The organism is Georgenia satyanarayanai, from assembly GCF_900116375.1.
In the GTDB taxonomy this organism is placed as follows: domain Bacteria; phylum Actinomycetota; class Actinomycetes; order Actinomycetales; family Actinomycetaceae; genus Oceanitalea; species Oceanitalea nanhaiensis.
The window spans coordinates 167,305-282,647 of record NZ_UETB01000003.1 but is presented as its reverse complement, the minus strand read 5'-3'; the positions used below and the strand labels follow the sequence as shown (position 1 = coordinate 282,647).

Here is a 115,343-nt window from a genome sequence, read left to right as displayed (position 1 = left end):
ACGGCGCTCCCGGTGACGGCGCGCCCGGTGCCCGACCCGGTGCCGACCATGCTCACTGCGCCCTCACCTCCCCGGGCGGTCTCACCCCTGCGGGGTCGGCGATTCACCCGTTCGTGACCCGCGGTCGGCAGGTGGTGCTGCGCTAACTTGACAACCGCCGCAGTTACTCCACTGACGGAGCACCACCTCCACCGACGACGAAGGGAATCCGCATGTACACATCTCCGCGCATCACTGAGGTCGGCTCAGTGCCCGAGCTCACGCTCGCACTGACGGGTCACGGCAGGGACGACCAGGTCTGGCTGTTCAAGTTCGGCGACAAGCCGGACCAGCCGCCGGTCGGCTCCTGACCGACGGTCTGAGGGAGGGGCCGGTACCCGGCCCCTCCCTCAACCATGAAGGAGCAAGGACCTCACGAGCCGGGCGGGAGAACAGCAGTGCTGACAACGCGGTCCACGGAGTACCTGAGACTTGGCCCTCGCGAGATCGTCATGGGCGTCCCCCTGGCAGCGACGGCCGACGGCCTGCCGCACGTCCAGCTGCCACCGAGCTCGGGCAGCGCCCGCCTCGCGCTGCGCGACGTGCTCAGGACGATCATCGACACCACACCGGTGTTCGTCAGCTTCTCCGGCGGCCGTGACTCCTCGGCCGTGCTGGCCGTCGCCACCTCCGTGGCACGTGAGCACGGGCGTCCGCTGCCCGTGCCGATCACGTACCGGTACCCCGGGAACGCGGAAGCCAACGAGGACGAGTGGCAGGAGCTCGTCCTCCGGCACCTCGGCGTGACCGAGCGGGTCGTCGTGACGATCACCGGCCAGCAGCGGCTGCTCAGTGAGAACGCGCAGGAGAGCATGGCACGGCGGGGCCTCGTCTGGCCCCCCTCGTTGAACCTGCAGCACGAGATGTTCGACCGGGTCCGTGGCGGCGTCCTCCTGACCGGCGAGGGCGGCGACGAGATGTTCATCGGTCGGCGGTCGGCGCCCGTGGCACGGCTGCGCCGCACGATCCAGCGCAAGCAGCGCCCCCGGCTCCGCGTCGTGAGTGACGCCGCCCGGGCCTTGCTCCCGCGTGGACGGCAGGTGCGCACCGAGGTGGAGGAGACGTGGGCCCGAGTGGCTCCGTGGTTGCGCGGACCCGCACGGGAGCAGTTCATCGAGGCGATCGCCGAGGACTTCGTCGAGCCACTGCGGTGGGACCGGTCCATCCGCAGGACGATCCGGCGACCGCTCGCACGCGCCATCTACCACAACATGGACCTCGTGGCGCGTGACTACGACATCCGTCTCGTCCACCCCCTGCTGGCACCGGAGTTCGTCAGCGCCTGGATCGACGAAGGAGGGCGCTGGGGATTCACCGGACGGACGGCCGCCATGCGCCACGCCTTCGCCGACGTGCTGCCGGAGCCGATCCTGGGACGGTCGACGAAGTCGTTCTTCAACGCTGCCCGGATGGGTCCGTTCGAACGATCCTTCGCTCGGCAGTGGTCCGGCACCGGGCTCGACCTCGAGCACGTCGACGCCGAGCTGCTGCGGGAGGCCTGGTTGAACGAGGACTTCATCGGCAGGAGCGACAGCGCCCTCATGGCCGCGTGGATGGCGAGCGAAGGTCTGCCCCTCGACGGGCCGGCGCGATGATCTCCGTCGGCGGCATCCTGAGGAGCTGGACGCTGCGTGACTACGCCGCCGTCGCCGCGGCGCTCGTGGCCCAGGCGCGCATCGAGTGGGCGGTGCGCCGCCGGCCGCTGCCCGAGCTCGCCGCGTCGCTCGGTGTCCCCCTCAGCACGGACGCGGGCGACGCCGCGACCGAGCCGTTCGCCGACCGGCTCACGGCCGACGAGCGGCGCGCGCTCCGGGCGGTGCGCCGCGTCCTGCGGCACTGGCCGTGGGAGGACACCTGCCTGCGCCGTGCCCTGGGGACCGGCTACGCCCTGCGCCACCGCAGGCCGGCGTTGCGGGTCGGCGTGACGAAGTCGGACGGGGTCGTCAAGGCCCACGCCTGGCTGGAGATCGACGGCCGCACCCTCGACCCCGAGGCTCCGGTGACGTACCTGAGCCTCGTCGACCCGCGACGCGAAGGAGCCGCGTGATGCTCGAGCTCTACGGACTGGTCGTCGCGAGCGACACCGAGCTCCACCAGGACCGGCCGGCACCACCCGGTGCAGTCCCGGACGTCACCATCGTGCGCGGTGCCCCCACCCGTGCCACCACCGAGCTCCCGCCCGGCGAGACGGTCCTGCGGGCAGGCGGCGCCACCCAGACGGTCTACGCGTTCACCCGGCACGACAACGGGTTCACCCTCCGGTTCTTCGGGGCCTGCGACGTCCATGTCTCGCCCGCCCTCGACCGCATGGAGGTTCGGAGCGTCGACGGGAGCGACGAGGGGATGGCCTCCGTCCTCACGACCGGCGCCAGCCTCGCCTTCCAGCTGTACCAGCGCGGCCACCTGGTGCTCCATGCCAGCGCCGTCGAGGTCGGAGGCAGCGCCTGGGGCTTCGTCGGACGCTCGGGGATGGGCAAGTCGACGATGGCCGCCCTGCTGTGCGGTGACGGCGGCGCACTGATCACCGACGACGTCCTTCGCCTCGACGACGTCACCGACCGTCCGGTCGCCCGGCTCGGCGCGACCGAGCTGCGTCTGCGCAAGGGTGCCGACAGCCTCGTGGCGCGTTTCGACGACGGGGCCCCGCAGGTGCGGCGCAGCGCCGACGACCGAGAGGTGCTCCGCCTCCGTGACGGCGCTGCGGACCGCTTGCCGCTGGACGTCCTCATCATCCCCTTCCCCAGCCGCACGACGGACCGGGTGGAGGTTCGACGCCTGCGCGGCCCGGACGCGGTCCTCGCTCTCTCCGGCTTCCCCCGGCTCATCGGGTGGCGCGACCCGGAGGTGCTGAGCCGGCAGCTCACGCTCACCGCGGCGCTCGCCGGCCGGGTGCCGGTCATCGCGGCGAGCGTCCCGTGGGGGCCACCGTTCGCGCCGACCCTGGTCGAGCAGCTGACGGACCGCGTGAGGGCGCTGCTGCCGAGCCCGGCGGCGCACTAGGCGGGGCCGGCACGTCGCGCCGGCCGCGCGCGCCTCAGATCTTGCGCAGCCGCATCCGGTGCATCCGGTGGTCACCGGACTTGGTGAGCACGAGGGAGGCGCGTCCGCGCGTGGGCAGGATGTTCTCCTCGAGGTTCGGCTCGTTGATCGAGCCCCAGATGCGGGTCGCCGTCTCGACCGCCTCCTCGTCGCTCAGCGCCGCGTAGCGGTGGAAGTAGGAGCGAGGGTCGGAGAACGCGGTCTCCCGCAGGGAGAGGAAGCGGTTGACGTACCAGCGCCGCACGTCGCTCGTGCGGGCGTCGACGTAGATCGAGAAGTCGAAGAAGTCGCTGACCGCAAGGCTCGGGGCGCCGTCCGCCGTCGTGCGCGCGGGCTGCAGGACGTTGAGGCCCTCGACGATGAGGACGTCGGGGCGGTGCACGGTGATCTCGCGGCCGGGCACGATGTCGTAGGTGAGGTGGTCGTAGACCGGGGCGGTCACCTCGGGGACGCCGGACTTCACCGCACTGAGGAACCGGAGCAGCGCGCGCTGGTCGTAGGACTCGGGGAAGCCCTTGCGGGACATGAGGCCGCGGCGCTCGAGCTCGGCGTTGGGGTGCAGGAAGCCGTCGGTCGTCACGAGGTCCACCCGCGGCATCCCCGACCAGCGGCGCAGCATCTCCCGCAGCAGCCGCGACGTCGTCGACTTCCCGACGGCGACCGACCCGGCCACCCCGATGACGAAGGGCGTGCGGCCCATCCGCTCCCCGAGGAAGGTCGAGGTCACCGAGCCCAGCCGGCGGGAGGAGGCCACGTACAGCGACAGCAGGCGCGACAGCGGCCGGTAGACCGTGTCGACCTCGCTGAGGTCGACGGGGTCGCCCAGCCCACGGAGCCGGTCGATGTCGGCGGAGGTGAGCGGCTGCGGGGTGGCGGCCGACAGCCGGCTCCACGCCGCGCGGTCGAACTCGAGGAAGGGTGAGGTGGCCGGCTGCGTCGCCGACGTCGCTGCCTGCGGGGACGTCACGGGCACCAGTCTGGCGTACCGCGGCGGGTGCCGCGCACCGCCGTCGGTGACGCACGTGCGTGCGGGCGGCCACCGGCAAGTACGCTGGAACCCATGTGCGGAATCGTGGGAGCAGTGTCCGTCTCGGCCGCAGGCACCCCGCCTGCCGACGTCGTCCTCGACGGGCTGGCCCGTCTCGAGTACCGCGGCTACGACTCCGCGGGCATCGCCGCCGTCGCGGACGGGGGCCTCGCGGTGCGGAAGAAGGCCGGCAAGCTCCAGGGGCTGCTCGACGAGCTCGAGCGCGAGCCGCTGCCCGGGACGCTCGCCGCGATCGGGCACACCCGCTGGGCCACCCACGGCGCGCCGACCGACGAGAACGCCCACCCGCACCTGTCCGGGGACGGGCGTCTGGCGCTCATCCACAACGGCATCATCGAGAACTTCGCCAAGCTGAGGAACGAGCTCCTCGCCGACGGCGCCGTCCTCGCCTCGCAGACCGACACCGAGGTCGTGGCCCACCTGCTCGGGCGCACCTACGCGGGTGACCTCACCGCCGCGATGCTCGAGGTCACCAAGCGGCTGGAGGGCGCCTTCACGCTCCTCGCCGTGCACGCCGACCACCCGGGCACGATCGTCGCCGCGCGCCGCAACTCCCCGCTCGTCATCGGCCTGGGCGACGGCGCGAACTACCTCGGCTCCGACGTCGCCGCCTTCGTCTCGCAGACGAAGTCCGCGCTCGAGGTCGACCAGGACCAGGTCGTCACCATCACCGGGGACTCGGTGAGCGTGGTCGACGCCGCCGGGCAGCCGGTGGAGCCGCGCGCCTTCACCGTCGAGTGGGACGCCGCGGCCGCCGTCAAGGGCGGCTTCGACTCCTTCATGGACAAGGAGATCCACGACCAGCCGCAGGCCGTGGCCGACACGCTGCTGGGCCGCACCGACGAGCTGGGGCGCCTCAAGCTCGACGAGCTGCGCATCGACGAGACGATCCTGCGGAGCATCGACAAGATCATCGTCGTCGCCTGCGGCACCGCCGCCTACGCCGGTCACGTCGCGAAGTACGCCGTCGAGCACTGGTGCCGCATCCCGGTCGAGGTCGAGCTCGCCCACGAGTTCCGCTACCGCGACCCGGTCGTCAACGAGAAGACCCTCGTCGTGGCGATCTCCCAGTCCGGGGAGACGATGGACACGATCATGGCGGTGCGCCACGCCCGCGAGCAGGGCTCGAAGGTGCTCGCCGTCGTCAACACCTACGGCTCGACGATCGCCCGCGAGTCCGACGCCGTGCTCTACACGCACGCCGGGCCGGAGGTCGCGGTCGCGTCGACGAAGGCCTTCATCGCGCAGATCACCGCGACCTACCTCCTGGGCCTGTACCTCGCCCAGCTGCGCGGCAACAAGTACATCGAGGAGGTCGCCGACTACCTCACCGAGCTCGGACGCATCCCCGCGAAGATCGAGGAGGTCCTCGGGCGCCAGGAGGAGGTCCGCGAGGTCGCGCGGGCGATGAAGGACACCACCTCGGTGCTCTTCCTCGGGCGCCACGTCGGCTTCCCGGTGGCCCTCGAGGGCGCGCTCAAGCTCAAGGAGCTCGCCTACATCCACGCCGAGGGCTTCGCGGCGGGTGAGCTCAAGCACGGCCCGATCGCGCTCATCGAGGAGGGCCAGCCGGTCTTCGTCGTCGTCCCCACCCCGCGCCGGCCCACCCTGCACGCCAAGGTCATCTCCAACATCCAGGAGATCCGCGCCCGCGGCGCCCGCACCCTCGTCATCGCCGAGGACGGCGACGACGACGTCACCCCCTTCGCCGACGTCGTCTTCCGCTACCCGCCCACCCCGACGCTCATGACGCCGCTCGTGTCCGTCGTCCCGCTGCAGATCTTCGCCGGCGAGCTGGCCCGGGCCAAGGGCTACGACGTCGACCAGCCGCGCAACCTCGCGAAGTCCGTCACCGTCGAGTGAGCATCGTCGGGGTGGGCATCGACGTCGTCGACGTCGAGCGCTTCATGCTCACGCTCGAGCGCACCCCGCGGCTGCGGGAGAAGCTGTTCACGCCCGAGGAGCGCGAGCTGCCGCCCGCGTCGCTCGCCGCCCGTTTCGCGGCGAAGGAGGCGATCGCCAAGGCGCTCGGCGCGCCGGGCGGGATGTCGTGGCAGGACTGCACGGTCGAGCGTGTGGTCGGCGGGGCGCCCGTCGTCCACGTCCGCGGCTCGGTGCTGGCGCGTGCCGAGGAGCTCGGGGTGCGGACCTGGCACCTGTCGATCTCCCACGACGCCGGCATCGCCTCCGCCATGGTCCTCGCCGAGCGCTGACCTCCCTCCCTCCCTCCCTCCCTCCCTCCTCTCCGCCGAGAGCTGAGTTGTTCCTGGCGATGAGAGGTCGCACTGCTGCGGCGTGCCGCCGCCGGTAACAACTGAGCGCTCGACGGTGGGGGAGGGCGTGGGGGCTCGGACTCGGGCTCGGGCTCGGGCTCGGGTTCGGGCTGGGGCTGGGGCTCGGGGGCGGGGTCCGGGGGCACACGACACAATGAGGGCATGATCCGTGCGTACGAGGCCGAGGCGGTCCGGGCGGCCGAGGCGCCGCTGCTCGCCTCCACCGCGACCGACGAGCTCATGAAGCAGGCCGCCTTCGCCGTCGCCACCGAGGTCCTGCGTGAGCTGCGGCGGCTCGGGGCACGCCGCAGCGGGAGCACGGTGCTGCTCCTCGTGGGCGGGGGCAACAACGGCGGGGACGCCCTGTACGCCGGTGGCTACCTCGCGCGGCGCGGGTTGCAGGTCGTCGCCGCACTGTGCACCGACCGGCCGCACGAGCGCGCCCTCGCCGCCGCCCGCTCCGCCGGCGTCCACGTCCGTGAGGTCCTCGACGACGCCGGCCGCCCCCGCCGGGAGGAGCTCGCCGTGCTCGCCGACCGCGCCGGCGTGTGGGTCGACGGCCTCACCGGCATCGGTGCCCGCGGCGGCCTGCGTGAGCCCCTCGCCGGCGTCGTCGCCGCCCTCGAGGACCGGCGCGCCGCGATGCCCGACGAGCCGACCGTCGTCGCCGTCGACGTCCCCTCCGGTCTCGGCACCGACGACGGAACCGTGCCCGGCCCCGTCCTGCGCGCTGACGTCACGGTGACGATGGGCGCCGCCAAGCCCGGCCTCCTCGTGCGGCCCGCGGAGGCGCTGGCGGGGCGGGTCGTCGTCGTCGACATCGGCCTTGGGCCCCACCTCGGTGAGCCGGCGCTGTCCCGCCTCACCGCGGCCGACGTCGCCGACCTCCTTCCCGCGCCCGTGGCCACGGACCACAAGTACACCCGCGGCGTGCTCGGCCTCGTCGCGGGCTCGACCACCTACCCGGGAGCCGCCGTCCTCGCCGCTGCCGGCGCCCTGCGCACCGGGCTCGGGATGGTCCGCTACCTCGGCCCCGACGCCGTGACCCGGCTGGTCCACGAGCGCTTCCCCGAGGTCGTGGTCGGCAGCGGACGCGTCCAGGCCTGGGCGCTGGGCAGCGGCATCGACCCCGCTGACGACGCCCGTGCCGAGGAGGTGCGTGACACGCTCCAGCGCGCCCTCGACGACGGCGTCCCCGCCGTGCTCGACGCCGGCGCCCTGTCCCTCGCCCCCGACCGGCTCGCCCCCACCACCGTCCTCGCGCCCCACGCCGGGGAGCTGGCGCGCCTGCTGTCCGCCCGCGGGGAGGACACCGACCGCGCCGACGTCGAGGCGGCGCCCCTCGCGTTCGCCCGCCGCGCCGCCGCCCGAACCGGCGCCGTCGTCCTCCTCAAGGGCCCCACCACGGTGGTCGCCGCCCCCGGCGGGACCGTGCTCAGCCAGGCCGACGGGACCCCGTGGCTGGCCACCGCCGGCACCGGCGACGTCCTGGCCGGCATCCTCGGTGCCCTGCTCGCCGTCCGTGGGGAGGACCTCGCCGCCGGCCGGGACCCCGACGGCGCGCTCACCGCCGAGCTCGCCGCTGCCGCCGCCCTCGTCCACGGTCGCGCCGGGGCCCGCGCCGCGGGCGGTGGCCCGGTGACCGCCCTGCAGGTCGCCGACGCCGTTCCCGGCGTGGTCGCCGCGCTGCTCGCGGACCGCTGAGGCTGCGCGGCACCGTGGCAGACTCGGCACCGTGAGCTACTACCCGGCGCGGGCGGTCGTCGACCATGCGGCCATCCGCGCGAACGTGGCGCGGCTGCGCGCCGTCGCGGGCGCCGCGGAGGTCATGGCCGTGGTCAAGGCGGACGCCTACGGGCACGGGATCGTCCCCGTCTCCCGCACGGCCCTGGCCGCCGGTGCGACGTGGCTGGGCGTGGCCCAGCTCGGCGAGGCCCTGGAGCTGCGCGCCGCGGGCATCGACGCGCCCCTGCTCACCTGGATCTACGGCCCCGGGGCCCCGCTCGCCGAGGCGTTGACCGCGAACCTGGACCTCTCGGCGTCGGCGCCGTGGGCCCTGGACGAGCTGGCCACGGCCGCCCGTCTCACCGGCCGCGCCGCCCGCGTCCACCTCAAGGCCGACACCGGCATGGCGCGCGGCGGCGCCCGGCCCGAGCAGTGGGCCGCGCTCGTCGACCACGCCGCCCGTCTCGCGGCGGAGGGCACCGTCGACGTCGTCGGGGTGTGGTCCCACCTCGCGCGCGGTGACGAGCCGGCGGAGCCGACGACGGCCACCCAGCTCGCGGCCTTCCACGACGCCGTCGCCACGGCGGAGCGGGCGGGGCTGCGGCCCACCGTCCGCCACCTCGCCGCCTCCTCGGGCACCCTCTTCCACCCCGGGACGCGCCTCGACCTCGTGCGCCCGGGCCTGGCCCTCTACGGGCTCTCGCCGGCCCCTGACGTCGCCGACGCCGTCGCGCTGGGCCTGCGCGCCGCCCTGCGCCTGGAGGCGGAGGTCATCCACGTCAAGGACGTCCCCGCCGCCACCCTCGTGGGCTACGGACACACCTACACCACGCCGTCGGCCGGGCGGCTGGCGCTCGTGCCGCTCGGCTACGGTGACGGCATCCCCCGCCACGCCGGCAACGCCGGGCCGGTCCGCATCGGCGCGCACCGCGGCCGGCTCGCCGGGCGGGTGAGCATGGACCAGGTGGTCGTCGACCTCGGGCCCGACGGCGGTGACGTGTCGGTCGGGGACCTCGCCGTGCTCCTCGGCGACGCCCGCGACGGCGTGCCGACGGCGCAGGACTGGGCCGACGCCGCCGGCACCATCAGCTACGAGATCGTCACCCGGCTCGGCAGCCGCATCCCACGCACCCACGTCTCGCAGGAGGACCCCCGATGAGCACCTGGCAGCCCGCCGACCCCGAGGCCACCCGCGAGCTCGGGCGCCGGCTCGCCGGACTCCTGCGCGCGGGCGACCTCGTCGTCCTCACCGGGGACCTCGGCGCCGGCAAGACCACCCTCACCCAGGGCATCGGCGCCGGGCTCGGGGTGCGCGGGCAGGTCGCCTCGCCGACGTTCATCATCGCCCGCGCCCACCCGAACCTGGGGCAGGGGCCCGACCTCGTCCACGTCGACGCCTACCGCCTCCAGTCCCTCGCCGAGGTGGACGCGCTCGACCTCGACAGCTCCCTGGAGGACTCCGTGACCGTCGTCGAGTGGGGGGAGGGCATGGTCGAGGGACTGGCCGAGGACCGCCTCGAGATCATGGTGGGCCGGCCCCGCGGCGGCCTGCGGGACGCCGAGGAGGTCGCCGACGCCGGCGCCCGCACCGTGACGATCCACGCCCACGGCCCACGCTGGGAGGACGTCGACCTCACCGCCGCCCTCGGCGACCCGGTGGACACGACCGGGGCCGGCCGGTGACCAGCCGCCGGCTGGTCACGCTGCTCCTCGCGGCCGCCGCCCTGCTCCACCCGGTGGTCGCCACCGCGGCGACGGACGGACCGAGCGAGCCGCCGCCCAGCGCCCCGGCCACCGGTGTGCCCGCCGAGGTCTCCGACTGGTTCGCCGAGGAGGGCGGCGACGCCGTCGCCGACCTCGGCGAGGAGCTGACGCTGGGACCCGCGCGCCGGGTCGCGACGTGGAACGAGGCGTACGTCGCCGGCGAGGAGCCCGAGGTCCCCGCCACCCCCGTCCAGGAGTGGGTCGCCGCCGCTGTCCGGAGGGGGGCCGAGGCTCCCGAGGCGGTCGGGGTGGTCCGCGCCGGTGCCGCCGACGGCTCCCTGCAGCTGCTCGACGTCACCGAGGACGCCGAGCTCGCCGCCGCGCTCCACGAGGTCCCCTCGGGCACGGTGGTCATCCGCGACGACACGGTCGAGGGCTGGTTCGGCCTTCTCGACGGTGAGGTGTGGCCGCTCACCGAGGGTGCCCGCAGCGTCCTCCAGGGCTCCCTGCCCGCCGAGGTCTTCCAGGAGTTCCTCGCCGCGTGGCGCGGGGAGGCGCCGCCGGCGGCGGTCCCGAGCACCACCGAGGACGACGGCGGCACCCTGTCCCCGCTCATCCCGATCGGCGTCATCGTGCTCGCCGGTGCGGGGGTCGCCATCCTCCTGCTGCGGCAGTACCGGCAGGCGGACTCCCGGATCGCGGCCGACGTCCATGCCGGGATGGCGCCCCCGCCCGAGGACGGCGACGGCGACGGCGACGGTCCTCGCCAGGAGCGGCCCGAGGGGTGAGGGCCGCCCGCGGCGGACTACCCTGGGTGCCGTGCGAACCCTGTGCATCGACACCTCCGCCGGCAGTGCGGTCGCCCTCCACGACGACGACGCCGGGGTGCTGGCCCGCGCGCGCAGCGCCGACCACCGTGGTCACGCCGAGCGCCTCTCCTCGCTCGTCACCGAGGTCCTCGGGACGGCCGGGCTGAGCGCCACCGACGTCGACCGGGTGGCCGTCGGCACCGGGCCGGCGCCCTACACCGGCCTGCGGGTCGGCCTCGTCACCGCCCTGGCCTTCGGCCGGGCCCGCGGGGTGCCCGTCCACGGCGTCAGCAGCCTCGACGCGCTCGCGCGCCAGGTCCTCGACCTCCACCCCGGCTCGACCGTCCTGGTCCTGGGGGACGCGCGGCGCAAGGAGGTCTACTCGGCCCGCTTCCGCGCGCTCGGCAGCGACGACGTCGAGCTGCTGTCCGGGCCCCGGGTGGGGCCGGCCGCCGAGCTGGCCGCCGACCCGGTGGACGCGGCGGTGGACGAGGGCCCCGTCGTCGTCGCCGGTCCCGGCGCCCTCCTGTACGGCGACGTCCTGCCACCCACCCCCGGCACCCCCGACGAGGTGGACGCCGCCGTCCTGGCCCGCGTCGTGCGGGCGCGCCTGGCCCGCGCGGAGGCGGGGGAGGCCGTGGCGCTCGGCACCGAGCCGCTGTACCTGCGCCGCCCCGACGTCACCCCGGCGGCAGCGCGCAAGCGCGCCTCGTGATCCTGCGGCCGCTGCGGGAGGAGGACCTCGACAGGGTCATGGAGCTCGAGCACGAGCTCTTCGGTCGGGGGGCGTGGTCCCGGGCGGTCTACCGCACCGAGCTCGGCCAGCCGGGCCGGTACTACGTCGCGGCGGAGAGTGACGGCGTCGTCGTCGGCTACGCGGGGATCGCGCTCGCGCAGGACTCCGAGGTCATGACCGTGGGTGTGGCGAGCGGGTACCGCGGGCGGGGCACCGGCGCCGCGCTGCTCGCCGACCTGATCGAGCGGGCGCGCGTCGCGCGGGCCAGGCACGTGTTCCTCGAGGTGCGGGCGGGCAACACCGGGGCGCAGCGGCTCTACGAGCGCGCCGGCTTCGCGCCCATCGGCACCCGGCCGCGCTACTACGGCGACGAGGACGCCGTCGTCATGCGCCTGACCCTGCGCACGGGCCAGGGCGACCTCACGGCCGCCCCGTAGTCACTCAGAGGACGACGGCGGCGGTCTCGAAGTCGAGCCGACCGGCGCGTGGGTGCACGGCACCGGGCTCGTCGCTCGCACCGTGACCCACGTTGAGGACCGCCATCGTCCGCCAGCCGGAGTCGGCGAAGAGCGCGGCGTCCACGCCCGCGGCGTCCAGGCCCGTCATCGGCCCGACGGCCAGGCCGGCGGCCCGCAGGCCGAGGATGAGGTAGCCGAGCTGGATGAGCCCGTTCGTGCGGGCGAAGGACTCGCGGAACTGCGGGTCGCCGGCCATCTTCTCCCGGGCCCCGGCGCGGTGCGGGGCGAGGACGTCGAGGTGCTCGTGGAAGTCCGGGTCGCAGGCGGCGACGATGGTGAGCGGCGCGGCCAGCGTCTTGGCCTTGTTCCCCTCCTTGAGGTGGGCCACGAGGCGCTCGCGGGCGGCGGAGGACTCGACCACCGCGAGGCGCAGCGGCTGCCCGTTCATCGCCGTCGGGGCCCACCGCACCGCCTCGTAGACCTCGCGCACGAGCGAGACGTCGACCGGTTCCGGCGTGAAGGAGCTGGTCGTGCGCGCGTCGTGGAAGATCGCGCGGGGCAGGTCGGCCGGGGGAAGCACGTCGGTGGTCATGTCGACGGCAACCCCGCCGGTGCGGGGAACCATCCACCGGGCCGCTGTGAGGCCGGCCACAGGTGTTGCCGACTGGTGGGCGCACTACCCTGTACGGGTGAGTGAACCCCTGGTCCTCGGCATCGAGACGAGCTGCGACGAGACCGGCTTCGCCCTGGTGAGGGGCCGCGAGCTGCTCGCCGACGTGACGGCCTCCTCCATGGACGAGCACGCCCGCTTCGGCGGCATCGTCCCCGAGGTCGCCAGCCGCGCGCACCTCGAGGCCTTCGTCCCGACGCTCGACGCCGCCCTCGACGCCGCCGGCTGCCGGCTGGAGGACGTCGACGCCGTCGCCGTCACCGCGGGCCCGGGGCTTGTCGGCTCCCTCACCGTCGGTCTCGCCGCCGCGAAGTCGCTCGCCCTGGCGCTGGACCGTCCGCTCTACGGCGTCAACCACGTCATCGGGCACATCGCCGTCGACGAGCTCGTCCACGGCGCCTTCCCCGACCACTTCGTCGGCCTCGTCGTCTCCGGCGGCCACACCAGCCTGCTCGAGGTGCGCGACATCGCGACCGACGTCGTCGAGCTCGGGCAGACCCTGGACGACGCCGCCGGTGAGGCCTTCGACAAGGTCGGCCGCCTCCTCGGCCTGCCCTACCCCGGCGGCCCGCACGTCGACCGCCTCTCCCAGCAGGGCGACCGGACCGCCATCCGCTTCCCCCGCGGCCTGTCCAGGGGCAAGGACGCGGTCCGCCACCCCTACGACTTCTCCTTCTCCGGCCTCAAGACGGCCGTCGCCCGGTACGTCGAGGGCGTCGAGGACGCGGGGGAGGAGCTTCCCGCCGCCGACGTCGCCGCCTCCTTCTCCGAGGCCGTCGCCGACGTCCTCGTGAGCAAGACCCTCGCGGCCTGCCAGCGGACCGGCACGCGGACCGTCGTCATCGGCGGCGGGTTCTCGGCGAACTCCCGCCTGCGTGAGCTGGCCGCCGAGCGGGGCGCGGTGCACGGCATCGAGGTGCGCATCCCGCCGATCCGCTACTGCACGGACAACGGGGCGATGATCGCCGCGCTGGGCTCCGCGATGCTCCGCTCGGGTGTGGCTCCCTCGGCGGCGGGCATCCCGGCCGACTCGGGGATGCCGCTCACGACCGTCCGCGCCTGACGCCTGCCGCTCGCGTCGCACCGTCCGACGGGGCGTGGAGCGGCGGACTGCTCACCCCGGGCTCACCCCGCGCCGTTCGTCCTCGGTCCGCCGGTCACCCCGGCGGCCACGTCGATGGTCAATAGTGTCGCCGCCATGACTACAGGCTCCACGCCTCGTGAGGGCTGGGTGGATGTCGCCAAGGGCGGCGCGATCGTCCTCGTCGTGCTGTACCACGCGGCGTTCTTCCTCGACGACGTCGGGCTTGCCTGGTCCTGGTCGGAGGCCGGCGGCGCGCTGACGACCTTCCGGATGCCGCTGTTCTTCTTCACCGCCGGGATCTTCGCCGCGAAGGCGCTGTCACTGGACCTGCGCCGCATGGTCTCCCGGCGGGTCCTCCTGCTGCTGTGGCTCTACGTCCTGTGGTCCTTCGTCTGGACGCTCGCGTTCCAGATCCTGCCGAACCTCAACCACGTGCCGACCTGGCGGGAGCTCGCCCTGGTCCTCGTGTGGCCGCACGCGAGCACCAGCACCTGGTTCATCTACTCCTTGGCGCTGTACTTCCTCGCCGCGTGGGCCATCCGCCGGCTACCGGTGTGGACGCAGCTGACGCTCGCGACCCTGGTGTCCCTCGCCTTCGGTGCCGGCGGCCTCGACACGGGGAACATGACGTTCAACAAGATGACGGAGTACTTCGTCTTCTTCCTGGCGGCCGCGCTCCTCGGGCGGAGGTTCCGGCAGGTGGCGACGCGGGTGCGCCCGCGCCACGCGGTCGTGGCCGCGGCCTGCTACCTCGCGGTCTCGGCGGCGGTGTCCGCGGCGGATGTGATGTGGGTGCCGGGGGTCCGTCTCGGCGTGAGCTGCCTGGCAGTCGTCCTCGGTGTCACGCTCGCCGTGGCGCTCAGCAGGCGGAGAAGCATGCGGTGGCTGGAGTTCCTCGGGACTCGCACGCTCCCGATCTACGTCCTGCACTTCTACCCGATCGTCGTCCTGTCCGCGCTGCTCGAGCCGGTCGCCGCTCGGCTCGGATGGGCGGCCCCGGTGCTCCCCCCGGTGCTGACGGTCGGTGCGATCCTCTTCAGCCTCGGCGTGCACAGGGTCACGCGCCAGGTGCCCGGGCTCTACACCCTGCCCTCCGTGCGCGGGCGGCGCCCGGCCGTCGACGGCCAGCAGCCCGCCCTGAGTCCGGCACCCTGAACTCTCACCCGCCCGACTCCGTCGAGCTAGCCGCTTCTCCTCATCCAGTGGTGCGCCGACGGGGGAGTTCGGAGGACAAGCGGGTAGGTCATCGCGCACGTCCGGGCGCAGCCGGTCACAAGGGGCGGCCGGCTCGCATCTCGGCGACGAGGGAGGCGACGACGGCGTCGAGGTCGCCGTCGTGGCGGCGGGCCACCCGGCGCTGACGCTGGTAGGAGGCGCCCTTGGCGAGGATCGTCCGGACGCCGTCGAGCTCCTCGAGGCAGCCCAGCCGCTCGGCGACCGGCTCCAGGCGGGGGAGCAGCTCGGCGACGGCCTCGCTGACGAGCTGCTCGTTGCCGGCGGCGTCGAGGATGACGATGGCGTCCATGCCGTAGCGCGCCGAGCGCCACTTGTTCTCCTGGAGGAACCACTGCGGCATCCGGGGCAGCTCCTCCCCGTCGTCGAGCATGGTGGAGAAGTGCTCGACGAGGCAGTGGACGAGTGCCGCGAGGGCGAGGACCTCGGCGAGGTTGGAGGCGCCGTCGAACACGCGCATCTCCAGAGTGCCCAGGTGCGGCGCGGGCCGGATGTCCCAGCGGATCTCGTTGAGGTCGTCGATGACGCCGGTGTGGAGCATGTCGCGCGCGTAGGACTCGAGCTCGTGCCACTCGTCGAAGACCTGGGGCAGCCCCGCCGTCGGCAGCTGCTGGAAGAGGAGCGCGCGGTTGGAGGCGTAGCCCGTGTCCCGCCCGGCCCAGAAGGGGGAGGAGGCGGCGAGGGACTGGAGGTGGGGCAGGTAGCACAGCACCGCGCGCAGGATCGGCAGGACCTTGCGCCGGTCCTCGATGCCGACGTGCACGTGGACGCCGTAGATGACCATCTGCCGGCCCCACCACTGCGTCCGCTCGATGAGCGTGGCGTAGCGCTCCTTGTTCGTCACCCGCTGGAAGTCGTAGCGCGCGAAGGGGTGCGTGCCGGCGCACATGAGGTCCACGCGCAGCGGGTCGAGCACCGCGCGCAGCTCGTCGACGGTCCGCGCGAGGTCGGCGCCGGCCCCGCGCACCGTCGTCGCGACGCCGGAGACGACCTCGATGGTGTTGAGGAGCAGCTCGGGGTGGATGTGGGGGTGGGCGTCCGCGCCGGGCGGACGGACCGCCTCGAGCACGGTCGGGGCGACCTGACGCAGGTCCCCGGAGTCGACGTCGACGAGGGCGAGCTCCCACTCGATCCCGACCGTCGAACGCGCCGACGGGGCGAAGTCGATCTCCATGAGGCCATGATGCCGTCCACGGGCGCGATGCGCCGCCACTGGACCGCTGCAGCTGCTACCGGGGGGCGGCGACGGGCTCGACGACGATGACGCTCTGCCTGCCGGCGACCCGCGTGAGCACGATGGTCGCCGCGTTCGGGCCGCTCGGGGAGAGCTGGCGGCGCAGCTGCCCGGGCTCCACGGCCGTGCCCCGCTTCTTGATCGTCACGGTCCCCACCTGCCGGTCGCGCAGGTAGGCCCGCAGCGTCTTGAGCGCGAAGGGGAAGGAGTCGAGCACGCGGTAGGCGCTGAGGAATGGGGTGTGGGCCAGCCGCGGGCCGGTGAGGTAGGCGATCGACTCGGCCACCAGGCCCGCGCCCACCTCCTCCCCGGCGAGGGCGACGAGCCCGGCCCGGATGACCGCGCCGTCGGGCTCGTAGAGGTAGTGGTCCAGGTCCCGCACCTGCCCGGCCCGCACCGGAGCGTCGGCGGCCTCGACCTCAGAGGTGAGACGGTGGGCGTGGCCGTCGCGGTCGAGCACGAGGGCGCTGCGCCCCGGGCCCTCGGGGGCGAGCGGCCCGAACCACAGGCCTGCCTCGACGACGTCGCCCGCCACGCTCACCCACTGGGCGTGGGCGTCGGCGGGCAGCCCGGCGTGCGGGATCCCGGGGGCGACCTTGAGCCCGAGGGCGGGCACCCGCTCGCGCAGGGCGAGGACGTCGTCGAGCGACGGCGAGTAGGCGCTCGGGTCGAAGACGCGCCGCCCGCCGCGGGTGCGCCGGGCGGGATCGGCGAAGACGGCGTCGACGCCGTCGAGGTCGGTGGCGAGCGCGTCCCCGTGGACGACGGTGACCTCGGGGAAGTGGCGCAGGTTGACGGTCGCGACGGCGGCGGTGAGCTCGTCGAGCTCGACGGCGAGCACGGGCAGGCCGAGGGCGCCCATCGCCATCGCGTCCCCGCCGATGCCGCAGCCGAGGTCGGCCACCCGCGTGGCGCCGGCCGCCGCGAAGCGTGCGGCGTGGTGCGCGGCGACGGTCAGGCGGGTGGACTGCTCGAGCCCCGCCTGGGTGAAGATCATCCCGTCGGCGAACTCCCCGAACTTGGCCCGTCCCTTCGCACGCAGCCGCGACTGGGTCATCGCGGCGGCGACGAGCTCGGGGTCCAGGCCCCGGTCGCGCAGGGCGCTCGACAGGGGCAGCGCGGTCGTCTCGTCGTAGGGCGGCAGCTGGCCCAGCAGGGCCCAGCCCTCGGGGGAGAGCAGCTTGCTCAGCGCACGGGCGTCCACCCGACGATCGTAGGTCCCCGACTCGTTGGCACTCGCCTTGACCGAGTGCTAACGCGGGCATAGATTTGGCGGTGCGGTGGCCCCCGGGCCCCGTGACTGCACCAGAACCACGGGCCGACCCCCGCGACGGCGGCCCGCCGGTGACGGTGCGACCTGACCTTGTTCCGTTACTCACCTATGCGAAGGGGAGGTCCGCAGTGTCGGTCTCCATCAAGCCCCTCGAGGACCGCATCGTCGTGCAGACCCTCGAGGCCGAGCAGACCACCGCGTCTGGCCTCGTCATCCCGGACACCGCCCAGGAGAAGCCCCAGGAGGGCTCCGTCGTCGCCGTCGGCCCCGGCCGCGTGGACGACAAGGGCAACCGCGTCCCCGTGGACGTGGCCGTGGGTGACGTCGTCATCTACAGCAAGTACGGCGGTACCGAGGTGAAGTACGCCGGCGAGGAGTACCTCATCCTCTCCGCGCGCGACGTCCTCGCCGTCGTCGAGAAGTGACGTCCTTCTAGGACAAGCGAAGGGCCCCGGTCATCTGACCGGGGCCCTTCGTCGTACGACGGGTGTGTGGTGTCAGCTCGCGCGGCGCAGCGGGGTGGTGAGGATCTGCTGGCGGTCGTCCTCGGACAGGCCGCCCCACACGCCGTAGGGCTCGCGGACCTTGAGCGCGTGCTCACGGCACTGCTGGATGACCGGGCACTCGGCGCACACGGCCTTGGCCGCCTCGTCGCGGCGACGCCGGGTGCCGCCCCGCTCGCCCTCGGGGTGGAAGAAGAGGTTCGGGTCGGCCTCACGGCACTTGCCCTGGTACTGCCACTCCCAGAGGTCCATGACCGGGCCGGGAAGCCTGCTGAGCTCTGCCATCGTCGTACTCCTTCACTTCCGTGGTGCGCGACCTCGGTGCCGCGGGGCCAATGAGGATGAACCTAGCAACCGATGCATGCATTGTTCAAGCCCCTCGCGAAAGTAGTTCAGATAACGATCCGTGAACGGGCATGGAGCGCGCCATGAACGGGGCAGGGGTGCGCGCCCCACGCCGCTCTGGCGCGGCGGACGTGCTCCCGCCGTCGCCGGGGTGCAGAATCGAGGCCGACGAAGGAGGACTGGTGGCTCGAGCGACCCCCGGATCGGGCGGGGACTCCCGGATGGACGCTGCGCCCCTCACCGTGGCGGCCGTTGCGCGTACCTTGGGCGTGGCCGCCTCGACCCTGCGCACGTGGGACCGCCGTTACGGCCTGGGGCCCTCGGCGCACCAGGCGGGCAGCCACCGTCGGTACACGCCCGACGACGTCGCCCGCCTCCAGACGATGCGGCGCCTCACCCTGCGCGGGGTCGCGCCCGTCGACGCCGCTCGTATCGCCACCGAGTCCGGTAGCGCCGACTCCCGCGACGGGCAGGAGACCGGGCCCGCGGAGGAGGCCGACGACGGTTCCCTCGCCCTCGACCCGCTCACCCTCGCGGCGGCCGCCGTCGAGCCGGACCTGCGGCGCGTCCACCGGATGCTCAGCCGCGCCACCCGGGAGGCCGGGGTGGTGGCCGTGTGGACCGACCTCGTGCGGCCCGCGGCGGAGATGGTCGACAAGGGACGCCACCGCCTCGCCCAGCGCCCGGGCAACGATCCGCACGGCGTCATGCAGGTCGGTCTCATGCAGGCGATCCGCGAGCGTGCTGTCTCCGGAACGGCGCCGGTCCGGGTCCTCGCCGCCGCAGCCGATCGCGTGGCGGCGCACGTCATCGCCGGTGGGCTGGCGGAGGCCGGTGTCGGTGCGCTCGTCGTGCCAGCCGAGCACCTGCCCGTGGACGCCGAGCCGCTCGCGTGGCTGCCCGAGGGTGAGGCCACCGTGCTCGCGGTGATCGGCAACCCGCCGGGCGCGGAGGACGTCGTCACCCGCTGCTCCGAGCGCGGAGACGTCAACGTCTTCCTCCTCGGTGACGAGAGCCCCTCCCTGTGGCTGCCGCACGTCCACCGGGTGCGGACGGCGGCGGCGGCGGTGGCGGAGATCGCGGCCACCGTCCCGTGACCAGACCCACCTCCACCCGCACCGGTCCGCGCACGTAGGATCAGGGGTGTGAGTGACTCCCGCGCGACAGACCCCTTCGGCTTCATCGGCCTGACCTACGACGACGTCCTCCTCCTGCCGGGCCCCACCGACGTCATCCCCTCCGAGGTGGACACGACGGCGCGGCTGACCAAGGAGATCTCGCTGCGCGTGCCGCTGCTCTCGGCGGCCATGGACACCGTCACCGAGGCACGCATGGCGATCGCCATGGCGCGGCAGGGCGGCATCGGCATCCTCCACCGCAACCTCTCCATCGAGGCGCAGGCGCAGCAGGTGCAGACGGTCAAGCGCTCGGAGTCGGGGATGATCACCGACCCGGTCACCGTCGGTCCCGGGGCCACCCTCGCCGAGCTCGACGCGCTGTGCGCGCGCTACCGCGTCTCCGGCCTGCCGGTCGTCGACGAGCGCGGTGTGCTGCTGGGCATCATCACCAACCGCGACACCGCCTTCATCGACCGTGCGGAGTTCGACGACCGCCTCGTGCGGGACGTCATGACGCCGATGCCGCTCGTCACCGGCCCCGTGGGGATCAGCCGTGACGACGCCGCCGCGCTGCTCGCCCGGCACAAGATCGAGAAGCTGCCGCTCGTGGACGCCGACGGCGTGCTCCAGGGCCTCATCACCGTCAAGGACTTCGTCAAGTCCGAGCAGTACCCCCTCGCCACCAAGGACGCCGAGGGCCGCCTGCGGGTGGGCGCCGCGATCGGCTTCTTCGGTGACGCCTGGGAGCGTGCGACGGCCCTCGTCGACGCCGGCGTGGACGTCCTCGTGGCCGACACCGCCAACGGGCACGCGCGGGCACTGCTCGAGATGGTGACGCGGCTGAAGAAGGACCCCGCGACCAGCCACGTCCAGGTGATCGGCGGCAACGTCGCCACCCGCGAGGGTGCGCAGGCGCTCGTCGACGCCGGTGCGGACGCCGTCAAGGTGGGCGTCGGGCCCGGCTCCATCTGCACCACCCGCGTGGTCGCGGGCGTCGGCGTGCCGCAGGTCAGCGCCATCCACCTGGCCGCCCAGGCGTGCAAGCCGGCCGGCGTCCCGGTCATCGGCGACGGCGGCCTGCAGTACTCCGGCGACATCGCCAAGGCGCTCGTGGCCGGTGCGGACACCGTCATGCTCGGCTCGCTCCTCGCCGGCTGCGACGAGAGCCCGGGGGACCTCGTCTTCGTCAACGGCAAGCAGTACAAGCACTACCGCGGCATGGGGTCCCTGGGGGCGATGGCCTCCCGCGGGCGGGTGTCCTACTCCAAGGACCGCTACTTCCAGGCCGACGTCGACACCGACGACAAGATCGTGCCCGAGGGCATCGAGGGTCAGGTGCCCTACCGCGGGCCGCTGTCCGCGGTGGCCTACCAGCTCATCGGCGGCCTGCACCAGTCGATGTTCTACGTCGGTGCCCACGACCTCGTCGAGCTGGCGGAGAAGGGCACGTTCGTGCGGATCACCTCCGCCGGCCTCAAGGAGTCCCACCCGCACGACGTCCAGCTCACCGTCGAGGCGCCCAACTACACCCGCTGACGCGTCCGTGGCTCGCCCGTGATGTCGGTGCCCTCTGGCACAGTGACGCCATGGACGACGGCACGCACCGTGGGTGAGGGGACGGGCATGGACGGCTGGACGGACGGACCACTGCTCGGCTTCGACACCGAGACCACCGGGGTCGACGTGCGCGAGGACCGGATCGTCACGGCCGCCCTCGTCCTGCGCGGGCCTGCCGCCAGCCGGCAGCGGACCTGGCTCATCGACCCCGGCGTCGAGATCCCCACCGTCGCGAGCGACATCCACGGCATCACCACCGACCACGCCCGCGCCGAGGGGATGGTCGCGCGGGTGGCGCTGGAGGAGATCGCCGCTGAGATCGCCGGGGCCTTCCGCACGGGGATCCCCGTCGTCGCGTACAACGCCAGCTTCGACCTCACGCTGCTGGACCACGAGCTCGCCCGCTGGCAGCTGCCCACGCTCGCCGCGCGGCTCGGTCGCGCGCCGGGCCCGGTGCTCGACCCGCTCGTCCTCGACCGGGCTCTCGACCGATCGCGGGAGGGGGCCCGCAAGCTCGTCGACCTGTGCCAGCACTACCGGGTGGAGGCCCTCGCCCGGCTGCACACCGCCGAGGTCGACGTCGCCGCCACGCTGGAGGTGCTCGACTGCCTCGTCCGCGCCTTCCCGGAGCTGTCCGCCCGCAGCCTGGCGGAGCTCCACACGTGGCAGCGCGAGTGCCACCGCGAGTGGGCGGCCGAGCTCAGCTCCTGGCGGACCGAGCAGGGCCTCACCGGCCCCGGGCCCGAGCCCGAGTGGCTCCCCGCCCTCACTCCCGCCCCCTGACCTTCTCGCCCGTCGCGCCGAGCGCGCACCGAGCGCCGTCAGACGGTGACGACGGCTCCGGACTCGACACGCACCTCGACACGGGGGAGGGGCTCCTCCGCGGGGCCCTGGAGGACGGCGCCGTCGGCGACCGCGAACCGCGAGCCGTGGCAGGGGCAGGAGAGGTCCTCGGCCTCCCGCACGACCGTGCAGCCCTGGTGGGTGCACACGGCGCTGAGTGCGACGACCTCCTCCTCGCTCACCCGGGTGACCACGACCTCGGCGCCCTCGCTCGTGCGGACCGAGACCGACTCGCCGACCGGGACCTCGTCGAGGGAGACCAGCCGCTCACCGGGCTCCGGCGGCGGCGCGTCCTCCTCGCCCGAGCACGCGGCGAGCGTGAGCGCCGCGGCGCCCGCTCCCGCCCACGTGAGGACCTGGCGACGGGACGGGCCGGAGGGGTGCGCGCAGACCATGAGCCGCAATCTACCGACCGCCGGGTAACCTGGCGTGCGTGAGCAACGAGATCGAGATCGGCCGAGGCAAGCGGGGACGACGGGCCTACTCCTTCGACGACGTCGCGGTGGTGCCCTCCCGCCGCACGCGTGACCCCCAGGACGTCTCGGTGGGCTGGCAGATCGACGCGTACTACGTCGACATCCCCGTCCTCGCCGCGCCGATGGACTCGGTGATGAGCCCGGCGACGGCGATCCTCCTCGGCAAGCTCGGCGGCATCGGGGTCCTGGACCTCGAGGGCCTGTGGACCCGCTACGAGGACCCGGAGCCGCTCTTCGAGGAGATCGCGACCCTCGAGGGCGCCGAGGTCACCCGGCGCATGCAGGAGATCTACTCCGCCCCGATCGTCCCAGAGCTCATCACCCAGCGGCTCCACGAGGTCCGCGCCGCCGGCGTCACCGTGGCCGGCAAGCTCTCCCCGCAGAGCACCCAGCAGCACTGGCGCACCGTCGTCGAGGCGGGCGTCGACCTCTTCGTCATCCGTGGGACCACGGTCTCCGCCGAGCACGTCTCGTCCACGGCCGAGCCGCTCAACCTCAAGCGCTTCATCTACGAGCTCGACGTGCCCGTCGTCGTCGGCGGCGCGGGCACCTACACGGCGGCCCTGCACCTCATGCGCACCGGCGCGGCCGGCGTCCTCGTCGGCTTCGGCGGCGGCGCCGCCCACACGACCCGCACCTCCCTGGGCATCCACACCCCGATGGCCACCGCCGTCGCCGACGTCGCCGCCGCGCGCCGCGACTACCTCGACGAGTCCGGCGGCCGCTACGTCCACGTCATCGCCGACGGCGGGGTGGGCCGCTCCGGCGACCTCGTCAAGGCCGTCGCGGTCGGGGCCGACGCCGTCATGCTCGGCTCCTCCCTCGCCCGCGCGCAGGAGGCGCCCGGGCGCGGCTGGCACTGGGGCTCGGAGGCCCACCACCCGCAGCTGCCGCGCGGCGAGCGCGTGCGCGTGGGCACCGTCGGCTCCCTCGAGCAGATCCTCCACGGCCCCAGCGACACCCCCGACGGCACCGTCAACCTCATCGGCGCCCTGCGTCGGGCGATGGCCACGACCGGCTACTCCGACCTCAAGGAGTTCCAGCGGGTCGAGGTCGTCGTCTCCCCCTACACGCCAAACAACAACCGGTAGGAGTTCCCATGGCAGAGCGCACCGTCACCATCGGCTCGAAGGTCGGCCTGCACGCCCGTCCGGCCTCCCTCTTCGTCAAGGCCGCAGGCGAGGCCGGCATCCCGGTGAAGATCGCCAAGGAGGGGGGCACGCCCGTCGACGCCGCCAGCATCCTCGGGGTCATGACCCTGGGCGCCAAGTACCAGGAGAACGTCGTCCTCACCGCCGAGGGCGAGCGCGCCGAGGAGGTCCTCGACTCCCTCGCCGAGCTGCTGAGCAAGGACCTGGACGAGAAGTAGCACCACCCGCACCGCGAGTTACCCGCCCACCACGTTTTGGAGCAGCAGTGACGCAGGACGAGGCCTTCCGCATCGAGCACGACACCATGGGGGAGGTGCGGGTCCCGCGCGGCGCCCTCTACAGCGCCCAGACGCAGCGCGCCGTGGAGAACTTCGCGATCTCCGGGACGCGCCTGTCGCGTCACCACATCGCTGCCCTCGCGCAGGTCAAGCGCGCCGCGGCGCTCACCAACGCCGAGCTCGGGGTTCTCGAGGAGGACCTCGCGCGGGCCGTCGCCGAGGCCGCCGAGCAGGTCATCGCGGGCGAGCACGACGAGCACTTCCCGGTCGACGTCTTCCAGACCGGCTCGGGCACGTCGTCGAACATGAACACCAACGAGGTCGTCGCGAACATCGCGAGCACGCTGCTGGGGCGCAGCGTCCACCCCAACGACCACGTCAACGCCTCGCAGTCCTCCAACGACGTCTTCCCCTCCTCGATCCACATCGCCGCCACGGCCGCCGTCGTCCACGACCTGCTGCCGGCGCTCGACACCCTCGCGGCGTCCCTGGAGCGCAAGGCCGAGGAGCTCGCCGACGTCGTCAAGTCCGGCCGGACCCACCTCATGGACGCCACGCCGGTGACCCTGGGCCAGGAGTTCGGCGGCTACGCCACCCAGCTGCGCTACGGCATCGCCCGCGTCGAGGCCGCGCTGCCGCGCCTGGCCGAGCTCGCGCTCGGTGGCACCGCCGTCGGGACCGGGATCAACACCCCGGCCGGTTTCGCACCGGCGGCCATCGCGAAGATCGCCGAGAACACCGGTCTGCCGCTCACCGAGGCGACCAACCACTTCGAGGCGCAGAGCGCCCAGGACAGCGCGGTCGAGATGTCGGGAGCGCTGCGCACCGTCGCCGTCTCGCTCGTCAAGATCTGCAACGACCTGCGGTGGATGGGCTCGGGCCCCAACACCGGCCTGGGCGAGATCGCCATCCCCGACCTGCAGCCGGGCTCCTCGATCATGCCCGGCAAGGTCAACCCCGTCATCCCCGAGGCCACGCTCATGGTGAGCGCGCAGGTCATCGGCAACGACGCGACGATCGCCTTCGCCGGCGCCTCGGGCTCCTTCGAGCTCAACGTCATGCTGCCGGTCATCGCGCGCAACCTGCTGGAGTCGATCACCCTGCTCGCAGGCGCGAGCGTCGCGCTGGCCACCCGCACCGTCGACGGCATCACCGCCAACGTCGAGCGGGCCCGCGCCCTCGCGGAGTCCTCCCCGTCCATCGTCACGCCCCTCAACCGGGTCATCGGCTACGAGGCCGCCGCGGCGATCGCCAAGCACGCGGTCAAGAACGGCACGACGATCCGCGAGGCCGTCGAGGAGCTGGGTTACGTCGAGCGCGGGGAGATCAGCCCCGAGCAGCTCGACAGCTCGCTCGACGTCGTCGCGATGACCCGCCCGAACTGATGGCTGCCACCCGGACCGAGGAGGACCTCCTCGGTCAGCGTGAGATCCCCGACGACGTCTACTGGGGTGTCCACACGCTGCGCGCGGTGGAGAACTTCTCCCTGTCCGGCACCCGGGTGCGCGACCTGCCCGACCTCGTGCGCGGGATGGTCCTGGTCAAGAAGGCGTCCGCGCTGACCAACCGCGACCTGCGCACGCTCCCGGTGGAGATCGCCGACGCCATCGTCTGGGCCTGCGACGAGATGCTCGGGACCGGCCGCTGCCTCGACCAGTTCCCCGTGGACGTCTACCAGGGTGGGGCCGGGACCTCGGTCAACATGAACGTCAACGAGGTCATCGCCAACCTCGCCCTCGAGCGGCTCGGTCTGCCCAAGGGCCGCTACGACGTCGTCCACCCCAACGACCACGTCAACAAGAGCCAGTCGACCAACGACGCCTACCCCACGGGCCTGCGCATCGCGACCCACCAGGCCGTCGAGCGGCTCAAGACGCGCCTCGAGGCCCTCGCCGGGACCTTCTCCCACAAGGGGCACGAGTTCTCGCGCGTGCTGAAGATGGGCCGCACCCAGCTCCAGGACGCCGTGCCGATGACCCTGGGCCAGGAGTTCAGCGCCTTCGCGGCACTTCTCACCGAGGAGCTGCTCCACCTCTCCCGGCAGCAGGCGCTCCTCCTCGAGGTCAACCTCGGGGCGACGGCGATCGGGACGGGCCTCAACACCCCGCCCGGGTACACCGTGCGCGCCGTCGCCCACCTCGCCGAGGTGACCGGACTGCCCGTCGTGCGCTCGGAGAACCTCATCGAGGCGACGTCCGACGCCGGCGCCTACGTGTCGATGCACGCCGCGCTCAAGCGGGTGGCGGTCAAGCTCGACAAGATCTGCAACGACCTGCGGCTGCTGTCCTCCGGGCCGCGCGCCGGGCTCGGGGAGATCAACCTGCCCGAGATGCAGGCGGGCTCCTCGATCATGCCGGCGAAGGTCAACCCGGTCATCCCCGAGGTCGTCAACCAGGTGTGCTTCACCGTCATCGGCAACGACACGACCGTGACGATGGCCGCGGCCGCCGGGCAGCTCCAGCTCAACGTCATGGAGCCGGTCATCGCGACGGCCCTGTTCGAGTCGATCTCCCTGCTCACCCGCGCCTGCGACACCCTCGACCGGCGCTGCGTCGCCGGGATCACCGCCAACGAGGAGGTGTGCCGCCGCAACGTCATGAGCTCGATCGGGCTGGTCACCTTCCTCAACCCGATCATCGGGCACCACAACGGGGACCGGGTGGGCCGGGAGGCGGCACGCAGCGGCCGCGGCGTGCGGGAGATCGTCCTCGAGTGGGGGCTGCTCACCGAGGCGGAGGTCGACGACCTCCTCTCGGTGGAGAACCTCATGCGCCCGCGCTACCGGGGCACCTTCTACGGGGAGGACCCCGCCGTCATCGCGCCCACGGCCGACGAGGGGCGCGGCGACGAGGACGCCACCGAGGGCGGAGAGCTCGAGGAGGGGGCCGCCACCGACCGCTGACCTCACCCGCCGAGTACGCACATCCGGTCACGGGCAACCGCTTCCCGGGCCGCTCCAGGTGACTGGATGTGCGTACTCGACGACGAGGGGGGCTACAGCAGGGAGACGGTCTGGCGGGCGATCTCCTGCTCCTCCTTCGTCGGCACGACCAGCACCGTGACGCGCGAACCGTCGGTCGAGACGACCTTCGGCTCGCTCAACCGGCCGGTGTTGCGCGCGGCGTCGAGCTCGATGCCGAGGAACTCCAGCCCGCGCAGCGCCTCGGCGCGGACGATGTCGTCGTTCTCCCCGATGCCGGCGGTGAAGGACAGGACGTCCAGGCCCCCCATGACGGCGGCGTAGGCGCCGACGTACTTGCGCAGCCGGTGGGCGTAGACGTCGAGCGCGAGCCTCGCCCCGGCATCACCGTCCGCGACGAGGGCGTGGACCTCGCGCATGTCGTTCTGGCCCGACAGGCCCTTGAGGCCCGAGCGCCGGTTGAACAGGTCGTCGATCTCGTCGATCGTGAAACCGGCGTTGCGGCTGAGGTGGAAGATGACCGCCGGGTCGATGTCCCCGGTGCGGGTGCCCATGACGAGCCCCTCGAGCGGTGTCATCCCCATCGACGTGTCGACGGCGCGCCCGCCGACGACGGCGGAGGCCGAGGCCCCGTTGCCGAGGTGGAGCACCACCTGGCGCAGCTCCTCGAGCGGGCGGCCGACGACGGTCGCGGCCGTGCGCGAGACGTACTGGTGGGAGGTGCCGTGGGCGCCGTAGCGGCGCACCCGGTACCTCTTGGCCACCTCGCGGTCCAGGGCGTAGGTCGCGGCGGCGTCGGGCAGGTCGGAGAAGAAGGCGGTGTCGAAGACGGCGACGTGCGGGACGTCGGGCAGCAGCTCGCGCGCCACCTGGATCCCGCGCAGGTTCGGCGGGTTGTGGAGGGGGGCGAGCGGGATGAGCTCCTCGATGTCGGCGAGGACCTTCTCGTCGACGAGGGCCGGGCCGGAGTAGCGCGCCCCGCCCTGGACCACGCGGTGCCCGACGGCGACGATCCCGGCGGCACCGAGGTCCGGCCCCACCTCGGCGAAGAGCTCCAGGACGCGGCGCAGGCCCGCGCCGTGGTCGGCGACCGGCTCGGTCAGCCGCGTGTCGACGCCCTCGAAGGTGTGCCGCAGCAGCCCGGCCGCCTCACCGATGCGCTCGACGAGGCCGGAGGCGACGACGACGCCCTCCTCCGGCTCGATCAGCTGGTACTTGATCGAGGAGGAGCCGGAGTTGATGACAAGGACGGTGGTGCTCACTGCTGCTCCTCGCTGGCCTGCGCCTGGATGGCGGTGATGGCCACGGTGTTGACGATGTCCTGGACCAGGGCGCCCCGGGAGAGGTCGTTGACAGGCTTGTTCAGGCCCTGGAGCACCGGCCCGATCGCCACGGCCCCCGCCGAGCGCTGCACGGCCTTGTAGGTGTTGTTGCCCGTGTTGAGGTCGGGGAAGACGAAGACGGTGGCCTTGCCCGCGACGTCGGACTCCGGCAGCTTCGTCTGCGCGACCGAGGCGTCCACGGCGGCGTCGTACTGGATCGGGCCCTCGACGAAGAGGTCGGGCCGGCGCTCGCGGACGAGCTCGGTGGCCGCCCGCACCTTGTCGACGTCGGCGCCGCTGCCCGAGGTGCCCGTGGAGTAGGACAGCATCGCGATCCGCGGGTCGATGCCGAACTGGGCGGAGGTCTCGGCGGAGGAGATCGCGATGTCGGCGAGCTGCTCGGCGTCGGGGTCGGGGTTGACGGCGCAGTCGCCGTAGACGAGCACCCGGTCGGCCAGGCACATGAGGAAGACCGAGGAGACGATCGACGTGCCGGGGCGCGTCTTGATGATCTCGAAGGAGGGCTTGATGGTGTGCGCGGTCGTGTGCTGCGCGCCGGAGACCATGCCGTCCGCGTGGCCGAGGTGGACCATCATCGTGCCGAAGTACGAGACGCTCGGGAGGACCTCCAGCGCCCTCTCCATCGTCATGCCGCGGTGGGCCCGCAGGCGGGTGTACTCCTCGGCGAAGGGCTGCAGCCACTCGCTCGTGCGGGGCTCGATGATCTGGGCGGCCTCGATGTCCAGGCCCAGGTCGCTGGCCCGGTCGCGCACGGCACTCTCGTTGCCGAGGAGCGTGAGGTCGGCGACGCCGCGGGAGAGCAGCGTGCTGGCGGCCCGCAGGATGCGGTCGTCGGTGCCCTCGGGCAGCACGATGTGCTTGCGGTCCCCGCGTGCCCGCTCGAGGAGCTCGGCCTCGAACATGAGCGGGGTGACGACCGAGCTGCGCGGGACGTCGAGCGCCGCGAGGACGGCGTCGCCGTCGACGTTGCGCTCGAAGGCGCTCAGGGCGAGGTCCCGCTTGCGCTGGCTGCCCCGGGAGATGAGGCCGCGGGTGGTCGAGGCGATGCGTGCCGACTCGTAGGTGTTGTGCTCGGTCGTGACGATCGGCAGCGAGCGGCCCAGGCCCTCGACGAGCGTGCGGACCTCCGCGTTGGGCTCGTAGCCGCCGTTGAGGACGATCCCGGCGAGGGAGGGGAAGTTCTGCGACGCGTGTGCCGCCGCGAGCGCGATGAGGACCTCCGAGCGGTCTCCGGCGGCGATGGCGAGCTGGCCCTCCTTGAGCCGCTCGAGGATGTGCTCGACGTTCATCCCGCACACGAGGATCGACTCCGCCTCGCGGGTGAGCAGGTCCTCGTCACCGGCGATGACCGTGCCGTCCAGGGCCGCGACGAGGTCGGCGATCGTCGCGGCCGAGAGGAGCGGGAGCTCGGGGAAGGCCCACACCGGTACGTCCAGGCCTGCGACGGCGGCGCGCACCTCCTCGATCCGCTCGGCCTCGCAGCGGTTGACGGCGACGGCGGCGACGGTCGCGTGGTCGGAGCGCAGCTCGGCCGAGGCGATGTCGACGACCTGCCGGATCTCCTCGATGGTGCGGTCCAGCCCGCGCACCGTGAGCAGCACCGGTGCGCCGATGTTCGCGGCGGCGCGCCCGTTGAAGGAGAGCTCGGCCGGGCCGGCGACGTCGGTGTAGTCCGAGCCGACGACGACGACGATGTCACTGCGCTGCTCGACGGCGTGGAAGCGCTCGACGATCCGCGTGAGGGCCGCCGTCTCGTCGGCGTGGACCTCGTCGTAGGTGACGCCGACGCAGTCCTCGTAGGCGAGGTCGACGCCGTCGTGGGACAGGAGGAGCTCCAGGACGTTGTCCGGCTCGTCCCCGGCGTGGACCACCGGTCGGAAGATGCCGACGCGCTCCACCCGCCTGACGAACAGGTCGACCAGGCCGAGCGCGATGGTCGACTTCCCGGTGTCACCCTCCGGTGAGGCGATGTAGATGCTGCGCGCCACGACGTCTCCTCTCAGTGCTGTGTCGGTGGTCGCCAGTCTCTCCCGGCGGCCGCGGGGGCACCTGGGACTTTGTCCCGGTTGGTCGTGTGTGCCCGGCCACGTCCGGTGCCCCCGGGCGGCTCACGCGTTGTCGCCGCCGGTGTCGTACGTCGGTCCGCCCGAGGCGGTGCCCGTCTCCCCGACGTCGGGCCACTGCCACTCGGCGACCTCGGGGATGTCGGTGCCGTGCTCGCGGGTGTAGCGGCGCGCGGCGAGGCGGGCGTCGGCCATCCGCTGGCGCAGGCCCGCGTACCGCGAGCCCAGCCCCGGCACCCGGTCGATGACGTCCATGACGAGGTGGTAGCGGTCGAGGTCGTTGAGCATGACCATGTCGAAGGGCGTCGTCGTCGTGCCCTCCTCCTTGTAGCCGCGGACGTGGAGGTTGGCGTGGCCCGTGCGCCGGTAGGTGAGGCGGTGGATGAGCCACGGGTAGCCGTGGTAGGCGAAGATCACCGGCCGGTCGGTGGTGAAGACGGTGTCGAAGTCCCGGTTGCTCATCCCGTGCGGGTGCTCCTTCTCGTCCTGGAGCCGCATGAGGTCGACGACGTTGACCACCCGCACCCGCAGCTCGGGCAGGTGCTGGCGCAGGAGGTCGGCGGCGGCGAGCACCTCGATGGTGGGGATGTCACCGGCGCAGACGAGCACGACGTCGGGGTCCTGGCCCTCCTCCTCCGTGCCGGCCCACTCCCAGATGCCCACCCCGCGGTGGCAGTGGTCCTGCGCCTCCTCGATCGTGAGGAAGTCCGGGCCGGGCTGCTTGCCGGCGACGACGACGTTGACGTACTGGCGGGTGCGCAGCACGTGGTCGTAGGTGGCCAGCAGCGTGTTCGTGTCCGGCGGCAGGTAGACGCGCACGATGTCGGCGCCCTTGTTGACGACGTGGTCGATGAAGCCGGGGTCCTGGTGGGAGAAGCCGTTGTGGTCCTGGCGCCACACGTGGGAGGACAGCAGGTAGTTGAGGGAGGCGATGGGCCGGCGCCACTCGAGCTCGTCGGTGACCTTGAGCCACTTCGCGTGCTGGTTGACCATCGAGTCGACGATGTGGATGAAGGCCTCGTAGGACGTGAACAGGCCGTGGCGCCCGGTGAGGAGGTAGCCCTCGAGCCACCCCTGGCACTGGTGCTCGGAGAGGACCTCCATGACGCGGCCCGCGCGAGCGAGGTGCTCCTCGCGGTCCGTGGGCACCATCTCGGCGTTCCACTGCTTGGCGGTGACGTCGTAGACGGCCTGGAGCCGGTTGGAGGCGACCTCGTCCGGGCCGAAGAGCCGGAAGTTGTCCGGGTTGCGGCGGATGACCTCGGTGAGCCACTGGCCCAGCACCCGGGTTGCCTCGGTGACGGCGCCGCCGGGGGAGGGGACGTCGACGGCGAAGTCCCGCATGTCCGGCAGGCGCAGGTCCCGCAGGAGCAGGCCGCCGTTCGTGCTCGGGTTGTCGCTCATCCGCAGCTGGCCGGCGGGGGCGAGCGCGGCGACGTCGTCGACGAGGTGGCCGTCGGCGTCGAAGAGCTCCTCGGGGCGGTAGCCGCGCATCCAGTCCTCGAGGACCTTCATGTGCTCGGGGGTGTCGCGCGCGCTGGACAGCGGCACCTGGTGGGAGCGCCACGAGCCCTCGACCTGCTGGCCGTCGATGACCTTCGGGCAGGTCCAGCCCTTGGGGGTGCGCATGACGATCATCGGCCACTGCGGCCGCTCGACCTCCTCCGGCTCGGTCTGCGCGGCTCGCTGCTTGATCTCGGCGATCTCGTCGAGGACCTCGTCGAGCAGCGCGGCGAACCGTGCGTGGACCGAGGCCGGCTCCTCGTCGTCGAAGCCCGCGGTGAACACGTAGGGCCGGTGGCCGTAGCCGCGCATGAGGTCGGTGAGCTCGTCCTCCTCGATGCGGGCGAGCACCGTGGGGTTGGCGATCTTGTACCCGTTGAGGTGGAGGACGGGCAGGACGACGCCGTCGGTGCGGGGGTTGACGAACTTCGTCGAGTGCCAGCTCGTCGCGAGCGGCCCGGTCTCCGCCTCGCCGTCGCCGACGACGGCGAGGACGAGGAGGTCGGGGTTGTCGAAGGCGGCGCCGTAGGCGTGGGACAGGGCGTAGCCGAGCTCGCCGCCCTCGTGGATGGAGCCGGGCGTCTCGGGGGCCACGTGGGAGGGGATGCCGCCGGGGAAGGAGAACTGCCGGAAGAGCCGCCGCAGGCCCTCGGCGTCCTGGGTGATGTCGGAGTAGACCTCGGAGTAGGTGCCCTCGAGGTAGGTGTTGGCGACGAGGCCGGGCCCGCCGTGGCCGGGGCCGGTGATGTACATCATCGGCTGCTCGCGGTCCTGGATGGCGCGGTTGGCGTGGGCGTAGAGGAAGTTGAGCCCGGGTGTGGTGCCCCAGTGGCCGAGGAGGCGGGGCTTGACGTGCTCGGGACGTAGCGGCTCGCGCAGCAGCGGGTTGTCGAGGAGGTAGATCTGGCCGACAGACAGGTAGTTCGCCGCGCGCCACCAGGCGTCGAGGCGGGCGAGGGTCTCGTCGTCCACGGAGGGACGCGTGCGGCGGCGCCACGCGCCGGTCGTGACGGGGACGGAGGCAGTACTCATGGGGCAGCTCCCTTGTCGGTGGTCGCTTCCCAGCCTTGCGGTCTTTGGGCGCACGAGCCACCGGAGAAGGTCCTAGGCCCGTGCGGTCCGCGGGGCGAACTACCCTGGGAACGTGCCCCCCACCGCCCAGCGTGCCGACGCCCGCGACTGGCTGCGGGCGGCGACGACGAGACGGATGCTCGTCCTCCTGCTGCTCGTCGTCGTCGTGGCCTCGGTGTGCACGCGTCTGGGCTTCTGGCAGCTGGACCGCGCCGGGATCCGCGGGCAGGAGGCCGCGCGGATCGAGCGTGAGGAGCTCATGGCCGCGCCGGCCGTGCCGATCACCGAGGTGCTCGCCCCGCAGACCGCCTTCGGCGCGGAGCACTTCGGGCGCCGGGTCAGCCTCGAGGGCCGCTTCGACCCCGAGCAGCAGGTCCTCGTGGCCGGCCGCACCGTCGGCGGGCGGGACGCCCTCATGGTCGTCACGGCCTTCCACGTCGACGGCGGCCCGCACGACGGCGCGATCATGCCGGTCCTGCGCGGCTGGCTGCGGACCGCGGACCGGCTGGAGGCGGGTGCCGCGGGCGGGACGGACGTGACGGCCCCGCCACCGACCGCCCGGCTGGAGATCGTCGGGGTGCTGAGCGACTCCGAGGCCGCGGGGGAGTCCGGCCTGCCCGAGGGGTTCGCCGGCGGCATCAGCGCCGGGGAGCTCGCGGGCCTGTGGGGGACACCCATGTACAGCGCCTACCTCGTCCTGGAGGAGCCCGCGCAGCCCGGCGGTCTCGCCCCGGCGCCGTCCCCCGTGGACGAGCTCGACGTCGACCCGAACCTCCAGAGTCTGGCCTACGCCGTCGAGTGGTGGGCCTTCGCGCTGTTCGCCGTCGTCTTCTGGGTCAAGATCCTGCGCGACGACGTGCGCGAGGGACGTCTGGCCCAGGCGGACCGGGCGCGCGCCCCGCTCAGCTGACGAGGTCGCGCACGGCGTCCGCAAGGCGGTCCGACACGCCGGTCTCCGCGGCGACCGCGGCGCGCTGCTCGAGCGCTGTGCCGGGGGCCGAGGTGATGAGCCCGTCGACGCCGTCCCTCGTGAAGACCCGGACCTGCCGAGGGTCGGTGACGGTCCAGACGAACACCTGCACGCCCGCGGTGTGTGCCTGCCGCAGCAGCTCCGGGGAGTAGGAGCCCTGCTCGATGGTGAGGAAGTCGGTGGCGCCCGGGTCCAGGCGTCCGCGGAGGATGGCAACGACACCACCGGCTCGCACGTGGGGGAAGCGGGTCTCGATCTCCGTCACGGTGCGGGGGGCGAGCGCCTGGACGTAGGAGCTGTCCGCGAGACCGTGGGTCTCCAGGACGGCGACGACGTCACCGACGGGGTCACCGCGCTCACGGCCGTGCTCCTTGATCTCGACGAGCAGCGGGACGTCCAGCTCGGCCGCGCGCGCGGCGAAGGCGGCAAAGCTGGGGATGGTCGACTCGTGGCCCGCCTGACGCACCGTCGTCGCGGTGAGCTGCGCCGTCGTCAGGTCAGCGACGCCGCGGTCGATCCCCGCGAGTCGGCCCAGGGTGGTGTCGTGGAAGACGACGAGCCCGCCGTCGGCGGCCTGGACGACGTCGAGCTCGACGACGTCGACGCCGAGACGGGCCGCCGCCTCCAGCGACTCGAGGGTGTTCTCCACGGCGCCGTCGGTCGCCCCGCGATGGGCGATGACGAGCGTGGTCTGCTCGGGGACGGCGGTGAGGCCGGCCGCGGCGACGACGGCGGCCCCGGTGACGAGGGCACCGGCGACGACCACCGCGACCGTCTGCGGCGCCCCGGCAGGTGCGGGCCCCGCGCCGACCACCGGTGGGTGCACCGAGAGCAGGGTGAGCAGCGCGACGGCGACGACGGCCGCGGCCAGCCCGCCACCCGCCACGACGACGGTCTGGGCGAGGGCGAGCGCGAGACCGGCCACGACCGGCGAGGCAGCCGGCCACAGGGCGTCGGCGACCCTGGTGGCGGTGACGGCCCCGGCGGCGAGCGCGGCGACGCAGAGCGCCGCGAGGACCCACAGTGCTCCCGCGGCCGCTGCCAGCGGAACGGCACGGCCCCTGGTGGCGCGCCAGCTCTCGACGACGGCGGCGGCAGGCGTGCGGCCGGACGCCAGGACGGCCGTGGGCAGGAGCAGGAGCCGGAGGTTGAGGTACCAGAGCAGGAGGAGGGCACCCAGCCACGCCGCTGTCCCCGTCGGCGTCTTGCGCAGCTCGCCGGCGACGAAGGCCGGCACCTCCAGGGCACGGACGAACGAGGCGCCGAGCGCGAAGCCGCCGAGGGGTGCGACGACGAGCAGGTAGAGCGCGAGGATCGCGAGCTGCGGCCCGACGGCGCGGCGCACGGCCGCGGCTCCCTGGCCGGCCAGGTCGCGCAGCCTCGGGACGCGTCCGGCGGTGAGCTCGCGGGCGAGCAGGACGAAGGCGGCGTGCTGGAGGAGCGCGGCGGAGGTGGCGACGACGGCGAGGACGAGGAGGAGGAGGACCGCCACCGGATGGCGCAGCACCTGGCCGAGGCTCGCCTCGGTCAGGGCGGGGACGCCCGCGGCGCGCAGGGCCGCACGGAGCAGCAGGGCGACGGCAGGACCGGCGACGAGCGCCGTGAGGAGCTGGAAGGTGACGCCCGCCCGGAGCCAGGTCCGCCAGTGCGCGGCGACCACTCGCAGGCCTGCCCGGCCCGCATCGCGCAGCGACGGGGACGGCCGCGAGTCCTGAGTCACGGCCGGCGGACCCGCTGAGGCGTCACCCCAGGCAGGCTCGGGGGACGCGCCCCGGGCCTCGTTGCCGCGGCGCCGAGGACCCCATCACGCTCTCCTCGCGTCCAGGGGTGGTGTGCGCCACATTAGCGCAACGGCCCGCCTGCGCCCCGGCGCGGCCGGCGTGCGTGGGTCAGAGCCGGTGGTGGAGCAGTGTGCAGGCGTCGGCGGTGGTGGCCTCGACGAGCAGGGGCGTGCGCGCGGCGAGTGCGCTCAGGTCGACCGGCCCCGACGTGATCGGCAGGGCGGCCGTCAGGCCCGCGGCACGCACCTGGGCCGGTGACAGCTCCACCCGCCCGGCGACGACGACGACGGCGCAACCGGGCGGTGTGAGCGCCCGGACGGCGGCGACGACCTTCCCGGAGAGGGACTGCTCGTCCAGGCAGCCCTCGCCGGTGAGGACGAGGTCCGCGTCGGCCAGCGCCGCGGGCAGTCCGACCGCGTCGGCGACGAGCGAGGAGCCGGGCTCCGTGCGGGCGCCGAGCAGGGCGCCGAGCGAGAGGGGAAGGCCGCCGGCCGCGCCGCACCCGGGTGTCCGGGCGAGCTCCTCGGCGTCGAGGACCTGCGCGAGGTGGTCGAGCCCGCGCTCGAGCCGCTCGACCTCCTCCGGGCCGGCGCCCTTCTGCGGCGCGAAGACCCGCGCGGCTCCGCGCGGGCCGAGGAGCGGGTTGTCGACGTCGACGGCCACCCGCCACCGCACCGTCCGTGCCCGCGGGTGCAGCCCGGCGAGGTCGACGGACGCGACCTCGGACAGGCCGGCGCCGCCGGGCGGGACCGGAGCGCCGTCGTCGTCGAGAAACCGGGCACCGAGGGCGGAGAGGAGGCCGGTCCCGCCGTCGGTGGAGGCGGAGCCGCCCAGGCCGAGGATGATCTCGTCGGCGCCGTCGTCGAGGGTGGCACGGACGAGCTCACCGGCGCCGCGACTGTCCGCGCGCAGTGGCTGGAGGGCGACATCGGTGACGTGCGGCAGGCCGGTGCCCTCGGCGGTCTCGACGACGGCGGTGCCCCCGGCCAGCCCGTAGCGGCCCGTGCGCGGGCGCCCCAGCGCGTCGTGGACGGCGGCGGTGCGGACGGCGCCGCCCAGGGCGGCGACGACGGCGTCGAGGGTGCCCTCACCGCCGTCGGCCATGGGGATCTCGCGGACGTCCGCTGCCGGGCCGAGGGCCCTGCGCACCCCGCGCGCCATCGCCGAGGCGACGGCGGCAGCGCTCGCGGTCCCCTTGAAGGAGTCCGGTGCCACGACGACGACGACCACTGCGTCACCCCCCACCCGTTCCGTCACGTACGAGGCAGCGTAGGGCGGGCCAGGGGGTTTCGCCGTCGTGCGCCCGCACAGGCCTGGTCCGCGAGCGGGACGACCGGTCACGATGGACGGATGAGCTCTCCGCGCCGCATCCCCCGACCGCTCGCCCGAGCACCCGTCCGGGTCTTCCGGCTCGGCGCCGGCGGGGTGTTCGGCGGACGTCTCGTCATGGTCGAGCACCGCGGCCGGACGTCGGGGCGTGTCAGGCAGGTCGTGCTGGAGACGGTGGCCCGGCAGGGGCCGGCGCACGTCGTCGTCTCCGGGTACGGCTGGTCGGCCCAGTGGCTGCGCAACGTCCACGCCGACCCACGCGTCCGCCTCTGGTCGGGGTGGGGGCGTGGCCGCGCCGCCCGCGCCGAGATCCTCCCGCCCGAGGAGGCGCGCGCCGTGATCGCGCGGTACCGCCGCGAGCACCCGGCCGCGGCGAAGGCCCTGGGTCGGGCCCTCCGCCTCGCGCCGCTCCGGTCGGGCACGCCTCTCCCGCCCGACGTCAGCGCCCGCCTCCCCGTCGTCCGCATCACGCCCCGCTGAGCGGCCCAGCGCCCACCACAGCTCCGCACCCGGGCGATGCGTGCACGGGGGGCGCCGGGCTCCCGACGCGGAGCTCTGCCGTGTGCGGACCCCCGGGACGGGGCGGTCAGTCCTGCTGCCAGGACCGCCACAGGGAGGCGTACTCGCCGTCGGCGGCGACGAGCTCGTCGTGAGGGCCGATCTCGGCGATGCGGCCGGCCTCCATGACGGCGACGCGGTCGGCGTCGTGCGCGGTGTGCAGGCGGTGGGCGATCGCCACGACCGTGCGACCGGTGAGCAGCGCGGACAGCGAGCGCTCCAGGTGCCGGGCCGCGCGCGGGTCGAGCAGGGAGGTGGCCTCGTCGAGCACGAGGGTGTGCGGGTCGAGGAGCACGAGCCGCGCGAGCGCGAGCTGCTGGGCCTGCGCGGGCGTCAACGTCACGCCTCCCGAGCCGACGGCCGTCTCCATGCCCTCGGGCAGCGCCGCCACCCAGTCGCCGGCGTCGACGGCCGCGAGGGCGCGGGCGAGCTCGGCGTCGTCGGCGTCGTGCTTGGCCAGCCGCAGGTTGTCGGCGACCGACCCGACGAAGACGTGGTGCTCCTGGGTGACGAGCGCGACGTGCCGGCGCAGCTCCTCCTCGGGCAGGTCGACGAGCGGCACGCCGTCGATCGTCACGCGTCCACCGGTGGGCGGGTGGATGCCGGCGAGCATGCGCCCGAAGGTCGACTTGCCCGCCCCGGACGGGCCGACGATCGCCAGCCGCTCACCGGGCGCGAGGGTGAGGTCGATGCCGTGGAGCACGTCCTCGCCGTCGCGGTAGGCGTAGCGCACCTCGCGGGCGCGCACGTCCTCGCGCTCGGGTCGCGCGGTGCCGGCCTCGCGGTCGGGCGGGACGAGCTCGATGCCGACGATCCGCGCGAGGCTCGCCGTCGCGACCTGGATCTCGTCCACCCACATGAGCAGCTCGAAGAGCGGGCCGCGGACCTGGATGACGTACAGCGCCACCGTGGTGACCGCGCCCAGGGTGACGAGGTCGGCGCCCACGAGGTGCGCGCCCCACAGCACGACGGCGGCGACCGGCAGGGCGAAGGACGTGACGAGCCAGAAGAACACCGACATCCGCAGGCGCAGCGTCACCTTCTCGGTGTCCCACGCGGCGGCGACGACGGCGTCGGCCCGCCGGCGGCGCTGGTGGCCCAGCGCGAGCGCGTCGACCGTCGCGGCGTGCTCGACGGACTCGGTGAGCACCCCGTTGAGGTCGGCGTAGGCGGCGGCGTTCTCCCGGTAGGCGGGCGCCGAGCGGCGCAGGTAGCGGCGGGTGGCGAGCGCGAGCACCGGCAGCCCGACGAGCATCGCCAGCGCCACGAGCGGGGAGGCGAGCAGTGCCGCGCCGAAGGTGAGCGCGATCGTCGTCGTCGTCACGAGGACGCGGGGGACGCCGAAGCGCACCGCCCACTGCACCCGGTCGATGTCGTTGGTGGTCCGTCCGAGCAGGTCGCCGGTGCCGGCGCGCTCGACGGTCGACAGCGGCAGGTGGGTGACGCCGGAGAGGAAGCGCTCGCGCAGCTCGGCGAAGACCTCCTCGCCGAGCACCATCGCGCTGCGCTGGGCGTAGCGGGTGACGAGCGCCTGGAGGAGGACCACGCCCACGAGCCACAGGGCGACGGTGTCGACGTAGCGGCGGGTGGTGCCGGCGACGACGGCGTCGACGAGCCCGCCGAGCAGCCACGGCAGGGCGAGCGCGGCGACCGCGGCCAGGGCCTGGAGGACGACGACGGCGGCGAGCGGACGCCGGTGGGAACGCAGCAGGCGCCCGGCGAAGGCGCGCACGCGCGGGGAGTCGGCGACGGGCAGCTGCATCAGACCACCTCCGTGGTGAGGGACCGGCCGACGACGGCGTGGTAGGCCTGCGCGTCCGGCTCACCGGCCGCGGCGCGGGCCAGCAGGTCCCGGTGGTGGCCGCGGGCGCGCACGGCGCCGTCGTCGAGGAGGACGACCTCGTCGGCGTGCTCGAGGACGAGCGGGGAGGCGGTGAGGACGACGGTGGTGCGACCACGACGGTACTCGGCCAGCCGGGCGGCGATCCGCGCCTCGGTGTGCGCGTCGACGGCGCTGGTCGGCTCCACGAGGACGAGCACCTGGGGCTCGGTGAGCAGCGCGCGGGCGAGCGCGACTCGCTGGCGCTGACCGCCGGACAGGGAGCGGCCCTTCTCGGTGATCTCCCCATCCAGGCCCTCGGGCAGGGACTCCAGGACGTCGTGCGCGTCGGCCGTGTGGAGGGCGCGGAGGAGGGCGGCGTCGTCCAGGCCGTCCTCGCGGGCGTCGAGCGCCGCGCGCAGCGGGCCGGTGAACAGCTGCGGGGTGGAGGAGGTGACGACGACGCGGTGGCGGACCTCGGCGAGCGGCAGCTCACGCAGCGGTACGCCGTCGAGCAGCACCTCGCTGGTGCTGCGGTCGTCCAGCCGCCCGAGCCGGCTCGCCACCGCCTCGGCCTCCCCGGGCCGCGGGGTGACGACGGCGGTGAGCGCACCCGGCCGGGGCGCGAGCCCGGTGAGGGTGTCGACGAGCGTGCCCGGCGTGGACGGGACCGTGGGGCGGGGCAGCGAGTCGGCGGCCTCGGACTCGGCGAGCGTCCCCGCCTCCGGGGTCACCGACAGGACGCCGGTGATCTTGCGGGCGGCGACGCGGCCGCGGGTGAGGAAGTTGATGAACTGGGTGACCCAGCGCAGCGGCTCGGTCAGGTAGGCGGTGAAGCCGTAGAAGGTGACGAGCTGGCCGGGGGAGATCTCCCCGGTGACCGCGAGCCGGGCCCCGAGCCAGACGACGCAGGCGACGAACAGGCCGGGCAGGAGGATCTGGAGCGCCTCGAGCACCGAGGACAGCCCGGCGACCCGCACCCCGGCCCGCCGCACCCGCTGCGACTGGGCGCGGTAGCGCTCGGCGAAGACGTCCTCACCGCCGATCCCGCGCAGGATCCGCAGGCCGGAGACGGTGTCGGTCGCGAGCGTGGCGAGGCGGCCGGCCGCGTCGCGCTGCTCCTTCTGCCGGGCCTGGAGCGGCTTGATGAGGAAGGACACGACGACGGTGACAACGGGCAGGCCCAGCGCGACGACGACCCCGAGCGTGGGGGACTGCTGGAGCATGTAGACGGTGACGGCGAGGTAGCCGACGAGCCCGCCGACGAAGGCGGGCAGCAGCTCGAGGACGTTGCCGACCTGGAAGGAGTCGTTGGCGACGGCGCTGACGACCTCACCGGTGGGCAGCTCCTCACCGATCGCCGGCCCGGTCCGGGTGACGTGGTGCCCCACGAGGCGGGAGGCGCTGAAGGCGCCGTGCAGCCAGCCGCCGACCTCGGCGGCGTGGCCGACGCTCGTCGCGACGGCGCTGAGGAGCCCGATCCCCACGAGCGCGAGGGCCAGCCACAGGAGCCGGGTGGAGACGCCGTCGGTGAGGCCGCTGTCCAGGGCCGTGCCCAGGACGAGGGGCACCGCGGCCCCCGCGAGGGAGACGACGGCGGCGAGGAGGCAGCCGACCAGCAGGGCGGGCCAGGCGCCACGGGCCGCCCAGGCGAGGAAGGCGGTGGGCGCACCGAGAGGGGGGTGACCGGGGTGGCCGGTCGGGACGTCGAGCACGGGCTGAGCCTAGGTGTCGGCGAGGACACGGGGCAGCCTGTTTTCCGCCGTCGACGGCGCCTGAGACACTGGGGGTGAGTCCGCACGGGCGGGCGCGAGGAGGACGCATGAGCGAGGAGACCACGGCCGCATCGGGGACCGTACCGGGTGCGGCCCTGCGGGCGGAGCGCGAGCGCAAGGCACGCGGCGCCTGGAGGTTCTACCGGGCCATGGCATTTGTCACAGGTGTGATGCTGCTGCTCCTGTGCGTGGAGATGGTCCTGGTCTACCTCGTGGGGGTGGGGCCGGAGGTCGAGTCGTGGATCGGGTGGATCCCCTTCGCGCACGGCTGGATCTACGTCGTCTACCTCGTCAGCGTGCTCAACCTGTGGTCGGCGATGCGCTGGGGCCTGGGCCGGATGGCGGCCCTCGTCGTCGCCGGTGTGGTCCCCGTCCTGTCCTTCGTCATGGAGCACCGCGCGCAGGGCTGGTTCGAGACGGACCTGCCCGACGTCGTCGCCCGCCCCACGGCTACCCTGGCGAGGTGAGCATGAGCGACGCCCCGACCGACGCCCCGACCACCGCCGAGCGCGCGGCCACGCCGCAGCCCGTCCTCGTCGTCGACTTCGGCGCCCAGTACGCCCAGCTCATCGCGCGCCGGGTGCGCGAGGCCGGGGTGTACTCCGAGATCGTCCCCCACACCATGGCCGTCGAGCGGGTCCTGGAGAAGGACCCCGCCGCGATCATCCTCTCCGGCGGTCCGTCCTCGGTCTACGCCGAGGACGCCCCGGGCGTGGACCCCGCGCTCTTCACCGCCGGTGTCCCGGTCCTCGGCATCTGCTACGGCTTCCAGGCGATGGCCTCGGCGCTCGGCGGCACCGTCGCGCGTACCGGTGACCGCGAGTACGGCGCGACCGTCGTCGAGCTGCGCGGCAGCGGGTCCCTCCTCGAGGGCACGCCCGAGCGTCAGCAGGTGTGGATGAGCCACGGCGACGCCGTCCAGGAGGCGCCGGAGGGCTTCGAGGTCCTCGCGACCTCCCCGGGCGCCCCCGTCGCGGCCTTCGAGGACCGCGGACGGCGCCTCTTCGGGGTGCAGTGGCACCCCGAGGTCAAGCACTCCGACTTCGGGCAGGCCGCCCTCGAGCGCTTCCTCTACGACGGCGCGGGCCTCCAGCCCACGTGGACCGCCGGCAACGTCATCGCCGAGCAGGTCGCCGCGATCCGCGCCCAGGTCGGTGACGCCCGCGTCATCTGCGGCCTCTCCGGCGGGGTCGACTCCTCCGTCGCCGCGGCGCTCGTCCAGAAGGCCGTCGGGGACCAGCTCACCTGCGTCTTCGTCGACCACGGCCTGCTGCGTGCCGGCGAGGCCGAGCAGGTGGAGCAGGACTTCGTCGCCGCCACCGGCGTCAACCTCAAGGTCGTCGACGCGACCGAGCAGTTCCTCTCCGCGCTCGCCGGGGTCACCGACCCCGAGGCCAAGCGCAAGATCATCGGCCGCGAGTTCATCCGCACCTTCGAGGCGGCCGCCCGCGAGATCGTCGAGGAGGCCGGCCAGGACGAGGAGGTCCGCTTCCTCGTCCAGGGCACCCTCTACCCCGACGTCGTCGAGTCCGGCGGCGGTGAGGGCGCCGCGAACATCAAGTCCCACCACAACGTCGGCGGCCTGCCCGAGGACCTGCAGTTCGAGCTCGTCGAGCCGTTGCGCACCCTGTTCAAGGACGAGGTCCGCGCCGTCGGGCTCGAGCTCGGTGTGCCGGAGGGGATCGTGTGGCGTCAGCCCTTCCCCGGCCCCGGCCTGGGTATCCGCATCGTCGGTGCCGTCGACGCCGATCGGCTCGCCGTGCTGCGCGCCGCGGACGCGATCGCCCGCGAGGAGCTCACCGCCGCCGGCCTGGACCGCGACATCTGGCAGTGCCCGGTGGTCCTCCTCGCCGACGTCCGCTCCGTGGGCGTCCAGGGGGACGGCCGTACCTACGGCCACCCGATCGTGCTGCGCCCGGTGAGCTCGGAGGACGCGATGACCGCCGACTGGTCACGCCTGCCCTACGAGGTCCTGGCCCGCATCTCCAGCCGTATCACCAACGAGGTCCCCGAGGTCAACCGGGTGGTCCTCGACGTCACGAGCAAGCCGCCGGGCACCATCGAGTGGGAGTGAGGGTCCTCCACGTCTCGGACTGCTTCCCGCCACGCACCGGAGGCATCGAGACGCAGGTCCACGACCTCGCCGTCGCCCAGGCGCGTGCCGGCCATGCCGTCCACGTCGCGACGGCGACGGCCGGCGCGGACGGGGCACTACGCGCCACGCGGGTGCTGGACTCCGGGGTGCGCGTGCACCGGATGGCCTCCGCCCTCGCCCTCGGGCTGCCCGTCAACCCGCGCGGCACGTGGCTGCTGCGGGACGCGGTCGAGCGGCTGCGTCCCGACGTCGTCCACGTCCACGCCGGGGTCGTCTCGCCCTTCGCCCTCGACGGCGTGACCGCCGCGCACCTCACCGGCGTGCCGCTCGCCATCACCTGGCACTGCATGCTCGACGGCGTGGTCGCCGGCTTCGGTGCGCTCGCCCGGCGCAGCGGGACGCTGCGCTCGCGGGCGGCGGTCTCGGCGGTGTCGAGCGCCGCGGGGGAGCGCGTGGCGCGGATGCTGGGTCGCGAGGACGTCTCCGTCCTGCCGAACGGCCTCACCCTCGACGACTGGCTGCCCCAGGAGCCGCCACGTGCGAGCGACGGCACGCTGCGGCTCGTCGCCACCCAGCGGCTCGCGCCGCGCAAGCGCCCCGCGCCGCTCGTCGAGGTCGTCGCCGCCGCTCACCGCCGCCTCGGGCCCGGTACCGGTGGTGCGCCCCGCGTGCACCTCACCCTCATCGGAGCGGGGCCCGAGGAGCGCCGCGTGCGCGCGCTCGTCGAGCGGCTCGGTCTCCACGACGTCGTCACCCTCACCGGCGGCCTGCCCCGCGAGGAGCTCCGCACCCGCTACGCCGCGGAGGACGTCTTCGTCGCCCCGGCGCGTCTCGAGGCCTTCGGCATCGCCGGGCTGGAGGCGCGCGCGGCCGGGCTGCCGGTCGTCGCGGGCCGCGGCACGGGGCCCGGCGAGTACGTCTCCGACGGCGTCGACGGGCTCCTCACGGCCGACCGGTCCGACGGGCTGGACGACGCCGCCGCCGACGCGGCCCTCACCCACGCCGTCGTCCGGCTGGCCGAGGACGGCGCGCTCCTGCGGCGCCTGCGCGAGCACGCGCACGCCACGCCCCCGCCCTTCGACTGGGCCGACGTCCTCAGCGCCTGCGACGAGCTGTACGCACGCGCGCTCTCCGGTCGCGACTGATCCGCCGCCCGCCGTGACGCGGGTCACCCCAGCGCCTGGGCGCCGGCGCCCGGCCCTGGGACCATGGGCCCGGAAAGCGGACATTCCGGAATGCCAGGATTGTCCTCAGAAGCCCAGAACGGGCCTCACGGCAAAGAGCCACTCTGAAAGGACCACACCATGAGCACCACCCGCGGCACCGGCATCGCCCGCATCGCCAGCATCCTCGCGATCGTCGCCGGAATCGTCTTCATCGTCGCAGGCGGCGTCACCTGGGGCATGGTGACGAGCCAGCTCAAGGCCGAGAACATCACCGTCCCGGAGGACGCCGCGTTCCTCGCCGGCGCCGAGGTCCAGGGTCCCTTCTCCGCCTACGCGCAGGCCGACATCATCAACACCCACGCGCTGGCCGGCACCGAGGGCCGCACCTACGCCGAGCTCGGCGCCGCGATGCGTGAGGTCGAGGCGGGCAGCCCGGAGCACACCGAGCTCCAGGCCCAGCGCGACTCCGTGATGAACGCGTCCTTCCTCCGCGCCTCGCTCTTCACCTCGGTCGTCTCCTACGGTGTCGCCGCCCTCGTCATCGGCCTCGGCGCCCTGCTCATCGTCATCGGTCTGGGCATGAACCAGCTCTCCAAGGCCACCGTGGCCGTCGAGCCGGCCCGTGAGCCGGTCCGCCAGCCCGTCGCCTAGCTCCACCACACGCCGAGAGCCGGACTCCTCCACGAGGAGCCCGGCTCTCGGCATGTCCGCCCCCGCTCCACCGGTCCTGCCGAGCGCTGACCTGCTCCGTGCGGGCTGGAAGAGCTCAGCTCTCGGCGGGGGGTGGGGGGTATGGGGGTGGGGGTGTGGGGGTGGGGGCGGAACGGGTCAGTCGGAGCGGGTGAGGAGGGCCTTGACGAGCAGGCCCACGCCCGCGAGGGCGAGCAGCGCGATGAGTGCGGCCTGCAGGTCGACCGTGAGGCCGGCCCCCACCCCGAGGACGCCCAGGCCGAGCAGGAGGAGGATGATCCCCCACACGACGGTCCCCACGCGGGGCCCGCTGCGGACAGGTGACGCGGTGGTGTGGTCGGTGTCGGTCATGACGTCTCCTCGATGTAGAGCTGGCCGAAGGTGACACCGGCGTCGACGACGATCTGCGGGCCGCGGCCGCTGCCTTCCTGGACCAGGGTCGTGCTGATGCCGGTGCCGTTCGTGATGGAGTCGTCGGTCCTGGTGGACCCCCACCACGGTGCGCCGGGCCCCGACCAGTCGTCGTCGAGCGGCCCGACGACCTCCCCGGCCGCGACCTCGGCGTTGACGGTGATGTCGGCGTCGTCCGGCACGATGAGCGTGAGGTTGCCGAAGGTGACGTCGACCGGGACGACGGCGTCCTCCTCGAGGGCGCGGAGGTCGACCTCGAGCTGACCGGCGACGAGCGAGTACCCGCCCTCGGCCTCCTCGGCCGTCCGCGGCGCCCAGGTGGGGTCCCCGGCCCACGTCGTCGCGTCCGCCCCGAAGCGGGCGAAGCCGGGCAGCGTGGCCGCTGCCGCCGCGGCCGGGACCATGACGAGCGCGACGAGCAGGGCGAGGACGCCGATGCCGCCCTGGCTGCGACCCCGCACGCCGCTGACGAGGACGGCGGCGCCGAGGACGGTGAGTACGCCGCCGCCCCCGATGAGCCACGGGTTGGCGTCGAGCACGCCCTGCTGGTGGGCGAGGGCGACGCCGGCAGCGCCGAGGAGGCAGATGGCCAGGACGAGGCTCGTCGTCCGGGACCCGGGTCCGGGGACGGGCGGGCGCGGAGGAACGGGCGGCTGCGGAGGAGCTGGCGGCTGTGCCGGGGGTGTCTGTCCTCCGCTCCACCCGGTGCCGTCCCAGTCGTCCGGACCGCCGGCGCCCGAGCCGCCGTGCCAGGCGCCGCTGCCCTGCCAGCCGCCCTCTCCCGGCGCGGTCGCGCCGGGCCCTGCGGGGGCAGTGGGCTCGGTGGGTCCGGGAACCCCCTCGGTGGTCGTCCCCGGGGAGGTGGACATGGGCAGCGTGGGCGCCTCGATCACCTCCGTGGACGGGGAGGTCTCCCCGGTGGCCGGGGCGGGGTTTGCGGGCATGGCGTCCTCCGGGACGTCGTAGGCGGGCCGGGGTGCGGCGGGAGGGGGCGGGGTGGCCGGCGTGCCGGCCGCGACGGGGGGTGGGCTACCGGGCGGGGGCGGCGCCGTCGTCGTGTCGCGGTCCTTGCTCATGATGACGAGCACGATGACCCCGGCCACGATGAGGACCCACGGGACGGACCACCAGGCGGCGCCCCACCAGAAGACCGGCCGGCTGAGACCGATGACGAGGACGGCGGCGGCACCGGCGAGGGCGATGTCGATCCGCCCGCGCAGCGCCTCCTCGAGATGGATGCGGCCGTCGGCCTCCTCGGGGAGCAGCGCCCAGGCCAGGCCGTACAGGACGAGTCCGAGGCCGCCGAAGAGCGTGACGACGACGAGGAGCCCGCGCACGAGCAGCGGGTCGAGGCCGTAGCGGCGGCCGATGCCGGCGGCCACGCCACCGGCCCACCGGTCGGCGCCGCGCCAGATGCCGACGCGGCGGACGGAGTCGAAGAAGCCGGTGGACGGTGCCGGCGGGGGTGGGGGAGAGGTGTGCGGTGCACTCTGGCCGTTCATAGGACCAGCAAAGCGCGGGCCGGCCGCGCCCGGTATCGGGGACCCCCCTGATCCGCACCCCGGTCGATGCCGTGAGGGCCCCGGGGCGACCCTGGTCCTCCGCCGGGGGACTCCCGGTGGAGGCCCCCGGCGTGTGACGATCGGCCCGTGACCACCTCCCTTCCCGAGCGGCTGCCGCTGCGCCGGCCGGCGGCCGAGCGACGGATCGGCGGCGTGTGCGCCGGCCTCGCCGCCCACCTCGGTGTGCCCCTGGCGCGGGTGCGCCTGGCCATGCTGCTGTCGGTGCTCGCCTTCGGGGCCGGCATCGTCCTGTACGGCTGGCTGTGGGTGCTCGTGCCCGGCGGTGACCCCGAGGACGCCGCCGAGGCCGCCCGCCCTGCCGCCTCGGTGCGCCTGGCGCCGCGGCTGCGGCGCATGAGCCGCGTGGTGCCGGCGACCGACGTCGTCGTCGGCCTGCTCCTGCTCCTCGCCGCCGGCGCGGTGCTCCTGTGGCGCGCGGACGTCCCGCTGCCCAACGAGTGGCTGGTGCCGCTCCTCGTCGTCGTGGGCGGCGCCGCCCTGGTGTGGACCCAGCTCGACGCGTCGCTGTCCGGGCACGACGCCGCACCCGCGCCCCGGTGGCACCGCGTGGCCCGCGTGGGCGGCGGGCTGCTCCTCGCCGTCGTCGGCATCGTGCTCCTGCTGGGGCGCGGGCTGGGGGCCGACGAGCTCCTCTCCGGGATCCTCGCGAGCACCGCCATCCTCGTCGGCGTGGCCGTGGTCCTCGCGCCGGTGTGGCTGCGTCTGGTCCGCGACCTCAGCGCCGAGCGCACCGCCCGCGCCCGGGAGTCCGAGCGGGCCGACATCGCCGCGCACCTGCACGACTCCGTGCTCCAGACGCTCTCCCTCATCCGCGCGCGCGCCGAGGACCCCGACCAGGTCGCCCGGCTCGCCCGCGCCCAGGAGCGCGAGCTGCGGCAGTGGCTCTACTCCGACCGGCCCGCCGCCGGCACCTCCGTGGCGGCCGCGCTGCGGGAGGTCGCCGCCGAGGTGGAGGACCAGCACGGGGTGGCCGTCGACGTCGTCACCGCCGGTGACCGGGTCCCGCACGCGACGACCGAGCCGCTGCTGGCCGCCACCCGGGAGGCGCTGCGCAACGCCGTCGTCCACGGCGCGCCGCCGGTGTCCCTGTACGTGGAGGTGGGCGAGGGCGCGACGGAGGTCTTCGTGCGTGACCGCGGACCGGGCTTCGACCCCGCTGCGGTGCCGGCGGACCGGCACGGGGTGCGCGACTCCATCGTCGGGCGCTTGGAACGGCACGGCGGCAGTGCGACGATCCGTACGGGACCGGGCAGCGGCCTGGAGGGCACGGAGATCGTGCTGCGGATGCCCGAGCCGGGGACAGGGGAGTGACATGAGCGAGACACCAGGGGACGGTCGGCTGCGGGTCGTCGTCGTCGACGACCACGCCCTCGTGCGCAGCGGGGTGCGCAGCGAGCTCGAGGCGCACGCGCCGGACCTGCGGATCGTCGGGGAGGCCGCGGACGTCGAGTCCGCCGTCGCCGTCGTCCACGAGACGCTGCCCGACGTCGTCCTCCTCGACGTCCACCTGCCCGGTGGCCGCGGCGGGGGCGGCATCGACGTCATCACCGGCTGCCGTGACCTGTCGGCCCGCTTCCTCGCGCTGTCCGTGTCGGACTCCAGCGAGGACGTCGTGGGCGTCATCCGCGCCGGCGCTCGCGGCTACGTCACCAAGGCGATCACCCCCACCGAGCTCGCCGACGCCGTGCGCCGGGTGGCCGGCGGGGACGCCGTCTTCTCCCCGCGGCTCGCCGGTTTCGTCCTCGACGCCTTCGGCACCGCCGCCAAGGACATCGCCACGACCGACGACGAGCTCGACCGGCTCTCCGCGCGCGAGCAGGAGGTCATGCGCCTCATCGCGCGCGGGTACTCCTACAAGGAGGTGGCGAGCGAGCTGTTTATCTCGGTCAAGACCGTGGAGACCCACGTCTCGGCGGTGCTGCGCAAGCTCCAGCTCTCCTCGCGCCACGAGCTGACGAGGTGGGCGGCCGTCCGCCGTCTCATCTGAGGCCGCGCCGGGGTGGGGCGCTCTAGCCTGCAGGCATGAGCATGCGGCAGCTCGGGTGGCGGGCCCTGTACGAGGTGCTCGGGGCGCGGGTGCGGCGCCCGGAGTGGACCTTCATGAACTACGGCTACGCCCCTCTCGACCCCGACGAGGAGGCCCCGGTCCTCGAGCCCGCCGACGAGCCGGACCGCATGTGCATCCAGCTCTACGACCACGTGGTCGGGGCCGTGGAGCTGCGCGGCACCGACGTCCTGGAGGTCGGCTGCGGACGAGGTGGCGGCAGCTCCTACCTCGCCCGCTACCGGGGGCCGGCGACGGTGACCGGCGTCGACCTCTCCCGCAGCGCCATCGCACTGTGCCGGCGCCACCGGCACGCCCCGGGGCTCTCCTTCGTCCGGGGCGACGCGCTGGACCTGCCGTTCCCGGACGAGTCCTTCGACGTCGTCGTCAACGTCGAGTCCTCGCACTGCTACCCCTCGGTCGAGGCGTTCCTCCGCGAGGTCCACCGGGTGCTGCGCCCGGGAGGCAGCCTCCTGCTCGCCGACCTGCGGGGGCAGGAGGAGATGTCGGAGCTGCGGGGCACGCTGCGCGAGGGCCCGCTGGAGGTGGTGGAGATGCGCGACATCACGGCGAACGTCTGCGCGGCGCTCGAGCTGGACGACGACCGCCGTCGGGCCCTCCTCGACGCGTGGATCCCACGGCCCTTCCACCGGCCCTTCGAGCGCTTCGCGGCGGTCGAGGGGAGCAGCACGCACGCGCGGTTCAAGGCCGGTGAGAACCGGTACGCGAGCGCCCGGCTGGTCAGGGCGACGACGGCGCGCGCATGACGGGACGACGACGGCGCTCGCCTAGGCTGGCGGCATGACCGTCGTGTACTACCTCCTCCTCTTCCTCCACTTCGTCGGCTGGGCCATCGTGCTCGGTGGCACCGTGACCAACCTGCGCACGCCGCGCCTCGCGCCGGGCGTGCTGCACGGTGTGCTCACCGCGCTCGTCACCGGCGTCCTCATGACCGGCGTCGCCGAGATGGGGGACGGCCTGCCGGACCTCAACTACATGAAGATCGGCATCAAGCTCGTCGTCGCCGTCGTCATCACCGCCCTCGTCGTCGTGGCGAGCCGGAAGAAGGACCCGAGCCGCGCGCTCATCGGCTCCATCGCCGCGCTCACCACCCTCAACATCGCCATCGCGGCGTTGTGGCGCTGACCCGCTGATGGGCGTCCTCGGCGAGGCGATCGTCCTCATCGCCGTCATCATCGGGCTCGTCGGTGCCGTCGTGCAGGTCGTCCCGGGCGGCGGCTTCCTCGTCGGGGTGGCCGCCGTCGTGTGGGCCGTCGTCACCGGCGGCACCGTCGGGTGGACGGTGGGGACGGTCGCCGTCGTCGCCGTCCTCGGGGCGGAGGTCGGCAAGTACGTCATCGCGGGGCGCTACCTCGGCAAGGGCGGCGTGCCGACCCGCACCCTGGTGATCGGGGCCGCCCTCGGTGTCGTGGGCTTCTTCGTCATCCCGGTGATCGGCCTGCCGATCGGCTTCGTCGCCGGCGTCTACGCCGCCGAGAGCAGCCGCCTGCGCGACCAGGGCGAGGCGTGGCGCTCCACCACCCGGGCGATGCGGGCCGTCGGCCTGGCGATCCTCATCGAGCTGAGCGGTGCGCTCATCGCGACCGGGGCCCTCCTCATCGGCATGTGGCAGACCTGACGGCGGCGGTGTCGGTGGCAGGACCTACCCTGGAAGGGCCATGACCTCCCTCTTCGACAACCTGCCCGGCCTCATGGGCGGGAACCTGCCGCCCCTGGCCGCCGCCGTCCCCCCGCGCGAGGACGACGCGCCCTCCGCCGCCCCCGCCGCACCGCGCCAGGCGGACCTGCTCGAGGGGCTCAACCCGCAGCAGCGTGCCGCCGTGGTCCACCAGGGCGGGCCGCTGCTCATCGTCGCGGGCGCAGGCTCCGGCAAGACCCGCGTCCTCACCCACCGCATCGCCGGCCTGCTCGCCACCGGGCGCGCCCGGGCGGGGGAGGTGCTGGCCATCACCTTCACCAACAAGGCCGCCGCGGAGATGCGCGAGCGCGTGAGCGACCTCGTCGGTCCGGTCGCCCGGCACATGTGGGTCTCCACCTTCCACTCCGCGTGCGTGCGGATCCTGCGCCGCGAGCACGCCACGCTCGGGCTGCGCTCGAGCTTCTCCATCTACGACGCCGCGGACTCCCAGCGCCTCATGGCCCTGGTCATGCGCCAGCTCGACCTCGACCCCAAGAAGTTCCCGCCGAAGACCTTCTCCCGCAAGGTCTCCGACCTCAAGAACGAGCTCGTCGACCCGGACTCCTTCGCCGCCGAGGTGAGCGAGGGCAACGCCTTCGACACTGCGCTGGCCCAGGCCTACCGCCAGTACGACGCGCGGCTGCGCCAGGCGCACGCCCTCGACTTCGACGACCTCATCATGCAGACGGTCAACCTGCTCCAGGCCTTCCCGCACGTGGCCGAGCACTACCGCCGCCGGTTCCGCCACGTCCTCGTCGACGAGTACCAGGACACCAACCACGCCCAGTACGTCCTCATCCGCGAGCTCGCCGGCGTCGCCGACGACTCCACCGGTCTGCCGCCCGCCGAGCTCACCGTCGTCGGTGACGCCGACCAGTCGATCTACGCCTTCCGCGGCGCCACGATCCGCAACATCCTCGAGTTCGAGGCCGACTACCCCGACGCGACGACCATCCTCCTCGAGCAGAACTACCGCTCCACGCAGAACATTCTCACGGCCGCCAACGCCGTCATCTCGCGCAACCCGAACCGCCGCGCGAAGAACCTGTGGACCGACAGCGGTGCCGGCCCCGAGGTGGTCGGCTACGTCGCGGACTCCGAGCACCAGGAGGCCCGGTTCATCGCCGAGGAGATCGACCGCCTCGGCGACTCCGACGGTGTGCGGCCCGGCGACGTCGCCGTCTTCTACCGGACCAACGCCCAGTCCCGGGCGCTGGAGGAGGTGCTCGTCCGCGTCGGCATCCCCTACAAGGTGGTCGGTGGCACGCGCTTCTACGAGCGCAAGGAGATCAAGGACGCCCTCGCCTACCTCCGCGCCGTGGCCAACCCCGACGACGCCGTCAACCTCCGCCGCATCCTCAACGTCCCCAAGCGCGGGCTGGGGGAGCGGGCCGAGGCGATGCTCGCCGCCCACGCCGAGCGCGAGCGCATCTCCTTCGGCGGCGCGATCGAGCACGCCGCGGCCCCCGACGGTGCAGCGCCCGAGGTCCTGGGCCTCGCCACCCGTGGGCGCACCCAGGTGCGCGGCTTCCACGAGCTGATGACCGGCCTGCGCGACATGCTCGCCGCGGGCGCCGGCCCCGCCGAGATCCTCGATGCCGCCCTGGACCGCTCGGGCTACCTCGCCGAGCTCCGGGCGAGTGAGGACCCGCAGGACGCCACCCGGGTGGAGAACCTCGCCGAGCTCCACGCCGTGGCCGCCGAGTTCTCCCAGACCGATCCCGAGGGGGACCTCGGGGACTTCCTCGAGCGCGTCGCGCTCGTCGCCGACTCCGACCAGATCCCCGACGACGACGCCGCCAACCAGGGCCAGGTCACCCTCATGACCGTCCACACCGCCAAGGGCCTGGAGTTCCCGGTCGTCTTCGTCACGGGCATGGAGGACGGCACCTTCCCGCACCAGCGCTCGCTCACCGACGAGGACGAGCTCGCCGAGGAGCGGCGGCTGGCCTACGTGGCGCTCACCCGGGCGCGCAAGCGCCTCTACCTCTCGCGTGCGGCCGTGCGCACGGCCTGGGGCATGCCGCAGCAGCTGCCGCCGAGCCGCTTCATCTCCGACATCCCCGAGGAGCTCCTCGACTGGCGGCGCGCCGAGTCCTCCACCGACGCCCTGCGCGGTGGTGGCTGGGGCTCCGGCGGCTTCGGGTACGGCGGTGGACGCCCGGCGGGGGGCAGCGGCGCGCGCAGCGGCCCGGTGCGTACCCGCCGCAGCGAGCCGGAGACCCCGAGCTTCGGCTCGGCGGCCCCGCGCCCGGCGGGCGACATCCCCGGTTTCGACATCGGCGACAAGGTCACCCACGACTCCTACGGCCTGGGCACCGTCGTCGGCCTCGAGGGCTCCGGCTCCAGCGCGGTCGCGCAGATCGACTTCGGCGGCGGCCAGGTCAAGCGGCTCCTCCTGCGCTACGCCCCGGTCACCAAGCTCTAGGCATCACCCCCCCCTCCCGCCGACAGCGCACTTCCCGCCGACAGTGCACTTCCCACCGACAGGCCCCTTCCCGCCGAGCGCTGAGTTGTTCCTTGGAACAACTCAGCGCTCGGTGCGAAAGGGGGGAGGGGTGTGCGGCGCGGCTCCCACCAGGGCGCGCGCGGCAGACTTAGCCTGAGCCCGACACGACTGTCGAGGAGGGCGGATGGCCCAGACCGCCGCGCCGGCTCGCCCCGAGCGCGCCCGCACGACCTCCCGTCGTGCCCCCGCCCGGACCACTCCGAGAGCCGGGCACATCCACGGCCTAGACGGACTGCGGGCGATCGCCGTCGGCGCCGTGCTCGTCTACCACCTACGGCCCACCTCGCTGCCGGGCGGCTTCCTCGGCGTCGACGTCTTCTTCGTCATCTCCGGCTTCCTCATCACCACCCTGCTGCTGCGGGAGCTCGGCACGAAGGGCCGCGTCGACCTCCCGCGGTTCTGGCTGCGACGCGCACGGCGCCTGCTGCCGGCGCTGGTCAGCGTCGTCGTCGTGAGCGTGAGCCTGGCGGCCGTCGCGGGCGGTGACCTGCTCGTCAACATCGGCCGGCAGGTGCTCGGGGCGCTGACCTTCTCCAACAACTGGCTGGAGATCGGCGCGGGCTCGAGCTACTTCGCCCAGACCTCACCCCTGCTCTTCGTCAACTTCTGGTCCCTGGCGGTGGAGGAGCAGTTCTACCTGCTGTGGCCGCCGCTGCTCGGCCTCCTGCTCGCGCTCACCAGCACCGGCCGGCAACGGGTGCGGGTCGCGCTCGGTGTCGCCGCCGTCTCCGCGCTCCTCATGGCACTGCTCCACACGGCGGGGGAGGACGCGACCCGCGTCTACTACGGCACCGACACCCACCTCTTCGGGCTGATGATCGGGGTGGCGCTCGCCTTCGCCTGGGCCTCCCCACGCAGCTGGCTGCACTCCGCGGCGTGGCAGCGCTGGCGCCAGCCCGCCGCACTGGCCGCGTTCGCCGGGCTGCTCGTCCTCATGACGGTCCTCCACGAGGACACGGCCCTCACCTTCCGGGGCGGCATCCTCACCGCCTGCCTCCTCACCGCCGTGCTCGTCGCGGCGCTGCTCGGGCCGGTGGGCCTCTACCAGCGGCTGCTGCGGATGCCGCCGGTCGCCTGGGTGGGGGAGCGCTCCTACGGCATCTACCTGTGGCACTGGCCCCTCATCCTCGTCCTCACCGAGCTGCTGCCCGCCACGACCTACGACTCGGCCCTCAGCTGGGCCACCCGGGCGCTCGCGCTCGTCCTCACCCTCGTGGTGGCCGGCGCCTCCTACCGCTGGCTGGAGATCCCGGTGCGCCGGGACGGCTTCACCGGGGTCTGGCGCCGCTGGCGCACCGCCCTGCGCGGGGGCCGGCGTACCGCCCAGGTGGTCGGCGGGGCCGGCGTCGTCCTCCTCGTCACGACCGCCGTCGCGGTGGCGACCGCGCCGACGACGTCCCTCACCCAGCAGCAGATCGAGGCGAACGAGGAGCTCGTCGCCGCCTCCGCCGTCGAGCGTGAGGCACCCGAGCCGCTGCCCGTCGACGCCGACTGGACCGTGCCCGCCGCCGAGGAGATCAGCGGCTTCGGCGACTCGATCATGGTGACGAGCGCCCACGGCCTCACCCACCGCTGGCCGGAGATCTCGCTGGACGCGAAGTCGAACCGCCAGTGGCCCGACGGGCTCGCCGCCATCGAGCAGGCCGTGGACCAGGGCACGGTGCGCCGCGCCGTCGTCCTCGACTTCGGCACCAACGCGGGCGTCGGCGAGCCCGACGTCGTCCGGGCGGCGCTGGACGCGCTGGGACCGGGCCGGATGGCCGTCGTCGTCAACCTCTACGGCGGCTCGTACTGGATCCCCGAGGCCAACGCCGCGCTCGCGGACGTCGTCGCCGAGTACCCCAACGCGATCATCGCCGACTGGTACTCGGCCATCGACGCCGAGCCGGACAAGCTCCAGTCCGACGGCATCCACCCCGACATCGAGGGCGGGCACCTCTACACGGACGTCGTCGCCGATGCCTTCGCCGAGCTGTCCGAGCGCCTGCTCGAGGAGACGGCGGGTGAGTGACCTCGTCACCGGCGAGGACGGCCTCGCCCGCCCGGTCTGGGCCGCCTCCGACCCGCTGCTGCGCGAGTACTACGACACCGAGTGGGGCATGCCGGTGCGCGACGAGCGCGGCCTGTTCGAGCGCCTGAGCCTCGAGGCGTTCCAGTCCGGTCTCTCGTGGGCCACGATCCTGCGCAAGCGCCCGGCCTTCCGCGCAGCCTTCGCCGACTTCGACCCCGACGCCGTCGCCGCCTTCGACGACGACGACGTCACCCGTCTCATGGCCGACGCCGGGATCGTCCGCAACCGGCGCAAGGTCGACGCGACGATCGCCAACGCCCGCGCGACCGTCGCCCTGCGCGCCGACGGCGGCCTGCCCGCGTTCGTCTGGTCCTTCCAGCCTGCCGACACGCCCCGGCCGCGGTTCTCCGCCGAGGTGCCGACGACCTCGCCCGGGTCGGTCGCGCTCGCCAGGGCGCTCAAGGCCCGCGGGTTCCGGCACGTGGGCCCGACGACGATGTTCGCGCTCATGGAGGCCGTCGGGATCGTCGACACCCACCTCGTGGGGAGCCACCGCCGCGCGTCGTCGGGGGTGTGGCCTGACTGCTGACTGCTGACTGCTGACTGCTGCCGCGGCTCCCGGATGCAGGCCCGTGGCCGCGGTCCTAGCGTCGACACGGACAGTCGTACGAAGGAGGGAACGGTGGGACGACAGAGGCCCGAGACGGCGCACGACGGACCGGATGCGGACACGGCAGGTGGCGAGGAGGAGGAGGCCTCGAGTCTCGAGCGCGCCGGCGAGGACGTCGAGGAGTCCATCGAGCGCCGTCCGCACTGACCCGCCACCGGATGGGGTCCTCGCGGTGTCGCTGTCCTGATCCGACGTGCGGTGCGAGGGCCGCTGATCGACACACGCCCCGGCGTGTCGCCCGCGTGTCGCGGACGTCGGATCAGCACAGCAGCGGCGCCTGCGGCAGACCGTGCCCACCGGCGGCTCGGCGCGACCGTGGGGGAGGATGGACGCATGACCGAGCAGAGCAAGTGGGTGCAGATCACCCAGGCCAACCCGGACCACTCCACCTGGTACGTCGAGCGGTTCCGGCAGATGGCGGCCTCGGGGGCGGACGTCGTCGGCGAGGCGAGGCTCATCGACGCCATGGTGCCGCGCGCGGCCCGGATCCTGGACGCCGGGTGCGGTCCGGGGCGTCACGGCGGCTACCTCGCCGCGCAGGGCCACACCGTCGTCGGCGTCGACGTCGACCCCGTCCTCATCGCCGCGGCGAAGGAGGACTTCCCCGACGCCACGTGGCTCGTGGAGGACCTCGCGGAGCTCGACCTGCCCGCGCGGGGCATCGTCGAGCCGTTCGACGCGATCCTCTGCGCCGGCAACGTCATGACCTTCCTCGCCACGAGCACGCGGCGGGAGGTGCTGCGCCGGATGGCTCGCCACCTCACGCACGACGGTCGCGCCGTCATCGGCTTCGGGGCCGGGCGCGGCTACGACTTCGACGACTTCCTCGGCGACGCCCGCGCCGCCGGGCTGGTGGCCGACCACCTGCTGTCCACCTGGGACCTGCGCCCGGCCGCCGAGGACTCCGACTTCCTCGTCGCCGTCCTCCGTCGCGACTGACCGTCGACCCGGACCCGCCGGGCTGAGGCGCGTCCTCACGGCCACGACCACCCCACCGAAAGGACCCTCATGACCGAGACCACCACCGCCCTGCCCGTCGGCCGCTCCGACCTGCGCGTCTCCCCGCTCGGCCTGGGCACCAACACCTTCAACGACCCCGGTGACCCGAAGCAGTTCCACACGGTGCTCGACGGCTTCGTCGAGCGCGGCGGCACCTTCATCGACACCGCCGACATGTACTCCTACTGGGTGCCGGGCAACGGCGGCGGGGAGTCCGAGACGATCATCGGCCAGTGGCTGGCCGGCCGCCGCAACCGCGACGACGTCGTCATCGCCACCAAGGTCTCCGGCAAGCCCGACCTCCTCGGCCTGGCGCCGCAGACGGTCGTCCGCGGTGCCGAGGACTCCCTGCGCCGCCTGCAGACCGACCACATCGACCTCTTCTACGCGCACTACCAGGACGACGAGACGCCGATCGTCGAGAGCGCCGCGGCCTTCGACCGTCTCGTCACCGAGGGCAAGGTCCGCGCCGTCGCCCTGTCCAACTTCTCCGTCGCCGCGATCGAGGAGTGGTTCCGGGCCTGCGAGGAGAACGGCTTCGCCAGGCCCGTCGCCCTCCAGCCGCGCTACTCCCTCGTGTCCCGCGAGTACGAGACCGGCCTGGCCGGCGTCGCCCAGCGGCTGGGCATGTCCGTCTTCCCCTACCAGGTCCTCGCCGGCGGCTTCCTCACCGGCAAGTACCGCAGCGAGGCGGACACCGAGGGCCGCGCCCGCGGCGGCGCCGTCAAGCGCTACCTCACCCCCGAGGGGCTGCGGGTCCTGGACGTGCTCGACGCCGTCGCCGCCGAGCACGGCACCGAGCCGGCCGCCGTCGCCCTCGCGTGGGCGACGGCGAACGGCAAGGTCACCGCCCCGCTCGCCGCCGCCACGAGCACCGCGCAGCTCGACCAGCTCTTCGCCGCGGTGGCCCTGGAGCTCACCGCGGAGCAGGTGCAGCGTCTGGACGAGGCCTCCGCCAGCTTCGTCTGACCGGGTGCCGGCGCCCCCGGCTCGCCCGGGCGCGCGCCTGCGTGCCGCTGACTTCCCCGGTTGTCCTCCTCCCACCGTGAGCCGGTGGGGGAGGCCGGAGGACAACCGGGGAGGTCAGGGTCGGCCGGCCCGGCGAGCTCCGGCCCGGTGGGCCTGCGGCTGCCACGGCGGGTACAGTGGAGGGAGATGTCTCGATGTCGAGGCATTCCGAGAGACGGCGATGAGAGGACTGACCTGGTGGACCTTTTCGAGTACCAGGCACGGGACGTGTTCGAGAAGCACGGGGTACCCGTCCTGGGCGGGATCGTGGCGACCACGCCGGCGGAGGCACGTGCCGCGGCCGAGCAGCTGGGCGGCGGGACCGTCGTCGTCAAGGCGCAGGTCAAGACCGGCGGCCGAGGCAAGGCGGGCGGCGTCAAGCTCGCCCACAGCCCCGAGGAGGCCGAGGCACGCGCGGCCGAGATCCTCGGCATGGACATCAAGGGCCACACCGTCCACCGCGTGATGATCGCCGAGGGCGCCAAGATCGCCGAGGAGTTCTACTTCTCGGTGCTCCTGGACCGCGCCGAGCGTCGTTACCTGGCCATGGCCAGCGTCGAGGGCGGCGTGGAGATCGAGCAGCTGGCCATCGAGCGCCCCGAGGCGCTGGCGCGCGTGGCCGTCGACCCGATGGTCGGCATCGACGAGGCCAAGGCCAAGGAGATCGTCCAGGCCGCCGGCTTCGCCGCTGACGTGGCCGACGCCGTCGTCGACGTCGTCCAGAAGCTGTGGACGGTCTACGCGAACGAGGACGCGACGCTCGTCGAGGTCAACCCGCTCGTGCGCACCGAGGACGGCGCGATCATCGCGCTGGACGGCAAGGTGACGATCGACGAGAACGCCGCCTTCCGTCACGCCGAGCACGCCGAGCTCGAGGACAAGGACGCGGCCGACCCGCTCGAGGCCAAGGCCAAGGGCCTGGGCCTCAACTACGTCAAGCTCGACGGCGAGGTCGGCATCATCGGCAACGGTGCGGGGCTGGTCATGAGCACCCTCGACGTCGTCGCCTACGCGGGCGAGCAGTACGGCGTCGGCCCGGCGAACTTCCTCGACATCGGTGGCGGCGCGAACGCCGAGGTCATGGCCAACGGGCTGGACGTCATCCTCGGTGACGAGCAGGTCAAGAGCGTCTTCGTCAACGTCTTCGGCGGCATCACCGCGTGCGACGAGGTCGCCAGCGGCATCGTCCAGGCGCTGGAGATCCTCGGCGACTCCGCCACCAAGCCGCTCGTCGTCCGCCTGGACGGCAACAACGTCGTCGAGGGCCGCCGGATCCTCGACGAGGCCAACCACCCGCTGGTCACCATGGTGGACACGATGGACGACGCCGCGGCCAAGGCCGCCGAGCTCGCGAAGTAAGGACGGGACAAACAGCATGTCGATCTTCCTCGACGCGAACTCGCGCGTCATCGTCCAGGGCATGACCGGTGCCGAGGGGCAGAAGCACACCCGCCGGATGCTCGGCTCGGGCACCCAGATCGTCGGCGGCGTCAACCCGCGCAAGGCCGGCACGAGCGTCGACTTCGACGTCACCCCGATCGGCCCGGGCGCCGAGGACCGTACCGGCGGCACCGTGTCCGTCCCGGTGTACGGCACCGTGACCGAGGCGATGGAGGCCTCCGGCGCCAACGTGTCCGTCGTCTTCGTCCCGCCGGCCTTCACCAAGGCGGCCGTCATCGAGGCCGTCGACGCCGGCATGCCGCTCGTCGTCATCATCACCGAGGGCGTCCCGGTGGCCGACACCGCCGAGTTCTTCGCCTACGCGCAGAGCAAGGGCGTGCGCCTCATCGGCCCGAACTGCCCCGGCATCATCAGCCCCGGGAAGTCCAACGTCGGCATCACGCCCGCGGACATCACCGGCCCGGGCCGCATCGGCCTCGTGTCCAAGTCCGGCACGCTGACCTACCAGATGATGTTCGAGCTGCGGGACATCGGCTTCACCACCGCGATCGGCATCGGCGGGGACCCGGTCATCGGGACCACCCACATCGACGCCCTCGCGGCCTTCGAGGCGGACCCCGACACCGAGCTCGTCGTCATGATCGGTGAGATCGGCGGCGACGCCGAGGAGCGGGCCGCGGCGTTCATCAAGGAGAACGTCACCAAGCCCGTCGTCGGCTACGTCGCCGGGTTCACCGCGCCCGAGGGCAAGACGATGGGCCACGCCGGCGCCATCGTCTCCGGCTCCTCCGGCACGGCCGAGGCGAAGAAGGAGGCCCTGGAGGCCGCCGGCGTCAAGGTCGGCAAGACCCCGAGCGAGACCGCGCGCCTGGCCCGCGAGCTGCTCCAGGGCTGAGCCTGCACGCACCTGACGGCGGCCCGTCGCGCACCTGCGCGGCGGGCCGTCGTCCGTCCGGCCACGGGCGCGCCGCCGGCAGGGTGGCGGGGATCGGACACATCGCCACGACACGCCGCCGCCTTCGCGCGCCCACGCCGTCCGGTCACCGACGATGGGGCAGATGACGACGACGGTCCACCCCCAGGTGAGCGGCCCCGCCCGCCGCGCGCCCCGGCTCCCCGAGGCCTGGCTGCGTGCCACCCTCGCGGGGATCGAGGCCGCGATCATCAGCTGGCTGCTCGTCGTCGTGCCGACGGTCGCCAGCTACGTCGCCACCGCCGCCGCACCCCTGCTGGGTGAGGCCAGCTGGACGGATGCCGCGGCCATCGGCACCGGCGTGTGGCTGCTCGGCCACGGGGCGGCCGTCGACGTCGGGGAGGCGGGCGTCGTCTCCCTCGCCCCGCTCGGGACGAGCCTCCTCAGCGCGGCTCTCGTCTACGGCGGCGCCCGCCGCGCGCGGCTGCGCCGCCCGGCCACCGCCTCCTTCGCCCTGGGCGGCTTCGTGCTCAGCGTGCTCGGCCTCTCGGCCGTCGTACCCGGACCCGCCGCCCGGCCCGTGGTCGCACTCGTCGCCCTGGTCATCGGCGGCGCTGCCCTCGTCCTCGCGCTGTGGCGCGCGCGCACGCCGGGGCCCGCGTGGTGGCTGCGCCTGCGCGAGGCCACGCCGGACTGGGCGCGCGCCGGTGTGCGCGGCGCGTGGCTCGCTCTCGCCGCCCTGCTCGCCCTCGCCGTCCTCGTCCTCGCCGTGGGGCTGGTGCGCGGCATCGTCACCGTCCTCGAGCTCCACGAGGCGCTCGCGCCCGGCCGGCTCGGCACCGTCGTCCTGCTCCTCGGCCAGCTCGCCTACCTGCCGACCATGGCCGTGTGGTCGCTGGCCTGGCTCAGCGGACCCGGTTTCACCGTCGGGCAGGGGACACTGTTCTCCCCGAGCGAGGTCGTCACGGCCCCGCTGCCGGCCTTCCCCGTGCTCGGGATGCTCCCCGAGCCGGGCGCGCCGGGACTCGGGCTCGTCGTGCTCGTGCCCGTCCTCGTCGGTGCGGCCGTCGGGGCGTGGCTGCACCGCAGCCGCTTCCAGGAGCGCTGGTGGCAGGCAGCACTGAGCGGCGTCGTCGCCGCCGCCACCCTCGCGGTCCTCGGCGCACTCCTCGCCGTGGCGGCCTCCGGCAGCATCGGGCCCGGCCGCCTCGCGACCGTGGGAGTCTCGGCGCCGTCCCTTGCCGGTGCCCTCGCCTGGCAGACCACCGTGGGCGCCGTCGTCGTCCTCCTCGCCCTGCACCCGCAGGTCCACGACGCCGTCGGGCGCGGCTCGCGTGCCCTGCGCGCCAGGGTGAGCCGCACGGACGACGACGGCGGCGAGGGCTCCGCGCCCACGCCGCCGTCCGACTCGCCCGAGTAGGTCAGGCCGTCTGGCCCTCGTGCTCGCCCTCGCCGATCTCCTCGACGAGCTTGTCGCAGAAGGCCGGCAGGTCGTCCGGCACGCGGCTGGAGACGAGCCCGGCGTCGACGACGACCTCCTCGTCCACCCAGGTGGCCCCGGCGTTCTTGAGGTCGGTCTTGAGGCTCGGGTAGGACGTGAGCGTGCGGCCCTGGAGGACCTCGGCGTCGGTGAGGATCCAGCCGCCGTGGCAGATGACGCCGACCGGCTTGTGCTGGTTGAAGACCTCCCGGACGAAGGCGACCGCCGCGTCGTCCATGCGGAGCTTGTCCCCGTTGACGACGCCGCCGGGCAGGACGAGCGCGTGGTACTGGTCAGGGGTGGCCTCGGCGGTGGTGAGGTCCACCTGCTGCTCGTGGCCGTTCTTGCCGGTGATCGCGCCGGACTCCGGGGAGATGAGCACGGCCTTGGCGCCCTGGGAGGTCACCGCCTCCCAGGGGGCGGTGAGCTCGGAGTCCTCGAAGCCGTTGGTGGCGAGGAACGCGACGGTCTTGTTCGTCAGCTGGGCCATGGGGGTGCCTCCTTGGGTCTGGGGTTTCGCCGTCCACGCTAGGAGCGTTCGGGCCATCCCGCTTCCCGAGGCGGTCAGGGCCGCAGGATCATCCGCTGGGCACGCTCCTCGAGCCCGGTGAGGCAGGCGGCCTCCGCCTGGTGGGTGAGCGCGCGGTCCAGGCAGGCGTAGAAGTCGGCGTAGACCGGCCACAGGAGGGCCTGCAGACCGGTGAGGAGCACCATCGCCGCGGCGATGCCGAGCCCGACGACGACGAGCACCACCATCGCCCCGCCCACGCGCGCCCGCCGCATCCGCACCAGGCCGACGACGCCGAGCACGACGGCGAGCAGCCCGAGCAGCCCCGGCACCAGCGGCAACGGCCACGGCGGGCGGGTCACCGAGAGCCACAGACCCACGAGCAGGACGACGGAGAACCACAGCACCGGCCGGGTCGCGGCTCGCACCGCCTCCTCGTTAGGCGGCGCAGCGGGCTGGTCGCGGGACATGGGCCCAGTGTTCCACTCCGGCCCACTACCCTCGGCACGTGCCCACACGAGTCGTCGTCCTCATCTCCGGCGGGGGATCCAACCTCGCCGCCCTCCTCGACGCGGCCCGGGAACCGGGCTACGGCATCGAGGTCGTGGCCGTCGGTGCTGACCGGCTCTCGGCCGGCGGGCTCGCGCTCGCCGAGCAGGCCGGGGTCCCCACCTTCGTCGAGCGCCTCGGCGACCACCCCGACCGCGAGTCCTGGGACCGCGCCCTCACCGCGGCCGTCGCGGCCGCCGAGCCCGACCTCGTCGTCTCCGCCGGCTTCCTCAAGCTGTGCGGGCACCACTTCCTCGAGCGGTTCGGCGGGCGCTACCTCAACACCCACAACTCCCTGCTGCCCGCCTTCGCCGGCATCAACGGCCCGCGCGACGCCCTGGAGTACGGGGTGAAGATCGCCGGGGCCACGCTCTTCGTCGTCGACGAGGGCGTGGACACGGGCGCGATCGTCGCCCAGGTCGCCGTGCCCGTCCACGACGACGACACGGTGGAGACCCTCACCGAGCGGATCAAGGTGGCCGAGCGTGCCCAGCTCGTCGAGCAGGTGGGCCGCCTCGCGCGCCTGCCGTGGCGGGTCGAGGGCCGCCGCGTCGTCGTCGACGGCTGAGCCGGTGGACGAGGCACGACCGGCCCTCACGGCCGTGCGCAGCGGTGCCGAGCTGCGCCGCTGGTACTGGCTGCGTACCGAGCTCCAGGAGCTGGCCGCGGTGCTGGGGGTGTCCCGCAGCGGCGGCAAGGAGGAGCTCCTCGGGAGGGTGGCCGCAGCACTCGACGGCGAGCAGGCGCCCGCCCCCGCCCCGCGGCGAGCGGCGGGGAGGCAGCTCGCCGCCCCGGTGGGTCCGCACACCGTGATCCCGGCCGGCCAGCGGTGCAGCCAGGTGCTGCGGCACTTCTTCGCCGAGCAGATCGGCCCGGGCTTCCGGTTCGACGAGCACATGCGCGACTTCGTCGCCCACGGCGAGGGCCGCACGCTCGCCGAGGCGGTGGCGCACTGGCACCGGACCCGCGGCGTGCCGCCGGGGCAGATCGGGGAGCAGTTCGAGTACAACCGCTTCACCCGCGAGTGGTTCGCCGCGCACCCGGGTGGCACCCGCGAGGAGGCCCAGGAGGCGTGGTGGGCCCACCGGTCCCTGCCCGTCGAGCACCGCCGTCCCGAGGGCTGAGGACCGACCGGTAGACTCGACCGTGGCCGTGACTGGCGCAGAGGTGGAGTCACCACCGGGAAGCGGCCGGAAGTCCCCTGCAGGGTGCCGCCCGCCTGGGTGCCCGGGTCCGATACCAGCGAACCCAGGAGTGACCTCGTGACCGACACGCGTCCCATCCGCCGTGCCCTCGTCTCCGTCTACGACAAGACGGGCCTCGAGCCCCTCGCGCAGGCCCTCCACGCCGCCGGCGTGGAGATCGTCTCGACCGGCTCCACCGCCCGCACCATCGCCGCCGCGGGTGTGCCCGTCACGCCGGTGGAGGAGGTGACCGGCTTCCCCGAGTGCCTCGACGGCCGCGTCAAGACCCTCCACCCGCGCGTCCACGCCGGGATTCTCGCCGACCTGCGCAAGGACGGCCACGTCCGCGAGCTCGAGGAGCTCGGCGTGGCGCCGTTCGAGCTCGTCGTTGTCAACCTCTACCCCTTCACCGACACGGTGGCCTCCGGCGCGGCGCCCGAGGAGTGCGTCGAGCAGATCGACATCGGCGGGCCGACGATGGTCCGGGCCGCGGCGAAGAACCACGCGAGCGTCGCCGTCGTCGTCGACCCCTCCGGGTACGACGACGTGACCGCGGCCGTCGCCGCGGGCGGCTTCACCCTCGAGCAGCGCCGCCACCTCGCGACCGCCGCCTTCCGGCACACGGCCGACTACGACGTCGCCGTCGCGTCGTGGCTGGGCAACGTCGTCGCACCCGACGACGAGAGCCGCTTCCCGGCGTGGACCGGTGCCACGTGGCAGCGGGCCGACGTGCTGCGCTACGGCGAGAACCCGCACCAGGCCGCCGCGCTGTACCGCACCGGCGAGCCGGGGCTGGCCGCCGCGGAGCAGCTGCACGGCAAGGCGATGAGCTACAACAACTACGTCGACGCCGACGCCGCCTGGCGGGCCGCGCACGACCACGCCGACCCGGCCGTGGCGATCATCAAGCACGCCAACCCCTGCGGGATCGCGGTGGGTGCCACGATCGCGGCCGCCCACGCTGCCGCACACGCCTGCGACCCGGTCTCCGCCTTCGGCGGCGTCATCGCCGCCAACCGTCCGGTGACCGCCGAGGCCGCCGCGCAGATCGCCCCGGTGTTCACCGAGGTCGTCGTCGCGCCGGCCTTCGAGCCGGAGGCCGTGGAGATCCTCTCCGCGAAGAAGAACATCCGCCTGCTCGTCGTGCCCGAGGGTGCCCGGCCGGCCCTGGAGATGCGCGCCATCAGCGGCGGGCTGCTCGTCCAGGCCAGCGACCTCGTCGACGCGCCCGGCGACGACCCGAGCGGCTGGACGCTCGCCGCCGGTGAGCCCGCCGACCCGGCCACGCTCTCCGACCTCGTCTTCGCGTGGCGCTCGGTGCGCGCCGTGCGGTCCAACGCCATCCTCCTCGCCGCCGGCGGCGCGAGCGTGGGCGTGGGCATGGGGCAGGTCAACCGGGTCGACTCCTGCCGTCTCGCGGTGGAGCGGGCCAACGCGCTGGGGGAGGGGCAGGAGCGCGCACGCGGCGCCGTCGCGGCCTCCGACGCGTTCTTCCCCTTCGCCGACGGCCTGCAGGTGCTGCTCGACGCCGGCGTGCGCGCCGTCGTCCAGCCCGGCGGCTCGATCCGTGACGAGGAGGTCGTCGCCGCGGCCCAGGCGGCCGGCGTGACGATGTACCTCACCGGCACCCGCCACTTCGCCCACTGACAGTCGACACCAGCCGACGTGTCTCCCAGCGCCGACTTCTCGCCGAGCGCTGAGTTGTTACCGGCAGCCGACGTGTCGCCAGAGCCGACTTGTCGCCGAGCGCTGAGTTGTTACCGACAGCCGACGTGTTCCGCGGCCCCCGTCCGTCACGACCCACCTCGGCGCGAGGGGGTGTCGGTGACAACTCAGCTCTCGGCGTGAGGGGGTGTCGGTAACAACTCAGCTCTCGGCGGGAGGGGGAGTTGGGGGCGGGGGAAGTGCTCGCCGTCAGGTGAGGGTCTTGCGGAGCTGGGTGGCCGGGTCGGCGGCGGCAGCCGGGTTGAGGACCGGGTGCTCGGCGCCCGACAGAGCCTTGCGCAGCGCCCCGACGTCGCGGGGGCGGTCCACGGTGAGACCCGCGTGCAGCCGTGGGGCGCCGTCGGCGTCCGGGACGACGTACAGCGCGGTCCACGGACCGGCGCCGGGCTCCCCGCGCAGCACGACCTCCGCACCCGGCGGCACGTGCCCGACGACGGTGAGCTCGCGCCCGAGCTGGGTGGAGAAGACGTAGGGGGCCGGGTCCGGCGCAGGACCCTCGGCCGCGCCGAGCAGGTCCGCGACGAGCGCGGCGGGGTGCGACAGCGCGCCGTCCCAGTGGGCGCCCGGCACGACGCCGTCGCGGGGGGAGTGGCGGTCCGCGCAGTCCCCGACCGCGCGCGCGGACGCAGGCCCGCCGCGCACCCGCCCGGTGAGGTCCACGGGCACCGCCCCCCGCGCGCTGAGCGGCAGCGAGCCGGACAGCCAGCCGGTGCTCGGCCGCACCCCGACGGCCGCGACGACGACGTCGGCCGCCACCCGCGAGCCGTCGGTCAGCCCCAGCCCGCCCGCGTCGGCCGTGGTCACCGTGGCACCGCAGCGCAGCGCGATCCCGCGCTCGGCGTACCAGGGCAGGAGCAGCTCGCCCACGCGCGGGCCGAGCACGTGCCCGAGCGGCACCGGGCCGCCCTCGAGCACCGTGACGTCCACGCCCGCCGCGGCCGCGACCGTGGCGAGCTCCGCGCCCACCCAGCCCGCGCCGATGACGGCCAACCGGGTCCCCGGCCGCAGCAGGCCGCGTAGGCGCGCGGCGTCGTCGAGGTCGTGGAGGGTGAGGACGTCGGTCCAGCCCGGCACGACGACGGGACTCGCGCCCGTCGCGGCGACGACGACGTCGGCCGCCACCTCCCGCGTCCCCGCCGGTCCCGCCACGGTGAGGCGGGCGCCGCCGTCGTCGGCGTCCAGGGCGACGGCGCGGTGGCCGGTGAGGAGGTCGTCGGCGAGTGCGGCGAGGTCGCCGTAGCCCTCACCGGCGAGGTCGACGGGCTCGGTGCGGGTGAGGAGCTCCTTGCTCAGCGGCGGCCGGTCGTAGGGCGCGACCCGTTCCTCCCCGACGACGGTGAGGTGCCCGCTGAAGCCCTGGCCGCGCAGCTCGGCGGCCGTCCGCAGGCCGGCCAGCCCGGTGCCGACGACGGCCACCCGGGTAGGGAGGGAGGGGAGGGTCACCCGCCCACGGTAGCCTCGTCGCCATGGACTCCACGCGCGGCGCGGGCACGGCGGTGCTGTGGCTCGTCGTCCTCGGCACGCTTGCCGCGGGCGTCACGGCGGTGCTCGTCGACGTGCCGTCGGCCGCGCTCGTCCTCGCGGCGGTGTGCGCGGCGCTCGCCGTCGTCCGCGGCACCGACCGCGGCGTGCCGCCCGCCTTCCGGGCACGCTCGACCGGCTTCGACGTCACCCTCCTCCTCGTGGCCGCCGTCGCGCTCGCCGTCCTCTCCCCGGCCGGCAACCTCACCTGACCCCGGCCGGCAACCTCACCTGACGTCCCGGGGCGTCCCGTGCGCACGGCGACGCTCCTGGGACAATGGCCCGATGACCGACCTCGTCGTCGACATCTCCCTCGTCTTCGCCTTCGTCCTGCTCGGCGGCGTCTTCGCCGCCTCCGAGATCGCCCTCGTCTCCCTGCGTGACAGCCAGGTGCGCGCACTGACCGAGAAGGGCGGCCCCGGTGCCCGGGTGGGCCGGCTGACCGAGGACTCCAACCGCTTCCTGTCCTCGGTGCAGATCGGCGTCACCCTCGCCGGCTTCTTCTCCGCGTCCTTCGGCGCCGCCCAGATCGCGCCGCAGGTCTCACCCGCCCTGGCGAGCCTCGGGCTGGGCAGCGGGGTCGCGAGCACGGTCGCCTTCGTCGGCACCACCGTGCTCATCTCCTACCTCTCCCTGGTCTTCGGCGAGCTCGTGCCCAAGCGGCTGGCGATGCAGAGCGCCGAGCGCTTCGCCGTCGTCGTCGCGACACCGCTGGACTGGATCGCCACCGTCATGCGGCCGCTCATCTGGCTGCTCGGTGCCTCCACGAACCTCGTCATGCGCCTCCTCGGGCGCGACCCGCACGAGCAGCGCGAGGAGATCGGCGCGGAGGAGCTGCGCTCGATGGTGGCCCAGCACGAGTCGATCGGTGCCGTGGAGCGGGACATGGTCGTCGACATCCTCGCGGTCGGTGACCGCGGCGTGGAGGAGATCATGACGCCCCGCACCGAGGTGGAGTTCCTCGACGCGGACCTGCCGGTGAGCGAGGCGCAGGCGCGCGTCGCCACCCTCGAGCACTCGCGCTACCCCGTCCGCGGCCGCAACGACGACGACGTCCTCGGCTTCGTCCACGTGCGCGACCTCATCCACGTGCGGCCCGGTGCCCGCGTCGTCGGTGACCTCGTCCGCCAGGTGCCCTTCTTCCCCACCGGCAAGCGGGTCCTGTCCGCGCTCACCGACATGCGCACCCAGAACGCCCACCTCGCCGTCGTCGTCGACGAGTACGGCGGCACCGACGGGATCGTCACCCTCGAGGACGTCGTCGAGGAGTTCGTCGGGGAGATCAACGACGAGTACGACCGTCCCGAGCCCGGCGTGCGGGCGCGCGGCGACGTCGGGGACGTGGCCGGCCTGCTCGGGCGCGCGGACGTCGCCAAGGTCCTCGACCGGGAGCTGCCCGAGGGCCCCTTCGACACCCTCGCCGGCTTCGTCGTCACCCGCCTGGGCCGCATGCCGGAGATCGGGGACACCGTCGAGTGGGAGGGCCTCACCCTCACGGTCGCGGCCATGGACGGGCGGCGCGTGGACCGCCTCCACGTCCGGGCCACCGAGGACGACGACGGTGACGTCTCCGCCGTCGCCGGCGCCGAGCCGGGGGTGGCCGGCCAGCACCCCTGAGGAGGTGTGGCCCATTTATCTCGATGTCGAGTAATCTGGTCGCGGTGCCGGCGCCCCGGCGCCGAGGACGCCGAGCACACCCTCGTGGTGGTCAGGAGAGCGCAGGAACATGGCGAAGATCAAGGTCGAGAACCCCGTCGTCGAGCTCGACGGCGACGAGATGACGCGGATCATCTGGCAGTTCATCAAGGACCGACTCATCCACCCCTACCTGGACGTCGACCTCAAGTACTACGACCTCGGGATCCAGCACCGCGACGCCACCGACGACCAGGTGACGATCGACGCGGCCCACGCCATCCAGGAGCACGGCGTCGGCGTCAAGTGCGCGACCATCACCCCCGACGAGGCCCGCGTGGCCGAGTTCGGCCTCAAGAACATGTGGCGCTCGCCCAACGGCACCATCCGCAACATCCTCGGCGGCGTCATCTTCCGCGAGCCGATCATCATCTCCAACATCCCGCGCCTCGTGCCGGGCTGGACCAAGCCGATCATCATCGGCCGCCACGCCCACGCCGACCAGTACAAGTCGCAGAACTTCAAGGTCCCCGGCCCGGGCACCGTGACGATCACCTACACCCCCGACGACGGCAGCGAGCCCATGGAGCTCGAGGTCGCCAAGTTCGGTGAGGACGGCGGCGTCGCGATGGGCATGTACAACTACAACAAGTCGATCGCCGACTTCGCGCGCGCCTCCTTCTCCTACGGTCTGCAGCGCGGCTACCCCGTCTACATGTCGACGAAGAACACCATCCTCAAGGCTTACGACGGCGCCTTCAAGGACATCTTCGAGGAGATCTTCCAGGCCGAGTTCAAGGACCAGTTCGACGCCGCGGGCCTCACCTACGAGCACCGCCTCATCGACGACATGGTCGCCGCCGCCATGAAGTGGGAGGGCGGCTACGTCTGGGCCTGCAAGAACTACGACGGCGACGTCCAGTCCGACACCGTCGCCCAGGGCTTCGGCTCGCTCGGGCTCATGACCTCCGTGCTCATGTCCCCCGACGGCCGCACCGTGGAGGCCGAGGCCGCCCACGGCACCGTCACCCGCCACTACCGCCAGCACCAGGCCGGCAACCCGACCTCGACGAACCCGATCGCCTCGATCTTCGCGTGGACCCGGGGCCTGTCCCACCGCGGCAAGCTCGACAACACCCCCGAGGTCACCGGCTTCGCCGAGACCCTCGAGGACGTCATCATCAAGACCGTCGAGTCCGGCAAGATGACCAAGGACCTCGCCCTGCTCGTGGGCAAGGACCAGGAGTGGCAGACGACCGAGGAGTTCCTCGCCTCGATCGACGAGAACCTCGCCGCCCGCCTGGGCTGACGGCTCGAAGGAGACAACGTTCATGAACCAGCCCGTCAACGTCACCGTCACCGGGGCCGCCGGCCAGATCGGCTACGCCCTGCTCTTCCGCATCGCCTCGGGCCAGCTCCTCGGTCCCGACACCCCGGTCCGGCTGCGCCTCCTGGAGATCCCCCAGGGCGTCAAGGCCGCCGAGGGCACCGCCATGGAGCTGCACGACTGCGCCTTCCCGCTGCTGTCGGGCATCGACATCTTCGACGACGCGAACGCCGCCTTCGACGGCGCCAACGTCGGGCTGCTCGTCGGGGCGCGTCCCCGCACGGCCGGTATGGAGCGCGGCGACCTCCTCGAGGCCAACGGCGGGATCTTCGGCCCGCAGGGCAAGGCGATCAACGACAACGCTGCCTCCGACATCCGGGTGCTCGTCGTCGGCAACCCCGCCAACACCAACGCGCTCATCGCCCAGCGCCACGCGCCCGACGTCCCGGCCGAGCGTTTCACCGCGATGACGCGCCTGGACCACAACCGGGCGCTGAGCCAGCTCGCGCAGAAGACGGGTACCCCGGTGAGCCAGATCGAGAACCTCACGATCTGGGGCAACCACTCCGCCACCCAGTACCCCGACGTCTTCCACGCGACGATCGGTGGCCGCCCGGCCACCGAGCTCGTGGACGAGGCCTGGCTGGACGGGGAGTTCATCCCGACCGTCGCCAAGCGTGGCGCGGCGATCATCGACGCGCGCGGCGCGTCCTCGGCGGCCTCCGCGGCGAACGCGGCCATCGACCACGTCCACGACTGGGTCAACGGGACGGGGTCCTCCTGGACCTCCGCGGCGATCCCGTCCGACGGCTCCTACGGCGTGCCCGAGGGGATCATCTCCTCCTTCCCCGTGCGCTCCGTCGACGGCCGCTGGGAGATCGTCCAGGGCCTGGAGGTCAACGACTTCTCGCGCCAGCGCATCGACGCCTCCGTCGCCGAGCTCGTCGGCGAGCGGGACGCGGTCCAGGAGCTCGGCCTCATCTGATCCACAGGAGCTCGGCTCTCGGCGAGAAGGTTCCCTCCTTCCTCGCCGAGAGCCGAGTTTCTTGCATCCGTCCGGCGGTACTCTTCCGACGAACACCGCCACACCACGACGGAGGAGAGCCATGCCGATCCACGGGACCCTGTTCAGCGACTTCCAGGAGACTGCCGCCCGGGAGCCCTTCGTGCTCCAGAACAAGAAGCTCCTCAAGGTCCAGATGGGCTACGGCCCGGTCTGGGCGAAGTCCGGCTCGATGGTCGCCTACCAGGGCGACGTCCACTTCCAGAACAAGGGCTCCGGTGGACTCGGCCGGATCGTCAAGTCGGCGATGACCGGCGAGGGCGTGAGCATGATGGAGTGCACCGGCCAGGGCGAGCTCTTCGTCGCCGACGGCGCCGCCGACGTCCAGGTCTTCTACCTCGAGAACGACATGGTGTCGGTCAACGGCGCCAGCGTGCTCGCCTTCTCCTCCTCCATCGAGTGGGACATCCACCGCCTCCAGGCCCGCGGCGCCGCGATGACCGGCGGCCTGTACAACGTCTCGCTGCGCGGCACGGGGTACGTCGCGGTCACCACCCAGGGCGAGCCGGTGGCCCTCGACGTCGCGAGTGCCCCCACCTTCGCCGATGCCCAGGCCGTGGTCCTGTGGACGGGCGGGGTCAGTGCCGACATCCGCGTCGACACGGGTGGCCTGTCCTCGATCGTCCGCGGTGGCACGGGGGAGACCTTCCAGATGGCCTTCGGCGGGCAGGGCTACGTCATCGTCCAGCCGAGCGAGACGGTCGTCAGCGGCGGGCACCAGGAGAACCGCACGAAGAGCAGCGGCGGGGGGCTGGGCGGCCTCTTCGGCTGACCACGGACCTGCCGCCGTGCGGCACGCCGTACGGCGGCAGGTCGGCTCCTGTGGCGGGTTTTGCCGCGCCGTGAAACGTACTGCAAGCCTTGCACGTGCTTTCAGGCGGGTCTACGCTGCGGGCATCATCCGGAGACGAGGGAGTCCCATGTCCGCGAGATCTGCCCGCCCGCGCGCCGCCGTCGCCATGCTCGCCGCCGCCGGGCTGACGTCGGGCCTGGCGGCCGGCGCCACGCTGCCGGCCGTAGCCGACGACGCCGTCGTCGTGCTCGCCGGGGACCTGCAGTCCGAGCTCGGCTGCCCCGCCGACTGGGCCCCCGACTGCACCGACACCTCCCTCGCGCCCACCGGCGCCGAGGGCGTCTACTCCGCCGAGCTCAACGTCCCCGCCGGGCGCTGGGAGTACAAGGTCGCCGTCGGCGGCACGTGGGACGAGGCCTACGGTGTCGGGGGCGGGGAGACCAACTACGCCCTCGACCTCGCCGGCCCTACCGACGTCCGCTTCACCTTCGACCGCGCCGACGGCCTCCTCGCTCTGGAGGTCCTCGGCCTCGAGGAGGGGTACACCGACGCGGACGCCGCCCTCGTCGCCGAGCCGGTCCGCCAGCCCGGCGCGGACGAGCAGCTCTACTTCGTCATGACCGACCGCTTCGCCGACGGCGACGCCGCCAACAACACCGGCGGCACCGGCGGCGACCGCCTCGACCACGGCTTCGACCCCACGGACAAGGGCTTCTACCACGGCGGCGACATCGCCGGCCTGCACGAGAACCTCGACTACATCGAGGGCCTGGGCACGACGGCGATCTGGCTCACGCCGTCGTTCAAGAACAACCCCGTCCAGGGGGAGGGTGCGGACGCCTCCGCCGGCTACCACGGCTACTGGATCACCGACTTCACCCAGATCGACCCGCACCTCGGGACCAACGAGGAGCTCGAGGCGCTCATCGCCGACGCCCACGACCGCGGGATCAAGGTCTACTTCGACATCATCACCAACCACACCGCCGACGTCATCGACTACGCCGAGGGCGAGTACGGGTACGTCGACATGGAGACCTCGCCCTACCGCGACGCCGAGGGCAACATCTTCGACCCCGGTGACCACGCGGGCACCGGCGCCTTCCCGGAGCTCGACGCCGAGACCTCCTTCCCCTACACGCCCGTGGTGGACGAGGGGATGGAGGACGTCAAGGTCCCCGCGTGGCTCAACGACGTGACGCTCTACCACAACCGCGGGAACTCGACGTGGGAGGGCGAGTCGGTCACCTACGGCGACTTCGACGGGCTCGACGACCTCATGACCGAGCACCCGACCGTCGTCGACGGCTTCGTCGAGGTCTACGAGGACTGGATCGACCTCGGCATCGACGGCTTCCGCATCGACACCGCCAAGCACGTCAACCGCGAGTTCTGGGAGGAGTGGACCACCGAGGTCCTCGACTACGCCCGCGCCCGGGGCAACGAGGAGTTCTTCATGTTCGGCGAGGTCTACGACGCCGACGCCCGCCTCCTGTCCCCGTACGTGCGCGACACCGACATGAACGGCGTGCTCGACTTCGCCTACCAGTCCGCCGCGGTCAACTACGCCAAGGGCTTCACGGCCGCTGGCCTGTCCGGGCTCTTCGCCGCGGACGCGTACTACACGACCCCGACGACGAGCGCCCACGACCTGCCGACCTTCCTCGGCAACCACGACATGGGCCGGGTGGGCTACTTCCTCCAGGGCGCCGGGGACGAGCGCGAGCGCTCGATGCTCGCCCACTCGCTCATGTACCTCACGCGTGGCCAGCCGGTCGTCTACTACGGCGACGAGCAGGGTTTCGTCGGCCAGGGCGGGGACAAGGACGCCCGCCAGTCGCTCTTCGCCAGCCAGGTACAGCAGTACCAGAACGAGGAGACGCTCGACGGCGAGCCGCTCGGCGCGCAGGACCGCTACGACACCGACGTCCCGCTCTACACGCACATCGCCGAGCTCGCCGAGCTGCGCTCCAGCACCCCGGCGCTCGCGACCGGAGCGCAGGTCGAGCTCCACGCCGACGACGGTGCCGGGGTCTACGCCTTCGCCCGCGTGGACCGGGAGGAGCGGCGCGAGCACGTCGTCGCGGTCAACAACCGGGCGACCGACGCGACGGCCACCTTCACCACACTGACGCCGGGCGCGACCTACGTGCCGCTGCACGGCGACCACGCCGCCGTGACGGCGGACGCCACCGGGGCTGTGACGCTGAGCGTGCCCGGGCTGGCCGCCGTCGTCCTCGTCGCCGACGGCACCGTCGGCGCGCCCGCCGAGCCCGGCGACATCACGCTCTCGCCCGCCCAGGGTGGCCGCCTCGACGGCGTCGCCCCGGTCAGCGCCGACATCGCCGACGACGTGTGGGCCGAGACGTCCTTCGCCTACCGGCTCGTCGGCGCGGAGGAGTGGACGGCGCTGGGCACCGCCGAGGGCGACGCGCCGCGCGTCTTCCACGACGTCTCCGGGCTGCCGACCGGCACCCTCGTGGAGTACCGCGCCGTGTCCGTCGACGCCGCGGGTCACCGGGTCGCCGCCTCGACGGTCGGCTCGGTCGGCCAGGCCGTCGACGGCACCGCGCCCGAGCAGCCGGGCGGGGACCTCGTCACCGTCCCCGGCAGCCACAACGCCGCCATGGGCTGCCCCGGCGACTGGCAGCCGGACTGCGAGGCCGCCGCCCTCGCGCTCGGCGCGGACGGCGTCTACTCCGCCACCTTCGACCTGCCGGCCGGCAGCTACGACTACAAGGTCGCCGTGGGCGGCAGCTGGGACGTCAACTACGGCGCCGGCGGCGTCCCCGGTGGTGACAACGTCACCTACACCCACGACGGCGGGCCCGTCACCTTCTTCTACGACCCCGTGACCCACCACTTCGCCAACACCTCCGAAGGGCCGGTCCTCACCCTGCCCGGCAGCTTCCAGAGCCAGGTCGGCTGCCCCGGTGACTGGCAGCCCGACTGCATGGCCACGTGGCTGACCGACCTCGACGGCGACGGCACCTACGAATGGTCGACGACGGCGCTCGCGACGGGCAGCTACGAGGTCAAGGTTGCCCACGGCCGCAGCTGGGACGAGAACTACGGCGCCGGCGGCGTGCTCGACGGCCCCAACATCCCCTTCAGCGCCACGGCCGGTGAGCTCGTGTCCTTCAGCTACGACCTCGAGACCCACGTCCTCACCGTCGAGGTGACCGACCCGCCGCTCGCGGGCACCGGCCAGCTCGCCGCCCACTGGCTCGACGAGACGACCATCGCCTGGCCGGCGTCCCTCGTGCCCGAGGACGCCGACCCCGCCGACCTCGAGTGGTCGCTGCACCACGCCGCCGAGGGCGGCATGGAGGTCGTCGACGGCGAGGTGACCGGCGCGGACGGCGCCGCCTCGCTCACCCTGCTGGAGGAGGGGCTCCCGGAGGCGCTCGCCGGTCGCTTCCCCCACCTCGCCGACCACCTCGCGCTGCGCGTGGAGGGACTGAGCACCGCCCAGGTCGCGGAGGCCCTCACCGGCCAGGTGCAGGTGCTGCAGCGGCAGGAGGAGGTCGTCTCCGCCTTCACCGGGCTGCAGGTCCCCGGCGTCCTCGACGACCTCTACGCGGACGCGGCCGCGGGCCGCACCCTCGGGGTCGAGTGGGCGCAGGACGGCACCCCGACGCTCTCGCTGTGGGCGCCCACCGCCACCGACGTCGAGCTCCAGCTCTGGACGCAGCCCCGGGGCGGGGCCCCCGCTGCCGTCGCCGGAGAGCCCGAGACCGTCGACATGACCCGCCAGGACGACGGCACGTGGACCGTCGAGGGCGAGCCCGGCTGGGAGGACGCGGCCTACCGCTTCGCCGTCACCGTCTACGCCCCCAGCGTGGACGAGGTCGTCACCAACGAGGTCACCGACCCGTACGCCGTCGGGCTCACCGAGAGCTCCACCCACTCGGTGCTCGTCGACCTCGACGACCCGCGCTGGGCGCCGGAGCTGTGGAGCGACACCCCGCGGCCCCTCGTCGAGCGGCCGGTGGACCGCACGATCTACGAGCTGCACGTGCGCGACTTCTCGATCAGCGACGAGACCGTGCCCGAGGAGCTGCGCGGCACCTACCTCGCCTTCGCGCAGGAGGGCAGCGACGGGATGCGCCACCTGCGCACGCTCGCCGAGGCCGGGATGAACACCGTCCACCTCCTGCCCACCTTCGACATCGCGACGATCGAGGAGGACCCGGCGGCGCGCACGGAGCCGGACGTGCCGGACGCCGCGCCGGACTCCGAGGAGCAGCAGGCCGCGGTCGCCGCCGTCCGCGACCTCGACGGCTTCAACTGGGGCTACGACCCGTGGCACTTCTCGACGCCCGAGGGCTCCTACGCCCTCGAGCGGGACGGCGGCAGCCGCACGGCGGAGTTCCGCACCATGGTGGGCGGGCTGCACGACGCCGGCCTGCAGGTGGTCCTCGACAAGGTCTACAACCACACCAGCGCCTCCGGCCAGGACCAACGCTCGGTGCTCGACCGCGTGGTGCCCGGGTACTACCACCGGCTCAGCGCCACCGGGAGCGTCGAGACGTCGACCTGCTGCCAGAACGTCGCCACCGAGCACGAGATGGCCGAGAAGCTCATGGTCGACTCGGTCCTCACCTGGGCGACCGACTACGGGGTCGACGGCTTCCGCTTCGACCTCATGGGCCACCACTCGCGCGACAACATGGTGGCCGTGCGGGAGGCGCTGGACTCCCTCACCCTCGAGGACGACGGCGTGGACGGCGAGTCCGTCTACGTCTACGGGGAGGGCTGGAACTTCGGGGAGGTCGCGGACAACGCGCGCTTCTACCAGGCCACCCAGGGCCAGCTCGACGGCACCGGCATCGGGACCTTCTCCGACCGGCTGCGTGACGCCGTCCGCGGCGGCGGCCCCTTCGACGAGGACCAGCGCACGATCCAGGGCTTCGGCTCGGGCTCCTTCACCGACCCGAACGCCGTCGCCGAGGGGACTCCGGAGGAGCAGGCCGCGCGCCTGGCGCACCAGACCGACCTCGTGCGGCTCGGGCTGGCGGGCAACCTCGCCGACTACTCCTTCCTCACCGCCGCGGGGGAGGAGCAGACCGGCGCGCAGATCGACTACAACGGCCAGCCGGCCGGCTACGCCACGCAGCCCGACGAGGTCGTCACCTACGTCGACGCGCACGACAACGAGACCCTCTTCGACAACCTCGCGCTCAAGCTCCCGGTGGACACCGCGATGGAGGACCGGGTGCGGATGAACACGCTGTCGCTGGCGACGACGGCGCTGTCCCAGACGCCGTCGTTCTGGCACGCGGGGACCGACCTGCTCCGCTCGAAGTCCCTCGACCGCAACAGCTACAACTCCGGTGACCACTTCAACCGGCTGGACTGGTCGATGCAGACGAACACCTTCGGGGTCGGCCTGCCCCCGGCGGAGGACAACGCCGACGCGTGGGAGGTCATGGCGCCGCTGCTGGCGAACCCGGACCTGCACCCGGGGCAGGCCGACATCGAGCAGTCCGCCGCGATGGCGCAGGACCTCCTCGAGCTGCGGTTCTCCACGGAGCTGTTCCGGCTCGGGTCGGCCGAGCTCATCGAGCAGAAGGTGACGTTCCCCGGCTCCGGGCCGGACGCGACGCCGGGCCTGCTCGTCATGGCGATCGACGACACCGCCGGCAACGCCGACGTCGACCCCGCCCTCGACGGCGTGATCGCCGTCTTCAACGCCTCCCCGGAGGCGATCACCGAGCAGGTCGACGGGTTCGCCGGGCGGGCGTTCGGGCTGTCGCCGGTCCAGGTGGACGGGGCCGACGACGTCGTGCGCGAGACGGTGTGGGACGAGGAGGCCGGGACGGTGACCGTGCCGGCCCGCACCGTCGCGGTGCTCGTCGAGGCGCAGGACGAGGCGCAGCCGACGCCCACGCCCACCGACCCGTCGCCCACGCCCACCGACCCGTCGCCCACGCCGGGTGACGGCGGCGGCCCCGGCGGGGGGACCGGCGGTCCGGGTGACGACGACGGCCGGCCCGGCGCGGGACCCGGCGGGAAGCTGCCGCAGACCGGCGCAAGCCTCGCCGTGCCGGTCGTGGTCGCGCTGCTCCTGCTGCTCGCGGGCGCGACGCTCGTCACCCGGCGCCGCCGGCTCGGCTGAGCACGCCGCCGCACACAACGTGTGGGTTCCGGGTCCTGTGCGGACCCGGAACCCACACGATGTCGTGGCCAGGGGCCGGGGAGCGGACCGCTGAGCGGGCAGACCGACGTGGTCGGCTAGCCTCTGGCGGGTGAACACCGACGGCGACCTCCACCTCGTCCTGTCCCTCTCGTGCCCGGACCAGCCCGGCATCGTCAGTGCCGTGGCCGGGCTGCTGGCCGAGCACGGCGGGAACATCACCGAGTCCCAGCAGTTCGGCGACCCCACGACCGGGCTGTTCTTCATGCGCGTGCAGGTGCAGACCGCCGCGCCGCGCGAGGAGCTCGAGGAGGCGCTCGCCGAGCTCGCCGGACGCTTCGAGATGACGTGGCACCTCGACGTCGTCGGCCGCCCGCTGCGCACGCTCGTCCTCGTGTCCAAGGCGGCGCACTGCCTCGCCGACCTCGGCTACCGCCAGCGCAACGACCGGCTGCCCATCGACGTCGTCGGCGTCGTGTCCAACCACACCGTCCTCGAGGACCTCGCCCGGTTCTACGACTACGACTTCCACCACGTGCCGGTCACCGCGGACACCAAGGCGCAGGCCGAGGCGCGGCTGCTCGAGCTCGTCGAGGAGAACGACGTCGAGCTCGTGGTCCTCGCCCGCTACATGCAGGTGCTCTCCGACGACCTGTGCCGCCGCCTGGACGGACGTGTCATCAACATCCACCACTCCTTCCTCCCGAGCTTCAAGGGCGCCCGCCCCTACGCCCAGGCCCACGCCCGCGGCGTCAAGCTCATCGGCGCCACCGCCCACTACGTCACGGCGGACCTGGACGAGGGCCCGATCATCGAGCAGGACGTCGAGCGCGTCGACCACGGCGACGACGAGCGCGAGATGGTGGCCCTCGGTGAGGACGTCGAGCGGCGGGTGCTGGCCCGCGCGGTGCGCTGGCACGCCGAGCACCGCGTCCTGCGCGACGGTGCCCGCACCGTCATCTTCCGCTAGCCCCGGGTCCCTCCACCCGCCCTGTCCGCGGGCAGGGCGGGTGGTGACGGGAGGGAAGGGGGATCGCCGGGTGGACGTGTACGCGGGCGGCCGGGGACGGTGCAAGGATGGCGCCATGGACGACGTTCGCATCGATGTGGTCGACGACGACGCCGCCGGCGAGCTGCTGACGGTCCGGCGCGCGGCCTTCGTCACCGAGGCCCAGCTCTACGGTGACCCCAGCATCCCGGCCCTCACCCAGACCCTCGACGAGCTGAGGGCGGACCTCAAGCGCCCGGAGGTCGTCACGCTCGGCGCGTGGATCGGCAGCCGGCTCGTCGGGTCGATCCGTGTCGAGCTCGAGGGGGAGCGGGCCAACCTCGGCCGCCTCGCCGTCGTCCCGGACCTGCAGGGCCAGGGCCTGGGGACCCAGCTGCTCATGGCCGTCCTGGAGTACCTGCCCGAGCAGACCAAGGAGGTCTGGGTCTTCACCGGCCAGGACTCCAAGCAGAACCTGTCGATGTACGCCAAGCACGGCTACGAGCACCAGTACGACCAGCACACCGGTGACCTCACCTACGCCTACCTGCGCCGCATCCTCGGCGAGGAGGAGCCGGCCGAGCCCCAGGGGTAGCCGGAGCGGGTAGAGTCTGTCCCTGTCGCGACTGGCGCCAGAGGTGGATCACCACCGGGGAGCGACGAACCACGCAGACCGCAGGTCGCCCGCCTGGGCCGAGGGTCACCGGCAACGCGCGCCCCGGCGCGCACCCAGTGAGACATGCGGAGGAACGATGAGCCAGCCCATTCAGACGCGCCCGGTCGCCGACCAGGCCCTCGCCGAGCTCGACCCCGAGATCGCCGCCGTCCTCGACGGCGAGCTCACCCGCCAGCGCGAGACGCTGGAGATGATCGCCAGCGAGAACTTCGTCCCGCGCGCCGTCCTGCAGGCGCAGGGGTCGGTGCTGACGAACAAGTACGCCGAGGGCTACCCCGGCAAGCGCTACTACGGCGGCTGCGAGCAGGTCGACATCGCCGAGAACCTCGCGATCGAGCGCGCCAAGTCGCTGTTCGGTGCCGCGTACGCCAACGTCCAGCCCCACTCCGGTGCCACCGCCAACGCCGCGGTGCTCCACGCCATCGCCCGCCCCGGCGACAAGGTCCTGGGCCTGTCCCTGCCGCACGGTGGCCACCTCACCCACGGCATGAAGATCAACTTCTCCGGCCGTCTCTACGACATCGCCGCCTACGGCGTCGACGAGCAGACCCACCGCATCGACATGGACCAGGTGCGCGAGCAGGCCCTCGCCGAGCGCCCCAAGGTCATCATCGCCGGCTGGTCCGCCTACCCCCGCCACCTCGACTTCGCGGCCTTCCGGGCCATCGCCGACGAGGTCGGCGCCTACCTGTGGACCGACATGGCCCACTTCGCCGGACTCGTCGCCGCCGGTCTGCACCCCAACCCGGTCGCGCACTCCGACGTCGTCTCCACGACCATCCACAAGACCCTCGGCGGCCCCCGCTCGGGCATGATCCTGTCCCGGGACGCCGAGGAGCTGGGCAAGAAGCTCAACTCCGCCGTCTTCCCCGGCCAGCAGGGCGGCCCGCTCATGCACGTCATCGCCGCCAAGGCCGTGGCGCTCAAGGTCGCCGCCGGCGAGGAGTTCGCCGACCGGCAGCGCCGCACCCTCGAGGGCGCGCGGATCATCGCCGAGCGCCTCATGGCCCCGGCCGTCCGCGAGGCCGGCGTCTCCGTCGTCACCGGCGGCACCGACGTCCACCTCGTCCTCGTCGACCTGCGCAGCTCGGCTCTCGACGGCCAGCAGGCCGAGGACCTGCTGCACGCCGCCGGGATCACGGTCAACCGCAACGCGGTGCCCTTCGACCCGCGCCCGCCGCGCGTCACCTCCGGCCTGCGCATCGGCACCCCCGCGCTGGCCACCCGCGGCTTCGGGGCCGCGGAGTTCACCGAGGTCGCCGACGTCATCGCCACCGCCCTCACCGAGGGCACGGCGGCGGACGTCACCGCGCTGCACGCCCGGGTCACGGCGCTCACCGAGGCCTTCCCGCTCTACGAGGGCCTGCAGCAGTGACCGCGCGCATCCTGGACGGCAAGGCCACCGCGGCGCAGATCAAGTCCGAGCTCGCCACCCGCGTGGCCGCGCTGCGTGAGCGTGGCGTCGTGCCGGGCCTGGGCACGGTGCTCGTGGGTGAGGACCCGGGCTCGCGCAGCTACGTCGCCGGCAAGCACCGTGACTGCGCGGAGGTCGGCATCGAGTCGATCCGCGTGGACCTGCCCGCCACGGCCACCCAGGAGGAGATCCTCGAGGCGGTGGACCGGCTCAACGCCGACCCCGCCTGCACCGGCTACATCGTGCAGCTCCCGCTGCCCGCGGGCGTGGACACCAACGCCGTCCTCGAGCGCATCGACCCCGACAAGGACGCCGACGGCCTGCACCCGACGAACCTCGGCCGCCTCGTCCTGCGCGTCAAGGAGCCGGTCACCAGCCCCCTGCCGTGCACCCCGCGCGGCGTCATCGAGCTCCTCGACCGCTACGACGTCGACCTCGAGGGCGCCCACGTCGTCGTCGTCGGCCGCGGCACCACGGTGGGGCGCAGCATCGGCCTGCTCCTCACCCGCCGCGACGTCAACGCGACCGTCACCCTCACCCACACCGGCACCCGCGACCTCGCCGCGCACGTGCGCCAGGCCGACGTCGTCGTCGCCGCTGCCGGGGTGCCCGGGATCGTCACCGCGGACATGGTCCGGCCCGGCGCGGCCGTGCTCGACGTCGGCGTGAGCCGTGTCGAGGACCCCGAGACCGGCAAGGCGCGCCTGCGCGGGGACGTCGCCGACGGCGTCGCGGACGTCGCGGGGTGGCTCTCGCCCAACCCGGGCGGGGTCGGTCCGATGACCCGTGCCATGCTGCTCGCCAACGTCGTGGACGCGGCAGAGCAGGCCTGAGTTGGTGCCCCGGCGCCCTGGGCGTCTCGCCCGGGGCGTTCTCGCCGTCATGCTGCTGGCCGCGTGCCTGCGCGCGCCGGTGACCTCGGTCGGTCCGCTCCTCGAGCGGGTCGGTGAGGACACCGGGCTCGGCGCCACGGCCCTCGGGCTGCTCGGCTCGCTGCCGGTCATCGGGTTCGGCGTCGGCTCGGCGCTGGTGCACCGGCCGGCGATGCGGTTCGGCCTCGAGCGGGTCCTCGCGTTCGCGCTCGTGGCGCTGGCAGGCGCGGTGGTCCTGCGGTCGGTGCCCGTCGCCGGTGCGCTGTGGGTGGGCACCGCCGTCATCGGCATCGCCTCCGCTGCCGGCAACGTGCTCGCCCCGGCGGTGATCAAGCGGGACCACCCCGGGCGGATCGCGTTGGTCACGGCCTGCTTCACGGCGGTCATGACGACGACGGCGGCGACGGCGTCCGGGCTCGCCGTGCCCGTCTCGGACGCGTGGGGCGGCGGGTGGCGCCTGCCGCTGGGAGCGCTCGCCGTCGTCGTCCTGCCCGTCGCGCTCCTCTGGGTGGTCCGGGCGGTGCGCACGCCGCGGCCGGAGGAGGAGCACGCACCGGCCGGGCTGCCCGCCGCCGGGCGCCGCTCGGTGACGATGTGGCGCAGCCCGAGCGCGTGGGTGGTCAGCGTGTTCATGGGGCTGCAGTCCGCGTCGTTCTTCACCCTGGCCACCTGGCTCCCCACGGTCGAGACCTCCCTCGGCGTCGACCCGCGCGCCGCCGGTTGGCACCTGTTCGTCCTCCAGCTCGTCGGGATGCTCGCCGGGCTGCTCGTCGCCACGCTCATGCGCGGCCGCACCGACCTGCGACCGCTCGGCGTCGCGATCAGCCTGTGCATCGTCGTCGCGATGGGTGGGCTGCTGCTCGCGCCGCAGGTCGCCGTCGCCTGGGTCGCCCTGGCGGCCGTGGGGACGGGCAGCTCCCTCGTGCTCGCGCTGAGCCTCTTCGGGCTGCGCACGGCCCACTCCCGGCACACCGCCCAGCTCTCCTCGATGGCGCAGACCATCGGGTACGCGATCGCCGCGTGCGGGCCGCTGCTCGCCGGATGGGTGGGTGGCACCTTCTCGTGGAGCTTCGTGCTCGTCGTCGTCGGCGGCTTCGGGGTGGCGCAGCTCGTCGTCGTGCTCGGGGCCGCACGGCCGGGGCTCGTCGTCGGCCGCTGACGCCCGCGCGAGACCCACCCCGCAGTCATCCTTCCCGAGGATGTCGCCGCCGCGGGGACCGCCGTAGCATCCACGGACGGTCCCTACAGCACGGAGGACAACGATGTCGCACCTCGCGAGACGGCCGCACCGGCCGGCCACCCTCATCCTTCCGCTGACGGCGGTGCTCGTCGTCGGTGGCGTCCCGGCAGCCCACGGGCTGCCGCAGGAGTACGACAAGGAGGCGACCGCCACCGGCTACGACGGTGCCGTCGCCTCCCTCGACCCGTACGCCTCGCTCGCCGGTCTGGAGGTGCTGCGCGAGGGCGGCAACGCCGTCGACGCCGCCGTCGCGGCCTCCGCCGCGCTCGGCGTCACCCGCCCCTACGACGGCAGCATCGGCGGTGGCGGGTTCTTCGTCCACTACTCCGCCGAGACCGGGGAGGTGACGACGATCGACTCCCGCGAGGAGGCGTGGGCGGCGATGGAGCCGGACGTCTTCCTCGAGGACGGCGAGCCCATCCCCTTCGCCGAGCGGCGCGTCTCCGGGCTGTCCCAGGGCGTGCCCGGACTGGTCCGCGGCTGGGAGCTGGCGCTGTCGGAGTACGGCACCAAGTCGCTCGCCGAGGTGCTGGAACCGGCGGTGCGGGTGGCCGAGGACGGCTTCGTCGTCGACGACGAGTACGAGCGGCGCACCGAGGACAACCTGGAGATCTTCCGCGACTTCTCCTCGAGCAGCGCGACCTTCCTCGTCGACGACGAGGCGCCCGAGGCCGGCACCGTCATCACCAACGAGGAACTCGCCGACACCTACCGCCTCCTGGGCGAGGAGGGCGCGGACGTCTTCTACGAGGGCGAGATCGCCGAGGCGATCGTCGCGACGAACACCACCCCGCCGCTCTCCGACGGCGCGGAGCGGGAGGTCCGCCCCGGCGAGATGACCCTGGCCGACCTCGCCGGCTACGAGGCGCTCGAGCAGGAGCCCACGGTCGTGGACTACCGCGGCCTGCAGGTCTACGGGATGGCCCCGCCCTCGAGCGGCGGCTCGACCGTCGGGGAGGCGCTCAACATCCTCGAGGGCTTCGACCTCTCCGCCATGGCCGAGGAGGAGGTGCTCCACCACATGGCCGAGAGCTCGGCGCTCGCCTTCGCCGACCGCAACACCTACGTCGGTGACGAGGCCTTCCTCGACGTCCCGCTCACCGGCCTGCTGTCCCAGGAGTTCGCCGACGAGCGGCGTGAGCTCATCGGTGAGCGGGCCCAGGCACGTCCCGTCCCGGCCGGGGACCCGTGGCCCTACGACGACGGCGACGGCGACGCGGCCGACGCCGGCTCGGCGGAGGGGCACGGCTCGACGACGCACCTCACGGTGGCCGACAGGTGGGGCAACGTCGTGAGCTACACCTTCACGATCGAGCAGATCGGCGGCAGCGGGATCGCCGTGCCCGGGTACGGCTTCCTCCTCAACAACCAGCTCACGGACTTCGAGCCGGACCCCGAGCACCCGGCCAACGCGCCGGAGGGCGGCAAGCGGCCGCGCAGCAGCATGGCCCCCACGATCGTGCTCGACGACGGTGCCCCCGTCGCCGCCTTCGGCTCACCCGGCGGGGCCACGATCATCACGACCGTGCTCCAGATCGCGGTCAACCACCTCGACCTCGGGATGTCCCTGCCCGAGGCCATCGCCGCGCCGCGGCTCTCGAGCCGCAACGGCGCCGCCAGCGAGGCGGAGGCCGCGATCGCCGGCACCGCGCTCGGCGAGGCCCTGCGCGCCCGCGGCCACACGGTCAACGAGGTGGGCACGCTCGGCAACGCCACCGGCATCGCCTTCCTGCCCGACGGGCGCCTGCAGGCCGCCGCCGAGCCCGAGCGCTCCGGCGGGGGCAGCGCCATGGTGGTCCGGCCCGAGGACGTCCCACCGCCCTCGGCGTCCCCGCAGTTCCACCTGAGCAACGACTGGCGCGGCACCACGGACGAGGTCTTCCGCTACGGCCGCAGCGGGGACGAGGTCCTCATCGGTGACTGGGACGGTGATGGCACGGACACCATCGCGGTGCGCCGCGGGAACGTCGTCCACGTGTCCGGCGGTCACCGCGGCGGCGACGCGTCACTGGCCTTCACGTACGGGCGCCCGGGCGACACGCTGCTCGTCGGCGACTGGGACGGGGACGGGCACGACACGCTCGCCGTGCGCCGCGGCGCGGACTACCACGTGAAGAACCGGCTGACCGGCGGGGAGGCGGACCGCGTGGTCCGCTACGGCCGGGAGAACGACACGGTCCTCGTCGGCGACTGGGACGCGGACGGGACGGACACCTTCACGGTGCGCCGGGACGCCACGTACCACGTGAGGAACTCGCTGCGCGGAGGGGACGCCGACACGGTCTTCACCTACGGCCGGTCCGGGGACGTCACGCTGGCGGGTGACTGGGACGGCAACGGCACCGACACCCTGTCGATCCAGCGTGGCCGTGTCTTCCACGTGAACAACTCCCTGCGGGGCGGGGACGCCGACCGCGTCCTCACCTTCGGGCGCGAGGGGGACGAGGTCTACGTCGGCGACTGGGACGGCAACGGCACCGACACGCTCGGGGTGCGGCGCCACTGAACGGGCCGGCGGGACCCGCAGCGGCGGGTCCCGCCGGTTTCGGCCATGTCACCGCCCGAGGTGAGAATGGCCGGATGCTGAGAATCGCCACCGTCAACGTCAACGGGCTCCGCGCCGCCGTCCGCAAGGGCATGGACACCTGGCTCACCGACCGCTCACCCGACCTGCTCCTCCTGCAGGAGGTCCGCGCCCCCGACGACGTGCTCCGCGAGCTGCTCGGCGCGGGCTGGCACGTGGCCCACCAGGCCAGCGACATCAAGGGCCGGGCCGGTGTGGCCGTCGCCTCCCGCCTGCCCGCCACGGCGGTGCGGGTGGGCCTGGGGGAGGACGAGCCGCCCGTCGACACCGGCCGTTGGGTGGAGATGGACGTCGAGCTGCCCGGCAGCGACCGTCCGCTCACCCTGGTGTCCGTCTACGTCCACTCGGGGACGGCGAGCGAGCCCGAGCGGATGGCCGCGAAGTACGCGCACCTGGACAAGGTCACCGCGCGGCTCACCACGCTCTCGGAGCAGGCGGCGGCGGGGGAGCGGGAGGTTGTCGTGGGCGGGGACGTCAACATCGTCCACCGACCGGTGGACATCAAGAACTGGAAGGGCAACCACAACCGCACCTCGGGCGTGCTCGACCAGGAGATCGCCTACCTCGACCGCTGGTTCGACGACCTCGCCTACGTCGACCTCGGCCGCCGCCTCGGCGGGGAGGGGCCGGGCCCCTACACGTGGTGGTCGATGCGCGGGAAGGCCTTCGACAACGACGCCGGCTGGCGGATCGACTACCTGCTGTCCTCGCCCGGCCTCGCCGAGCGCGCCCGCACGGCCACGGTCGACCGCGCCGCCGCCTACGACCAGCGCTTCTCCGACCACGCCCCCCTCGTCGTCGACCTGGGCTGACCGATCCCCCGGGTCCCGCGGGGAGAGGCCGGGGTCTCGGCGGGAGAGGCCGGGTCCCGGGTGCGCCGAGAGCTGAGTTGTTCCCGACAGGGTGCGGTGAAGAACTCAGCTCTCCGCGAGGAGGGGGCGCGGCGGCGGTTCCGGGGTGCGTCGAGAGCTGAGTTGTTCCCGACAGGGTGCGGTGAAGAACTCAGCTCTCGGCGGGGAGGGGGCGGGGGCGGGCGCGCCGAGAGGTCAGGTGCGGGCGGCGGGGGCGCTCGCGGGGGCGAGGAGGAAGGCCGGCTCGGCGAAGCCGGCCGCGGCGAAGGCGTCGCGGACCTCACCGGCCACCCGTTCGGCCTGCCCCGCCGGGAGCAGCGCGATGGCCGAGCCGCCGAAGCCGCCGCCGGTCATCCGGGCGCCGTGGGCGCCGGCCGCCGTCGCGGTCTCGACGGCGACGTCGAGCTCCGCGCAGGAGATCTCGTAGTCGTCGCGCATCGAGGCGTGCGAGGCGGCCATGAGCGCCCCGAGCGCCGCGGCGCGGGCCGCGTCGAGCGGTCCGGCGTCGAGCTCCCCGGCGAAGCGGGCCACGCGCTCGATCTCGGTGACGACGTGGCGCACCCGCCGCCGGACGACGGGCTCGTCCAACGCCGTGAGCGCGGCGTCGAGGTCCTCCACCTCGCGCAGCGTCGTGACCCCGAGCTGCCGGGCCGCGCGCTCGCAGCTGTCGCGGCGCTCGGCGTACTGCCCGTCGACGAGGGCGTGCGGGGCCCGGGTGTCGATGACGAGGAGCTCCAGTCCCGCGGCCGCGAGGTCGAAGGGGACCTGACGGGTGGAGCCGTCGCGGCAGTCGAGGAGCAGTGCGCGGCCCTCCTCGGCGCGCAGCGAGGCGGACTGGTCCATGCCGCCCGTCGGCGCGCCGGCGACCTCGTTCTCCGCGCGCACGCAGGCAGCGGCGAGACGGGACCGGCCGGCGTCGTCCGCCGCAAGACCCAGCTCCCACAGCTCGTCGAGGGCGATCGCCACGGCGCACTCGAGCGCCGCGGAGGAGGACAGCCCGGCGCCGTAGGGCACGCAGCTGTCCACGGCGACGTCGAAGCCGGTCACCCGCTCGGGCGGCACGAGACCCTCGGCCACCAGCGCCCACGCGACGCCGACGACGTACGCCGGCCACCCCTCGACCGCACCCGCGGTGCCGGCCGGGCCGACGCCGTCGAGGTCGATGGTGCGCACGCCCTCCTCCTGGGCGGAGGTGAGCCGCACGGTGCGGTCGGTGCGCCGGCGGACGGCGACGTACGTGCGGTGCGGGAGGGCGATGGGCAGGCACAGACCGCCGTTGTAGTCGGTGTGCTCCCCGATGAGGTTGACCCGCCCGGGAGCCGCCCACACGCCGTCGGCGGGCTCGGGACCGAGGACGGAGGTGAGGAGGTCACGGGCCCGGCGGGCGCCGTCGTCGGCGGTCCAGGCGGGAGCGAGGACGCTCACGCGATGACCTCCCGCAGACGGTCGGCGATGCGCTCGGGGGTGGTGTCGGAGACCCAGGCGCCCATGCCGGACTCCGAGCCGGCGAGGTACTTGAGCTTGCCGGGAGCGCGCAGGACGGAGAAGAGCTGCAGGTGCAGGCGCAGGTCCTCGCGGCCCTCGTGGACCGGTGCCTGGTGCCAGGCGGAGATGTAGGGCAGCGCGATGGCGCGCTGCTCGCCGTCGGCCCCCTCCTCGACGAAGAACTGGTCCCCGGCCCGGAGCAGGCGCAGGTAGATCGCGGCGAGGTCGGTGCGCTCCGCGTCGGTGAGGGCGGGCAGGTCGGGGACGTCGCGGCGCGGGGCGAGGTGCATCTCGACGGGCCAGCGCGCGGCGGCGGGCACGTAGGCGACCCAGTGCTCGGACTCGGCGACGACGCGGCGGCCGGAGCGCAGCTCGGCCTCGAGGACGTCGCGCAGGAGGTTGCGGCCGGTGGCGGCGCGGTGCTCGCGCGCCTGGCGCAGCATCGTCGCGGTCCGCGGCGTGAGGTAGGGGTAGGCGTAGATCTGCCCGTGGGGGTGGTGGAGGGTCACCCCGATCTCGCGGCCGCGGTTCTCGAAGCAGAAGACCTGCTCGATCCCGGGCAGGGCGCCGAGCTCGGACGTCCGGTCCGCCCAGGCCTCGACGACGGTCCGCATGCGGCCCTCGTCCAGCGTGGCGAGGGAGGCCTTCGCGTCGGGGGAGAAGCAGATGACCTCGCAGCGGCCCGCCGCGGGGCGCACGGGCCACAGCGGCTCGCCGTCGAGGTGGGTGACGACGTCCTCCTCGCCCGGCACCTGGACGAGGGAGGGGAAGCGGTTCTCGAAGACGACGACGTCGTAGTCGTCGGCCGGCACCTCACCGTCCGAGTACGCCGCGCCGGGCTTCGCGGGGGCCAGCGGGTTCGCGTCGGCCGGGGGCAGGTGGGTGCGGTTCATCCGGTGGGTGGCCATGGGGACCCACTCGCCGGTGAGGACGTCGTAGCGCATCTGCGGGCCGGTGAAGGGCTGCGGCTCGCCGTCGGGACCGGGGACGGGGGCGAAGCGGTCCGGGAGCGGGCGGGGGTCGTCGAGACGACGGGTGGCGCCGCCGGAGACGTAGGGCTCGGAGTCGTCGAAGTAGAGGATCTCGCGGCCGTCGGCGAGCCTGGCACGCGTCTTGCGGACCGCGGGCGCGTCAGTGGTCATCGGTGGCGATCTCCAGCGAGAAGTCGTGGGTGGCGGCGGCTGCGAGGGTCTCCTCATCCGGCTCGGCATCGGTGACCAGGGCGGCGAGATCCTCGACGCCGCAGAAGGCACGCACCCCGCGAACGCCCCACTTGCTCGAGTCGAGCACGGCGACGACGCTGCGGCCGGTCGCGAGGAGGGCGGCGTTGGTCGCCGCCTCCTGGAGGTTCGGTGTCATGAGGCCGATGGTGGGATCGAAGCCGTGCGCCCCGAGGAACACCCAGTCGACCCGTACCGCGCGGAGGTAGTCGATGGTCGCGGGACCCACGAGGGCGTCCGAGGGTGTCCGTTCGCCGCCCGTGAGCACGATCGTCGGACTGGGGTGGGAGGCCTCGCGGGCGTGCATGGCGGCCTGATGGAGGATGTCGGCCGCCGGCAGGGAGTTGGTGATGATGGTGAGGGTGGCGAAGTCGGGGTGCGCGACCAGGGCGCGGGCGACGGCGAGTGTCGTCGTTCCCGCGGAGAGCGCGACAGCGTCGCCCGCCTCCACCCGCGCGGCGGCATGTCGACCGATGCGGGCCTTCTCATCCTGGTGCTGGGTCGCCTTGAGTGCGAAGGCGGGCTCCTCGGTCGAGCGGCTCGGGCTGACCGCGCCACCATGCACCCGGGAGACGAGTCCACGACGCACGAGGCTCGTGATGTCACGACGGATCGTCATCTCTGACACGCCGAGTTGATCGACCATGTCGGCGACGCGCACACCACCGTGCTGGCTGACGACGGCCAGGATCTGCTGCTGCCGCTGGCGGGCGAGCAGCGGAGATGAGGTGGGTGCGGCGCGGTCAATGCTCATGCGCTCAGTATGGCACACGAAGAACTCAAGAACGAACATGAACCACCAGACCGCATCGCGAGACTGCTCGTCCTGGATGGCTTGTGTTCGGGCTTGACTGAATCTGGCGTAGTCCGATAGGAAGGGTCCATTCGGCGGTGACGATGCTGTCCGATCGATTCGAAGGAGATTCGCACATGAGAAGTCCTGGGAACCGCATCCTCCTGCGCGGTGCAGCACTCGTCGCAGTCGCTGGCTTTGCCCTCGCGGGATGCACGAACGAGGGCGGCGGAGGAACGGACGGCTCGAACGAAGCGACCAGTGACAGCACGGTCGACACGTCTCAGCAGGTCCGCGACGCGGACGTCGGCGAGGGCGAAGGCTGCACCATCGACGACTACGGCGTGGAGGCCATCGAGCTCGAGGGCGCCAAGGTGGGCTTCTCCCAGTCGGAGCCGGACTCGGCAAGCTTCCGCGCGGCTGAGACCCAGTCCATCCGCGACGCGGCGGCTGAGGTGGGCGCTGAGCTCATCGTGACCAACGCGAACAACGAGCTGCCCAAGCAGATCAACGACATCCAGGACATGCTCAACCAGGGCATCGACATCCTCGTCGTCGCTCCGGTGAACTCCGACGGCCTGGACCCTGCGCTGCAGGCCGCGCAGGACCAGGGCGTGCCCGTCGTGACGATCGACCGCAAGGTCACGAACGAGTCGTGCTCCGACTACCTGGCCTTCCTCGGCTCGGACTTCGTCGAGCAGGGCGAGCGGGCGGCTGACGCGCTGGCCGATATCACCGATGGTGAGGCGAACGTCGCGATCCTGCTCGGCCCCTCGGGCAACAACGTCACCGACGGCCGGGCCAACGGCTTCAAGGAGCGTGTGGCGGCTGAGTACCCCGACATCACCATCGTCGCGGAGCAGACGGCCAACGCCTCCCGGAGCGAGGGCCAGGAAGTCACCGCCCAGCTGCTCCAGTCGAACCCGGAGATCGACGCGATCTACGCCTTCAACGACGAGGAAGGTCTCGGCGCCATGACGGCGATCACCGAGGCCGGCATGGTGCCGGGCGAGGACGTGGTGATCGTGTCGATCGACGGCACGCGCAACGCTGTCGAGGCCATCGTCGCCGGGACGTACAACGCGGTCATCGAGTCCAACCCGCGCTTCGGGCCCCTGGTCTTCGAGACGCTGCAGCGGTTCTACGACGGTGAGGCCATTCCCGAGGACATCATCATCGAGGACGGCGAGTACACCCAGGAGAACGCCGAGGAGCAGCTCGGGCGCGCTTTCTGAGCCAGCGGCTCTACCTCCTCACCCCAAGTGCGTCCCGGCGTCACTGCCGGTGCCGGGACGCACTTCGCCCACCCTCCCGAAGGAATCTGCTGTGCCTTCATCACCCCTGCAGACCGTCGACGTGTCAGCGGCGGCCTCGGTTCTCGAGGTCACCGGCGTGACCAAGCAGTTCGCCGGTATCAAAGCCCTCACGGACGTCTCGTTCAGTGTCGCCCCGGGCTCCATCCACGCACTCGTCGGCGAGAACGGTGCCGGGAAGTCTACGCTCATCAAGGTCCTCACCGGCGTGTACCAGCCCGACGCCGGCGAGATCCGCTACCGCGGTGAGCCGGTGAGCTTCTCCCGCCCCTCCGACGCACAGGACGTCGGCATCTCCACGGTCTACCAGGAGATCAGCCTCGTCCCCTTGCTCTCCGTGGCCCGAAACGTGTTCTTGGGGCGAGAGCCCCGCAACCGGCTCGGCCTCATCGACGTGCGCGCGATGAACCGTGACGCGCAGCGCATCACCGCCGACCTCGGCATCGAGGTCGACGTCACCCAGGACGTCGGCCGACTCGGGCTCGGCGTCCAGCAGATGATCGCCCTCGCGCGGGCCATGACGATCAACGCCCGCACCGTGATCATGGACGAGCCGACCTCGTCGCTCGAGATCCGCGAGGTCGAGACACTGTTCTCGGTCGCGCGACGGCTCCGTGACGACGGCGTCGGCATCGTGTTCGTGTCCCACCGCCTCGACGAGCTGTGGCAGCTGTGCGACGCCATCACCATCCTGCGGGACGGAGAGGTCGTCCACCGGGGCCAGATGGCCGACCTCGACCGCCGCGAGCTCGTCTCGCACATGCTCGGTCGAGAGATCGCCGAGGGCGTCAGGGAACGCGAGTCGGCATCGATCAGCACCGGCGACGCCGACGCCGCGGCACCCGTGCTGTCCGTCCGCGGGCTGCGGGCCCACAGGCGACTCCACGGCATCGACCTCGATGTCCGCCCCGGTGAGATCGTCGGCCTCGCCGGGCTGCTCGGATCCGGCCGGAGCGAGACCGTCAAGGCCATCTACGGCGACCTTGCCTCCGACGCCGACACGATCGACGTCGAGGGCACTGCCATCCGGCGGAACTCGATCCCCGCCGCTCTCGATGCCGGGATCGCCCTCCTGTCGGAGGACCGCAAGGCCGAGGGGATCATCCCCGACCTGTCGGTCCGCGACAACATCGTGCTCGCGGTCCTCGACCAGGTCTCCCGGTGGGGCGTCATCTCCGACGCGAAGGTCGACGAGCTCGTCGACACCTTCATCAAGCGGCTGAGGATCAAGGTGTCGAGCCCGCAGCAGCTGGTCTCCGAGCTCTCTGGCGGGAACCAGCAGAAAGTCCTCATCGCGCGCTGGCTGTGTACCAAGCCGAAGGTCTTCCTGCTCGACGAGCCGACCCGCGGAATCGATGTCGGTGCCAAGCAGGAGGTTGCGTCTGTGATCGACGAACTGGCAGAGAAGGGGCTCGCGGTCCTCATGATCTCGTCGGAGACGGAGGAGCTCGTCGACACCTCCGACAAGGTCGTCGTGCTGCACGAGGGTTCGGTCAACGACCGACTCTCCGGCAGCGACCTGACCCACTCACGACTGCTTGCGGCGCTGGTCGCCCCGACAATTCACGACCTCCAGGACGAGGTGGCCTCATGAGCAACCAGACAGCGGTGGCGGCACCTCCGGGCTCGGGCCCTGCGGAGCACCGCCGCGGCTCACCGATCAGCGGTGACTGGGTACGGCGCAACGGCGTCTACCTCGCGCTCATCGTGCTGGTGATCCTCAACATCGTCATCACCCCCCACTTCGTCACGACGAGCAACCTCCGGCTCCAACTCATCCAGACCGCCCCCACCCTCATCGTCGCGCTCGGGATGGCGATGGTCATCGGCACCGGAGGCATCGACCTGTCGGTCGGGTCGGTGATGGCGCTCGCCGCAGCCGTCATGCCGCTGTACCTGGGGTACGGGACGCTCACGGGTGTCGCGATCGCGATGCTGTGCGGAGCGGCATCGGGCTTCCTCGTCGGGACTCTGGTGTCTCGGGTGGGACTGCAACCCATCGTCGCCACGCTCGCCATCCTCGTCGGCGGTCGAGGACTGGCCAACGTGATCGGCGGTCAGATCAAGAACCTCAACGACCCCGGCCTGCGCTCGCTCGGCCTCGGCTCGTTCCTCGGCGTCCCCTACACGGTGCTGGTCGCCGCCGTGATGCTGCTCGTCGTCGGATTCCTGGTGCGGCGCACGACCTTCGGGCGCGGCATGGAGGCGATCGGCGGCAACCGTCGGGCCGCCACGCTCGCGGGGCTCCCGGTCAACCGGATCCTCGTTACCACGTACGTCGTGAGCGGAGTCCTTGCGGCGATCGCCGGGATCCTCCTGGCGGCCCGGTCGCAGGCGTCCGACCCGCGGACGCTCGGACTGCTCATGGAGCTCAATGCCATCGCTGCTGTCGTCATCGGCGGCACTCCACTCACGGGCGGCAGGATCCGCGTGCTCGGCACGCTGGCCGGTGCGCTGCTCATGCAGCTCATCACCTCGACCTTGGTGGCTCACAACATCGCGGACTCGATCGCCCAGATGACGCAGGCCGTGGTCATCGTCGGGGCTGTCTACGTCCAGCTCGGGAGGAAGACCTCGTGAAGACGACCACCGATCTCGGTAGCGTGACGTCGGAGAAGGTCGAGGTTACGGCTGCCGTAGTCAGCCGTCGGGAACGGAGTGCGCGCTTCGCGCAGCGCAACGGTGCCCTGCTTGTGCTCCTCGGCCTCGGCCTGGTGATGAGCCTGACCTTCGACTCGTTCGGCACTGCCAGCAACCTCAGCCAGATCGCCCAGCAGGCCTCCTTCTACTCGCTGCTCGCACTCGGGATGACCTTCGTCATCTTCACCGGGGGTATCGACCTGTCCGTGGGGTCGGTCTTCGCGCTGGGAGGTGTCCTCGGCGCGTGGGGTGCGAGCCACAACCCGCTCCTCGGGCTCGTGCTGCCGCTGGCGGTGTGCGGGCTGTTCGGCCTGGTGCAGGGAACCATCGTGGCGCGGACCGCGGTCCCGGCCTTCATCGTCACGCTCGCCGGACTGCTGTTCGCCAGGGGGCTGCTGCTCGTCCTCACCGACGAGGGCGCGATCACCTTCAAGGTGCCGGAGGGCAGCTGGTTCCTCACCCTCGCCCAGGGGTCCTTCCTGGGCCTCGGGTACACGGTCTGGCTGGCCGTGCTGCTGTTCGCCGCCGGGATGCTCGTGCAGTACCGCACGTCCTACGGATCCACCCTACTCGCCATCGGTGGCCAGCCCCTGGCTGCCGACCTCATGGGCCTGCCCGTCGCCCGCTCCAAGATGATCGCCTACACCGCGAGCGGCATGCTCGCGGGTCTCGCAGGTGCGTTGACCGCTTCCTACACGGCCTCGGGAGTGACAACCCTCGGTGTCGGCCTCGAGCTCACCGCGATCTCCGCGGTGGTGCTCGGTGGCACGGCTCTCATGGGCGGGTCCGGCTCCGTCCTGGGCTCGCTCGTGGGGATGCTCCTGCTCCAGGTCATCGCCAACCTCATCAACCGGCTCGGCCTGACCGACTCCAACTGGCAGGCCGTCGTCAACGGTGCCGTCCTCATCGTCGTCGCGACGGCACAGATCTACCTCTCGCGGGTGCAGGCACGCCCACGAAAGGCGATCGGCTGAACGTTGGCCGGTCACACCGCAGTCCGTTCACCACGTCGAAAGGTCAACAGTGACTCAGCCACATCGTCGCGGCCGGGGTAGCACCCTCCGGGCACGATCAGTTCTTGTCATCGGTGCATTGGTCGCATCGCTGCTCGGCACAGCTGCCGCAGCGCAGGGAGCGGTCGAGGAGGTGAACGGACTCCGCGGCGAGTACTTCGCCGGGGTCACCGCACCGGACTTCGAGCTGACCGAGCCGACGAGCACCATCCTCGACGGCGAGCTCAACTTCAACAACCTCGTCCCGGTGTACGAGCAGCGCACCGGGCAGGGGGAGCACACCGGCGCGCGTTGGACGGGCCAGATCGAGGCGCCGTCCAGCGGGGACTACACCTTCTACGTCTCCGGCGACAACGGCTTCCGGCTCTGGGTCGACGGCGAGCAGATCATCGACTGGTGGGTCAACCAGTGGGACATCGAGCAGACGTCGCAGACGGTGACGCTCGAGGCCGGCGAGAAGTACGACTTCCGCCTCGACCAGTTCCAGGCCACCGGCGGCGCCAACCTCTTCGTCCGGTGGACGGGTCCCGGCATCGAGAAGAGCATCGTGCCTCTGAGCGCGTTCACGCCGCCGGACGACTTCGACGTCTACCCGGCGCGCGGCACGGTCAACGAGGCCGGCGACGCGGTGCGCCTCGAACTCGACGGAGCGGTCGCGGCCGGCAGTGACGTCGCCGACCACGTCGTGCTCACCGTCGACGGCGGAGAGATCCCGGTGGCGGAAGCCGAGGTTTACTCCTCGGGCGAGGCGCTCGTGCTGACCCCCGAGGGCCCGGTGACGGAGCTTGCGGTAGTACGGCTCGCCTACGACGGCGAGGGTGACCTCACCGTCGGTGGCGAGGACGCTCCGGCGTTCGACATCCCGGTCGAGAACCTGTCGACCTATGTGATGGTGACGCCGTGGGCCGCGGACCTGGACCGGGACAACCCGCTGCCGGAGTACCCCCGCCCCGGGATGGTGCGCGAGGACTGGCAGAACCTCAACGGGCCCTGGCAGCTCGAGATCCTCGAGGCCGACAGTGAGACCCCGTTCGAGGCCGAGGCCTTCTCGAAGGAGGTCGTCGTCCCGTTCCCGATCGAGTCGATCCTCTCGGAGGTCGAGCTCACCGAGGACCATTTCGCCTACTACCGCACGTTCGCGGTGCCCGAGGGCTGGGCGATCGGGACCACAGAGCGGCTGCAGCTCAACTTTGATGCGGTCGACTATGAGGCCACCGTCTACGTCAACGGCACCGAGGTGGCGCACCACCTCGGTGGTTTCGACGCCTTCTCCGCCGACATCACCGACGCCCTCGTCGAGGGCGAGAACGAGCTCGTCGTGCGGGTCACCGACACCACCGGGGACCAGCCCCGTGGCAAGCAGTCGAACAACCCGGGGGGCATCTTCTACACGCCCGCCTCGGGCATCTGGCAGACGGTGTGGATGGAGCCGGTCCCGGCCGCCCACATCACCCAGCTCGACCTGACCCCCGATCTCGACAACGACGCGCTCACCGTCAACGTCAACACCGCGGGGGCCTCGGACGAGGCGTCCGTCGAGATCGTCGCCTACGACGCCGACGGCGTCGAGGTCGGCAGCGTGACCGGTGCGACGGACACGAATCTGCAGCTCGAGATCCCCGACCCGCACCTCTGGTCGCCGGAGGACCCGTACCTCTACGACCTCACGGCGACGCTGACCGACGGTGACCAGAACGACGCCGTCGACGGCTACAGCGGCATGCGGTCGATCGAGGTCGCGGAGGTGGACGGCCAGCAGCGCATCCTGCTGAACGGCGAGCAGACCTACCTCAACTCGACCCTTGACCAGGGGTACTGGCCGGACGGCGTGTACACCGCTCCCACCGACGAGGCTCTCGCCTGGGATATCCAGGAGACCAAGGACCTCGGCTTCAACACGATCCGCAAGCACATCAAGGTGGAGCCGCAGCGGTGGTACTACCACGCCGACCAGATCGGCATGCTGGTCTGGCAGGACATGCCCAGCGGTGACAACGCCAACGAGGACGTCCGCGAGCAGTACCGCGCCGAGATGCGGACCATGGTCGAGCAGTTCGGCTCCTCCACCTCGATCATCGGCTGGGTCCCCTTCAACGAGGGCTGGGGCGAGTGGAACCTGCAGACCACCGGTGAGATCGCCAACGAGATCAAGGCCCTCGACCCGTCACGACTCATGAACGCGCACAGTGGTCACAACTGCTGCAACTCCCTGGGCGACTCGGGTCAGGGCGACATCATCGACTACCACCAGTACACCGGGCCGGCACTGCCGCGACCGGACGACACGCGCGCCGCGATCGACGGCGAGCACGGCGGCTTCTCGCTGTCCGTCCCGGGCCACGTGTGGCCCGGCGGATCGGTGAACCCGTACGGCGAGGTCGACACCTCCGAGGAGCTCACCGCCGCCTACGTGCAGAACACCGCGGAGCTCATCGCGCCGGCGCAGGACTACCTCTCCGGCTCCGTCTACACCCAGCTGACCGACCTCGAGGGTGAGGTCAACGGGTTCTGGACCTACGACCGCAAGGTCTCCAAGATGGACCGGGACGCCGTGCGTGCCATCAACCAGAAGCTCGTCGAGGTCGGCTCGCACCCGCGGACCTTCCCGGAGCCGACCGATGACGCGCTGGCCTACTGGCCGCTGAACGAGAACGAGGGCGACACCGCCGAGGACGTGACCGGTAACGACCACACCCTCACGCTCGGAGAGGGCATGTCCTGGGAGGAGATCGGGATCCAGGGCTCGGCCCTCGGTCTCGACGGCGACGGGGCGGCGACGACCCAGGTTCCGGAACTCGACACCACGGGCAACTTCTCCGTCTCGGCCTGGGTGCGCCTGGACGAGCTGCCCACGGGTGGCTACGCGACGGTGGCCAGCATGGACGGCGTCCGCGGTAAGAGTGCCTTCTTCCTGCAGTATGGCGCGCCGATCAATGGCTTCGCTTTCAGCTTCGAGAACGACCGCGCGGTCGCGGAAGGGACGCCGCGTACTGGCGAGTGGCGACACCTGGTCGGTGTTCGCGACGCGGTTGCCCGAGAGCTGCGCCTCTACCTCGACGGCGAGCTCGCGGCTGTCCAGGAGTCCAAGGCCTCGACCCTGACCGACGGCACCTTCGCCGTCGGGCGCGGCCAGTGGGAGGGCAACGACGTCGACTTCCTCGACGGAGCCGTAGACAACGTCCACCTCTTCGACCGGGTGCTGACCGCTGAGCAGGTCGCCGAGCTGGCGGTGCCGCCGGCCGAGCTCGTCGAGGTGACGCCTGAGGGGGTGACGTTCTCCGACGAGCATGGCACCGACGACGACACCTTCACGGTGCCGGACGTCGAGGGTGTGGAGTACCGGATCGGTGACTCGGTCGTGGAGGCCGGGACCCACGAGGGTTCGGGCGAGGTCACGGTGACCGCGCACGCCCTGGAGGGCTTCGTGCTCGCCGAGGGTGCCGTGGCCGAGTGGTCCCACACCTTCTCCACCGAGGGTGGGGGGCCGGAGCTGGTGGAGGTCACGCCTGAGGCGGTGTCCTTCGTCGACCGGCCCGGATTCGCCGATGATACCTTCACGGTCCCCGCGCTCGACGGCGTGGAGTACGTGATCGACGGTGACGTTATCGAGGCCGGGACCTACCCGGGCGTGGGCACCGTCACCGTGACGGTGCGTGCGCTGGAGGGCTTCGTGCTGGCCGAGGGGGCCGCCGCGGAGTGGAGCTTCGCCTTCACCACCGGCACCCCGGCTCCGGACACCCGTGGTGCGGAGTTCCACCTGTCCAACACCTGGCGGGGTTCCACGGACGTGCACTTCATGTACGGCCGGTGGGCTGATGAGGTGCTCATCGGAGACTGGGACGGTGACGGCGTCGACACGATCGCCGTGCGTCGCGGGAACGAGTTCCACGTGTCTAACGCGCAGCGTGGTGGGGACGCGGACGTGGTCCTGACCTATGGCCGTGATGGTGACGTCATCCTGGTCGGTGACTGGGACGGCAACGGCACCGACACCTTCGCGGTGCGCCGCGGGGCCGAGTACCACGTGAAGAACTCCCTGCGTGGCGGGGACGCCGACGTGGTGTTCACCTACGGCCGCGAGACTGACCAGGTGCTAGTCGGTGACTGGAACGCCGACGGCACGGACACCTTCGCGGTGCGTCGTGGTGCGGTCTACCACGTGAAGAACTCCCTGCGGGGTGGGGACGCCGACACGGTGTTCACCTACGGCCGGTCCGCCGACGTCACCCTGGCCGGTGACTGGGACGGCAACGGCAGTGACACCTTCGCGATCCAGCGAGGCCGGGTGTACCACGTGAACAACTCCCTGCGTGGCGGGGACGCGGACACGGTGGTGACCTTCGGCCGCCTGGGCGACGAGGTGTACGTGGGTGACTGGGACGGCAACGGGACCGACACCCTCGGTGTCCGCCGCCCCGTCGGCCCGGCACCCGCCGCGACCGGGACCGCCGCCGCCAAGGACGTGGCCGGGGTAGCCAAGCTGAGCTGACCCCCTCCCGCCCAGCGCCGACAGCTGGATTCCTGGTGACAGGAATCCAGCTGTCGGCACGAGGAGAGGAGGGGGCATCGGTCTGCTGATGCCGCCGTCGGGCTTCCTCCCTAGGGTTGGCGGGCATGAGCACCGAGGAGCAGGGGAGCGACGGTCCGACGGCGGGCGAACGCGTGAAGGCGCTGATGGCGCGCTGGGAGCACTCGCGGCCCGGCCGCGGGCTGGCCCGGTACGCCAAGGTGAACGGCGGCCTGCTCGCCGGTGGCATCACCTACTCCGCGCTGTTCTCGATCTTCGCGGCCCTGACGATCGGCTACACCGTCTTCATGACGGTGCTCGGCACCAACGCCGAGCTGCGGGAGACCGTGCTCCAGAGCGTGGACGACGCCCTGCCCGGCATCATCGACACCGGCACCAACGGCGGACTCGTCGACCCCAGCGAGCTCGTGCTCGACACTGCCCTCAACCCCGCCAGCGTCGCCGCCGCCGGCGTGCTGCTGTGGACGGCGATCTCCGTCATGGGCGCGCTCCGGCGATCGATCAGGATGATGTTCGGCATCGTCGCGCCCAAGGAGAGCCCCGTGCTCATGCGGGTGCGCGACCTCGGCGGCTTCCTCGCCCTGGCCGCCGCGGTCGTCACGACGGCGGCGCTGGGGATCGCCGCCGGCGCGGCCGGGCAGTGGGTGCTCGACGCCGTCGGCATCGAGGGCGCCTTCGCCTCCGCCGCGCTGCGCGTCCTCGGCTACCTCGCCGCCCTCCTCGTCGACGCCGCGGTGTACGTCCTGCTCTTCCGGGTGCTCGCCGGCGTGCACGTGCCCCGCCGTGACCTCCTCCTCGGGGCGCTGCTGGGCGCGGTGGCCTCCACCGTGCTCCGGCTCTTCGGGACCACTCTCGTCGGGGGCGCCGACGACCCGCTGCTCGCGACGGCCGCGGCGCTCATCACCCTGCTGCTGTGGGTCAACCTCCTCGCGCGCGTCACGCTGATGATCGCCGCGTGGACCGCCAACCCACCGGCGCCGCCCAAGCCGGACGACCCGAGCGCGACGAACTTCGACGAGCACCCCAACTACGTCACCCTCTCGGTCCCCCAGACCCTCACGTGGGACTACGAGGCGACCACCGGCACCGTCCAGGCCGACGAGAGGTCCCGGGAGGAGACGCTCGTCGCCGACCTCGAGCACCTGGGGGAGGAGGGCGAGGAGGTCCTCGCCCTGCGCCACGCCGAGGAGGAGCGGGCGGAGTGGAACGAGCGGGCGGCCGTGGAGGCGCGGGCCCGCGAGGCCTACTGGGGCGGCCTCGTGGGCCGGGCACGGGACTGGAACCGGCGCCGGCTGCAGCGGCGCTTCGTGAGCAAGGACGCCTACGCCGAGCGCTCGGCGCAGCGCCGCAAGGCCCGCGGCGAGACCCGCCACCGCCAGCCCTGACGCCGAGTACGCACAAACGGTCACCCAGGCGGCGCTGCAGGCGCCGCTGGGTGACCGTTTGTGCGTACTCGGCTGAAGAGAGGGGGCGGCGGGTCAGGCGCCGTTGCGGAGGGCGGTGCGCAGGTCGAAGTTCAGCTGGTTGATCGTGTCCAGCGGGATGCCCTTGGGGCACACGGACGCGCACTCACCGATGTTCGTGCAGCCGCCGAAGCCCTCGGCGTCCTGCTGGGCGACCATCGAGACCACGCGCCCGAGCCGCTCCGGCTGGCCCTGGGGCAGCTTGCCGAGGTGGGTGACCTTGGCGGCGGTGAAGAGCATCGAGGAGCCGTTGGGGCAGGCGGCGACGCAGGCGCCGCAGCTGATGCACGCGGCCGCCTCGAAGGCGGCGTCGGCGTCGGCCTTGGGCACCGGGGTCGCGTGGGCGTCCGGGGCCGCGCCGGTGTTGGCGGAGATGAACCCGCCGGCCTGGATGATCCGGTCGAAGGCCGAGCGGTCCACGACGAGGTCCTTGATGACGGGGAAGGGGTCCGCGCGCCACGGCTCGACGGTGATGGTGTCGCCGTCATTGAAGGACCGCATGTGGAGCTGGCAGACCGTGGTGACCTCCGGCCCGTGCGCGACGCCGTCGATCATGAGGCCGCACATGCCGCAGATGCCCTCGCGGCAGTCGTGGTCGAAGGCCACCGGCTCCTCGCCCTTGGCGATGAGCTGCTCGTTGAGGACGTCGAGCATCTCGAGGAAGGACATGTCCTCGGAGACGTCGTCGAGTGCGTAGTCGACCATCCGGCCGCGGGTGGCGGCGTTGGCCTGACGCCAGACCTTGAGGGTGATTCTCACTTGTAGCTCCGCTGCTTCATCTCGACGTACTCGTACACGAGGTCCTCCTTGTGGAGCACGGGGGCCTCACCGGTCCCCGCCCACTCCCAGGCCGCGACGTAGGCGAACTCGTCGTCGTGGCGCAGCGCCTCGCCGTCCTCCGTCTGGCTCTCCGCACGGAAGTGCCCGCCGCAGGACTCGCGGCGGTGCAGCGCGTCGATGCACATGAGCTCACCGAGCTCGATGAAGTCGGCGACGCGGCCGGCCTTCTCCAGCGACTGGTTGAAGTCGTCGGCCGCTCCGAGGACGCGCACGTCGCGCCAGTACTCCTCGCGCAGCGCCCGGATCTTCTCGATGGCCGTCTGCAGGCCCTCGGCCGTGCGCTCCATTCCGCAGTACTCCCACATGATCTGACCGAGCTCCTTGTGGAAGGAGTCGACCGAGCGGGTGCCGCCGGCGCTCATCAGGCGGTCGATGCGGTCCTGCACCGACGCGCGCGCCTCGACCACCGCCGGGTGGTCCTCGGCGACCTTCTCGAAGGGCCCGTCGGCGAGGTAGTCGTTGACCGTGTTGGGAAGGACGAAGTACCCGTCGGCCAGGCCCTGCATGAGCGCCGAGGCACCCAGGCGGTTGGCGCCGTGGTCGGAGAAGTTCGCCTCACCGGTGACGAAGAGGCCGGGGATGTTGGACTGGAGGTCGTAGTCGACCCACAACCCGCCCATCGTGTAGTGGACGGCCGGGTAGATGCGCATCGGCACCTCGTACGGGTTCTCCCCGGTGATGCGCTGGTACATGTCGAAGAGGTTGCCGTACTTGGCCTCGACGGCCTTGCGGCCCATGCGCCCGATCGCGTCGGCGAAGTCGAGGTACACGCCGCGGCGCACGCCGTCGACCGCCGGGCCCACGCCACGGCCGTCGTCGCACACGTTCTTCGCCTGCCGGGAGGCGATGTCGCGGGGGACGAGGTTGCCGAAGGCCGGGTAGATGCGCTCGAGGTAGTAGTCGCGGTCCTCCTCGGGGATGTCCCGCGGGTCCTTGTCGCAGTCCTCGGCACGCTTGGGCACCCAGATGCGGCCGTCGTTGCGCAGCGACTCGCTCATGAGGGTGAGCTTGGACTGGTAGTCACCGGAGACGGGGATGCACGTCGGGTGGATCTGCGTGTAGCAGGGGTTGCCGAACAGGGCGCCCTTGCGGTGCGCGCGCCAGATCGCCGTCGTGTTCGAGCCCATGGCGTTCGTCGACAGGTAGAAGACGTTGCCGTAGCCGCCGGTGGCGAGGACGACGACGTCGGCCAGGTGTGTCTCGATCTCACCGGTGACCATGTCGCGGACGATGACGCCGCGGGCGCGGCCGTCGACGACGACGAGCTCGAGCATCTCGTGGCGCGTGTACATCTGGACCGTGCCGGCGGCGACCTGGCGCTCCAGGGCCTGGTAGGCGCCGATGAGGAGCTGCTGGCCGGTCTGGCCGCGGGCGTAGAAGGTGCGGGAGACCTGGACGCCACCGAAGGAGCGGTTGTCGAGCAGGCCGCCGTACTCACGGGCGAAGGGCACGCCCTGGGCGACGCACTGGTCGATGATGTTCGCGCTGACCTCGGCGAGGCGGTAGACGTTGGACTCCCGGGCGCGGAAGTCGCCGCCCTTGACGGTGTCGTAGAAGAGCCGGAAGGTCGAGTCGTTGTCGTTGCGGTAGTTCTTCGCCGCGTTGATGCCACCCTGCGCGGCGATCGAGTGCGCCCGGCGCGGGGAGTCCTGGTAGCAGAAGGACTTCACCTGGTAGCCGGCCTCACCGAGGGTGGCGCCGGCGGAGGCGCCGGCCAGGCCGGTGCCGACGATGATCGCGCTGATCTTGCGCCGGTTGGCCGGGTTGACGAGGCGGGCACCGAACTGGCGCTCGCGCCAGCGCCGCTCGACCGGGACGGAGGTCGGCGCCTTGGTGTCGGCGATCGGGGCGCCCTCGCGGTAGAGGCCGTCGATGAGCTGGTCGGTCATGGGATGCACTACTCCGCGGGTCTAGACGAGCCCGAAGGCGATGGCGAGCGGCGGGACGAGGAAGCCGACGACGACGAGGACCGCGACGGCCAGGGCTACTGCCTTGATCATCGGCTGGCGCGTGCGGTTGGACCAGCCGAGGGTCTGCGCGGCGCTGAAGATGCCGTGGCGCAGGTGCATGCCGAGCGCGATCATCGCGACGACGTAGATGGCCACGAGCCACCACGTCTCGAAGGCGGCGACGAGGCGGTCGTAGGGGCTGTCGAAGGAGCCGCCGACCTCGATCGTCAGGGTCGTGAACTGCAGGATGTGGAAGACGATGAACAGGAGGAGCGCCAGGCCGCCCCACATCATCGTCCGCGAGGACAGGCTCGAGGAGACCGACTTCTTCATCACGTACTTCTGCGTGCGGGCCGCGCGGTTGCGCCGCGCGAGCACGATCGCGGACCACACGTGGAGCACGAGGCTGACGATGAGGCCCAGGCGCATGACCCACAGGAAGCCGGACTCCGGCAGCATCGGCTCGCCGAGCACCCGCAGGTGGTGGGCGTAGTCGTCGAAGGCCTGCTGGCCGGACAGCGCCTTGAGGTTGCCGTACAGGTGGGCCAGCACGAAGAGCAGGAAGATGACGCCGGTGACGGCCATGACGAGCTTGAGGGCGACCGACGTGCGGCGGCCCTTGACCTGCCGCGCTGCAGTATGAGTGGTGGACACACCAGCATGGTATCCACTTCGTGGACGTGGTCGGGACCATGGGCCCGGACACCGGTAGGGCGCCCGCCGGTCGCCGGAGGGGTGGCTGTCTAGGCTGCGTCCATGAGTTCCGACGCGATCCCCGGCTTCCACGCCGTCGTGCCCGCCGGCGGTGCCGGCACCCGGCTGTGGCCGCTCTCACGCCGTGCGCACCCCAAGTTCCTCCTCGACCTCACGGGGAGCGGGCGCACGCTCCTCCAGGGCACCTGGGACCGGCTCGCCCCCCTCGCCGACGGCGTCACGGTCGTCACGGGCGAGCCGCACGCCGCGGGGGTGCGCGAGCAGCTGCCGGACCTCGCCGAGCCCGCCCTGCTCACCGAGCCCTCGGGCCGGGACTCGATGGCCGCGATCGGGCTCGCGGCGGCCCTCCTGCGTGAGCGGCACGGCGACGTCGTCGTCGGCTCCTTCGCCGCCGACCACGTCGTGCGCCGGCCCGCGGCCTTCGCCGCCGCCGTCCGCGAGGCCGTCGCCGCGGCCCGTGCCGGGTACGTCGTGACCCTCGGGGTGGAGGCCGACCACCCCTCGACGGCCTTCGGCTACGTCGAGTCCGGCGCGCACCTCGGGGTCGACGCCGCGCCCTCCGCGCTCCACGTCGTCTCCTTCGCCGAGAAGCCCGACGCCGCGACGGCCGCCGGGTACCTCGCCACCGGCCGCTACCGGTGGAACGCGGGCATGTTCGTCGTCCGCGCCGAGGTGCTGCTCGAGCACCTGCGCCGGCTGCAGCCCCCGCTGCACGACGGTCTGCTCGCCATCGCCCGCGCCTGGGACGGGCCGGACCGGGCGGAGGTCCTCGCGCGCGAGTGGCCGCGGCTCACCCGCATCGCCATCGACCACGCCGTCGCCGAGCCCGTCGCCGCCGAGGGCGGGGTGGCGGTCGTCCCCGCGGAGCTGGGCTGGGACGACGTCGGGGACTGGCGCTCGCTCGCGGCGCTGCTCCCCGCCGGTCCGGACGGCGTGCGGACGCTGGGCGAGGGCCGGACCCACGCCGTCGACAGCGCCGGCGCCGTCCTCGTCCCCGCCACGGACCGGCTGGTCGCGGTGCTGGGGCTGCCGGGCGCCGTCGTCGTCGACACGCCCGACGCGCTGCTCGTCACGACGACCGACCACGCCCAGCGGCTCAAGGAGGTCGTCGACCTCCTGCCCGACGCGCTCCGCTGAGGGGCGCTAAGGTCGCTGGGGTGAATGACGTCCCCCACGCCGACCGCATCGTCCAGCTCGCCGCCGAGCTGGAGGAGGAGCTGGTGGCGATCCGTCGCCAGATCCACGCCAACCCCGAGCTGGGCTGGATGGAGCAGGAGACGACCACCCTCCTGTTCGACCGGCTCACCGCCGCCGGCCTGTCCCCGCGACGCACCTCGGGCAGCGGCCTGGTCTGCGACATCGGCCCCGACCCGCGGGAGCGCGGACGACGGCGGATCGCGCTGCGCGGCGACATCGACGCGCTGCCCGTCCCCGAGACCACCGGGCTGCCCTTCCGGTCCCGGCACAAGGGCGTGTCGCACGCCTGCGGCCACGACGTCCACGCCACCGCCGTCCTCGGGGCCGGCCTCGTCCTCGCCCGGCTCGAGGCGGAGGGACAGCTGCCGGTCGGTGTGCGGCTCATCCTCCAGCCCGCCGAGGAGGTCCAGCCCAGCGGGGCCAAGGAGCTCCTCGACCAGGGCGTCCTCGACGGCGTCGAGCAGATCTACGCCCTGCACTGCGCGCCGAAGATCCCCTGCGGCAAGATCGGTTCGCGCATCGGGCCGATCACCGCGGCCTCGGACAACGTCACCGTCACCGTGCGCTCCAGCGGCGGGCACACCTCGCGCCCGCACCTCACCGGCGACGTCGTCTACGCCCTGGGCCACATCATCACCCAGCTGCCCGCCGTGCTCGACCGGCGCCTGGACCCGCGCTCTGGGGCCAACCTCACGTGGGGTGCCGTCAACGCGGGCCGCGCGCCGAACACCATCCCCTCGGTGGGCACCGTGACCGGGACGCTGCGCTCGCTGGACGTGGAGACCTGGGAGCGGGCGGGAAAGCTCGTCGACGACGTCGTCGCGGACCTCCTGGCCCCGCTCGGTGTCGAGGTCGAGCTCAAGCACCAGCGGGGCATGCCCCCCGTCGTCAACGACGAGCAGTGCGTGCGCCTGCTCGACGGCGCCACGCGGGAGGTCCTCGGGAGTGACGCCGTCGTGCTCACCGAGCAGTCCCTCGGCGGGGAGGACTTCGCCTGGTACCTCTCGCGCGTGCCCGGAGCCATGGTGCGGCTGGGGACCCGGACGCCCGACGCCCCCGCCTACGACCTCCACCAGGGTGATCTCGTCGTCGACGAGCGGGCGATCGGCATCGGGGCGCGGGTGCTCGCCCGCACCGCGCAGCGTGCCGGCCACGAGCCGCGGGTCGCGACGCCGTCCCGGCTCGGCTCCCGGGGCGGCGCGCCCGTCCTGTCCGGTCGCGGGCACGCGCGATAGCAACGGTTGTGTAACGGAACCGAGGCACATCTCACCATGCGACCAATCTCGCGCCCGCGGAGGCTTACAGTCGGCCGTACGCAGCCGATAGGTCACGGTGAACGCCTCCATCGTTCCGCCGGCCACCGGCCTCACACCATCCCCAGGAGACAAGCGTGAAGAAGACGATCTACGCGACCGCTCTCGCGGCCGTCGCCACGCTGGCACTCGCGGCGTGCGGTGACGCGCCGGAGGACGACAGCACCGAGCCCGCCGGCGAGGCCACCACCGAGGAGGCCACCGGCTCCGCCGAGGAGGTCGACTACCTCGCCTGCCTCATCTCCGACCAGGGCGGCTGGGAGGACCAGTCCTTCAACCAGTCGGCCATGGAGGGCGGCATGCGCGCCCAGGAGGAGCTCGGGATCCAGCTCAACGACGCCGAGTCCCAGTCCGACGCGGACTTCGGGCCGAACGTCGACTCCATGGTCCAGCAGGGCTGCGACATGACCATCGGCGTCGGCTTCCTCCTCGAGGACCCGATCCAGGCGGCCGCCGAGGGCAACACGGACGTGAACTTCGGCCTCGTCGACGCGACCTTCTCCGACCCGGGTGAGGGTGCCGACGCGCCCCCGGTGCCGGTCGAGCTGCCCAACGCCGCTCCCATCATCTTCAACACGGCCGAGGCCGCCTACCTCGCGGGCTACGTCGCCGCGGGCATGAGCGAGACCGGCACGGTCGCCACCTTCGGTGGTCTGCCGATCCCGTCGGTCAACATCTTCATGGACGGCTTCGTCGACGGCGTCGCCAAGTTCAACGAGGACAACGACGGCGACGTCCAGGTCCTCGGCTGGGACAAGGAGGCGCAGGACGGCACGTTCTCCGGCGGCTTCGAGGACCAGGGCCAGGGCCAGGCGCTGACCGAGCAGTTCATCGCCCAGGGCGCCGACGTCATCATGCCGGTCGCCGGCCCCGTCGGCCTCGGTGCGGCCGCCGCCGCCGAGAGCGCCGGTGACGTGTGGATCGTCGGTGTCGACTCCGACTGGACCGCCTCCACCGACTACGCCGACATCGTGCTGGCCTCCGTCGTCAAGGAGATCGGCGCGGGTGTCTTCGAGACCATCAAGGCCGGCCTCGAGGGCAGCTTCACCGGCGAGCCCTACATCGGTGACCTCGCCAACGGCGGCGTCAGCCTCGCCACCGGCAGCGCCGACATCCCGCAGGAGCTGCTCGACCAGGTCGAGGGGCTCCAGGAGCAGATCATCTCGGGCGAGCTCGCCGTCGAGACCGTCAACGCTCCCTGACCCACCACGCACAGTGACGGCCCGGCCAACCCGTGGCCGGGCCGTCACCGTTCGTCCTCCACGGACGCCGCGGCGTCCAGCCCTCCGGCCGCGTCGCCGCGGCCCCTAGTGATGGAGCGGATGTGAAGCTCGAGCTTCGCGGCATCACCAAGCGCTTCGGCCCCCTGGTCGCCAACGACCACATCGACCTCGTCGTGGAGCCCGGGGAGATCCACGCCCTGCTCGGTGAGAACGGGGCCGGCAAGAGCACCCTGATGAACGTGCTCTACGGCCTGTACGACCCGGACGAGGGGCAGGTCCTCCTCGACGGGCAGCCCGCGACCTTCTCCGGCCCCGGCGACGCCGTCGCCGCCGGCATCGGCATGGTCCACCAGCACTTCATGCTCGTCCCGGTCTTCACCGTCGCCGAGTCGGTCGCCCTCGGCTACGAGCCGACCGGGCCCCTGGGCATCATCAGTCAGCGCGAGGCGCGCAAGCGGGTCAAGGAGATCTCCGACCGCTTCGGTTTCGACGTCGACCCCGACGCCGTCATCGAGGACCTGCCCGTCGGTGTGCAGCAGCGCGTGGAGATCATCAAGGCGCTCTCGCGGGACGCCAGGGTGCTCATCCTCGACGAGCCGACGGCGGTGCTCACCCCGCAGGAGACCGACGAGCTCATCGGCATCATGCGCCAGCTCAAGGCCGAGGGCACCTCGATCGTCTTCATCACGCACAAGCTCCGCGAGGTCCGCGCGATCGCCGACTCCATCACGGTCATCCGCCGCGGGAAGGTCGTCGGCGAGGCGAGCCCGCAGAGCTCGGAGACCGAGCTCGCCTCCCTCATGGTCGGCCGCTCGGTGAGCATGGCCGTCGACAAGGGCCACGCCGCGCCGGGGGAGGAGTCCTTCGTCGTCACCGACCTGTCCGTCCTCGACGGCAAGGGCCAGGTCGCCGTCGACCGCCTCGACCTCACCGTCCGGCACGGGGAGATCGTCGTCGTCGCCGGTGTCCAGGGCAACGGCCAGACCGAGCTGACCGAGACGATCCTCGGCCTCGTCGAGCCGGTCTCCGGCTCGATCGTCCTGGACGGCAAGGAGCTCGTCGGCAGGTCGGTCAAGCAGCGGCTGCGGGCCGGCATCGGCTTCGTCCCCGAGGACCGCTCCACGGGCGGGGTCATCGCCGGCTTCACCGTGGCGGAGAACTTCATCCTCGACGTGTACGACACGCAGCCCTTCGCCTCGCTCGGCAGCCTCAAGCCGGGGGTCGTCGAGGAGAACGCGCACCGGCGGGCGGAGCAGTTCGACGTGCGCCTCACCTCGGTGCACGACCCCATCTCCACGCTCTCCGGCGGCAACCAGCAGAAGGTCGTCATCGCGCGGGAGATGTCACGTCCGCTGCGGCTGCTCGTGGCCTCCCAGCCCACCCGCGGCGTCGACGTCGGGTCGATCGAGTTCATCCACAAGGAGATCGTCGCCGAGCGGGACAAGGGCACCCCGGTGCTCATCGTCTCGACCGAGCTCGACGAGGTCATGGCCCTGGCCGACCGCATCGCCGTCATGTACCGGGGGCGCGTCGTCGGCGTCGTCCCGGGGGACACCGAGCGCGACGTCCTCGGCCTCATGATGGCCGGCGTCCCCTACGAGGAGGCGCTGTCCCAGGCCGCCCAGCACCGCACCGCGATGTCCGCGGCGGACAACACGAGTGAGGAGACCGCGCCGTGAGCGAGGAGGAGACCCGGCGCCCCGCCGAGCACCCCGGGGACGTCGTCGCCCAGGCGGAGGAGTCCCCCGCCTCGGCGGAGCAGGTCCCGCAGGAGGAGCCCCGCACCCGCACCGCGCAGTTCGTCCGGGACCTCCTCTCGGGCGGCTGGCTCGTCACGGTCCTGGCGATCGTCGTCGCGCTGCTGCTCAGCGGCATCCTCATCGCGGCCGCCGACACCCGTGTCCAGGAGACCGCCGGCTACCTCTTCGCGCGGCCGATGGACTTCGTCGGCGCCGTGTGGGACGCCGTCTCCCAGGCCTACGCCGCCCTGTTCCGCGGCTCGGTCTTCGACTACCAGGCCGAGACCTTCACCCGCGCGATCCGGCCGCTCACGGAGACGCTCGTCTTCTCCGTGCCCCTGATCTTCACCGGTCTCGGCATCGCCATCGCCTTCCGTGCCGGGATGTTCAACATCGGTGGCCAGGGGCAGATCATCGTGGGCGCCATCCTCGGTGGCTGGATCGGCTTCTCCCTCGAGCTGCCCGTCGTGCTCCACGTCATCCTCGCCGTCCTCGGCGCGGTGCTCGGTGGCGCGATCTGGGCGGGGATCGCCGGTGTGCTCAAGGCCCGCACCGGCGCCAACGAGGTGATCGTCACGATCATGCTCAACAACATCGCGGTGTACCTCATCGGCTGGGTCCTCACCCAGCCGGCCTTCCAGCAGTCCGGCTCCGCGCTGCCGCGCTCGCCCAACGTCCGGGACACCGCGCTGTACCCGCTGCTCCTGGGGGAGGGCTTCCGCCTCCACTTCGGCTTCATCCTCGTCATCCTCGTCACCGCCGCCGTGTGGTGGCTCGTGGAGCGGTCCACCTTCGGCTTCGAGCTGCGGGCCGTCGGCGCCAACGCCGAGGCCGCGCGCACCGCGGGCGTCTCGGTCGCCAAGGTGACGATCCTCGCGCTCGTCATCGCCGGAGGCCTCAGCGGCCTGGGCGGGTCGGCGCAGGTGCTCGGCACCGAGCAGATCCTCACCGCGGGCGTCGCCGCGAGCTACGGCTTCGACGCGATCACCGTCGCCCTGCTCGGTCGGGCCACCCCGTGGGGCACCTTCGCGGCGGGCCTGCTGTTCGGGGCGCTCAAGGCCGGTGGCTTCCTCATGCAGTCCACCACCCAGACCCCGATCGACATCATCCTCGTCGTCCAGTCGGTCATCGTGCTGCTCATCGCGGCCCCGCCCCTCGTCCGGGCGATCTTCCGCCTGCCGGCACCGGACCGTTCGCGCGGGAAGTCCACCGTGCTCGCCGCCAAGGAGGCCTCGGCATGAGCCAGACCACGCTCGCCCGCCCCGACGCCCGCGACTCCGCGGTGCTGCCGCCCGTCAAGTGGCGTGGGCCGGCGTTCATGGCCGTCTTCACCCTCATCTCCCTGCTCGGCTTCACGCTGTTCACCGAGTCGGGCACGACGACGTTCCGCACCGCCACGGGCGGGGAGCTCGCGGAGATCCCCAACACCGAGGTCCCCACGGTCCCGGCGCTGTGGGTGCTCACCCTCGTCATGGCCGCCGTGACGGGCTACTCGGCGTACCGCGCCACCCGTCGCCAGCCGCTGGGCTGGTGGCCGCCGGCCGTCTTCGGCGCCGCCTTCGTCCTGGCCTTCCTCACCTGGCAGGGCATCGGCGGCACCATCCCGGTGACCTCCCTGCTCACCGGCGCGCTCGCGCTGTCCGTGCCGCTCGTCTTCGGTGCGCTGTCGGGGGTGATGTGCGAGCGGTCGGGCGTCATCAACATCGCGATCGAGGGTCAGCTGCTCGGCGGCGCGTTCCTCGCGGCGGTCGTCGCCTCGATCACGACGAGCCCGTACCTCGGCGTCGTCGCCGCGCCGGTCGCCGGTGCCCTCGTCGGCGTGCTCCTCGTGTTCTTCAGCGTGAAGTACTGGGTGGACCAGATCATCGTCGGCGTCGTGCTCAACGTGCTCGTCCTCGGTGTGACGAGCTTCTTCTTCTCCACCGTGCTCAGCGAGAACCCCGACCTCAACCAGCGCCAGCGCCTGCCCTCCCTGCCGGTGCCGCTGCTCTCGGACATCCCGGTCGTCGGCCCGGTGCTGTTCAACCAGAACATCCTCGTCTACCTCATGTACGCCGCCGTCATCGCGCTGCAGTTCTTCCTGTTCCGCAGCCGGTGGGGCCTGCGGGTGCGCGCCGTCGGCGAGCACCCGAAGGCCGCGGACACCGTCGGCATCGACGTCATCCGCACCCGCTGGGTCACCCCGATCCTCGGCGGCGCGCTCGCCGGCCTGGGCGGCGCCTTCTTCACCGTCGGCTCCGGCCTCGCGTTCGGCCGTGACATGTCCGCCGGCAACGGCTTCATCGCGCTGGCCGCGATGATCCTCGGCCGGTGGAACCCGCTCGGCGCGCTCGCCGCCGCGCTGCTCTTCGGGTTCTCGCGCAACCTGGCGAACATGCTCAGCGCGATGGGCGGCAGCGGCATCCCCGGGGAGTTCCTCCTCATGCTGCCCTACGTCGTGACGATCTTCGCCGTCGCCGGCTTCGTCGGCCGGGTGCGCGCACCCGCCGCGGAGAACACCCCCTACGTCAAGTAGCCCGCCCGCTCGCGCAGCGCCCCCACCTGGAGGAAGCCATGATCGACGACGCCACCTGGGAGCGACTGCGCGAGCTGGCGCGGGGGATGGTCGCCCGCGCCTACGTGCCCTACTCCACCTACCCCGTGGGCGCGGCCGCGCTCGTCGACGACGGCCGCACCGTCACGGGCTGCAACGTCGAGAACGCCTCCTACGGCATCGGCCTGTGCGCCGAGTGCGGGCTCGTCTCCGCGTTGCACGCCACCGGCGGCGGCCGGCTCGTCGCCTTCACCTGCGTCGACGGCGAGGGGCGCGTCATCGTCCCCTGCGGCCGCTGCCGCCAGCTCCTGTGGGAGCACGGTGGCCCCGAGCTCCTCGTCGAGACGCCGAGCGGCATCCACCCGATGACGGAGGTGCTGCCGGAGGCCTTCGGCCCCGCCCACCTCGACGAGTGGACCTCCCGCTAGGACGTCGCGCACGACGGCGGTGCGCCCCCGGTCCCGTGGGCACGCCAGCCCTGCTGTCGGCGCCGTCGTGCGCCTCGTCCTAGGGTGGGGCCCATGACCGAAGCCTTCGACGTCGTCGACCTCATCCGGACCAAGCGCGGCGGCGGCGTCCTCGCCCCCGCCGAGATCGACTGGGTGATCGACGCCTACACCCGTGGGGTCGTCGCCGACGAGCAGATGTCGGCGCTGGCGATGGCGATCTTCCTGCGGGGCATGGGCCGCGACGAGATCTCCCGGTGGACCACGGCGATGATCGCCTCCGGCAGCCGGATGGACTTCTCCGGCCTGTCCCGCCCCACCTCGGACAAGCACTCCACGGGCGGCGTGGGCGACAAGATCACCCTGCCGCTCGCCCCGCTCGTGGCCGTCTTCGACGTCGCCGTCCCTCAGCTCTCGGGCCGCGGCCTGGGCCACACCGGCGGCACCCTGGACAAGCTCGAGGCGATCCCGGGCTGGCGCGCCGACCTCGACAACGACGCGATCCTGCGCCAGCTCGAGGACGTCGGCGCGGTCATCTGCGCGGCCGGCACGGGCCTGGCCCCGGCGGACAAGAAGCTCTACGCGCTGCGCGACACGACCGGCACCGTCGAGGCGATCCCGCTCATCGCCTCCTCGATCATGAGCAAGAAGATCGCCGAGGGCACCGACTCGCTCGTGCTCGACGTCAAGGTCGGCTCCGGCGCGTTCATGAAGGACCTCGACGCCGCACGCGAGCTCGCCCGCACGATGGTGGCCCTCGGCAGCGACGCCGGGGTGCGCACGACGGCGCTCCTCACCGACATGTCCACCCCGCTCGGCCTCACGGCGGGCAACGCGCTCGAGGTCCGCGAGTCCGTCGAGGTCCTCGCCGGCGGCGGACCCGAGGACGTCGTCGAGCTCACCGTCGCCCTGGCCCGCGAGATGCTCGACGCCGCCGGCCGCACCGACGCCGACCCCCGCGCGGCGCTGGCCGACGGCCGCGCCATGGACGTGTGGCGCCGCATGATCAGCGCCCAGGGCGGCGACCCGGACGCGGCGCTGCCCACGGCCCGGGAGACCGAGACGCTGACCGCCCAGGCCGACGGCGTGGTCGACCGTCTGGACGCCTACGCCGTCGGGGTGTGCGCGTGGCGCCTGGGCGCGGGCCGCGCCCGCCAGGGTGACGCGGTGCAGGCCGGGGCCGGCGTCGAGCTGCACGTCAAGCCGGGCGACACGGTCCGCGCGGGGCAGCCGCTGCTCACCATGCACACCGACACGCCCGAGCGCTTCGACCGCGCCCGGCAGGCGCTCGAGGGCGGCATCGACGTCGGCGCGGGCGACGGCCAGGTGGGCGGCGACGTCGTCCTCGAGAAGATCGCGGGCTGACGTGGCGACGTCGTCATGGCACAGGTGGCAGCTGACGGCCCCGCTGGCCGCGCTGAGCCGGCCCGTGCGCACGCCGCACGCGACCACGGGGCCGGTCGCCGTCGCGGACGCAGGGGAGCCCGCGGACGGGCTGCCCGTCCTGCTCGGCGGCGCCCGCGCCCGGCAGGTCGACGCGACCACCTGCGGCTCGGCCGTGCTCGTCATGCTCGCCGCCACCGGTGACCCGGCGCTGGCGCAGTGGCTGGAGACCGGCCAGCTGCCCGCCGGCCCGCGTCCGCCGGAGGTGCCGCACGAGGACGTCCCCGGTGGCGCGGCCGAGCGCTTCGCCGCAGCCCAGCAGCGGGTGAAGGCCGCGACCGGGAGACGCGCCCTCGGCCCGCTGCCCTGGCCCGCCGGGCTCGGGACGCCGCCGTGGACCGCGGCACGCGAGGCCCGCTTCCCCGGGGTGCGCTACCGCGTGCGCCCCGTCGACGACACCACCGAGGACGGCGCCACGGTGCTCGGGCTGGTCGAGGCCGCCAACCGGCGCGGGCACCCCGTGCCGCTGTACACGGGCGGGGACGTCCGCGGCGGGCTCGCCCACGCCGTCCCGCGCCACGTCGTCCTCGCCGTCCCGCCTCCGTCCGGGGCGGCGGTGCCCGGCACGCTGCGCATCTACGAGCCCTCGCGGGGCTCGGTCCTCACGGTGCCGTCCGCGGACCTGCTCGGGCGCACCGAGCCGCTGCGCGCCCTCGGCGGCTGGACGCACGTCGTCGCCGCGCTGCTGCCCGTCCCTGCCTGAGCCGCCCGCCCTGCACGTCGCCCGCTCACGGGCCACACTGGGAGGCCCGTGAGCGACCCGAGAGAGGGAGACGATGAGCACTCCAGTGAGCCCGCCCCCCGCCGAGGACCTGCCCGACCCCGAGGAGGCCGTGGCCGCGCTCGACCCCGAGACCGGTGAGGACTACGACCCGCCCGAGGTCGTCGACCCCGACCGCGAGGCCGCCGAGGCGGACCAGGTCGAGCAGGCCATCGAGGTCCCCGTGGACGACGGCGACCCCGACGAGGGCGAGGAGGCCTAGCCGATAGGCTCGGGGCACCGAGCCCAGGAGGA

The 115,343-nt window shown here is 72.9% G+C and carries 98 protein-coding genes and 2 riboswitches; of the genes, 74 read left to right on the top strand and 24 right to left on the bottom strand.

What is annotated here, in order from left to right:
* Nucleotides 1-212 precede the first annotated feature (212 nt).
* From DSZ44_RS07060 to DSZ44_RS07045, 4 genes are all read left to right on the top strand, one after another.
* On the top strand, nt 213-350 hold the full coding sequence (locus tag DSZ44_RS07060) for a lasso RiPP family leader peptide-containing protein (protein WP_110851895.1): 138 nt from the start codon (nt 213-215) through the stop codon (nt 348-350).
* A 141-nt stretch (nt 351-491) separates the two neighbouring features.
* Nucleotides 492-1,634, top strand: a complete 1,143-nt coding sequence (locus DSZ44_RS07055) for an asparagine synthase-related protein (RefSeq protein WP_181424555.1) — start codon at nt 492-494, stop codon at nt 1,632-1,634.
* The gene (locus DSZ44_RS07050) at nt 1,631-2,086 is read left to right on the top strand and encodes a lasso peptide biosynthesis B2 protein (RefSeq protein ID WP_110851893.1); all 456 of its coding nucleotides are present in this window, start codon (nt 1,631-1,633) and stop codon (nt 2,084-2,086) included. Before DSZ44_RS07055 ends, DSZ44_RS07050 begins: the two co-directional genes overlap by 4 nt.
* Complete coding sequence (locus tag DSZ44_RS07045; protein ID WP_110851892.1) at nt 2,086-3,039, top strand: hypothetical protein; 954 nt, start codon at nt 2,086-2,088, stop codon at nt 3,037-3,039. The genes DSZ44_RS07050 and DSZ44_RS07045 overlap by 1 nt, the downstream gene beginning before the upstream one ends.
* Nucleotides 3,040-3,073: 34 nt before the next feature.
* Here DSZ44_RS07045 and coaA read toward each other — a convergent pair whose 3' ends face one another.
* Nucleotides 3,074-4,045, bottom strand: coding sequence for a type I pantothenate kinase (gene coaA, locus DSZ44_RS07040; RefSeq protein ID WP_373681237.1), 972 nt, complete (start codon nt 4,043-4,045; stop codon nt 3,074-3,076).
* A 93-nt stretch (nt 4,046-4,138) separates the two neighbouring features.
* Between coaA and glmS the strand changes: the two genes are divergently transcribed.
* The 8 genes from glmS to rimI all read left to right on the top strand — a co-directional run bounded on the left by glmS (nt 4,139) and on the right by rimI (nt 11,810).
* Nucleotides 4,139-5,989 carry a glutamine--fructose-6-phosphate transaminase (isomerizing) gene (gene glmS / locus DSZ44_RS07035; protein WP_110851890.1) on the top strand — a complete coding sequence of 617 codons (1,851 nt, stop codon included), beginning with the start codon at nt 4,139-4,141 and terminating at the stop codon, nt 5,987-5,989.
* Entirely contained in the window at nt 5,986-6,339 is a 354-nt protein-coding gene (locus DSZ44_RS07030; RefSeq protein ID WP_220035118.1) for a holo-ACP synthase, read from the top strand. Before glmS ends, DSZ44_RS07030 begins: the two co-directional genes overlap by 4 nt.
* A 222-nt stretch (nt 6,340-6,561) precedes the next feature.
* On the top strand, nt 6,562-8,103 hold the full coding sequence (locus DSZ44_RS07025; RefSeq protein WP_110851889.1) for an NAD(P)H-hydrate epimerase: 1,542 nt from the start codon (nt 6,562-6,564) through the stop codon (nt 8,101-8,103).
* Nucleotides 8,104-8,134: 31 nt separating this feature from the next.
* Entirely contained in the window at nt 8,135-9,283 is a 1,149-nt protein-coding gene (gene alr, locus DSZ44_RS07020; RefSeq protein ID WP_110851888.1) for an alanine racemase, read from the top strand.
* The gene (tsaE, locus tag DSZ44_RS07015; RefSeq protein ID WP_110851887.1) at nt 9,280-9,807 is read left to right on the top strand and encodes a tRNA (adenosine(37)-N6)-threonylcarbamoyltransferase complex ATPase subunit type 1 TsaE; all 528 of its coding nucleotides are present in this window, start codon (nt 9,280-9,282) and stop codon (nt 9,805-9,807) included. The genes alr and tsaE overlap by 4 nt, the downstream gene beginning before the upstream one ends.
* A complete protein-coding gene (locus tag DSZ44_RS07010; protein ID WP_110851886.1) occupies nt 9,804-10,616 on the top strand; it encodes a hypothetical protein in 813 nt (270 codons plus the stop codon). Before tsaE ends, DSZ44_RS07010 begins: the two co-directional genes overlap by 4 nt.
* Nucleotides 10,617-10,647: 31 nt before the next feature.
* Nucleotides 10,648-11,352 (top strand): tRNA (adenosine(37)-N6)-threonylcarbamoyltransferase complex dimerization subunit type 1 TsaB, encoded by a 705-nt coding sequence (gene tsaB, locus DSZ44_RS07005; RefSeq protein ID WP_110851885.1) that lies wholly within the window; start codon nt 10,648-10,650, stop codon nt 11,350-11,352.
* Entirely contained in the window at nt 11,349-11,810 is a 462-nt protein-coding gene (gene rimI / locus DSZ44_RS07000) for a ribosomal protein S18-alanine N-acetyltransferase (RefSeq protein ID WP_220035117.1), read from the top strand. Before tsaB ends, rimI begins: the two co-directional genes overlap by 4 nt.
* A 4-nt stretch (nt 11,811-11,814) precedes the next feature.
* Here rimI and DSZ44_RS06995 read toward each other — a convergent pair whose 3' ends face one another.
* On the bottom strand, nt 11,815-12,423 hold the full coding sequence (locus DSZ44_RS06995; RefSeq protein ID WP_181424554.1) for a malonic semialdehyde reductase: 609 nt from the start codon (nt 12,421-12,423) through the stop codon (nt 11,815-11,817).
* A 97-nt stretch (nt 12,424-12,520) separates the two neighbouring features.
* On the opposite strand from DSZ44_RS06995, the gene tsaD reads away from it, so the two are divergent.
* A complete protein-coding gene (gene tsaD / locus DSZ44_RS06990) occupies nt 12,521-13,564 on the top strand; it encodes a tRNA (adenosine(37)-N6)-threonylcarbamoyltransferase complex transferase subunit TsaD (protein WP_110851883.1) in 1,044 nt (347 codons plus the stop codon).
* 135 nt (nt 13,565-13,699) lie between these two features.
* Complete coding sequence (locus DSZ44_RS06985; protein ID WP_181424553.1) at nt 13,700-14,740, top strand: acyltransferase family protein; 1,041 nt, start codon at nt 13,700-13,702, stop codon at nt 14,738-14,740.
* 115 nt (nt 14,741-14,855) lie between these two features.
* Here DSZ44_RS06985 and DSZ44_RS06980 read toward each other — a convergent pair whose 3' ends face one another.
* The gene (locus DSZ44_RS06980; protein ID WP_110851881.1) at nt 14,856-15,992 is read right to left on the bottom strand and encodes a glutamate--cysteine ligase; all 1,137 of its coding nucleotides are present in this window, start codon (nt 15,990-15,992) and stop codon (nt 14,856-14,858) included.
* A gap of 55 nt (nt 15,993-16,047) precedes the next feature.
* Nucleotides 16,048-17,256 carry a class I SAM-dependent methyltransferase gene (locus DSZ44_RS06975; RefSeq protein WP_110851880.1) on the bottom strand — a complete coding sequence of 403 codons (1,209 nt, stop codon included), beginning with the start codon at nt 17,254-17,256 and terminating at the stop codon, nt 16,048-16,050.
* Between the two features lie 197 nt (nt 17,257-17,453).
* Here DSZ44_RS06975 and groES point away from each other — a divergent pair, with 197 nt between their 5' ends.
* Nucleotides 17,454-17,750 (top strand): co-chaperone GroES, encoded by a 297-nt coding sequence (groES, locus tag DSZ44_RS06970; RefSeq protein WP_152187742.1) that lies wholly within the window; start codon nt 17,454-17,456, stop codon nt 17,748-17,750.
* A 72-nt stretch (nt 17,751-17,822) separates the two neighbouring features.
* Here the strand turns inward: groES and DSZ44_RS06965 are convergent, their stop codons facing one another.
* Entirely contained in the window at nt 17,823-18,113 is a 291-nt protein-coding gene (locus DSZ44_RS06965; protein ID WP_110851879.1) for a WhiB family transcriptional regulator, read from the bottom strand.
* Between the two features lie 242 nt (nt 18,114-18,355).
* Here DSZ44_RS06965 and DSZ44_RS18745 point away from each other — a divergent pair, with 242 nt between their 5' ends.
* The 3 genes from DSZ44_RS18745 to DSZ44_RS06950 all read left to right on the top strand — a co-directional run bounded on the left by DSZ44_RS18745 (nt 18,356) and on the right by DSZ44_RS06950 (nt 21,631).
* A complete protein-coding gene (locus DSZ44_RS18745; RefSeq protein WP_258369291.1) occupies nt 18,356-19,270 on the top strand; it encodes a MerR family transcriptional regulator in 915 nt (304 codons plus the stop codon).
* 39 nt (nt 19,271-19,309) lie between these two features.
* Nucleotides 19,310-20,827 carry an IMP dehydrogenase gene (gene guaB, locus DSZ44_RS06955; RefSeq protein WP_502530281.1) on the top strand — a complete coding sequence of 506 codons (1,518 nt, stop codon included), beginning with the start codon at nt 19,310-19,312 and terminating at the stop codon, nt 20,825-20,827.
* A gap of 87 nt (nt 20,828-20,914) precedes the next feature.
* Entirely contained in the window at nt 20,915-21,631 is a 717-nt protein-coding gene (locus tag DSZ44_RS06950; RefSeq protein ID WP_110851941.1) for an exonuclease domain-containing protein, read from the top strand.
* A gap of 38 nt (nt 21,632-21,669) precedes the next feature.
* Here DSZ44_RS06950 and DSZ44_RS06945 read toward each other — a convergent pair whose 3' ends face one another.
* Nucleotides 21,670-22,086 (bottom strand): QcrA and Rieske domain-containing protein, encoded by a 417-nt coding sequence (locus DSZ44_RS06945; protein WP_110851877.1) that lies wholly within the window; start codon nt 22,084-22,086, stop codon nt 21,670-21,672.
* 38 nt (nt 22,087-22,124) lie between these two features.
* On the opposite strand from DSZ44_RS06945, the gene DSZ44_RS06940 reads away from it, so the two are divergent.
* Genes DSZ44_RS06940 through aspA form a run of 4 tightly spaced genes read left to right on the top strand, consistent with a single transcriptional unit; the run spans nt 22,125 to nt 26,498 of the window.
* Nucleotides 22,125-23,258: a GuaB3 family IMP dehydrogenase-related protein gene (locus DSZ44_RS06940; RefSeq protein WP_110851876.1), complete on the top strand. Its 1,134-nt coding sequence runs from the start codon at nt 22,125-22,127 to the stop codon at nt 23,256-23,258.
* An 8-nt stretch (nt 23,259-23,266) separates the two neighbouring features.
* Nucleotides 23,267-23,536, top strand: coding sequence for an HPr family phosphocarrier protein (locus tag DSZ44_RS06935; RefSeq protein ID WP_110851875.1), 270 nt, complete (start codon nt 23,267-23,269; stop codon nt 23,534-23,536).
* 47 nt (nt 23,537-23,583) lie between these two features.
* Complete coding sequence (locus tag DSZ44_RS06930) at nt 23,584-24,981, top strand: class II fumarate hydratase (protein ID WP_258369290.1); 1,398 nt, start codon at nt 23,584-23,586, stop codon at nt 24,979-24,981.
* Nucleotides 24,978-26,498, top strand: coding sequence for an aspartate ammonia-lyase (aspA, locus tag DSZ44_RS06925; RefSeq protein ID WP_110851939.1), 1,521 nt, complete (start codon nt 24,978-24,980; stop codon nt 26,496-26,498). The genes DSZ44_RS06930 and aspA overlap by 4 nt, the downstream gene beginning before the upstream one ends.
* Before the next feature lie 92 nt (nt 26,499-26,590).
* On the opposite strand, the gene DSZ44_RS06920 is transcribed toward aspA, so the two are convergent.
* The 3 genes from DSZ44_RS06920 to DSZ44_RS06910 all read right to left on the bottom strand — a co-directional run bounded on the left by DSZ44_RS06920 (nt 26,591) and on the right by DSZ44_RS06910 (nt 32,457).
* Nucleotides 26,591-27,778: an acetate/propionate family kinase gene (locus DSZ44_RS06920; RefSeq protein WP_110851874.1), complete on the bottom strand. Its 1,188-nt coding sequence runs from the start codon at nt 27,776-27,778 to the stop codon at nt 26,591-26,593.
* Nucleotides 27,775-29,847: a phosphate acetyltransferase gene (gene pta, locus DSZ44_RS06915; protein WP_110851873.1), complete on the bottom strand. Its 2,073-nt coding sequence runs from the start codon at nt 29,845-29,847 to the stop codon at nt 27,775-27,777. The genes DSZ44_RS06920 and pta overlap by 4 nt, the downstream gene beginning before the upstream one ends.
* A 120-nt stretch (nt 29,848-29,967) precedes the next feature.
* Nucleotides 29,968-32,457 (bottom strand): phosphoketolase family protein, encoded by a 2,490-nt coding sequence (locus DSZ44_RS06910; protein WP_110851872.1) that lies wholly within the window; start codon nt 32,455-32,457, stop codon nt 29,968-29,970.
* Between the two features lie 112 nt (nt 32,458-32,569).
* Between DSZ44_RS06910 and DSZ44_RS06905 the strand changes: the two genes are divergently transcribed.
* Complete coding sequence (locus DSZ44_RS06905) at nt 32,570-33,406, top strand: SURF1 family protein (protein WP_146237491.1); 837 nt, start codon at nt 32,570-32,572, stop codon at nt 33,404-33,406.
* Here DSZ44_RS06905 and DSZ44_RS06900 read toward each other — a convergent pair.
* On the bottom strand, nt 33,399-35,186 hold the full coding sequence (locus tag DSZ44_RS06900; RefSeq protein WP_110851870.1) for a glycerophosphoryl diester phosphodiesterase membrane domain-containing protein: 1,788 nt from the start codon (nt 35,184-35,186) through the stop codon (nt 33,399-33,401). The two genes, DSZ44_RS06905 and DSZ44_RS06900, sit on opposite strands and share 8 nt — an antisense overlap.
* 169 nt (nt 35,187-35,355) lie before the next feature.
* Complete coding sequence (locus DSZ44_RS06895; RefSeq protein ID WP_258369289.1) at nt 35,356-36,504, bottom strand: glycerate kinase; 1,149 nt, start codon at nt 36,502-36,504, stop codon at nt 35,356-35,358.
* A gap of 93 nt (nt 36,505-36,597) precedes the next feature.
* On the opposite strand from DSZ44_RS06895, the gene DSZ44_RS06890 reads away from it, so the two are divergent.
* Nucleotides 36,598-37,056 carry a nitroreductase family deazaflavin-dependent oxidoreductase gene (locus tag DSZ44_RS06890; protein ID WP_110851868.1) on the top strand — a complete coding sequence of 153 codons (459 nt, stop codon included), beginning with the start codon at nt 36,598-36,600 and terminating at the stop codon, nt 37,054-37,056.
* 106 nt (nt 37,057-37,162) lie between these two features.
* Here DSZ44_RS06890 and DSZ44_RS06885 read toward each other — a convergent pair whose 3' ends face one another.
* Both DSZ44_RS06885 and DSZ44_RS06880 read right to left on the bottom strand, forming a co-directional pair.
* Nucleotides 37,163-38,896, bottom strand: a complete 1,734-nt coding sequence (locus DSZ44_RS06885; RefSeq protein ID WP_110851867.1) for an ABC transporter ATP-binding protein — start codon at nt 38,894-38,896, stop codon at nt 37,163-37,165.
* The gene (locus DSZ44_RS06880; RefSeq protein ID WP_110851866.1) at nt 38,896-40,668 is read right to left on the bottom strand and encodes an ABC transporter ATP-binding protein; all 1,773 of its coding nucleotides are present in this window, start codon (nt 40,666-40,668) and stop codon (nt 38,896-38,898) included. Before DSZ44_RS06880 ends, DSZ44_RS06885 begins: the two co-directional genes overlap by 1 nt.
* Nucleotides 40,669-40,775: 107 nt before the next feature.
* Here DSZ44_RS06880 and DSZ44_RS06875 point away from each other — a divergent pair, with 107 nt between their 5' ends.
* The 4 genes from DSZ44_RS06875 (at nt 40,776) to DSZ44_RS06860 (ending at nt 44,640) form a co-directional block, all read left to right on the top strand.
* Nucleotides 40,776-41,195, top strand: coding sequence for a DUF3817 domain-containing protein (locus tag DSZ44_RS06875; protein ID WP_110851865.1), 420 nt, complete (start codon nt 40,776-40,778; stop codon nt 41,193-41,195).
* A 2-nt stretch (nt 41,196-41,197) separates the two neighbouring features.
* Entirely contained in the window at nt 41,198-42,802 is a 1,605-nt protein-coding gene (gene guaA, locus DSZ44_RS06870) for a glutamine-hydrolyzing GMP synthase (RefSeq protein WP_110851864.1), read from the top strand.
* Complete coding sequence (locus tag DSZ44_RS06865) at nt 42,799-43,968, top strand: glycosyltransferase family 4 protein (RefSeq protein ID WP_110851863.1); 1,170 nt, start codon at nt 42,799-42,801, stop codon at nt 43,966-43,968. The genes guaA and DSZ44_RS06865 overlap by 4 nt, the downstream gene beginning before the upstream one ends.
* Before the next feature lie 159 nt (nt 43,969-44,127).
* Nucleotides 44,128-44,640, top strand: coding sequence for an aromatic ring-opening dioxygenase LigA (locus DSZ44_RS06860; RefSeq protein WP_110851862.1), 513 nt, complete (start codon nt 44,128-44,130; stop codon nt 44,638-44,640).
* 177 nt (nt 44,641-44,817) lie between these two features.
* On the opposite strand, the gene DSZ44_RS06855 is transcribed toward DSZ44_RS06860, so the two are convergent.
* Nucleotides 44,818-45,030: a hypothetical protein gene (locus DSZ44_RS06855; RefSeq protein WP_110851861.1), complete on the bottom strand. Its 213-nt coding sequence runs from the start codon at nt 45,028-45,030 to the stop codon at nt 44,818-44,820.
* Nucleotides 45,027-46,592, bottom strand: coding sequence for a PspC domain-containing protein (locus DSZ44_RS06850; protein WP_110851860.1), 1,566 nt, complete (start codon nt 46,590-46,592; stop codon nt 45,027-45,029). Before DSZ44_RS06850 ends, DSZ44_RS06855 begins: the two co-directional genes overlap by 4 nt.
* 147 nt (nt 46,593-46,739) lie before the next feature.
* Here DSZ44_RS06850 and DSZ44_RS06845 point away from each other — a divergent pair, with 147 nt between their 5' ends.
* From DSZ44_RS06845 to DSZ44_RS06785, 14 genes are all read left to right on the top strand, one after another.
* The gene (locus DSZ44_RS06845; protein WP_110851859.1) at nt 46,740-47,984 is read left to right on the top strand and encodes an ATP-binding protein; all 1,245 of its coding nucleotides are present in this window, start codon (nt 46,740-46,742) and stop codon (nt 47,982-47,984) included.
* Between the two features lies 1 nt (nt 47,985).
* A complete protein-coding gene (locus DSZ44_RS06840; protein ID WP_110851858.1) occupies nt 47,986-48,660 on the top strand; it encodes a LuxR C-terminal-related transcriptional regulator in 675 nt (224 codons plus the stop codon).
* Between the two features lie 35 nt (nt 48,661-48,695).
* The gene (locus tag DSZ44_RS06835; protein ID WP_110851857.1) at nt 48,696-49,484 is read left to right on the top strand and encodes a class I SAM-dependent methyltransferase; all 789 of its coding nucleotides are present in this window, start codon (nt 48,696-48,698) and stop codon (nt 49,482-49,484) included.
* Nucleotides 49,485-49,518: 34 nt separating this feature from the next.
* Nucleotides 49,519-49,863 (top strand): hypothetical protein, encoded by a 345-nt coding sequence (locus tag DSZ44_RS06830; RefSeq protein ID WP_110851856.1) that lies wholly within the window; start codon nt 49,519-49,521, stop codon nt 49,861-49,863.
* A gap of 7 nt (nt 49,864-49,870) precedes the next feature.
* On the top strand, nt 49,871-50,356 hold the full coding sequence (locus DSZ44_RS06825) for a DUF456 domain-containing protein (protein WP_110851855.1): 486 nt from the start codon (nt 49,871-49,873) through the stop codon (nt 50,354-50,356).
* 40 nt (nt 50,357-50,396) lie between these two features.
* Entirely contained in the window at nt 50,397-52,844 is a 2,448-nt protein-coding gene (gene pcrA, locus DSZ44_RS06820) for a DNA helicase PcrA (protein ID WP_110851854.1), read from the top strand.
* Between the two features lie 205 nt (nt 52,845-53,049).
* Entirely contained in the window at nt 53,050-54,936 is a 1,887-nt protein-coding gene (locus tag DSZ44_RS06815) for an acyltransferase family protein (RefSeq protein WP_110851853.1), read from the top strand.
* Nucleotides 54,884-55,525, top strand: a complete 642-nt coding sequence (locus DSZ44_RS06810; RefSeq protein WP_110851852.1) for a DNA-3-methyladenine glycosylase I — start codon at nt 54,884-54,886, stop codon at nt 55,523-55,525. The genes DSZ44_RS06815 and DSZ44_RS06810 overlap by 53 nt, the downstream gene beginning before the upstream one ends.
* Nucleotides 55,526-55,618: 93 nt before the next feature.
* Nucleotides 55,619-55,753, top strand: a complete 135-nt coding sequence (locus DSZ44_RS18740; RefSeq protein WP_258369286.1) for a hypothetical protein — start codon at nt 55,619-55,621, stop codon at nt 55,751-55,753.
* 186 nt (nt 55,754-55,939) lie between these two features.
* A complete protein-coding gene (locus DSZ44_RS06805) occupies nt 55,940-56,545 on the top strand; it encodes a class I SAM-dependent methyltransferase (RefSeq protein WP_110851851.1) in 606 nt (201 codons plus the stop codon).
* 69 nt (nt 56,546-56,614) lie between these two features.
* Nucleotides 56,615-57,574, top strand: coding sequence for an aldo/keto reductase (locus DSZ44_RS06800; protein WP_110851850.1), 960 nt, complete (start codon nt 56,615-56,617; stop codon nt 57,572-57,574).
* Nucleotides 57,575-57,811: 237 nt separating this feature from the next.
* Nucleotides 57,812-58,972 carry an ADP-forming succinate--CoA ligase subunit beta gene (sucC, locus tag DSZ44_RS06795; RefSeq protein WP_110851849.1) on the top strand — a complete coding sequence of 387 codons (1,161 nt, stop codon included), beginning with the start codon at nt 57,812-57,814 and terminating at the stop codon, nt 58,970-58,972.
* A gap of 16 nt (nt 58,973-58,988) precedes the next feature.
* Nucleotides 58,989-59,909, top strand: a complete 921-nt coding sequence (sucD, locus tag DSZ44_RS06790) for a succinate--CoA ligase subunit alpha (protein WP_110851848.1) — start codon at nt 58,989-58,991, stop codon at nt 59,907-59,909.
* Nucleotides 59,910-60,072: 163 nt separating this feature from the next.
* On the top strand, nt 60,073-61,347 hold the full coding sequence (locus DSZ44_RS06785) for a cell division protein PerM (protein ID WP_110851847.1): 1,275 nt from the start codon (nt 60,073-60,075) through the stop codon (nt 61,345-61,347).
* Nucleotide 61,348: 1 nt separating this feature from the next.
* Here DSZ44_RS06785 and DSZ44_RS06780 read toward each other — a convergent pair whose 3' ends face one another.
* Entirely contained in the window at nt 61,349-61,897 is a 549-nt protein-coding gene (locus tag DSZ44_RS06780) for a type 1 glutamine amidotransferase domain-containing protein (protein WP_110851846.1), read from the bottom strand.
* A gap of 74 nt (nt 61,898-61,971) precedes the next feature.
* Complete coding sequence (locus tag DSZ44_RS06775) at nt 61,972-62,343, bottom strand: hypothetical protein (RefSeq protein WP_110851845.1); 372 nt, start codon at nt 62,341-62,343, stop codon at nt 61,972-61,974.
* Between the two features lie 80 nt (nt 62,344-62,423).
* Here DSZ44_RS06775 and purN point away from each other — a divergent pair, with 80 nt between their 5' ends.
* The 3 genes from purN (at nt 62,424) to purH (ending at nt 65,295) form a co-directional block, all read left to right on the top strand.
* A complete protein-coding gene (gene purN, locus DSZ44_RS06770; RefSeq protein ID WP_110851844.1) occupies nt 62,424-63,032 on the top strand; it encodes a phosphoribosylglycinamide formyltransferase in 609 nt (202 codons plus the stop codon).
* A gap of 4 nt (nt 63,033-63,036) precedes the next feature.
* Nucleotides 63,037-63,588, top strand: a complete 552-nt coding sequence (locus tag DSZ44_RS06765; RefSeq protein ID WP_110851843.1) for a DUF6434 domain-containing protein — start codon at nt 63,037-63,039, stop codon at nt 63,586-63,588.
* An 18-nt stretch (nt 63,589-63,606) separates the two neighbouring features.
* Nucleotides 63,607-63,696, top strand: a riboswitch (ZMP/ZTP riboswitch).
* A gap of 30 nt (nt 63,697-63,726) precedes the next feature.
* Complete coding sequence (gene purH / locus DSZ44_RS06760) at nt 63,727-65,295, top strand: bifunctional phosphoribosylaminoimidazolecarboxamide formyltransferase/IMP cyclohydrolase (protein ID WP_110851842.1); 1,569 nt, start codon at nt 63,727-63,729, stop codon at nt 65,293-65,295.
* Nucleotides 65,296-65,562: 267 nt separating this feature from the next.
* Here purH and DSZ44_RS06755 read toward each other — a convergent pair whose 3' ends face one another.
* Nucleotides 65,563-66,816, bottom strand: coding sequence for an FAD-dependent oxidoreductase (locus DSZ44_RS06755; protein WP_110851841.1), 1,254 nt, complete (start codon nt 66,814-66,816; stop codon nt 65,563-65,565).
* Nucleotides 66,817-66,839: 23 nt separating this feature from the next.
* Here DSZ44_RS06755 and DSZ44_RS06750 point away from each other — a divergent pair, with 23 nt between their 5' ends.
* From DSZ44_RS06750 to DSZ44_RS06690, 13 genes are all read left to right on the top strand, one after another.
* Nucleotides 66,840-67,106, top strand: a complete 267-nt coding sequence (locus DSZ44_RS06750; protein WP_110851840.1) for a hypothetical protein — start codon at nt 66,840-66,842, stop codon at nt 67,104-67,106.
* A 73-nt stretch (nt 67,107-67,179) separates the two neighbouring features.
* Nucleotides 67,180-68,511 (top strand): hemolysin family protein, encoded by a 1,332-nt coding sequence (locus DSZ44_RS06745; RefSeq protein WP_110851839.1) that lies wholly within the window; start codon nt 67,180-67,182, stop codon nt 68,509-68,511.
* A 109-nt stretch (nt 68,512-68,620) separates the two neighbouring features.
* Nucleotides 68,621-69,838: an NADP-dependent isocitrate dehydrogenase gene (locus DSZ44_RS06740; protein WP_110851838.1), complete on the top strand. Its 1,218-nt coding sequence runs from the start codon at nt 68,621-68,623 to the stop codon at nt 69,836-69,838.
* 22 nt (nt 69,839-69,860) lie between these two features.
* Nucleotides 69,861-70,841, top strand: a complete 981-nt coding sequence (locus DSZ44_RS06735) for a malate dehydrogenase (protein WP_110851837.1) — start codon at nt 69,861-69,863, stop codon at nt 70,839-70,841.
* Nucleotides 70,842-70,962: 121 nt separating this feature from the next.
* Nucleotides 70,963-71,691 carry an AIM24 family protein gene (locus DSZ44_RS06730; protein WP_110851836.1) on the top strand — a complete coding sequence of 243 codons (729 nt, stop codon included), beginning with the start codon at nt 70,963-70,965 and terminating at the stop codon, nt 71,689-71,691.
* Between the two features lie 148 nt (nt 71,692-71,839).
* Nucleotides 71,840-77,833, top strand: a complete 5,994-nt coding sequence (gene pulA, locus DSZ44_RS06725; protein WP_110851938.1) for a pullulanase-type alpha-1,6-glucosidase — start codon at nt 71,840-71,842, stop codon at nt 77,831-77,833.
* A gap of 130 nt (nt 77,834-77,963) precedes the next feature.
* Nucleotides 77,964-78,821: a formyltetrahydrofolate deformylase gene (gene purU, locus DSZ44_RS06720; protein WP_110851835.1), complete on the top strand. Its 858-nt coding sequence runs from the start codon at nt 77,964-77,966 to the stop codon at nt 78,819-78,821.
* Nucleotides 78,822-78,936: 115 nt separating this feature from the next.
* A complete protein-coding gene (locus DSZ44_RS06715; RefSeq protein ID WP_110851834.1) occupies nt 78,937-79,434 on the top strand; it encodes a GNAT family N-acetyltransferase in 498 nt (165 codons plus the stop codon).
* 17 nt (nt 79,435-79,451) lie between these two features.
* Nucleotides 79,452-79,540, top strand: a riboswitch (ZMP/ZTP riboswitch).
* Nucleotides 79,541-79,591: 51 nt separating this feature from the next.
* Nucleotides 79,592-80,890 carry a serine hydroxymethyltransferase gene (gene glyA / locus DSZ44_RS06710; protein WP_110851833.1) on the top strand — a complete coding sequence of 433 codons (1,299 nt, stop codon included), beginning with the start codon at nt 79,592-79,594 and terminating at the stop codon, nt 80,888-80,890.
* Complete coding sequence (locus DSZ44_RS06705) at nt 80,887-81,762, top strand: bifunctional methylenetetrahydrofolate dehydrogenase/methenyltetrahydrofolate cyclohydrolase (protein WP_110851832.1); 876 nt, start codon at nt 80,887-80,889, stop codon at nt 81,760-81,762. The genes glyA and DSZ44_RS06705 overlap by 4 nt, the downstream gene beginning before the upstream one ends.
* Before the next feature lie 4 nt (nt 81,763-81,766).
* Nucleotides 81,767-82,960, top strand: a complete 1,194-nt coding sequence (locus DSZ44_RS06700) for an MFS transporter (protein WP_146237490.1) — start codon at nt 81,767-81,769, stop codon at nt 82,958-82,960.
* Between the two features lie 103 nt (nt 82,961-83,063).
* Nucleotides 83,064-85,547 (top strand): gamma-glutamyltransferase, encoded by a 2,484-nt coding sequence (ggt, locus tag DSZ44_RS06695; RefSeq protein WP_220035113.1) that lies wholly within the window; start codon nt 83,064-83,066, stop codon nt 85,545-85,547.
* A gap of 74 nt (nt 85,548-85,621) precedes the next feature.
* The gene (locus DSZ44_RS06690; protein WP_110851830.1) at nt 85,622-86,437 is read left to right on the top strand and encodes an exodeoxyribonuclease III; all 816 of its coding nucleotides are present in this window, start codon (nt 85,622-85,624) and stop codon (nt 86,435-86,437) included.
* 234 nt (nt 86,438-86,671) lie between these two features.
* Here the strand turns inward: DSZ44_RS06690 and galK are convergent, their stop codons facing one another.
* From galK to DSZ44_RS06675, 3 genes are read right to left on the bottom strand one after another with little or no spacing between them, the layout of a single operon-like run.
* Nucleotides 86,672-87,901, bottom strand: a complete 1,230-nt coding sequence (gene galK, locus DSZ44_RS06685) for a galactokinase (RefSeq protein ID WP_110851829.1) — start codon at nt 87,899-87,901, stop codon at nt 86,672-86,674.
* Complete coding sequence (galT, locus tag DSZ44_RS06680) at nt 87,898-89,103, bottom strand: galactose-1-phosphate uridylyltransferase (RefSeq protein WP_110851828.1); 1,206 nt, start codon at nt 89,101-89,103, stop codon at nt 87,898-87,900. Before galT ends, galK begins: the two co-directional genes overlap by 4 nt.
* Nucleotides 89,093-89,935 (bottom strand): DeoR/GlpR family DNA-binding transcription regulator, encoded by an 843-nt coding sequence (locus DSZ44_RS06675; protein ID WP_258369285.1) that lies wholly within the window; start codon nt 89,933-89,935, stop codon nt 89,093-89,095. The genes galT and DSZ44_RS06675 overlap by 11 nt, the downstream gene beginning before the upstream one ends.
* 176 nt (nt 89,936-90,111) lie before the next feature.
* Here DSZ44_RS06675 and DSZ44_RS06670 point away from each other — a divergent pair, with 176 nt between their 5' ends.
* The 6 genes from DSZ44_RS06670 to DSZ44_RS06645 all read left to right on the top strand — a co-directional run bounded on the left by DSZ44_RS06670 (nt 90,112) and on the right by DSZ44_RS06645 (nt 100,853).
* Nucleotides 90,112-91,209 (top strand): ABC transporter substrate-binding protein, encoded by a 1,098-nt coding sequence (locus DSZ44_RS06670; protein WP_110851827.1) that lies wholly within the window; start codon nt 90,112-90,114, stop codon nt 91,207-91,209.
* Between the two features lie 121 nt (nt 91,210-91,330).
* The gene (locus DSZ44_RS06665) at nt 91,331-92,881 is read left to right on the top strand and encodes a sugar ABC transporter ATP-binding protein (RefSeq protein WP_110851936.1); all 1,551 of its coding nucleotides are present in this window, start codon (nt 91,331-91,333) and stop codon (nt 92,879-92,881) included.
* Nucleotides 92,878-93,867, top strand: a complete 990-nt coding sequence (locus tag DSZ44_RS06660; RefSeq protein WP_110851826.1) for an ABC transporter permease — start codon at nt 92,878-92,880, stop codon at nt 93,865-93,867. Before DSZ44_RS06665 ends, DSZ44_RS06660 begins: the two co-directional genes overlap by 4 nt.
* A complete protein-coding gene (locus DSZ44_RS06655) occupies nt 93,864-94,901 on the top strand; it encodes an ABC transporter permease (protein ID WP_258369282.1) in 1,038 nt (345 codons plus the stop codon). Before DSZ44_RS06660 ends, DSZ44_RS06655 begins: the two co-directional genes overlap by 4 nt.
* 172 nt (nt 94,902-95,073) lie before the next feature.
* Nucleotides 95,074-99,429, top strand: a complete 4,356-nt coding sequence (locus tag DSZ44_RS06650) for a LamG-like jellyroll fold domain-containing protein (RefSeq protein WP_220035112.1) — start codon at nt 95,074-95,076, stop codon at nt 99,427-99,429.
* Nucleotides 99,430-99,554: 125 nt separating this feature from the next.
* The gene (locus DSZ44_RS06645; RefSeq protein ID WP_110851824.1) at nt 99,555-100,853 is read left to right on the top strand and encodes a YihY/virulence factor BrkB family protein; all 1,299 of its coding nucleotides are present in this window, start codon (nt 99,555-99,557) and stop codon (nt 100,851-100,853) included.
* 93 nt (nt 100,854-100,946) lie between these two features.
* On the opposite strand, the gene DSZ44_RS06640 is transcribed toward DSZ44_RS06645, so the two are convergent.
* The 3 genes from DSZ44_RS06640 to DSZ44_RS06630 are packed head-to-tail and all read right to left on the bottom strand — an operon-like array spanning nt 100,947 to nt 104,374.
* Nucleotides 100,947-101,690: a succinate dehydrogenase/fumarate reductase iron-sulfur subunit gene (locus DSZ44_RS06640; RefSeq protein ID WP_110851823.1), complete on the bottom strand. Its 744-nt coding sequence runs from the start codon at nt 101,688-101,690 to the stop codon at nt 100,947-100,949.
* Complete coding sequence (locus tag DSZ44_RS06635) at nt 101,687-103,660, bottom strand: fumarate reductase/succinate dehydrogenase flavoprotein subunit (protein ID WP_110851822.1); 1,974 nt, start codon at nt 103,658-103,660, stop codon at nt 101,687-101,689. The genes DSZ44_RS06640 and DSZ44_RS06635 overlap by 4 nt, the downstream gene beginning before the upstream one ends.
* Nucleotides 103,661-103,681: 21 nt before the next feature.
* A complete protein-coding gene (locus DSZ44_RS06630) occupies nt 103,682-104,374 on the bottom strand; it encodes a succinate dehydrogenase cytochrome b subunit (RefSeq protein ID WP_258369281.1) in 693 nt (230 codons plus the stop codon).
* A gap of 102 nt (nt 104,375-104,476) precedes the next feature.
* On the opposite strand from DSZ44_RS06630, the gene DSZ44_RS06625 reads away from it, so the two are divergent.
* From DSZ44_RS06625 to DSZ44_RS06580, 10 genes are all read left to right on the top strand, one after another.
* Nucleotides 104,477-105,571 (top strand): mannose-1-phosphate guanylyltransferase, encoded by a 1,095-nt coding sequence (locus tag DSZ44_RS06625; protein ID WP_110851820.1) that lies wholly within the window; start codon nt 104,477-104,479, stop codon nt 105,569-105,571.
* Nucleotides 105,572-105,591: 20 nt separating this feature from the next.
* Nucleotides 105,592-106,866, top strand: coding sequence for an amidohydrolase (locus DSZ44_RS06620; RefSeq protein ID WP_258369280.1), 1,275 nt, complete (start codon nt 105,592-105,594; stop codon nt 106,864-106,866).
* Between the two features lie 155 nt (nt 106,867-107,021).
* Complete coding sequence (locus DSZ44_RS06615) at nt 107,022-108,146, top strand: BMP family lipoprotein (protein WP_110851819.1); 1,125 nt, start codon at nt 107,022-107,024, stop codon at nt 108,144-108,146.
* A gap of 122 nt (nt 108,147-108,268) precedes the next feature.
* Nucleotides 108,269-109,846 carry an ABC transporter ATP-binding protein gene (locus tag DSZ44_RS06610; RefSeq protein WP_110851818.1) on the top strand — a complete coding sequence of 526 codons (1,578 nt, stop codon included), beginning with the start codon at nt 108,269-108,271 and terminating at the stop codon, nt 109,844-109,846.
* Entirely contained in the window at nt 109,843-111,147 is a 1,305-nt protein-coding gene (locus DSZ44_RS06605) for an ABC transporter permease (RefSeq protein ID WP_110851817.1), read from the top strand. Before DSZ44_RS06610 ends, DSZ44_RS06605 begins: the two co-directional genes overlap by 4 nt.
* Nucleotides 111,144-112,421 carry an ABC transporter permease gene (locus tag DSZ44_RS06600; protein ID WP_110851816.1) on the top strand — a complete coding sequence of 426 codons (1,278 nt, stop codon included), beginning with the start codon at nt 111,144-111,146 and terminating at the stop codon, nt 112,419-112,421. Before DSZ44_RS06605 ends, DSZ44_RS06600 begins: the two co-directional genes overlap by 4 nt.
* 38 nt (nt 112,422-112,459) lie before the next feature.
* Nucleotides 112,460-112,867 carry a cytidine deaminase gene (locus DSZ44_RS06595; RefSeq protein ID WP_110851815.1) on the top strand — a complete coding sequence of 136 codons (408 nt, stop codon included), beginning with the start codon at nt 112,460-112,462 and terminating at the stop codon, nt 112,865-112,867.
* Nucleotides 112,868-112,960: 93 nt separating this feature from the next.
* Nucleotides 112,961-114,250, top strand: a complete 1,290-nt coding sequence (locus tag DSZ44_RS06590; RefSeq protein ID WP_110851814.1) for a thymidine phosphorylase — start codon at nt 112,961-112,963, stop codon at nt 114,248-114,250.
* Between the two features lies 1 nt (nt 114,251).
* Nucleotides 114,252-115,031: a hypothetical protein gene (locus tag DSZ44_RS06585; RefSeq protein WP_110851813.1), complete on the top strand. Its 780-nt coding sequence runs from the start codon at nt 114,252-114,254 to the stop codon at nt 115,029-115,031.
* A 73-nt stretch (nt 115,032-115,104) separates the two neighbouring features.
* Complete coding sequence (locus DSZ44_RS06580; protein WP_146237489.1) at nt 115,105-115,311, top strand: Rv3202a family protein; 207 nt, start codon at nt 115,105-115,107, stop codon at nt 115,309-115,311.
* The last annotated feature ends 32 nt before the right edge of the window (nt 115,312-115,343 follow it).

Bases quoted from the DNA above. Each gene is read 5' to 3' on its own strand.
- DSZ44_RS07060 (WP_110851895.1), top strand. From the start codon at position 213: ATGTACACATCTCCGCGCATCACTGAGGTCGGCTCAGTGCCCGAGCTC.
- DSZ44_RS07055 (WP_181424555.1), top strand. From the start codon at position 492: ATGGGCGTCCCCCTGGCAGCGACGGCCGACGGCCTGCCGCACGTCCAG.
- DSZ44_RS07050 (WP_110851893.1), top strand. From the start codon at position 1,631: ATGATCTCCGTCGGCGGCATCCTGAGGAGCTGGACGCTGCGTGACTAC.
- DSZ44_RS07045 (WP_110851892.1), top strand. From the start codon at position 2,086: ATGCTCGAGCTCTACGGACTGGTCGTCGCGAGCGACACCGAGCTCCAC.
- glmS (WP_110851890.1), top strand. From the start codon at position 4,139: ATGTGCGGAATCGTGGGAGCAGTGTCCGTCTCGGCCGCAGGCACCCCG.
- DSZ44_RS07025 (WP_110851889.1), top strand. From the start codon at position 6,562: ATGATCCGTGCGTACGAGGCCGAGGCGGTCCGGGCGGCCGAGGCGCCG.
- tsaE (WP_110851887.1), top strand. From the start codon at position 9,280: ATGAGCACCTGGCAGCCCGCCGACCCCGAGGCCACCCGCGAGCTCGGG.
- DSZ44_RS06995 (WP_181424554.1), bottom strand. From the start codon at position 12,423: ATGACCACCGACGTGCTTCCCCCGGCCGACCTGCCCCGCGCGATCTTC.
- DSZ44_RS06985 (WP_181424553.1), top strand. From the start codon at position 13,700: ATGACTACAGGCTCCACGCCTCGTGAGGGCTGGGTGGATGTCGCCAAG.
- DSZ44_RS06980 (WP_110851881.1), bottom strand. From the start codon at position 15,992: ATGGAGATCGACTTCGCCCCGTCGGCGCGTTCGACGGTCGGGATCGAG.
- DSZ44_RS06965 (WP_110851879.1), bottom strand. From the start codon at position 18,113: ATGGCAGAGCTCAGCAGGCTTCCCGGCCCGGTCATGGACCTCTGGGAG.
- DSZ44_RS06950 (WP_110851941.1), top strand. From the start codon at position 20,915: ATGGACGGCTGGACGGACGGACCACTGCTCGGCTTCGACACCGAGACC.
- DSZ44_RS06945 (WP_110851877.1), bottom strand. From the start codon at position 22,086: ATGGTCTGCGCGCACCCCTCCGGCCCGTCCCGTCGCCAGGTCCTCACG.
- DSZ44_RS06935 (WP_110851875.1), top strand. From the start codon at position 23,267: ATGGCAGAGCGCACCGTCACCATCGGCTCGAAGGTCGGCCTGCACGCC.
- DSZ44_RS06910 (WP_110851872.1), bottom strand. From the start codon at position 32,457: ATGAGTACTGCCTCCGTCCCCGTCACGACCGGCGCGTGGCGCCGCCGC.
- DSZ44_RS06890 (WP_110851868.1), top strand. From the start codon at position 36,598: ATGAGCTCTCCGCGCCGCATCCCCCGACCGCTCGCCCGAGCACCCGTC.
- DSZ44_RS06885 (WP_110851867.1), bottom strand. From the start codon at position 38,896: ATGCAGCTGCCCGTCGCCGACTCCCCGCGCGTGCGCGCCTTCGCCGGG.
- DSZ44_RS06875 (WP_110851865.1), top strand. From the start codon at position 40,776: ATGAGCGAGGAGACCACGGCCGCATCGGGGACCGTACCGGGTGCGGCC.
- guaA (WP_110851864.1), top strand. From the start codon at position 41,198: ATGAGCGACGCCCCGACCGACGCCCCGACCACCGCCGAGCGCGCGGCC.
- DSZ44_RS06860 (WP_110851862.1), top strand. From the start codon at position 44,128: ATGAGCACCACCCGCGGCACCGGCATCGCCCGCATCGCCAGCATCCTC.
- DSZ44_RS06855 (WP_110851861.1), bottom strand. From the start codon at position 45,030: ATGACCGACACCGACCACACCACCGCGTCACCTGTCCGCAGCGGGCCC.
- DSZ44_RS06850 (WP_110851860.1), bottom strand. From the start codon at position 46,592: ATGAACGGCCAGAGTGCACCGCACACCTCTCCCCCACCCCCGCCGGCA.
- DSZ44_RS06840 (WP_110851858.1), top strand. From the start codon at position 47,986: ATGAGCGAGACACCAGGGGACGGTCGGCTGCGGGTCGTCGTCGTCGAC.
- DSZ44_RS06835 (WP_110851857.1), top strand. From the start codon at position 48,696: ATGAGCATGCGGCAGCTCGGGTGGCGGGCCCTGTACGAGGTGCTCGGG.
- DSZ44_RS06830 (WP_110851856.1), top strand. From the start codon at position 49,519: ATGACCGTCGTGTACTACCTCCTCCTCTTCCTCCACTTCGTCGGCTGG.
- DSZ44_RS06825 (WP_110851855.1), top strand. From the start codon at position 49,871: ATGGGCGTCCTCGGCGAGGCGATCGTCCTCATCGCCGTCATCATCGGG.
- pcrA (WP_110851854.1), top strand. From the start codon at position 50,397: ATGACCTCCCTCTTCGACAACCTGCCCGGCCTCATGGGCGGGAACCTG.
- DSZ44_RS06815 (WP_110851853.1), top strand. From the start codon at position 53,050: ATGGCCCAGACCGCCGCGCCGGCTCGCCCCGAGCGCGCCCGCACGACC.
- DSZ44_RS06810 (WP_110851852.1), top strand. From the start codon at position 54,884: ATGCCTTCGCCGAGCTGTCCGAGCGCCTGCTCGAGGAGACGGCGGGTG.
- DSZ44_RS06805 (WP_110851851.1), top strand. From the start codon at position 55,940: ATGACCGAGCAGAGCAAGTGGGTGCAGATCACCCAGGCCAACCCGGAC.
- DSZ44_RS06800 (WP_110851850.1), top strand. From the start codon at position 56,615: ATGACCGAGACCACCACCGCCCTGCCCGTCGGCCGCTCCGACCTGCGC.
- sucD (WP_110851848.1), top strand. From the start codon at position 58,989: ATGTCGATCTTCCTCGACGCGAACTCGCGCGTCATCGTCCAGGGCATG.
- DSZ44_RS06785 (WP_110851847.1), top strand. From the start codon at position 60,073: ATGACGACGACGGTCCACCCCCAGGTGAGCGGCCCCGCCCGCCGCGCG.
- DSZ44_RS06780 (WP_110851846.1), bottom strand. From the start codon at position 61,897: ATGGCCCAGCTGACGAACAAGACCGTCGCGTTCCTCGCCACCAACGGC.
- DSZ44_RS06750 (WP_110851840.1), top strand. From the start codon at position 66,840: ATGGACTCCACGCGCGGCGCGGGCACGGCGGTGCTGTGGCTCGTCGTC.
- DSZ44_RS06745 (WP_110851839.1), top strand. From the start codon at position 67,180: ATGACCGACCTCGTCGTCGACATCTCCCTCGTCTTCGCCTTCGTCCTG.
- DSZ44_RS06740 (WP_110851838.1), top strand. From the start codon at position 68,621: ATGGCGAAGATCAAGGTCGAGAACCCCGTCGTCGAGCTCGACGGCGAC.
- DSZ44_RS06735 (WP_110851837.1), top strand. From the start codon at position 69,861: ATGAACCAGCCCGTCAACGTCACCGTCACCGGGGCCGCCGGCCAGATC.
- DSZ44_RS06730 (WP_110851836.1), top strand. From the start codon at position 70,963: ATGCCGATCCACGGGACCCTGTTCAGCGACTTCCAGGAGACTGCCGCC.
- pulA (WP_110851938.1), top strand. From the start codon at position 71,840: ATGTCCGCGAGATCTGCCCGCCCGCGCGCCGCCGTCGCCATGCTCGCC.
- DSZ44_RS06715 (WP_110851834.1), top strand. From the start codon at position 78,937: ATGGACGACGTTCGCATCGATGTGGTCGACGACGACGCCGCCGGCGAG.
- glyA (WP_110851833.1), top strand. From the start codon at position 79,592: ATGAGCCAGCCCATTCAGACGCGCCCGGTCGCCGACCAGGCCCTCGCC.
- ggt (WP_220035113.1), top strand. From the start codon at position 83,064: ATGTCGCACCTCGCGAGACGGCCGCACCGGCCGGCCACCCTCATCCTT.
- DSZ44_RS06690 (WP_110851830.1), top strand. From the start codon at position 85,622: ATGCTGAGAATCGCCACCGTCAACGTCAACGGGCTCCGCGCCGCCGTC.
- galT (WP_110851828.1), bottom strand. From the start codon at position 89,103: ATGACCACTGACGCGCCCGCGGTCCGCAAGACGCGTGCCAGGCTCGCC.
- DSZ44_RS06675 (WP_258369285.1), bottom strand. From the start codon at position 89,935: ATGAGCATTGACCGCGCCGCACCCACCTCATCTCCGCTGCTCGCCCGC.
- DSZ44_RS06670 (WP_110851827.1), top strand. From the start codon at position 90,112: ATGAGAAGTCCTGGGAACCGCATCCTCCTGCGCGGTGCAGCACTCGTC.
- DSZ44_RS06660 (WP_110851826.1), top strand. From the start codon at position 92,878: ATGAGCAACCAGACAGCGGTGGCGGCACCTCCGGGCTCGGGCCCTGCG.
- DSZ44_RS06645 (WP_110851824.1), top strand. From the start codon at position 99,555: ATGAGCACCGAGGAGCAGGGGAGCGACGGTCCGACGGCGGGCGAACGC.
- DSZ44_RS06635 (WP_110851822.1), bottom strand. From the start codon at position 103,660: ATGACCGACCAGCTCATCGACGGCCTCTACCGCGAGGGCGCCCCGATC.
- DSZ44_RS06625 (WP_110851820.1), top strand. From the start codon at position 104,477: ATGAGTTCCGACGCGATCCCCGGCTTCCACGCCGTCGTGCCCGCCGGC.
- DSZ44_RS06600 (WP_110851816.1), top strand. From the start codon at position 111,144: ATGAGCCAGACCACGCTCGCCCGCCCCGACGCCCGCGACTCCGCGGTG.
- DSZ44_RS06595 (WP_110851815.1), top strand. From the start codon at position 112,460: ATGATCGACGACGCCACCTGGGAGCGACTGCGCGAGCTGGCGCGGGGG.
- DSZ44_RS06590 (WP_110851814.1), top strand. From the start codon at position 112,961: ATGACCGAAGCCTTCGACGTCGTCGACCTCATCCGGACCAAGCGCGGC.
- DSZ44_RS06580 (WP_146237489.1), top strand. From the start codon at position 115,105: ATGAGCACTCCAGTGAGCCCGCCCCCCGCCGAGGACCTGCCCGACCCC.